This is a genomic window from Pseudonocardia sp. TRM90224 (assembly GCF_021245725.1).
GTDB lineage: Bacteria > Actinomycetota > Actinomycetes > Mycobacteriales > Pseudonocardiaceae > Pseudonocardia.
Genome location: NZ_JAJGSX010000003.1, coordinates 227,258 through 341,479, shown reverse-complemented (window position 1 = coordinate 341,479; position 114,222 = coordinate 227,258). Strand labels below are relative to the sequence as shown.

The 114,222-nt window shown below is 71.5% G+C and carries 106 protein-coding genes and 1 pseudogene (2 of these 107 only partly in view); 46 read left to right on the top strand and 61 right to left on the bottom strand.

Going from position 1 to position 114,222, the window contains the following annotated elements:
- The 4 genes from LL648_RS05795 to LL648_RS05780 form a co-directional block, all read right to left on the bottom strand.
- A protein-coding gene (locus LL648_RS05795; RefSeq protein WP_232661357.1) for a hypothetical protein crosses the window boundary here: on the bottom strand, positions 1-820 show its 5' portion. It extends 2 nt beyond the left edge of the window; 820 of the gene's 822 nt are visible here — the first part of the coding sequence; it begins with the start codon at positions 818-820; only part of the stop codon is in view: it crosses the left edge, with 1 base visible at position 1.
- A gap of 57 nt (positions 821-877) precedes the next feature.
- Positions 878-1,363: a GNAT family N-acetyltransferase gene (locus tag LL648_RS05790; protein ID WP_232661356.1), complete on the bottom strand. Its 486-nt coding sequence runs from the start codon at positions 1,361-1,363 to the stop codon at positions 878-880.
- Positions 1,338-1,640 carry a hypothetical protein gene (locus LL648_RS05785; RefSeq protein ID WP_232661355.1) on the bottom strand — a complete coding sequence of 101 codons (303 nt, stop codon included), beginning with the start codon at positions 1,638-1,640 and terminating at the stop codon, positions 1,338-1,340. The genes LL648_RS05790 and LL648_RS05785 overlap by 26 nt, the downstream gene beginning before the upstream one ends.
- 123 nt (positions 1,641-1,763) lie before the next feature.
- Positions 1,764-3,812, bottom strand: a complete 2,049-nt coding sequence (locus LL648_RS05780) for an Hsp70 family protein (protein ID WP_232661354.1) — start codon at positions 3,810-3,812, stop codon at positions 1,764-1,766.
- A 284-nt stretch (positions 3,813-4,096) separates the two neighbouring features.
- Between LL648_RS05780 and LL648_RS05775 the strand changes: the two genes are divergently transcribed.
- The 5 genes from LL648_RS05775 to LL648_RS05755 all read left to right on the top strand — a co-directional run bounded on the left by LL648_RS05775 (position 4,097) and on the right by LL648_RS05755 (position 10,591).
- Positions 4,097-4,930, top strand: a complete 834-nt coding sequence (locus LL648_RS05775) for a hypothetical protein (protein WP_232661353.1) — start codon at positions 4,097-4,099, stop codon at positions 4,928-4,930.
- 258 nt (positions 4,931-5,188) lie between these two features.
- Positions 5,189-5,890: an IniB N-terminal domain-containing protein gene (locus LL648_RS05770; RefSeq protein ID WP_232661352.1), complete on the top strand. Its 702-nt coding sequence runs from the start codon at positions 5,189-5,191 to the stop codon at positions 5,888-5,890.
- A gap of 360 nt (positions 5,891-6,250) precedes the next feature.
- Complete coding sequence (locus tag LL648_RS05765) at positions 6,251-7,075, top strand: IniB N-terminal domain-containing protein (protein WP_232661351.1); 825 nt, start codon at positions 6,251-6,253, stop codon at positions 7,073-7,075.
- A gap of 196 nt (positions 7,076-7,271) precedes the next feature.
- Positions 7,272-9,104: a dynamin family protein gene (locus tag LL648_RS05760; RefSeq protein WP_232661350.1), complete on the top strand. Its 1,833-nt coding sequence runs from the start codon at positions 7,272-7,274 to the stop codon at positions 9,102-9,104.
- The gene (locus LL648_RS05755; RefSeq protein WP_232661349.1) at positions 9,101-10,591 is read left to right on the top strand and encodes a dynamin family protein; all 1,491 of its coding nucleotides are present in this window, start codon (positions 9,101-9,103) and stop codon (positions 10,589-10,591) included. The genes LL648_RS05760 and LL648_RS05755 overlap by 4 nt, the downstream gene beginning before the upstream one ends.
- 79 nt (positions 10,592-10,670) lie before the next feature.
- Here the strand turns inward: LL648_RS05755 and LL648_RS45030 are convergent, their stop codons facing one another.
- Positions 10,671-13,295 (bottom strand): helix-turn-helix transcriptional regulator, encoded by a 2,625-nt coding sequence (locus LL648_RS45030; RefSeq protein WP_232661348.1) that lies wholly within the window; start codon positions 13,293-13,295, stop codon positions 10,671-10,673.
- 135 nt (positions 13,296-13,430) lie between these two features.
- The gene (locus tag LL648_RS05745) at positions 13,431-14,498 is read right to left on the bottom strand and encodes a peptidoglycan recognition protein family protein (RefSeq protein WP_232661347.1); all 1,068 of its coding nucleotides are present in this window, start codon (positions 14,496-14,498) and stop codon (positions 13,431-13,433) included.
- 223 nt (positions 14,499-14,721) lie between these two features.
- On the opposite strand from LL648_RS05745, the gene LL648_RS05740 reads away from it, so the two are divergent.
- Positions 14,722-16,566 (top strand): acyl-CoA dehydrogenase, encoded by a 1,845-nt coding sequence (locus LL648_RS05740; RefSeq protein WP_232661346.1) that lies wholly within the window; start codon positions 14,722-14,724, stop codon positions 16,564-16,566.
- Between the two features lie 63 nt (positions 16,567-16,629).
- Here the strand turns inward: LL648_RS05740 and LL648_RS05735 are convergent, their stop codons facing one another.
- The 4 genes from LL648_RS05735 to LL648_RS05720 all read right to left on the bottom strand — a co-directional run bounded on the left by LL648_RS05735 (position 16,630) and on the right by LL648_RS05720 (position 21,610).
- Positions 16,630-17,055: a CBS domain-containing protein gene (locus tag LL648_RS05735; RefSeq protein ID WP_232661345.1), complete on the bottom strand. Its 426-nt coding sequence runs from the start codon at positions 17,053-17,055 to the stop codon at positions 16,630-16,632.
- 105 nt (positions 17,056-17,160) lie between these two features.
- Positions 17,161-19,860 (bottom strand): VanW family protein, encoded by a 2,700-nt coding sequence (locus LL648_RS05730; protein WP_232661344.1) that lies wholly within the window; start codon positions 19,858-19,860, stop codon positions 17,161-17,163.
- Between the two features lie 51 nt (positions 19,861-19,911).
- Positions 19,912-20,229, bottom strand: coding sequence for a GroES family chaperonin (locus LL648_RS05725; RefSeq protein ID WP_232661343.1), 318 nt, complete (start codon positions 20,227-20,229; stop codon positions 19,912-19,914).
- A 190-nt stretch (positions 20,230-20,419) separates the two neighbouring features.
- Positions 20,420-21,610, bottom strand: coding sequence for an ATP-binding protein (locus LL648_RS05720; RefSeq protein WP_232661342.1), 1,191 nt, complete (start codon positions 21,608-21,610; stop codon positions 20,420-20,422).
- 364 nt (positions 21,611-21,974) lie between these two features.
- Here LL648_RS05720 and LL648_RS05715 point away from each other — a divergent pair, with 364 nt between their 5' ends.
- A complete protein-coding gene (locus LL648_RS05715; RefSeq protein ID WP_232661341.1) occupies positions 21,975-22,457 on the top strand; it encodes a hypothetical protein in 483 nt (160 codons plus the stop codon).
- A gap of 118 nt (positions 22,458-22,575) precedes the next feature.
- Here the strand turns inward: LL648_RS05715 and LL648_RS05710 are convergent, their stop codons facing one another.
- From LL648_RS05710 to LL648_RS45025, 5 genes are all read right to left on the bottom strand, one after another.
- On the bottom strand, positions 22,576-23,055 hold the full coding sequence (locus LL648_RS05710) for an FxsA family protein (RefSeq protein ID WP_232661340.1): 480 nt from the start codon (positions 23,053-23,055) through the stop codon (positions 22,576-22,578).
- 57 nt (positions 23,056-23,112) lie between these two features.
- Positions 23,113-24,450 (bottom strand): dihydrolipoamide acetyltransferase family protein, encoded by a 1,338-nt coding sequence (locus LL648_RS05705; RefSeq protein WP_232661339.1) that lies wholly within the window; start codon positions 24,448-24,450, stop codon positions 23,113-23,115.
- 24 nt (positions 24,451-24,474) lie between these two features.
- The gene (locus tag LL648_RS05700) at positions 24,475-25,449 is read right to left on the bottom strand and encodes an alpha-ketoacid dehydrogenase subunit beta (protein ID WP_232661338.1); all 975 of its coding nucleotides are present in this window, start codon (positions 25,447-25,449) and stop codon (positions 24,475-24,477) included.
- 1 nt (position 25,450) lies between these two features.
- Positions 25,451-26,671 (bottom strand): thiamine pyrophosphate-dependent dehydrogenase E1 component subunit alpha, encoded by a 1,221-nt coding sequence (locus tag LL648_RS05695; RefSeq protein WP_232661337.1) that lies wholly within the window; start codon positions 26,669-26,671, stop codon positions 25,451-25,453.
- Positions 26,672-26,936: 265 nt separating this feature from the next.
- On the bottom strand, positions 26,937-27,245 hold the full coding sequence (locus LL648_RS45025) for an antitoxin (RefSeq protein WP_308190245.1): 309 nt from the start codon (positions 27,243-27,245) through the stop codon (positions 26,937-26,939).
- 216 nt (positions 27,246-27,461) lie between these two features.
- On the opposite strand from LL648_RS45025, the gene LL648_RS05685 reads away from it, so the two are divergent.
- From LL648_RS05685 to LL648_RS05675, 3 genes are read left to right on the top strand one after another with little or no spacing between them, the layout of a single operon-like run.
- Positions 27,462-28,400 (top strand): ABC transporter substrate-binding protein, encoded by a 939-nt coding sequence (locus LL648_RS05685; protein ID WP_232661336.1) that lies wholly within the window; start codon positions 27,462-27,464, stop codon positions 28,398-28,400.
- A 3-nt stretch (positions 28,401-28,403) separates the two neighbouring features.
- Entirely contained in the window at positions 28,404-29,318 is a 915-nt protein-coding gene (locus LL648_RS05680; RefSeq protein ID WP_232661335.1) for an amino acid ABC transporter permease, read from the top strand.
- Positions 29,315-30,079 carry an amino acid ABC transporter ATP-binding protein gene (locus LL648_RS05675; RefSeq protein ID WP_305080775.1) on the top strand — a complete coding sequence of 255 codons (765 nt, stop codon included), beginning with the start codon at positions 29,315-29,317 and terminating at the stop codon, positions 30,077-30,079. The genes LL648_RS05680 and LL648_RS05675 overlap by 4 nt, the downstream gene beginning before the upstream one ends.
- 66 nt (positions 30,080-30,145) lie before the next feature.
- Here LL648_RS05675 and LL648_RS05670 read toward each other — a convergent pair whose 3' ends face one another.
- Entirely contained in the window at positions 30,146-30,775 is a 630-nt protein-coding gene (locus LL648_RS05670) for a hypothetical protein (protein ID WP_232661334.1), read from the bottom strand.
- A 1-nt stretch (position 30,776) separates the two neighbouring features.
- The gene (locus LL648_RS05665) at positions 30,777-31,358 is read right to left on the bottom strand and encodes a peroxidase-related enzyme (protein WP_232661333.1); all 582 of its coding nucleotides are present in this window, start codon (positions 31,356-31,358) and stop codon (positions 30,777-30,779) included.
- A 40-nt stretch (positions 31,359-31,398) separates the two neighbouring features.
- Here LL648_RS05665 and LL648_RS05660 point away from each other — a divergent pair, with 40 nt between their 5' ends.
- On the top strand, positions 31,399-31,698 hold the full coding sequence (locus tag LL648_RS05660; protein ID WP_232661332.1) for a DUF3024 domain-containing protein: 300 nt from the start codon (positions 31,399-31,401) through the stop codon (positions 31,696-31,698).
- A gap of 6 nt (positions 31,699-31,704) precedes the next feature.
- On the opposite strand, the gene LL648_RS05655 is transcribed toward LL648_RS05660, so the two are convergent.
- The 4 genes from LL648_RS05655 to LL648_RS05640 form a co-directional block, all read right to left on the bottom strand.
- Entirely contained in the window at positions 31,705-33,618 is a 1,914-nt protein-coding gene (locus tag LL648_RS05655) for a hypothetical protein (protein WP_232661331.1), read from the bottom strand.
- A 201-nt stretch (positions 33,619-33,819) separates the two neighbouring features.
- Positions 33,820-34,026: a YbdD/YjiX family protein gene (locus LL648_RS05650; RefSeq protein WP_232661330.1), complete on the bottom strand. Its 207-nt coding sequence runs from the start codon at positions 34,024-34,026 to the stop codon at positions 33,820-33,822.
- On the bottom strand, positions 34,023-36,233 hold the full coding sequence (locus tag LL648_RS05645) for a carbon starvation CstA family protein (RefSeq protein WP_374111986.1): 2,211 nt from the start codon (positions 36,231-36,233) through the stop codon (positions 34,023-34,025). The genes LL648_RS05650 and LL648_RS05645 overlap by 4 nt, the downstream gene beginning before the upstream one ends.
- A gap of 168 nt (positions 36,234-36,401) precedes the next feature.
- Complete coding sequence (locus LL648_RS05640) at positions 36,402-38,231, bottom strand: phosphoenolpyruvate carboxykinase (GTP) (RefSeq protein ID WP_232661329.1); 1,830 nt, start codon at positions 38,229-38,231, stop codon at positions 36,402-36,404.
- Positions 38,232-38,718: 487 nt separating this feature from the next.
- Between LL648_RS05640 and LL648_RS05635 the strand changes: the two genes are divergently transcribed.
- Together LL648_RS05635 and LL648_RS05630 are read left to right on the top strand one after the other, a co-directional pair.
- Complete coding sequence (locus LL648_RS05635; RefSeq protein ID WP_232661328.1) at positions 38,719-39,150, top strand: hypothetical protein; 432 nt, start codon at positions 38,719-38,721, stop codon at positions 39,148-39,150.
- Positions 39,151-39,174: 24 nt separating this feature from the next.
- Positions 39,175-40,647, top strand: a complete 1,473-nt coding sequence (locus LL648_RS05630; RefSeq protein ID WP_232661327.1) for a TIGR03560 family F420-dependent LLM class oxidoreductase — start codon at positions 39,175-39,177, stop codon at positions 40,645-40,647.
- A 108-nt stretch (positions 40,648-40,755) separates the two neighbouring features.
- On the opposite strand, the gene LL648_RS05625 is transcribed toward LL648_RS05630, so the two are convergent.
- On the bottom strand, positions 40,756-41,688 hold the full coding sequence (locus tag LL648_RS05625) for a zinc-binding dehydrogenase (RefSeq protein WP_232661326.1): 933 nt from the start codon (positions 41,686-41,688) through the stop codon (positions 40,756-40,758).
- A 103-nt stretch (positions 41,689-41,791) separates the two neighbouring features.
- Between LL648_RS05625 and LL648_RS05620 the strand changes: the two genes are divergently transcribed.
- Positions 41,792-42,190 (top strand): winged helix-turn-helix transcriptional regulator, encoded by a 399-nt coding sequence (locus LL648_RS05620; protein ID WP_232661325.1) that lies wholly within the window; start codon positions 41,792-41,794, stop codon positions 42,188-42,190.
- On the opposite strand, the gene LL648_RS05615 is transcribed toward LL648_RS05620, so the two are convergent.
- Positions 42,172-43,707 carry an MFS transporter gene (locus LL648_RS05615; protein WP_232661324.1) on the bottom strand — a complete coding sequence of 512 codons (1,536 nt, stop codon included), beginning with the start codon at positions 43,705-43,707 and terminating at the stop codon, positions 42,172-42,174. The two genes, LL648_RS05620 and LL648_RS05615, sit on opposite strands and share 19 nt — an antisense overlap.
- 91 nt (positions 43,708-43,798) lie before the next feature.
- Here LL648_RS05615 and LL648_RS43760 point away from each other — a divergent pair, with 91 nt between their 5' ends.
- Entirely contained in the window at positions 43,799-44,341 is a 543-nt protein-coding gene (locus LL648_RS43760) for a TetR/AcrR family transcriptional regulator (RefSeq protein ID WP_255684530.1), read from the top strand.
- Positions 44,342-44,344: 3 nt separating this feature from the next.
- On the opposite strand, the gene LL648_RS05600 is transcribed toward LL648_RS43760, so the two are convergent.
- From LL648_RS05600 to LL648_RS05570, 7 genes are all read right to left on the bottom strand, one after another.
- Positions 44,345-45,229 (bottom strand): aminoglycoside phosphotransferase family protein, encoded by an 885-nt coding sequence (locus LL648_RS05600; protein WP_232661323.1) that lies wholly within the window; start codon positions 45,227-45,229, stop codon positions 44,345-44,347.
- A gap of 441 nt (positions 45,230-45,670) precedes the next feature.
- Positions 45,671-45,964, bottom strand: a complete 294-nt coding sequence (locus tag LL648_RS05595) for a hypothetical protein (protein WP_232661322.1) — start codon at positions 45,962-45,964, stop codon at positions 45,671-45,673.
- Between the two features lie 146 nt (positions 45,965-46,110).
- Positions 46,111-47,475: a metallopeptidase TldD-related protein gene (locus LL648_RS05590; protein WP_232661321.1), complete on the bottom strand. Its 1,365-nt coding sequence runs from the start codon at positions 47,473-47,475 to the stop codon at positions 46,111-46,113.
- Positions 47,472-48,983: a TldD/PmbA family protein gene (locus LL648_RS05585; RefSeq protein WP_232661320.1), complete on the bottom strand. Its 1,512-nt coding sequence runs from the start codon at positions 48,981-48,983 to the stop codon at positions 47,472-47,474. Before LL648_RS05585 ends, LL648_RS05590 begins: the two co-directional genes overlap by 4 nt.
- A gap of 25 nt (positions 48,984-49,008) precedes the next feature.
- Positions 49,009-49,278, bottom strand: a complete 270-nt coding sequence (locus LL648_RS05580) for a DUF6802 family protein (protein ID WP_232661319.1) — start codon at positions 49,276-49,278, stop codon at positions 49,009-49,011.
- Positions 49,275-50,051 (bottom strand): hypothetical protein, encoded by a 777-nt coding sequence (locus tag LL648_RS05575; RefSeq protein WP_232661318.1) that lies wholly within the window; start codon positions 50,049-50,051, stop codon positions 49,275-49,277. The genes LL648_RS05580 and LL648_RS05575 overlap by 4 nt, the downstream gene beginning before the upstream one ends.
- Positions 50,052-50,127: 76 nt before the next feature.
- The gene (locus LL648_RS05570) at positions 50,128-52,146 is read right to left on the bottom strand and encodes a DUF2339 domain-containing protein (RefSeq protein WP_232661317.1); all 2,019 of its coding nucleotides are present in this window, start codon (positions 52,144-52,146) and stop codon (positions 50,128-50,130) included.
- A 168-nt stretch (positions 52,147-52,314) separates the two neighbouring features.
- Between LL648_RS05570 and LL648_RS05565 the strand changes: the two genes are divergently transcribed.
- The 3 genes from LL648_RS05565 to LL648_RS05555 all read left to right on the top strand — a co-directional run bounded on the left by LL648_RS05565 (position 52,315) and on the right by LL648_RS05555 (position 55,136).
- On the top strand, positions 52,315-53,133 hold the full coding sequence (locus LL648_RS05565) for a glycosyltransferase family 2 protein (protein WP_232661316.1): 819 nt from the start codon (positions 52,315-52,317) through the stop codon (positions 53,131-53,133).
- Positions 53,126-53,851, top strand: coding sequence for a tRNA (guanosine(46)-N7)-methyltransferase TrmB (gene trmB / locus LL648_RS05560; protein ID WP_232661315.1), 726 nt, complete (start codon positions 53,126-53,128; stop codon positions 53,849-53,851). The genes LL648_RS05565 and trmB overlap by 8 nt, the downstream gene beginning before the upstream one ends.
- A 127-nt stretch (positions 53,852-53,978) precedes the next feature.
- Complete coding sequence (locus tag LL648_RS05555; RefSeq protein WP_232661314.1) at positions 53,979-55,136, top strand: nitric oxide synthase oxygenase; 1,158 nt, start codon at positions 53,979-53,981, stop codon at positions 55,134-55,136.
- A gap of 66 nt (positions 55,137-55,202) precedes the next feature.
- Here LL648_RS05555 and paaI read toward each other — a convergent pair whose 3' ends face one another.
- Entirely contained in the window at positions 55,203-55,640 is a 438-nt protein-coding gene (gene paaI / locus LL648_RS05550) for a hydroxyphenylacetyl-CoA thioesterase PaaI (RefSeq protein ID WP_232661313.1), read from the bottom strand.
- 67 nt (positions 55,641-55,707) lie between these two features.
- On the opposite strand from paaI, the gene LL648_RS05545 reads away from it, so the two are divergent.
- On the top strand, positions 55,708-56,328 hold the full coding sequence (locus tag LL648_RS05545; protein ID WP_232661312.1) for an NYN domain-containing protein: 621 nt from the start codon (positions 55,708-55,710) through the stop codon (positions 56,326-56,328).
- Between the two features lie 7 nt (positions 56,329-56,335).
- Positions 56,336-57,655: an amidohydrolase family protein gene (locus LL648_RS05540; RefSeq protein WP_232661311.1), complete on the top strand. Its 1,320-nt coding sequence runs from the start codon at positions 56,336-56,338 to the stop codon at positions 57,653-57,655.
- A gap of 220 nt (positions 57,656-57,875) precedes the next feature.
- On the opposite strand, the gene LL648_RS05535 is transcribed toward LL648_RS05540, so the two are convergent.
- Positions 57,876-58,355 carry a hypothetical protein gene (locus LL648_RS05535; RefSeq protein ID WP_232661310.1) on the bottom strand — a complete coding sequence of 160 codons (480 nt, stop codon included), beginning with the start codon at positions 58,353-58,355 and terminating at the stop codon, positions 57,876-57,878.
- An 817-nt stretch (positions 58,356-59,172) separates the two neighbouring features.
- Here LL648_RS05535 and LL648_RS05530 point away from each other — a divergent pair.
- The 6 genes from LL648_RS05530 (at position 59,173) to LL648_RS05505 (ending at position 64,542) form a co-directional block, all read left to right on the top strand.
- Positions 59,173-60,414 carry an AI-2E family transporter gene (locus LL648_RS05530; protein ID WP_232661309.1) on the top strand — a complete coding sequence of 414 codons (1,242 nt, stop codon included), beginning with the start codon at positions 59,173-59,175 and terminating at the stop codon, positions 60,412-60,414.
- A 37-nt stretch (positions 60,415-60,451) separates the two neighbouring features.
- Positions 60,452-61,261, top strand: a complete 810-nt coding sequence (locus tag LL648_RS05525; protein WP_232661308.1) for a CoA transferase subunit A — start codon at positions 60,452-60,454, stop codon at positions 61,259-61,261.
- On the top strand, positions 61,258-62,022 hold the full coding sequence (locus tag LL648_RS05520; RefSeq protein WP_232661307.1) for a CoA-transferase subunit beta: 765 nt from the start codon (positions 61,258-61,260) through the stop codon (positions 62,020-62,022). Before LL648_RS05525 ends, LL648_RS05520 begins: the two co-directional genes overlap by 4 nt.
- The gene (pcaD, locus tag LL648_RS05515; protein WP_232661306.1) at positions 62,019-62,780 is read left to right on the top strand and encodes a 3-oxoadipate enol-lactonase; all 762 of its coding nucleotides are present in this window, start codon (positions 62,019-62,021) and stop codon (positions 62,778-62,780) included. Before LL648_RS05520 ends, pcaD begins: the two co-directional genes overlap by 4 nt.
- Before the next feature lie 126 nt (positions 62,781-62,906).
- A complete protein-coding gene (gene add / locus LL648_RS05510) occupies positions 62,907-63,932 on the top strand; it encodes an adenosine deaminase (RefSeq protein WP_232661305.1) in 1,026 nt (341 codons plus the stop codon).
- Positions 63,933-63,966: 34 nt separating this feature from the next.
- A complete protein-coding gene (locus LL648_RS05505) occupies positions 63,967-64,542 on the top strand; it encodes a hypothetical protein (protein ID WP_232661304.1) in 576 nt (191 codons plus the stop codon).
- An 83-nt stretch (positions 64,543-64,625) separates the two neighbouring features.
- Here LL648_RS05505 and LL648_RS05500 read toward each other — a convergent pair whose 3' ends face one another.
- The 8 genes from LL648_RS05500 to LL648_RS05465 form a co-directional block, all read right to left on the bottom strand.
- A complete protein-coding gene (locus LL648_RS05500) occupies positions 64,626-65,015 on the bottom strand; it encodes a VOC family protein (RefSeq protein ID WP_232661303.1) in 390 nt (129 codons plus the stop codon).
- Between the two features lie 98 nt (positions 65,016-65,113).
- The gene (locus LL648_RS05495; RefSeq protein WP_232661302.1) at positions 65,114-66,292 is read right to left on the bottom strand and encodes a macrolide family glycosyltransferase; all 1,179 of its coding nucleotides are present in this window, start codon (positions 66,290-66,292) and stop codon (positions 65,114-65,116) included.
- Positions 66,289-71,592, bottom strand: a complete 5,304-nt coding sequence (locus LL648_RS05490) for a type I polyketide synthase (protein WP_232661301.1) — start codon at positions 71,590-71,592, stop codon at positions 66,289-66,291. Before LL648_RS05490 ends, LL648_RS05495 begins: the two co-directional genes overlap by 4 nt.
- Positions 71,589-72,848 carry a class I adenylate-forming enzyme family protein gene (locus tag LL648_RS05485; protein ID WP_232661300.1) on the bottom strand — a complete coding sequence of 420 codons (1,260 nt, stop codon included), beginning with the start codon at positions 72,846-72,848 and terminating at the stop codon, positions 71,589-71,591. The genes LL648_RS05490 and LL648_RS05485 overlap by 4 nt, the downstream gene beginning before the upstream one ends.
- Entirely contained in the window at positions 72,845-76,696 is a 3,852-nt protein-coding gene (locus tag LL648_RS05480) for a non-ribosomal peptide synthetase (RefSeq protein WP_232661299.1), read from the bottom strand. Before LL648_RS05480 ends, LL648_RS05485 begins: the two co-directional genes overlap by 4 nt.
- Before the next feature lie 87 nt (positions 76,697-76,783).
- A complete protein-coding gene (locus LL648_RS05475) occupies positions 76,784-77,974 on the bottom strand; it encodes a DegT/DnrJ/EryC1/StrS family aminotransferase (RefSeq protein ID WP_232661298.1) in 1,191 nt (396 codons plus the stop codon).
- Positions 77,971-78,714: an amidohydrolase family protein gene (locus LL648_RS05470; protein ID WP_232661297.1), complete on the bottom strand. Its 744-nt coding sequence runs from the start codon at positions 78,712-78,714 to the stop codon at positions 77,971-77,973. The genes LL648_RS05475 and LL648_RS05470 overlap by 4 nt, the downstream gene beginning before the upstream one ends.
- Positions 78,711-79,403 (bottom strand): amidohydrolase family protein, encoded by a 693-nt coding sequence (locus LL648_RS05465; RefSeq protein WP_232661296.1) that lies wholly within the window; start codon positions 79,401-79,403, stop codon positions 78,711-78,713. Before LL648_RS05465 ends, LL648_RS05470 begins: the two co-directional genes overlap by 4 nt.
- Before the next feature lie 53 nt (positions 79,404-79,456).
- Here LL648_RS05465 and LL648_RS05460 point away from each other — a divergent pair, with 53 nt between their 5' ends.
- Together LL648_RS05460 and LL648_RS05455 are read left to right on the top strand one after the other, a co-directional pair.
- Positions 79,457-80,197 (top strand): amidohydrolase family protein, encoded by a 741-nt coding sequence (locus LL648_RS05460; protein ID WP_232661295.1) that lies wholly within the window; start codon positions 79,457-79,459, stop codon positions 80,195-80,197.
- Positions 80,194-80,949, top strand: a complete 756-nt coding sequence (locus LL648_RS05455; RefSeq protein WP_232661294.1) for an amidohydrolase family protein — start codon at positions 80,194-80,196, stop codon at positions 80,947-80,949. Before LL648_RS05460 ends, LL648_RS05455 begins: the two co-directional genes overlap by 4 nt.
- Positions 80,950-80,963: 14 nt before the next feature.
- Here LL648_RS05455 and LL648_RS05450 read toward each other — a convergent pair whose 3' ends face one another.
- From LL648_RS05450 to LL648_RS05430, 5 genes are all read right to left on the bottom strand, one after another.
- Positions 80,964-81,803: a dihydrodipicolinate synthase family protein gene (locus LL648_RS05450; RefSeq protein ID WP_232661293.1), complete on the bottom strand. Its 840-nt coding sequence runs from the start codon at positions 81,801-81,803 to the stop codon at positions 80,964-80,966.
- Entirely contained in the window at positions 81,800-82,672 is an 873-nt protein-coding gene (locus tag LL648_RS05445; RefSeq protein WP_232661292.1) for a carbohydrate ABC transporter permease, read from the bottom strand. Before LL648_RS05445 ends, LL648_RS05450 begins: the two co-directional genes overlap by 4 nt.
- Positions 82,669-83,535, bottom strand: coding sequence for a carbohydrate ABC transporter permease (locus LL648_RS05440; protein WP_232661291.1), 867 nt, complete (start codon positions 83,533-83,535; stop codon positions 82,669-82,671). The genes LL648_RS05445 and LL648_RS05440 overlap by 4 nt, the downstream gene beginning before the upstream one ends.
- Positions 83,536-83,548: 13 nt before the next feature.
- Complete coding sequence (locus LL648_RS05435) at positions 83,549-84,796, bottom strand: extracellular solute-binding protein (RefSeq protein ID WP_232661290.1); 1,248 nt, start codon at positions 84,794-84,796, stop codon at positions 83,549-83,551.
- Positions 84,797-84,890: 94 nt separating this feature from the next.
- Positions 84,891-86,045, bottom strand: coding sequence for a DegT/DnrJ/EryC1/StrS family aminotransferase (locus LL648_RS05430; protein WP_232661289.1), 1,155 nt, complete (start codon positions 86,043-86,045; stop codon positions 84,891-84,893).
- 63 nt (positions 86,046-86,108) lie between these two features.
- On the opposite strand from LL648_RS05430, the gene LL648_RS05425 reads away from it, so the two are divergent.
- Complete coding sequence (locus LL648_RS05425) at positions 86,109-87,329, top strand: hypothetical protein (protein ID WP_232661288.1); 1,221 nt, start codon at positions 86,109-86,111, stop codon at positions 87,327-87,329.
- A 4-nt stretch (positions 87,330-87,333) separates the two neighbouring features.
- Here LL648_RS05425 and LL648_RS05420 read toward each other — a convergent pair whose 3' ends face one another.
- Genes LL648_RS05420 through LL648_RS05405 form a run of 4 tightly spaced genes read right to left on the bottom strand, consistent with a single transcriptional unit; the run spans position 87,334 to position 91,055 of the window.
- On the bottom strand, positions 87,334-88,386 hold the full coding sequence (locus tag LL648_RS05420; protein ID WP_232661287.1) for a dihydrodipicolinate synthase family protein: 1,053 nt from the start codon (positions 88,384-88,386) through the stop codon (positions 87,334-87,336).
- Complete coding sequence (locus tag LL648_RS05415) at positions 88,386-89,393, bottom strand: NAD-dependent epimerase/dehydratase family protein (protein ID WP_232661286.1); 1,008 nt, start codon at positions 89,391-89,393, stop codon at positions 88,386-88,388. Before LL648_RS05415 ends, LL648_RS05420 begins: the two co-directional genes overlap by 1 nt.
- A gap of 58 nt (positions 89,394-89,451) precedes the next feature.
- The gene (locus LL648_RS45020; protein ID WP_232661285.1) at positions 89,452-90,339 is read right to left on the bottom strand and encodes a Gfo/Idh/MocA family protein; all 888 of its coding nucleotides are present in this window, start codon (positions 90,337-90,339) and stop codon (positions 89,452-89,454) included.
- A gap of 35 nt (positions 90,340-90,374) precedes the next feature.
- Positions 90,375-91,055: a TetR/AcrR family transcriptional regulator gene (locus tag LL648_RS05405; RefSeq protein WP_232661284.1), complete on the bottom strand. Its 681-nt coding sequence runs from the start codon at positions 91,053-91,055 to the stop codon at positions 90,375-90,377.
- A 66-nt stretch (positions 91,056-91,121) separates the two neighbouring features.
- On the opposite strand from LL648_RS05405, the gene LL648_RS05400 reads away from it, so the two are divergent.
- Positions 91,122-92,231 (top strand): FAD-dependent oxidoreductase, encoded by a 1,110-nt coding sequence (locus LL648_RS05400; RefSeq protein ID WP_232661283.1) that lies wholly within the window; start codon positions 91,122-91,124, stop codon positions 92,229-92,231.
- A 15-nt stretch (positions 92,232-92,246) separates the two neighbouring features.
- Here the strand turns inward: LL648_RS05400 and LL648_RS05395 are convergent, their stop codons facing one another.
- Together LL648_RS05395 and LL648_RS05390 are read right to left on the bottom strand one after the other, a co-directional pair.
- Positions 92,247-92,666 (bottom strand): RidA family protein, encoded by a 420-nt coding sequence (locus LL648_RS05395; protein WP_232661282.1) that lies wholly within the window; start codon positions 92,664-92,666, stop codon positions 92,247-92,249.
- Positions 92,667-92,726: 60 nt separating this feature from the next.
- On the bottom strand, positions 92,727-93,332 hold the full coding sequence (locus LL648_RS05390; RefSeq protein WP_232661281.1) for a GNAT family N-acetyltransferase: 606 nt from the start codon (positions 93,330-93,332) through the stop codon (positions 92,727-92,729).
- A 67-nt stretch (positions 93,333-93,399) separates the two neighbouring features.
- Between LL648_RS05390 and LL648_RS05385 the strand changes: the two genes are divergently transcribed.
- Positions 93,400-93,927, top strand: a complete 528-nt coding sequence (locus tag LL648_RS05385) for a TetR/AcrR family transcriptional regulator (protein ID WP_232661280.1) — start codon at positions 93,400-93,402, stop codon at positions 93,925-93,927.
- A 94-nt stretch (positions 93,928-94,021) separates the two neighbouring features.
- Here LL648_RS05385 and LL648_RS05380 read toward each other — a convergent pair whose 3' ends face one another.
- Positions 94,022-94,612: a TetR/AcrR family transcriptional regulator gene (locus tag LL648_RS05380; protein WP_232661279.1), complete on the bottom strand. Its 591-nt coding sequence runs from the start codon at positions 94,610-94,612 to the stop codon at positions 94,022-94,024.
- A 120-nt stretch (positions 94,613-94,732) separates the two neighbouring features.
- Between LL648_RS05380 and LL648_RS05375 the strand changes: the two genes are divergently transcribed.
- Together LL648_RS05375 and LL648_RS05370 are read left to right on the top strand one after the other, a co-directional pair.
- Positions 94,733-95,278, top strand: a complete 546-nt coding sequence (locus tag LL648_RS05375; RefSeq protein ID WP_232661278.1) for an ester cyclase — start codon at positions 94,733-94,735, stop codon at positions 95,276-95,278.
- A 136-nt stretch (positions 95,279-95,414) separates the two neighbouring features.
- Positions 95,415-95,621 (top strand): helix-turn-helix domain-containing protein, encoded by a 207-nt coding sequence (locus LL648_RS05370; protein WP_232661277.1) that lies wholly within the window; start codon positions 95,415-95,417, stop codon positions 95,619-95,621.
- 557 nt (positions 95,622-96,178) lie between these two features.
- Here LL648_RS05370 and LL648_RS05365 read toward each other — a convergent pair.
- Positions 96,179-96,868, bottom strand: a complete 690-nt coding sequence (locus LL648_RS05365) for an ArsR/SmtB family transcription factor (RefSeq protein WP_232661276.1) — start codon at positions 96,866-96,868, stop codon at positions 96,179-96,181.
- 42 nt (positions 96,869-96,910) lie between these two features.
- Between LL648_RS05365 and LL648_RS05360 the strand changes: the two genes are divergently transcribed.
- Both LL648_RS05360 and LL648_RS05355 read left to right on the top strand, forming a co-directional pair.
- Positions 96,911-97,537 carry a class I SAM-dependent methyltransferase gene (locus LL648_RS05360; protein ID WP_374111985.1) on the top strand — a complete coding sequence of 209 codons (627 nt, stop codon included), beginning with the start codon at positions 96,911-96,913 and terminating at the stop codon, positions 97,535-97,537.
- Positions 97,538-97,596: 59 nt separating this feature from the next.
- Entirely contained in the window at positions 97,597-98,796 is a 1,200-nt protein-coding gene (locus LL648_RS05355) for an MFS transporter (RefSeq protein WP_232661843.1), read from the top strand.
- On the opposite strand, the gene LL648_RS05350 is transcribed toward LL648_RS05355, so the two are convergent.
- Positions 98,786-99,871: a flavin-containing monooxygenase gene (locus LL648_RS05350; RefSeq protein WP_232661274.1), complete on the bottom strand. Its 1,086-nt coding sequence runs from the start codon at positions 99,869-99,871 to the stop codon at positions 98,786-98,788. The genes LL648_RS05355 and LL648_RS05350 overlap by 11 nt on opposite strands.
- Positions 99,872-99,918: 47 nt before the next feature.
- Positions 99,919-100,473, bottom strand: coding sequence for a class I SAM-dependent methyltransferase (locus tag LL648_RS05345; protein WP_232661273.1), 555 nt, complete (start codon positions 100,471-100,473; stop codon positions 99,919-99,921).
- Between the two features lie 136 nt (positions 100,474-100,609).
- Here LL648_RS05345 and LL648_RS05340 point away from each other — a divergent pair, with 136 nt between their 5' ends.
- Entirely contained in the window at positions 100,610-101,200 is a 591-nt protein-coding gene (locus tag LL648_RS05340) for a TetR/AcrR family transcriptional regulator (protein ID WP_232661272.1), read from the top strand.
- A gap of 23 nt (positions 101,201-101,223) precedes the next feature.
- Here LL648_RS05340 and LL648_RS05335 read toward each other — a convergent pair whose 3' ends face one another.
- The 3 genes from LL648_RS05335 to LL648_RS05325 are packed head-to-tail and all read right to left on the bottom strand — an operon-like array spanning position 101,224 to position 102,696.
- Positions 101,224-101,871, bottom strand: coding sequence for a maleylpyruvate isomerase family mycothiol-dependent enzyme (locus LL648_RS05335; protein ID WP_232661271.1), 648 nt, complete (start codon positions 101,869-101,871; stop codon positions 101,224-101,226).
- A 5-nt stretch (positions 101,872-101,876) separates the two neighbouring features.
- Positions 101,877-102,359, bottom strand: a complete 483-nt coding sequence (locus LL648_RS05330; protein ID WP_232661270.1) for an SRPBCC family protein — start codon at positions 102,357-102,359, stop codon at positions 101,877-101,879.
- A gap of 25 nt (positions 102,360-102,384) precedes the next feature.
- The gene (locus LL648_RS05325) at positions 102,385-102,696 is read right to left on the bottom strand and encodes an ArsR/SmtB family transcription factor (RefSeq protein WP_232661269.1); all 312 of its coding nucleotides are present in this window, start codon (positions 102,694-102,696) and stop codon (positions 102,385-102,387) included.
- A gap of 518 nt (positions 102,697-103,214) precedes the next feature.
- On the opposite strand from LL648_RS05325, the gene LL648_RS05320 reads away from it, so the two are divergent.
- Genes LL648_RS05320 through LL648_RS05290 form a run of 7 tightly spaced genes read left to right on the top strand, consistent with a single transcriptional unit; the run spans position 103,215 to position 108,326 of the window.
- A complete protein-coding gene (locus LL648_RS05320) occupies positions 103,215-103,544 on the top strand; it encodes a hypothetical protein (RefSeq protein ID WP_232661268.1) in 330 nt (109 codons plus the stop codon).
- 18 nt (positions 103,545-103,562) lie between these two features.
- Positions 103,563-103,973, top strand: coding sequence for a hypothetical protein (locus LL648_RS05315; protein ID WP_232661267.1), 411 nt, complete (start codon positions 103,563-103,565; stop codon positions 103,971-103,973).
- Positions 103,970-104,449, top strand: a complete 480-nt coding sequence (locus LL648_RS05310) for a Mov34/MPN/PAD-1 family protein (protein WP_232661266.1) — start codon at positions 103,970-103,972, stop codon at positions 104,447-104,449. The genes LL648_RS05315 and LL648_RS05310 overlap by 4 nt, the downstream gene beginning before the upstream one ends.
- Positions 104,446-106,083 carry a hypothetical protein gene (locus LL648_RS05305; RefSeq protein ID WP_232661265.1) on the top strand — a complete coding sequence of 546 codons (1,638 nt, stop codon included), beginning with the start codon at positions 104,446-104,448 and terminating at the stop codon, positions 106,081-106,083. Before LL648_RS05310 ends, LL648_RS05305 begins: the two co-directional genes overlap by 4 nt.
- Positions 106,061-106,591, top strand: a complete 531-nt coding sequence (locus LL648_RS05300) for a sigma-70 family RNA polymerase sigma factor (protein WP_232661264.1) — start codon at positions 106,061-106,063, stop codon at positions 106,589-106,591. Before LL648_RS05305 ends, LL648_RS05300 begins: the two co-directional genes overlap by 23 nt.
- Positions 106,588-107,328: a hypothetical protein gene (locus LL648_RS05295; protein WP_232661263.1), complete on the top strand. Its 741-nt coding sequence runs from the start codon at positions 106,588-106,590 to the stop codon at positions 107,326-107,328. The genes LL648_RS05300 and LL648_RS05295 overlap by 4 nt, the downstream gene beginning before the upstream one ends.
- On the top strand, positions 107,325-108,326 hold the full coding sequence (locus tag LL648_RS05290; RefSeq protein ID WP_232661262.1) for an ImmA/IrrE family metallo-endopeptidase: 1,002 nt from the start codon (positions 107,325-107,327) through the stop codon (positions 108,324-108,326). The genes LL648_RS05295 and LL648_RS05290 overlap by 4 nt, the downstream gene beginning before the upstream one ends.
- A gap of 451 nt (positions 108,327-108,777) precedes the next feature.
- Here LL648_RS05290 and LL648_RS05285 read toward each other — a convergent pair whose 3' ends face one another.
- Entirely contained in the window at positions 108,778-108,966 is a 189-nt protein-coding gene (locus LL648_RS05285) for an antitoxin VbhA family protein (RefSeq protein WP_232661261.1), read from the bottom strand.
- Positions 108,967-109,110: 144 nt separating this feature from the next.
- On the opposite strand from LL648_RS05285, the gene LL648_RS05280 reads away from it, so the two are divergent.
- The 3 genes and pseudogenes from LL648_RS05280 to LL648_RS05270 form a co-directional block, all read left to right on the top strand.
- On the top strand, positions 109,111-109,350 hold the full coding sequence (locus LL648_RS05280; RefSeq protein WP_232661260.1) for a hypothetical protein: 240 nt from the start codon (positions 109,111-109,113) through the stop codon (positions 109,348-109,350).
- Positions 109,351-109,435: 85 nt separating this feature from the next.
- A complete protein-coding gene (locus LL648_RS05275; RefSeq protein ID WP_232661259.1) occupies positions 109,436-110,986 on the top strand; it encodes an ISL3 family transposase in 1,551 nt (516 codons plus the stop codon).
- A 122-nt stretch (positions 110,987-111,108) separates the two neighbouring features.
- Positions 111,109-111,243: pseudogene (locus LL648_RS05270) on the top strand (Lsr2 dimerization domain-containing protein); the annotation flags it as partial.
- A gap of 143 nt (positions 111,244-111,386) precedes the next feature.
- Here the strand turns inward: LL648_RS05270 and LL648_RS05265 are convergent.
- Together LL648_RS05265 and LL648_RS05260 are read right to left on the bottom strand one after the other, a co-directional pair.
- A complete protein-coding gene (locus tag LL648_RS05265) occupies positions 111,387-112,238 on the bottom strand; it encodes a TIGR03619 family F420-dependent LLM class oxidoreductase (protein WP_232661258.1) in 852 nt (283 codons plus the stop codon).
- 838 nt (positions 112,239-113,076) lie between these two features.
- Positions 113,077-114,222, bottom strand: partial view of a glycosyltransferase gene (locus tag LL648_RS05260; protein ID WP_232661257.1) — the 3' portion only. Its footprint extends 57 nt past the window's final position; only the last 1,146 of its 1,203 coding nucleotides appear in the window; its start codon lies beyond the right edge, outside the window — the gene reads right to left on this strand; it ends in the stop codon at positions 113,077-113,079.

The following is a 114,222-nucleotide window of genomic DNA, read 5'->3' as shown; positions in this document are numbered from 1 at the left end:
AGCGCACCCGTGATCTGCGCGGGCGCTGCGGGCGGCTGGTCAGCACGACGACACCGGCGACGGCTGTGAGGAGACCCAGGATGAACGGCCAGGTCCACCCTTCGCGCACCGGGTCGCCGAGCAGCACGATCCCGACGATGCCCGGCAGCACCACCTGGGTCACGACGAGCAGCGCGGTGACCGTGCCGACGTTCCCCCGTGCGAGCGCCGCCGACCACGCCACCATGCCGACCAGCCAGAAGCCGACGACGAGGTACGTGCCCGGCTGGCCGAGCAGCGCCAGCAACGAGAAGCCGGGGCCCACCTCGACGTGCGCGGCACGCACGGCGAGCGAGATGCCACCGAAACCCATGCCTGCGCAGATCGAGAGCGGCCACGCGCGCGAGTACTGCCGCAGCACCAGCACTGCAACGGCGAGCACGAGCACCACCGTGATCAGGATGGCGTCGACGACCCCCGCGGTGACGGGCGGCGCCTCCGTGCCCGCGCTCGCGGCCACGACGGCGAGGCCGGCGACGCAGGTCGCGACGGCGATCCGGGTGGGGCGGTCGAGCCTGGTGTCGTTGAGCCGGGCCCCGACCACAGCGGTCAGCGCGATGGAACCGCCGATGACCGCCTGCACCGCGAAGACGGGCAGCTGGCGCAGCGCGACCACCGTGAAGAGGAACGCGCAGAGGTCGACGAACAAGGCCAGCAGGTAGCGCGGCTGCACCGCGATCGGCCGCTTTCGGGTGGCCCGGCCTGCGGCATCGGCGGCAAGCAGCGCCCCGACACTGTTGAGGACCATCGCCACCACGGCGACGATCAAGCCGATCACCACTTGTTCAGCATGCCTGCTCGGGTGCGGCCTCGCGGCACTGGGCCACTCCGATGCCCCTCAAAGCGGCAGGTGCATCGTCGGGAGGGGACGCCCGAGCGGCGAGTCGGCGTACCCGGTGTGGATCCCGCCCATCCGCTCGTAGAACGGGACGGCGTACGGCTCGGCCTCCCATTCCAGCAGCCGCGCCCCGGCCGCAGCCGCGCCTTCGACGGCGTCCTCGAAGAGCAGCCGCCCGGTACCGGAGCCGATCTCGTCCGGTTCGAGCCACAGGTCGTCGAGCACGGCGACCGCGCCGCGGCGCAGCACCGTCGAGAAGCCGACGACGACGCCCCCGCGCTCCGCGACCCGCACGTCGTTCGACGCGATCACCTCGGGCGTGAGCGACATCAGGCGGGCCCAGCGGCGGAGGAAATCGGCTGGGTAGGGCCAGTAGGACTTGGACCGGATCGCGAGCTCGCGCAGCTCGGCCGCCTCCTCCTGCCGCGCGGCCCGGATCAGGATCCCGGAGGACAGCCGCTCAGCGACGGGCTTCCTGTACGTCATCAACCGGACCGCCTTGCACGGGGATCTCGAAGAAGCCGCTCATCAGACCACGCTGCGGCGCCGCTGCGACGTCCGCGTTCGCTTCTGCCCAGCGGTTCGCCCGATGCTCCTGCAGCTTGCGCCGCGGCACCGTCAACAGCCAGCAGACGAGCAGCACGAGCACCGTCCCGAGCAGCAACGGTCCGCCGATCAGCAGCACCGGCCACCCGAATCCCAGCACGGCGACCACAAGAGCCGCGACTTCCAGACCGATGACAGCGAACCCCAACCGGAGCATCGCTCACTTCCCTCCCACGACCACGCGCAACCCCCTGCGCCACCCGCACCTTCATCGCCGCGGGATCGATGATCGTGACACCGTTCGGGGGGATCCCCCCGAACGGCGGACTACCGGCCCGTACTACGCCGAGACGGTCTCGGCGGACGCCGGGGCGGACACGGTGGAGACAGGCTGGTTCGCAGCTGCCGGTGCGACGCCGTCGGACGCCGGGGTCGGTCCGGTCACGGCCGGCGGAGCGGCGGAGGGCAGATTCCCGGTGCCGCCGGTCGGCGGTCCGGCCGGCGGCGGCCCTGCGGCACCGGCCGACTCGTCGGCCGGTGCTGTCGGCTCGGAATCCTGCGTCGTGGGCTTCGCCGTCGTCGTCGGTGCGGTGGTCGGTGTGGTGGTCGTCGGTTTGGTGTCCGCGGACGGCGGCGGGGGCTCGACGGGGCCGGCGTCGGGCCCGCGGGTGGCGGTCTTCCCACCACCGTTGGTGCCCTGGTGCGGGGTAGGCGCGGGCCCGGGGTCCTGCTGCTTGGAGGTCGACTCGGTGGAGCTGCCGGCCGGCGTGGTGCTGGGGTTCCCGGAGTTCTGCGAGAGGACCACGGCGATCACGATCGCGGCGACGGCGAGCAGGCCACCTACGCCGATGAGCATCCCCACGGGCCGCTTGCGCTGCTCCGGCTCGGCGTCGTACTCCCAGTCGTCGTCCGGCTCCGGTGGTGGCGGCGGTGCGGCGGCGTGCCGGGACCGGCGCTCCGGCGGCCGTTCTGTCGAGCCCGTGTAGAGCGAGTTCGCCGACTCGTGCGAGTGGCCGCCGGGGGACCGGTGCGAGCCTGTGAACTGCTGTTCCTGCTGGTGCGCCCCGGTCGGGTACGGGCCGGCCTGGTGCGCGCCGGGCGGCGGACCGGCCTGGCGTTGGTGCGCACCGGTGCGGTCGACGCCAGGCGGCGGCGTGTTCGGCAGCGACGGGCGCGGCGGACGCGGTGGCGCCATGTTGCCGGCGGCCATCGCGGCGGCTCCCGCTGCGGCGCCGGCGGCTCCGGCCGGTGCGGCGGCGCGCCGGGACGGCGCCGGGGCGGCGACCTCGACCGGCTTCGGCGAGATGGCGAGGGCGGCGCCCTTCGCGATCGCGTTCTTGGGGTCGGCGTCGACCGCAACGGGGCGGCCGAGCTGCTCCGAGACCAGCTGCCCGACGAGCGGGATGCGCGAGGAGCCACCGACCAGCAGCACCGCCGTGAGCTGCGCGGGTGCGAGCCCGGCCGAGCCGACGGCCTTGCGCAGCGCCTCGACGGTGTCCTCGACGTAGGGCCGGATCAGGCTCTCGAACTCGCTGCGGTGCAGGCGGACCGATCCGCGCGAGCCGGGGAGCATGACCGGGATGGACACGTCGGTGTCGCTGCTGAGCGCTTCCTTCGCGTCGGTGCAGTCGCGACGGATCCGCGCGACCGCCGAGAGCACCTCGGGGTCACTCTCGTCGAGGTCGGTGAACGCACCGGGCAGCCCCTCGACGACGTGTTCGAAGACGGCCTGGTCGAAGTCGATGCCACCGAGCCGCTCGAGCCCCTCCGGGCGCCCCAGCAGCCCGAACCCGACGAGGCCGGCCGCGGTCGCGGCGGGGTCGGCCTTGCGGACCACAGCGGCGTCGAACGTCCCGCCACCGAGGTCGTAGACCGCGATCGTCGAGCCTGGGCCCACCCGCTCGGCCTCCGCGTAGTGCAGCGCGGCGGCCTGCGGCTCGGCGAGGAAGGTGACCGCGAGGCCCTGCCCGGCCAGCGCACCGGCGAGCAGCTCCTTCTTGTGCTGCCCCCATGCGGCCGGATGGGTGACGGCGATCTGCTCGGCCGGGCCGCCCTCGCGTTCGGCGACGCGATCGACGACCCACCTGACCAGGCGTGCGGACAGCTCTTCCGGCGCCCACGCCCGTCCGGCGACGACAACGGGTGTCGGGTCGCCGATGCGGCGCTTGAACTCGCGCACGACGCGGTCGGGGTCGGTGATGGCACGCCGCTCGGCGGCCTCCCCGACGACGACCCCGCCGTCCGGCCCGATGAACAGGACGGATGCGACGGTCGCGTTGCGGGTGCCGAGCGTGACGACTTCAGGGTCCACCCAGCCGTGGTCGGAGGAACGGCAGACCGCAGCTGCGGTGTACGTCGTTCCCAGGTCGATCCCGAGCTGGTACCCCATGAAACTTCCCCTTAAGCCCCGACGTTGCCACTCCGTTGCCGGAGCGGCCCCTTCATCGCCATCGAAGTATCCCGGTCGTCCGTTAGCCCCTTCACAGGGCGTACACCCGAACGTGTGGCGGGATCCCCGAAACCCCCTAACGGGTGATGATCCCCCATCCCCGAACGGAGCGATCCACGACCCTGGGTGATCCCCGATTGCCGCAGGGCGCCCTCCCCCTAACTTGTTAGCTGCGCCGGCCGGGGGAGTCGGCCGTTCCCCACGAAGCAATGGAGTAGTCACTCATGTCCGCAAACCTCATCGAGTTCCTGCGCAGCCTCCTTTGGAACGACGACCTTCGCCAGGACTTCAACGACGACCCGCAGGGGACGCTCGCGGAGCACGGCTTCGACCACCTGTCGAACCAGGACATCGTCGACGCGCTGACCCTCATCAACGAGGACAACCACGAGGCGAGCTTCGACCGCGACTACGAGACCGGTGGCAACCACATCGGTGGCGGCCACGTCACTCTGCCGGCGCCGGAGCCGCACCAGAGCCCGGCCGAGTACATCACGCAGGTCGTGAACAACAACTACGTCGACGACCGCGACACCATCGTCGACAACTCGGTGAACCAGAACATCGACAACCGCGGTGGCGAGTTCAACCAGAACATCGACATCGACTCGAACGTCGTCTCCGGCGACGGCGCGGTCGGCGCCGGCGGCGACATCAACGGCGACGTCATCACCGGCGACGGCAACGTGAACGGCGACGGCAACCAGGTCGTGAACGGCGACGGCAACACGACCAGCTTCGGCAGCGGCGACGCCGTGAGCACCGAGATCGACGGCAACGTCAACGTCGACGACGGCAGCTCGTTCGCCATCGGCGGCAACTCGTCGGCCAGCACGACCGACAACTCGACGAACGACTCCTTCAACGACAGCAGCGACCACAGCCTGAGCAACGTCGGCAACGACTACAGCGAGACCTCGTACGACAACGCGTTCAACCACGAGACCGACAACAGCATCAACGACTCGGGCAACGAGCACACGTCGATCGACATCGACGACTCCGGCAACAGCTCGAGCGACTACACCGACAACAGCGACACCTTCGTCGACGCCTGAGCCACCCCCCAGAGAGGCCCCGCCACCCCGGATCCGGACCGGGGGCGGGGCCTCTCGCCGTCCACGGTGGGGTGACCCGATTGGACAGGACGCCGATCCCCCATTACTCCCTAACCGGTGCGGCGCCGGCCCCCGATCCCGACCCGGACGGACCCTGCTCGATCCCCGATGGCCCACCGCCGATGCGGACATAACGTCTGAAGCTGGGCCGCCACTCCGTCCGGACGGCGGGCCCGACGAGGACCGGAGACGATCACCATGGCCGAGACGCTGTCGCTGATGGAGTTCCTGCGCGCGCTGTCGAGCGACGACGCGCTGCGCACCGACTTCGCCGCCGACCCGACGGCCACCCTGAGCAGGCACGGCCTCGACGGGCTCAGCCCCGACGACGTGCACGACGCGCTGGTGCTGATCGAGGACACCCAGACGGCGAGCTTCGACCTCGACTACGGCGCCGCCGGGACGCACGGCGTGCCGCCGCCGCCCGGACCTGTGCACGGCGACCCCCACGAGGCCGCCGTCGAGTACCTCACCCGGTACGTGTCCAGCGCGGGAATCGCGCAGCCCGACCCGTTCGGCGCCGACCCCTATGGGGACGACGGGGGCTTCGTCGATCAGCTGGTCGACGTCGACGGGCCGGGCTTCGACGGCGCGGCGCACCAGCCGCCCGTCACGGACTTCGGCAGCGGCAACAGCCCTGGCGCCGGCTCGGGCAACGGCTCGGGCAACAGCTCGACGTTCGGTCACGGCGACGGGGACGATCCCGCATTCCGCTCCGATCTCGACGATGCCGACCCTTGGGTCGACCGAGCCGACGGAATCGCCCTCGACGGCGGGTTCGAGGAGCGGGGGATCGAGGAGGGTGGCCCGGACGACGGCAGCGCGGTCGACCCGCTGGCCGGGAGCCCGGCCCCGGAGGTCCCGGCACACCACGACGACACGGCGTTCGGCGACGCCTGAGCGATTCCCCGTCTCTATTCCAAGCTTTTGCGCGCCCATCGGTTCTCGGTGGGCGCGTTTTCGTGTGCCCCCAGCACCCGACCCACGACACGACCCGCCCTGACCTGCGATCACCCGGTCGTGTGCAGATCCCCCGATGACATTCCGGGCTCCCCCGCAATCCCCCACGGATCCCCGGATCAGGGGGTGGGCCCCCACCCCCGATCCCCCTAGCATTCGCCTTCTGCGTACCCCACCGGGCCCGGGTCAGGACTCTGGACGATCCCCGATGGCCCGGGCGGCCGATCTCCATAGATTTCTCATCAACGCCGGGCCGCCCGGTGGCCCGAACAGAACACCGACTCTGGGAGATGACCCGCGATGACCGCGTCGACCTCGCTGATCGAAATGCTGCTGAACCTCTTCCGCGACCCGAACGCGCTCGCTGCGTTCAAGGACGACCCGGAGGGTTTCCTCGCATCGTGCGGCAACCCCGGCCCGGAGGACATCCAGGACGCGCTCGTGCTGCTCCAGGACAACGACACCAACACCGGTGGCAACCACATCCACGTCCCGCCGCCGCCGCCCGCGCCGCGCCCGCACCCGGGTGAGTCCGACCACGAGGCCGGTGTCCGCTACCTCACGACGTACATCAACAACAACTACATCGACGACCGCGACACCATCGTCGACAACTCGATCAACCAGAACATCGACAACCGCGGTGGCGAGTTCGACCAGGACATCGACATCGACTCGAACGTCGTCTCCGGCGACGGCGCGGTCGGCGCCGGCGACGACATCAACGGTGACGTCATCACCGGCGACGGCAACGTGAACGGCGACGGCAACCAGGTCGTGAACGGCGACGGCGCCACCACCAGCTTCGGCAGCGGCGACGCGGTGAGCACCGAGATCGACGGCAACGTCAACGTCGACGACGGCAGCTCGTTCGCCGCCGGCGGCAACTCCTCGGCCACCACCACCGACAACAGCCTCAACAACGTCGGCAACGACAACAGCGACCACAGCCTGGACAACGTCGGCAACGACTACAGCCAGGTCGAGGTCCAGGACTCGTTCAACAACGAGACCGACAACAGCATCAACGACTCCGGCAACACCTCGACGGACAGCTCGACGCAGGACTCGTTCAACACGCAGGTCGAGACCACGGACAACAGCTCGGAGCACGTCGACCTCTGAGTGATCACGGTCCCGGAGGGCCGCCCGGTCGGCCGGGAGTAGCCTTCCGGGTGATGCGACCGCCGGCCCCGCCACACATTGGGTGACCCCCGTGTGGCGGGGCCGGCGTCGTCGTATGTGATGGCAGGCGTAGGACATGGACGAGCAACAGACGTGACGCGCCCGCAGAAGCGGGCATGAGGGAGGCGGGCACGCCGTGGCAGTTCCGGCAGCGGTCGACCTCGTCGACCTCGCCCTCAAGGCGACAACGGCGTATGAGCGCCCCGATCTCGGCGCCCGCTTGCTGCAGACGCGCAAGCGGCTCGCCGACCCCGACGTTCGGGTCCTGATCGTCGGTGAGTTCAAGCAAGGCAAGAGCCAGCTGGTGAACGCGCTGGTCAATGCGCCGGTGTGCCCGGTCGACGACGACGTGGCGACGGCGGTCCCGACGGTCGTCAAGCATGCGGAGACGACGTCGGTCACCCTGATCAGGGACAAGGGCGACGACTCGAAGCCCGAGCGCATCGACGTCCCGGTCGGCAAGCTCGCGGAGTACGTCTCCGAGGCCGGCAACCCCGGCAACAAGGCGCTGATCACCTACGCCGAGGTGGGGATCCCGCGCAAGCTGCTCTCCGGCGGCCTGGTGCTCGTCGACACCCCCGGTGTCGGTGGGCTGGGTTCGGCGCACGGCGCCGCCACGATGTCGGCGCTGCCCAGCGCCGACGCCGTGCTGCTCGTCTCCGACGCGGCGCAGGAGTACACCCGCCCCGAGTTGGAGTTCCTCGAAGCGGCCATGAAGCTCTGCCCCAACGTCGCGTGCGTGATCACCAAGACCGATCTGTACCCGCACTGGCGGCGGATCGTCGAGCTGGACAAGGGGCACCTCGAGAAGGCCGGCTTCGACGCCGAGATCTTCCCGGTGTCGTCGGTGCTGCGGCTGCACGCCGCGAAGACCGAGGACTCCGAGCTGATGGACGAGTCGGGCTTCCGCGAGCTGGTGAACTTCCTGCTGCGCCGGGTCGTCGCCAGGTCCGACGACCTCGACCGCCGCTCCACCAGCCACGACGTGCTCTCCATCGCCGACCAGCTGGCCGCGGGGATGCGCGCCGAGCTGGCGGTGCAGGAGAACCCGGAACGCATGCAGGACATGGTCGAGGAGCTCACCCGGGCGAAGGCGCGCGCCGACGACCTCAAGGAGCGCTCGTCACGCTGGCAGATCACGCTCAACGACGGCGTGCAGGACCTGCAGTCCGACATCGACTACGACCTGCGCGACCGGCTGCGCTCGATCCAGCGCGAGGCCGAGCAGCTGATCGACGACGCCGACCCCGCCGAGATCTGGGAACAGTTCTCCGAGTGGTTCCACCAGCAGGTCTCCTCCGCGGCATCGGCGAACTTCGTGTGGGCGGCGGAGCGTGCGCGCTGGCTCGCGACGCAGGTGGCCGAGCTGTTCGCCGAGGGTGCCGAGGTGGCGCTGCCCGACCTGAAGTTCGACGACGAGGGCATGGCGAAGAAGGTCGACCCGCTCGAGCAGCCGGAATCGGAGAAGTTCAGCATCGGGGGCAAGCTCTTCAGCGGTATGCGCGGTGGTTACGGCGGCATGCTGATGATCGGCATGGCGACGACCGTCGCCGGCCTCGGCATGCTCAACCCGCTCTCGATCGGCGCCGGTGTGCTCTTCGGTGGCAAGCAGATCCGCGACGAGAAGAAGCGCCTGCTCCAGAAGCGGCAGAACGACAGCAAGATGGCCGTGCGCCGGCACATCGACGAGGTCACGTTCCAGGTGGGGAAGGATTCCCGCGACATGCTCAGGCGCACCCAACGCCAGCTGCGCGACCATTTCAGCGCGCTCGCCGAGGAGGTGAGCACGTCGCTCGCGAGCTCCGTCCTGCAGGCGCAGAACGCGGTGAAGACCACGACGACCGACCGCGAGAAGCGCATCCGCGACCTCAAGGCCGAGATCGGCCGCATCGAGGGGCTCGCGACGCGGGCGAAGGCGCTCGTCGAGGGGCAGCAGGCCGCGGCCGTCGGATCGGGCAAGTCGCTGTGAGCGTCCAGACCCCGCCCCCCGCGCTCGGCGCCGTCGTCCGGGCCCTGCTGCGGCGCACCATCGACGCCTACCAGGACAGCCCGCAGGCCTCCGGCTGGCTGCGGCACAACCTCGCCCGGTTCGACGAGCCGCTGCGCGTCGCCATCGCGGGCAAGGTGAAGGCGGGCAAGTCGACGCTGCTCAACGCGCTCGTCGGCGAGGAGATCGCGCCGACCGACGCGGGCGAGTGCACCCGGATCGTCACCTGGTACCAGGACGCCCAGGTGCCCAAGGTGATGATGTTTCCGCGCAGCTCGCCGCCGAAGCAGCTGACGATCAGCCGCAGCGGCGGCGCGCTCTCGTTCGACCTGCAGGGCATGCCGGTCGAGGACGTCGACAAGCTCGAGGTGCAGTGGCCGTCGCAGAGCCTGCGCACCACCACGCTGATCGACACCCCCGGTATCGCATCGCTGTCGAAGGACACGTCGTCGCGTGCGGGCGCTTTCCTCGCCCCTGACGACTCGCCGAGCCAGGCCGACGCCGTCATCTACCTGATGCGCCACCTGCACGCCACCGACGTGCACTTCCTCGAGTCGTTCTACGACCAGGGCGTCGCGCGGGCCACGCCGATCAACACGATCGCCGTGCTCTCGCGCGCCGACGAGATCGGGGTCGGCAGGCTCGACGCGCTCAGCTCGGCCCGGCGGATCGCGCGCCGCTACCGGGCCGACGACAAGATCCGCAGCCTGTGCCAGACCGTTGTCGCCGTGGCCGGGCTGCTCGCCCAGACCGGGCGCACGATGCGCCAGCACGAGTTCACGGCGCTCAGCGCGCTCGCCCAGCTGCCGCGGGCCGACATCGACGGGATGCTGCTCTCTGTCGACCGGTTCTCCCGCACCGAGCTGGACGTCCCCGATTCGGAGACCAGGGCGAAGCTCATGGACCGGTTCGGGCTGTTCGGGGTGCGGTTGGGCACCACGCTGATCAGGCAGGGCATGAACGACCCCAGCCAGATCTCGAACGAGCTGGTCAAGCGCAGCGGTCTCGACGAGCTGCGTTCGGTGCTCGCCACGCAGTTCACCGAGCGCCGCGACCTGCTGAAGGCGCGGTCCGCGCTGCTCGCGATCGACCTCGTGCTGACCAGGGAGCCGCGGCCCGACACGGCGCCGCTCGCCGCCGAGGTCGAGCGGATCTTCGCGGGGGCGCACGAGTTCGCCGAGCTGCGCCTGCTCTCGACGCTGCGCTCCGGCACCGTCAAGCTGCCGGTCGAGGCGCTGCGGGAGGCGGAGACGCTGCTCGGTGGCGACGGCGGCTCGGCGGCCGCGCGGCTGGGTCTCGAACCGACGGCCGGCTACGAGGAGCTGCGTGCCGCGGCGCTCGACGCCGTCACCCGCTGGCAGCGCAGGGCGGAGAGCCCGATGTCCAGCCGTGCCGTCTCCGACGTCGCCCGGCTCGTCGTGCGCAGCTGCGAGGGCATGCTCGCCGGGCTGGGCGTCCGCAGCCAGTAACCGAAACTTCCCCACCGTTTTGCCAACCTGCACACCCTTTTGGGTGTGTAAGTAGGCAAAACGGTGGGGGAGTTCGGCGCTAGTCGGGGCTCGTGCGGACGATCTGACGCAGGTGCGCGAACAGCTCGCCGCGGCTGCCGGAGCCGAGGCGTTGGCGCATGCGTGCGACGTGGTGCTCCACCGTCTTCGCTGAGATGAAGAGCTGCTCGCCGATCTGCTTGTAGGTGAGCCCCTCCAGCACGAGTGCGGCCACCTCGCGCTCGCGGTCGCTCAGCGGGCCGTCCGACGCCTCGTCGTTCGCGGGGGTCGTCGTTTCGGTCTCCGGCGCCGGGGCGGCCGGCGTCACGGGGATCCCGGTCGGGTCGGTGTTCTCGCCGGTCGGGTCGGCGGCCGTCGCGCGGACGGGCGGGCCCGCGCTCTGCAGCGCACGCGCGCAGCCGAGCAGGGTGGTCATCGCCTTGCGGTCGCGGGTGCGGATGGCGGCCTGGCCCGCGAGCTTCCCGCCCTCCCAGGAGAGCCCGACGGCGTGCAGGCCACGCGCCGCCGTCTCGACGCCGGCCGCGTCGACGTCCGCGTCGAGCAGCCGGACCCAGTGCGGCGCGGCGGCCGCCATCGCGGCGGCGTAGCGGCTCGCCGACGCCGTGCGTTCCAGCGCGGCGGCGTGCTCCGCGGCCTCCGCCCGCTCCTCGGTCAGGATCGCGGCGTGCAGCGCCGACCAGTGCAGCGGCGCCGCCCACAGCGCCGGGTCGCCCAGCCGGGCGAGCAGCGCGGCCGCCTCGTCGAGGTGCGGACGGACCCAGCTCGACTCGCGCAGCCGGGTCGCGGCCATCGACAGCTCGCCGAGCTGCTGCAGCACGAACAGGTCGACGGGATGGCGCACGATCGCCTCCCGCGCCCGTCCCCACGCCGGCATGAGCGCCGCGAGGTCGCCGGACCGGCGGGCGAGCGCGACTTCGAGCGCCGCGGCGAGGAACTCGTCACGCGGCTCCAGCTCCTGCCCGGCCGGGGCCGCGGACTGCAGGAGCGACCGCGCGGCCGGAGTGGCCCCGCGGAACAGCGCGATCCACCCGAGCAGCAGGCGGTGGCGCACTGCGGCCGACCGGCCGCCCAACCGCACCCTGATCGCGCGCTCCAGAACGGACTGCGCGACGTCCAGCTCCCCGCAGTGCACGGCGACGAGCGCGGCGAGCGCGGCCGGTGAGTCGGGGAGCAGCGCCGCACGCCGGCTCGATTCCAGCAACGCAGCGGCCCGGGTCAGCCCGGAGAGCGCTGCCGTCGGGGAGCCGGCCACCGAGTCGTACACGCCTTGGGCCATCAGCTCCTCGGCACCGGCGAGCAGCGTCGGAGGGCGCATCGAGCCCGGTGAGCCGGGCGGCCCCTTCAGAACGGTGCGGGCCTCGTCCAGGGCGCCGGTCCCGATCAGCGCCGGCACGGCGACAACAGCGCCGCTGCCCATCGTCTCGGCGCCCATCCAGCGGTACAGCTCGGCGCTGCGTTCGAGCATGCCGCGTCGGGCCAGCACCGCGGCGGCGACGGTGCCGGCCTGCAGCACGTCGGCGGCCGGCACCTGGTCGGGTGCCGACATCACGGCGTCGGCCTGTGTGAGCGCGAGGTCGAGCTCACCGTTCACGAGCGCGGCGTGCGCCCGGCGGGCCGCGAGGTCGAGCGACGGTGTGCCGGCCTCGACGGCGCCCGCGAAGAACTCGCCGGCCGACGACGAGCCGATCCGCAGGGCTTCGTCGCCCGCCGCGGCGAGCACGGTGGCGACCCGCGCCCCGGTGGCGTTGCCGGCGAGCAGACCACGCGCCGCGCTCATGACGTTGCCGCCGCGGCGCAGCTCCAGCTCGGCGAGCGCGCGGCGCTTCTCCGCCTGCGCCGCGAGCGACGTCCTGGCCAGCACCGCGGCCGAGACGAGCGGCACGGTGCTGCCGTCGGCCGTCAGCAGGCCGGCCGCCCGTGCGGCGTCGACGAGCTCGTCGAGCGCCGCTGCGCCCTCCGCCTCGGGCAGTTCGAGCAGGGGCACCAGCACTTCCGCTTCCAGCGGCGCCCCCAGCGCGCACGACAGCAGCAGAGAGCGCACGCCGGGCGGCTGGTCCTGCACCGCGTAACCGAGCTGGGTGAGCAGGCCGGCGGGCGGATGCGCGGGGTCGAACACCGGCGGCCGTCCCCGCTCAGCACCAACGCTCTGCTCGGCCAGCGCCGCGAGCAGCCGGTCGACGAGCAGCGGCATGCCGGCCGACTGCACGTGAACGGCCTCGACCAGCTCCTCCGACGCCGACGCGACGAACGCAGCGGCGCGGGCGGCCACCCCCGGGCGGTCCAGCACCGTGAGCACGACGGGCGGGCGAGCGGCACCGAGCGCCACCCCGAGCGCCGCCATCCCCGCCGGGCGCGGCCACGGCCGGTGTGCGACGACGAGGAACCCGCCAGGTGCCTCGGCGAATGCCGTCAGCCCGGCCAGCTCCGCAGGCGTGAGCAGGTGCGCATCGTCGACGAGCAGCGCCTCACCCTCCGCGAGTGCCGCTCCGTCTTCCGGCGGCTCGCGGCGCACCGTGACGCCGGCGCCGCGGAAGGCCTCGGCCAGCGCGTCGAGCAGCACGGACTTGCCGTAGCCGCTGGGTCCGACCACGTCGACCCGGCGCAGGGACTCCGGCGCGACGACGACGTCACGCACCAGCCTGCGGGCGGCAGGCGACCCCGTCACCGCCACCTCATGTCCGGCAGGTGCCCGTGTCGTCACGAATCGCGCCCCCTCCAGGTCTCGATGTGATGTCGATCGAGCCTCCAGCGAGAGTACCTACGGAGTGAAAAGGCCAAGCCAGGGCCTCTTCGAGCGGTCTCAGCGGGGTGGACCAACGGGATCCATCACGACCGCGATGGGCACGCCGTCGGTGCCGAGCAGCCGTTGCCACACGGCCGCGTCGACGGTGTCGGGGATGCTCTCGGCGCCGCGTTCCGCCGCCAGCACGAGCACGGCCTGCTCGGCCGCCCCACCCTCGCCCTTGTGCACGGTGCGGGCGAGCAGCGGCCACGACTCGCCGCCCAGCAGGCCGTTGATCTCCTCGGCCGCGGTGAGCTGCTGGAACCGGCGGACGGCGGCATCGGTGCCGGTGTCGAAGACTCCGCTCGGAGCGCCGTCGAGCAGGCCGACCGCGGCCAGCAGGTACTGCGCCGCGCCGACAACCGGCCCGCGGTCGCCCCTGCGCAGCAGCGGCCAGCTCGCGCGCTGCGTCTCCCATGCTTCGAGCCGCTGGCCGAGCATTCCGGCGACCTCGCCGCGCAGCCGCGGGATCATGCCGTAGAGCCGGTCGCCGGGGCACGCGGTGTTCTTGAAGTCGCGGTGTCCGTAGAGCTCCGTCGGCGGGATGCCGTACTGGGTGCAGAGGTAGGCGCACATCTCGCGCAGCCGGTTCCACAGCTGCGCCGGCGGGTCCTCCCCGACGTACGTCCCCTCGTTCTCGATACCGACCGCGACGACGTTCTGCCCGGTGCAGTGCGCGCCCTCGACCTGCTGACGGCCTCCGCGCAGCACCTCGAGGCTGCGGTGGCGCCCTTCGAGCACGAACCCGCCACGGCTGATCGTGAAGTGCTGTCCGCTGTCGAGCCACCCCCGGCCGTCCATGTGGAAGTTCTGGATCGCCCTCGCGAGCTGGTCGGCGGCGCCGCGGCCGAGGTCGGCGACGTTCGGGGTGGCCGTGTGGTGCACGAGGATCCGGACCGGTCGCTGGTTCCACACCGGCACCACGTCGGAGTTGGGCCGAGCGCCCCAGCCCGCGCAGTCGATGATCGGCGGCGAGCCGGACGCCCATGCCGCACCGGTTCCGAATGCACCGGTGAGCACGGCCGTCCCGGCCATCGCGGCGCCGCCCAGGAGCAGCCGGCGTCGTGACACCTCGTCTCGACCCACGCCTTGCCTCCGCGTTCCTTCACACCACTGAGCACATCCGCATCACTGGATAACTCCCGAACCATGCGGCACTCCACGGACCGTGCACAACCGGAGCGCTCGAAGGTGTGATCACCCGGTCGGGGCCTCTCGGTGACCGACCCGGCTTGTCCTGGTTACCGATGAGTAATACGCTTGGGTTACCGACGGGTAGGCCGTCAGCGTCAGTGAGAGGTGGAGGGGCATGGGCCACTTCAGGAGCAACCTGCGCGACATCGAGTTCAACCTCTTCGAGGTGTTCCGCGTGCAGGACCGGATGGGCAAAGCCCCGTTCGACGAGGTCGACGTCGAGACCGCGCGCGACACGCTCAAGGAGCTCAACAGCGTTGCCGTCGGGCCGCTCGCGGAGTCGTTCGTGGACGCCGACCGCAACCCGCCGGTCTTCGATCCCGCGACGCACTCGGTGACGCTCCCGCAGTCGCTGAAGGACGCGTACAAGGCGCTGTGGGACGGCGAGTGGTGGCGCCTCGGGCTGCCGACGGAGCTGGGCGGCTACGGCATCCCGCCGACCGTGCAGTGGGCAGCGGCCGAGCTGATCCTGGGTTCCAACCCGGCAGCGTTCATGTACATGGCGGGCCCGAACTTCGCCGCCGTGATCAACAACCGCGGCACCGACGAGCAGCAGCGCTGGGCGCAGCTCATGATCGACCGTGGCTGGGGCGCCACGATGGTGCTGACCGAGCCCGATGCGGGCTCCGACGTCGGCGCCGGGCGCACCAAGGCCGTCCTCCAGGAGGACGGGACGTGGCACGTCGACGGCGTGAAGCGGTTCATCACCTCGGCCGAGCACGACCTGACCGAGAACATCATGCACCTGGTGCTGGCCCGGCCAGAGGGCCCGGGAATCACGCCGCGGCCCGGCACGAAGGGCCTCTCGCTGTTCCTCGTGCCGAAGTTCCACTTCGACCCCGAGACCGGCGAGCCGGGCGCGCGCAACGGCGCATTCGTCACCAACGTCGAGCACAAGATGGGCCTCAAGGCCTCCACGACGTGCGAGCTGACGTTCGGCCAGCACGGGACGCCCGCGGTCGGGTGGCTGCTGGGTGAGGTGCACGACGGCATCGCGCAAATGTTCGACGTGATCGAGTACGCCCGCATGATGGTCGGCACGAAGGCCATCGGGACACTCTCGGCCGGTTACCTGGCCGCGCTCGACTACGCGAAGGAGCGGGTGCAGGGCGCCGACCTGCCCAAGATGCTCGACAAGACGGCTCCGCGCGTCACGATCATGCACCACCCCGACGTGCGCAGACTGCTGATGCTGCAGAAGTCGTACGCGGAGGGCCTGCGCGCCGTCTACTCCTACACAGCGACCTTCCAGGACCAGATCCGCGCAGGTCAGGCGGCCGGCGAGGACGTCACGACCGCGGAGCGCGTGAACGACCTGCTGCTGCCGATCGTCAAGGGGGTCGGCTCCGAGCGGGCTTCTGAGCAGCTCCTGCTCTCGCTGCAGACCCTCGGCGGCTCCGGCTACCTGCAGGACTACCCGATCGAGCAGTACATCCGCGACGCGAAGATCGACTCGCTGTACGAGGGCACCACAGCGATCCAGTCGCTCGACCTCCTGTTCCGGAAGATCGTCCGCGACAACGGGCAGGCGCTCGGGCACGTCGCCGGCGAGATCCAGGCGTTCCTCGACGCCGAGAGCGGCAACGGGCGGCTCAAGGAGGAGCGGGCGCTGCTCGCCACCGCGCTCGCCGACGTCCAGGGCATGCTGGGATCGCTCACCGGGTTCCTGATGGCCTCCGTGGAGGACCCGTCGAGCATCTACAAGGTCGGCCAGCACAGCGTCCGGCTGCTGATGGCCGTCGGCGACCTGCTGATCGGCTGGTTGCTGCTGCGCCAGGCGGAGGTCGCGCTGACGGCGCTCGGCGGCGAGGTCTCCGCCAAGGACACGGCGTTCTACGAGGGCAAGGTCGGCTCGGCCCGGTTCTTCGCCCGCACGATCCTCCCGCAGCTCACGGCCCAACGCGCGATCATCGAGCAGGCCGACAACTCGCTGATGGAGCTCCCGGAAGCCGCGTTCTGAGATAGGCGCACACGACACCGCCGTCCACTCCCTGGAGTGGACGGCGGTGTCGTTTTCGATCAGCTACCCCGCGATGTAGGACTGCAGCTGCTCGCGCTCGGACTCCAGCAGGTCGATGCGCGCCTTGACGAGGTCGCCGATGCTGACGATCCCGGCGAGCTCCCCGTCGACGACGACCGGGAGGTGCCGGAACCGGCCGGCGGTCATGACCTTGGCGAGATCCGCGACGTCGTCGCCCGGACCGCACGTCGTGACCTCGGCGGTCATGATGTCGGAGACCACCGCCCCGAGCAGCTCGGCGCCGCCCGCGTGCAGCCTCCTGACGATGTCGCGCTCGGAGACGATGCCGATCAGCTTGCCTTCCGCCACCACCGGCAGCGCTCCGACGTTGTGCGTCGCCAGCACCCCGATCAGTTCCGCCACCGTTGCCGACGGCTCCACCGTCGCCACGTCGCTGCCCTTGTTGCGCAGAACATCCGCGATCCGCATGACCGCCCCCGATCCCTGTCGCCGTTGAAGCATCGAGAGTACGAAGTGTGACCTGGATCGCGGAAGACCTGCGCCCACGTAAGGGCTATAACGGACGTGGGTGTTTCATCCCCCGCAAATCACCTTGGGCGACGGGTTGTACCGGACGGTCCGCTCCTCGGTCCGCACCTGGCCCGTGCTGATCTCGCGCAGCGTGCGGGTGTCGGTCACCGTGAAGCCGGGCGCGCCTTCGCTCGTGCTGCACGGCTCCCCTTCGGGGATCGTGACGGTGTTGGGGTCGGTCGGATCGTGCCGCGGGCCGGTTGTTCCCGTGACCTCGTACCGCTTCGTCCCGTAGATCCGGATGGTGAGCGAGGTCGGCGTCCAGACCGTCTGGATCATGACGCCGGTCGGGTTGTCGTTGCGGAACTTCAGGTCGATGAGGTCGTCGAACACGGTGGCTTCGCGACCGGCCGGGTAGCGGCTGATGTAGAAGCTGTGCTCCTTGTGCTCGACGTTGACCATCCCGGCCAGGTACGACGCGTTGTAGAGGGTGGTCGCCACCTGGGAGACACCGCCGCCGATGCCGCGCGACGGGTGCCCCTCGGAGATGATCCCGGCCTCGACGTAGCCGTTGGCCGCGTTGCGCGGGTTGGTCACCGCGTTGAGGCTGAACGTCTCGCCCGGCTGGACGATCTTCCCGTTGATCTGCTCGGCGGCCCGCTTGATGTTGCGGCCGGAGTCGGCGGCGAACCCTCCCGTGGTGAACTCGCCGATGACGCCGGTGATCCCGAGCGCGTTCAGCTCCTCGGTGGTCAGCTCGGCGGGCTGCTCCGCGTACACCGCCATGATCTGGCGGGGCGTCGGCGCGCTCAGCACGGGGATCAACAGCTTCGCCGTCGCCTCGTAGTCGACGCCGCGTCCGTCCTGCGACGGCACGACAACCGGCGCGCCCGTCGAGAAGTCGAGCGAGGCATCCCTGCCCGCCTGCTCGGACGCGGACAGCGCCGGCGACAGAGCCTCTTCGAGCAGGGTGGGGTTCAGCTCGGCGACGAGGCCACCCGCCGGATCCGGCCGGAAGCTCAACGCCCCGGCGATCACGGTGGGGGTCAGCGAGCCCTTGGTGTCCTTCTCGCCCACGACCGTCACCGAAGCCGCGACGGCGGGCTTCGCGACCCGGTCGATCGCGGCCGTGACGTCGGCGATGCTCGTCGTCGGCTCCAGCACGACGAGCGGCAGCGCGACCGGACCGCCGTCGACCCAGTGGTCGCGCAGCACGACCCCGGCAGCGGGGATGTCCAGCTGCTGGCCCGCTACCGGGTCGATCTCCTGGGGAATCGTGCCGGCGAACTTCACCGAGCCCTCGACCGGTGCCTTCGCGACGATCGGCTCCAGCTCGCCGAGCGCGCCGTTGAGCGCCTCCTCGTCGGCGGTGGTGACGACCCCGACCGGGCGTTCGGTGAAGAACGAGGTGATGCGTGTGATCGGGTTGAGCGGCTGCGCGCTCGCCTCGGCCATCGTGGCCGCCCAGTCGACGGTCAGCCCGGTGCGGGCCGGGTCGAGCTCGGCGGTCGCCTCACCGACCGCGACGGCGATCGGCTGCGTCGTCCGCGGCTCGACCTCGGCACGCAGCTGCCGCTCGGCCTCGTTCGTGTTCAGGCCACCGAGCGCGACCCCCGCGACCGTCACACCGCGCGGCACGGATCCGGATCCGAGCAGCAGGTCGGCCCCGTAGCCGACGACGAGCGCGGCGAGCACCCCGCCGACGACGAGCAGCGAACGCTTGAGCCGGCGCGGGCGCTGGGCGCCGCCACCCTCGTCGCCGCCACCACCACCGCCACCACCGCCGGGCGGACGACCGACCGGCGGGTCCTGCGGCGGCGCCTCGCGAGGGGCGACCATCGTGGGCTGCTCGCGCATCTGGATGCGTTCGGTCGGCGGATCCGCCGGTCCGGGCCGCGATGAAGGCGAATGCGGTGCGGTCGAATGGGCCACGGCCGACGTCGCCGCGGCGGGTTTGGGCCCAGGCGGGTTGGCGGGCGACGGGCTGGGAGCGGCCGGCGGGCCCGCGGGGCTGCGCGGCAGCACCTGCGTCCGCTCGGCGTCGGAGCCGGCGAACCACGTCGAGCCTGTCGCGTTCGGCCCTGGCACCTTCTGCCCTGGCATCTTCTGCCCTGGCACCTTCTGCTCGGTGTTCCCGGGCTGCGGACGGGACTTCGCGGCAGGTTTCGCCTGCTGGGCGGGCGCCGGCCGGGACTGCTGCTGCTCGCCGGCGGCCTTGGCGAGATCGAGGTGCTGGGTGGCCTGCGCGGAGGCAGCGGAGGCGACCGACGGCGCCATCGTCGTCGGGCTCTCATCGGCGACCGGCTGGCCCTGCCGGGGACGCGGCCGCGGTCGGGCCTGCTGGCCCGGCTGCTTCCCCGGCTGCTTCGTGGGCGCGCCGGCCGGCATCACGACGGTGGCCGGGATGGCGGGCGCCTTTCTGTTCGGCCCCTTTTCCGGGCTCTTTGCCGGGCCCTTCTGTGGGCCCTTCTGTGGGGCCTTCTCCGGGGCCATCTCTGGGGCCTCGTCCTGCGCGGTCTGCTCGGCGACGTCCTCGTTCGCCTGCTCGACCACCTCGGCGCCGGCGACGACGGGCGCGTCGGCGGCCGGTTTGTCGGCCGGCGCGACCGGGCCCGGTTCGACGGCTTCGGAATCGTGGGCGACCTGCGCCGCTACCTGTTCCGCGACCGTCTCACCCTCGGGCGGCGACTGCGTGGTCCCGTCAGCAGCTCCCTTGTCGGGCTGCGGTGTTGCCTCGCCGGGCGATGACTGCCGCTCGGGCATGAAGTCTGTTCCCCTCGAACCATCTTGCGCCGGGCCCTCCAGCCCGGCACGTCACAGGTACAGCCCCGTACCGTGTTCCGTTCGCTCGGTGGCGACCGCGTGCAGTTCTCGTTCCCTGAGCACCAGGTACGACTCCCCCTGCACGTCGACCTCGTACTGATCGTCCCTCGCGAACAGGACGCGGTCGCCGACCTTGACCGTGCGGACGTGGTTGCCCACGCCGAACACTTCACCCCATATCAGACGCTTGGCGACTTCAGCGGTTGCCGGGATCACGATCCCTGCGCTGCTACGGCGCTCTGCGCTGCCGTCCGCTTTCACCATCACACGGTCGTGCAGCATCTGAATCTCTAGCCTGGGGTCCTGCACCGGCCTGATGCTACGACCTGTCACGAATCGGCCGATGGCGCCCCGGCGACCGCCGGAAAGAGGAAGGCCCCACGGTGCTGCCAGGTCGGGGGTCCGACAGCACCGCGGGGCTGTAGTGGGAATCGGACTGGACGGGCATCACGTTACGTCTCTTACCGCGCCAAACCAGGTTCACTCGAACGGACCAGTATCAGGGTTGGGCGAGCAGATACCGGCCGAAGTGCGGCACCGTGAAGGCGATCTGACCACGCTGCGCTGAGAACACGAGGCCCTTCTTCATCAGGCTGTCGCGTGCGGGTGACAGCGACGACGCCCGTCGTTCGAGGTGGTCGGCGATGCCGGACGTCCCCACCGGCTCGTCCCTGCCCTCAGTGAGCTCGGCCATCGCACGCAGGTATTCCCGCTCGGCGGGCGTCGCACGCTCGAACCGCGAGCCGAAGAACCCGACGGCCAGCTCGGCCTCGGCCTCCGGGGCCGCCATCTTCACGTCCATCGCACCGATCGGGCTGCGCGGTGCCGCGTCCCACGCCGCCTTGCCGTACGCCTGCACGAAGTACGGGTAGCCGCTGGACGCCTCGAAAAGCGCGTCGAGTGCGTCGGAGTCGAACGAAGACTCCTCCCGCTGGGCCGGCGCGAGCAGCGCGAAGTCGGCGTCGGCGCGGTCGAGCGGGCCGATCCGGGAGTACTTGAAGAGCCGCTCCGAGTACGACTTCGAGGCCGAGAGCACCGCCGGCAGGTGCGGCAGGCCGGCACCGACGACAACCAGCGGCATCCGCGACTGGGAGAGCTCGTGGCACGCGGCGCAGAGCGCGGAGACGTCGTCGGGGCGCAGGTCCTGCATCTCGTCGATGAGGATCGCAACGCCCGTCTCCAGGTCGCCCGCGAGGCTCGCGACCTCGGTGAACAGCTCGACGAGGTCGATCTCGATGTCGCCGGAGTCGGCTCGACCGCTCTTGACCGGCGCGTCGATGCCCGGCTGCCACCGCTCGCGCAGCTTCGCGCCCTCGGGCGCGGACCGCATGGCGAACGCCTTGAGCACGCCGAGCACCTCGTCGACCCGTTCCGGGCTGGGATGGCGCACGGCGAGGTCGCGGATCGCGCGGTGCAACGCGGCCGAGAGCGGCCTGCGCAGGTCCGCCTCCGGGCGCGCCTCGATCTTGCCGGCGCCCCAGCCCGCCTTGACGGCCATCGACCGCAGCTCGCCCAGCAGCACCGTCTTGCCGACGCCTCGCAGGCCGGTGAGCACGAGGCTGCGCTCGGGCCGGCCACGGGCAACCCGCTCGAGCACGATCTCGAACGCGTCGACCTCGCGGTCGCGACCGGCGAGCTCGGGAGGGCGCTGACCTGCTCCAGGGGCGAACGGATTGCGCACAGGGTCCACGCATCGGACGGTATCGGCGTTTATTGCCGGAACCGTAGAACTCGCTAGCAAGCGCGATGGCGTGTCGTCGATCGGCTTGTATGCGCGTGTATGCGCCAGCCGCTAGAGATCGTTAGAGAACCCGATCGACGTCTCGGCGACTATATACGAACGAATGTTCGAGTCAAGCCGGGGGTCGGCGACGGCGTGTCGCGAGGCGGATCATGCCGCACCGCCCGTCACGTGCCGCTCCCGGCCCCATCGCCGAACGGTCGTAACACTGCCGGGCGTACGGCGAAAGACAAGCGTGGAGCCCCACACGCCGCGTGACGCCGCTGGCCCGGCAGGCACCCTGATGCGCAGTACTGATCGCGCTCGGCACGCTTTGCGTCGCGCACAGTCACTACTTGCGGTACTGGCCGTCGGGATCGCCGTGCTGGTCGGGTTCGTCGCGGCCGCCACCGTGCCGACCCCACCGCCCGGCCAGCCGACCGTCGAGGCCGAGCTGCTGGCGCCGTCGCCGGCCCCGGAGCTGGCGACCGTCGGCGCCGTCGTCCCGACGCCCGCGCGGTGGATCGCGGCAGACGGTCGGCTGCGGACTGCCCAGGTGTGGGCCGAGGCCGGGCTCGCCGAGGGCGACACGATCACGCTGGTGGTCGACGGCTCCGGCCGGCCGCTGACCCCGCAGCCGCGTTACGACGACCCCACCATCGTCGGGCTGATCGCGGCCTGCGCCACGGCGCTCACCTGCTGGGCGATGCTGGCCTTCATGGTCGCCGTCTGGCGCCGCAGGCTCGACGCGCTCGACGACGAGCAGTGGGAGTCGGGCTGGGCTGCGATCGAGCCGCAGTGGAGCGGCCGCTCCTGAACAGCGCCGACGCGTCCGCCCCAGACCGTGGTGGCCGGCCGGGATGTGTGCGTTCCGCACGCAAGGGCAGGAAAGTGGCTTTCCTGCCCTCCCCAACCGGCGCTGCCTCGGGGTGCGCTCAGGCCGGGCCCGAGTCGCGCTTCTGCACGACAACACCCTCGATCACGGGGTGCGCGGTGGAACGGTCGTCGGCGACGACGTCGCCCTCGACGATCGTCGCGCCCGAGCGGATCCGGGCGGTGCGCAGCTCAGGAGCACGCTCCTCCGCGGCCCGCACCAGCCGGCGCCGGACGATCGCACGCACCGGCGGGAGCAGGAGCAAGAGCCCGGCGAGGTCGGTGACCAGCCCCGGGACGAACAGCAGCACGCCGCTCGCGGCGACCAGCAGCCCGTCGGTGAGCTCGGCGTGGGCCACCTTCCGGTTCGACATCGCCTCGGCGATGGCCTGCGCCGCGCGGACGCCCTCCCGGCGCGCGAGCCACAGCCCGACAACCGATCCGCCGAGCAGCACCAGGAGCGTCCACCACAGACCGATCGTCGACCCGAGCGCTACGAGCGCGACGATCTCGACGACGAGGTACAGGAGAACGAACGGCATACATGTGTAACGCGCGAGATGCCGTTCGTGCTCCCGTCATCGGGTCACGACTCGGTGTCACCAGGTGAGCGCGAGTCCAGGATCCGTCAGCAGCTTCCCGACGTCGGAGAGGAAGATCGAGCCCTGCTCGCCGTCGACCAGCCGGTGGTCGAAGGAGAGCGAGAGCTGGCAGACCGTCCGGACCGCGAGCTCGCCGTCGACGACCCACGGTGTCTGCTTGATCGCGCCGACGGCCAGGATCGCGGCCTCACCGGGATTGAGGATCGGCGTGCCCGTGTCGACGCCGAACACCCCGATGTTCGTGATCGTGAACGTGCCGTTGGTGAGCTCCGCGGGCGCCGTCTTGCCGGCCCGCGCGGTGTCTGTGAGCTCCGAGAGCGCACCGGCGAGCTCCAGCAGGTTCAACGTGTCGGCATCGCGGATCTTCGGGACGATCAGCCCGCGCGGGGTCGCCGCAGCGATCCCCAGCTGGACGTGGTCGTAGTAGACGATCTCGCCTGCGGCCTCGTCCCACCGCGCGTTGATGTCGGGGGTGCGCGCAGCGGCGAGGCACACGGCCTTCGCCACGAACGCCAGCGGCGTCAGCTTGACGTCGCGGTACTCCCGCGTGGCCCGCAGGCGGTCGCGCAGCGCCATCGTCTCCGTCACGTCGACCGCGAGGAACTCGGTGACGTGCGGAGCGGTGAACGCGCTGCTCACCACGGCCGCCGCGGTGGCCTTGCGGACCCCGCGGATCGGCTCGCGCCGCTCGCCGCCGGACCGACCGACGGACGCCGCCGCGCGCTGTGGAGCGGCGGGGGCGGAGGTGTGCGCCTCGAGGTCGGCGCGGGTGATCACGCCGCCGGCACCGCTCCCGGTGACGGCACGCAGGTCGATCCCGAGGTCCTTGGCCAGCTTGCGCACCGGTGGCTTCGCGAGCGGGACCGCGTCGGACGGCGCGCCCGAGCCGTTGCCGTTCGTCGTGCTCGCTGCCGGGGCCGCGACGGGCTCGGGAGCCGGGGCGGGAGCAGCGGGCGTCGGCGGGGCCGCCTGCGGTGGCGCTGCCGATGCGCCGCGCCGGGCCCTGCGGGTGACCGAACCGGCCCGCGGGCCGTAGCCGACGAGGTTGGCGACGGCCTCGTCGTCGGCCGCAGGAGCAGCCGCATGAGCTGCAGTCGCCGCGGGCGCACCGGCCTCGGCGGTCTCGATGGCGATGATCGGGGTGCCGACGTCGACGGTCCGGCCGGTCTCGACGAGCAGCGCGTCGACCTTGCCCGCCCACGGCGAGGGCAGCTCGACCACGGCCTTCGCCGTCTCGATCTCCGCGAAGATCTGGTTGACCGTGACGGTGTCGCCGGGGCCGACGTGCCACGTGACGACCTCGGCCTCGGTGAGCCCCTCACCGACGTCGGGCATGGCGAACTCTCTACGCATCTGCGGTCACCAGGCCATCGAGCGGTCGACGCCGTCGAGGATGCGGTCGAGGTCGGGCAGGAAGTCGTCCTCGCACTTCGACGGCGGGTAGGGCACGTCGAAGCCGGTCACCCTGATCACCGGCGCCTCCAGCGAGTGGAAGCACTCCTCCTGGATGCGGGCCGCGACCTCGGCGGCGACCGACGTCTCGGGCGGCGCCTCCGCGACGACGACGAGCCGGCCGGTGCGCCGGACCGATTCGGCGACGGGGCCGAGGTCGAGCGGTGAGAGCGTGCGCAGGTCGATCACCTCGAGGTCGTGTCCGTCGGCCTCTGCGGCCGTCGCGGCTTCCAGACAGGTCTTGAGCGGTGCGCCGTAGCTGACCAGCGTGAGCGTCGAGCCCTTGCGGGCGACCCTCGACGAGAACAGCGGCGGCGGCTCCGAATCGAGATCGACCTCGGCCTTCTCCCAGTACCGGCGCTTCGGCTCGAAGAAGATCACGGGGTCGTCGCTCGCGATCGCCTGCTGGATCATCCAGTAGGCGTCGGCGGGGTTCGAGCAGGCCACCACCTTCAGGCCTGCGACGTGCGCGAACAGCGCCTCGGGCGACTCGCTGTGGTGCTCGACCGCGCCGATGCCGCCGCCGAACGGGATCCGGACGACCACCGGCATCCGCACCTTGCCCTGCGTGCGGAAGTGCAGCTTGGCGAGCTGGGAGACGATCTGGTCGTACCCGGGGAAGACGAAGCCGTCGAACTGGATCTCGCATACCGGCCGGAACCCGCGGATCGCGAGCCCGACGGCCGTGCCGATGATCCCCGACTCGGCGAGCGGGGTGTCGAGCACACGCTGCTCGCCGAAGTCCTTCAGCAGCCCGTCGGTGACGCGGTAGACGCCGCCGAGCTTGCCGACGTCCTCCCCCATCACGATGACCTTGGAATCGCGCTCCATCGCGGCGCGCAACCCGTCGTTGATCGCCTTCGAGATCGTCAACCTGGTCATCTCACGCCCCCTCGATGCTCGGACCCGCAAGCGATCCTTCGGTATCGAATGAAGAGTGGTACGCGAGGTACGCCTCGCGCTGAGCGTCGATGTTCGGCGAGCCCTCCGCGTAGACCTGGGAGAACATCCGGTCGGGCGCCGGCTGCGGCAGGTTCACGCAGTGGTCGCGGAACCGGACGGCGAGCTCGTCCGACTCGGCCTGCACGGAGTCGAAGAACTCCTGCTCGACGCCGTGCTGGCGCACGAGGTTCACCCTGACCCGCTCGATCGGGTCCTTCAGCTTCCACAGCTCCAGCTCGTCGGCGAGCCGGTAGCGGGACGGGTCGTCGGACGTGGTGTGCGCGTCCATCCGATAGGTGAACGCCTCGATCAGCACGGGCCCGTTGCCGGTGCGGCATTCCTCGAGCGCCCAGCGGGTGACGGCGAGACAGGCGAGCACGTCGTTGCCGTCGACGCGGATGCCGGGGAAGCCGTAGCCCTGCGCGCGCTTGTAGAGCGGGACGCGGGTCTGGCGCTCGTTCGGCTCGGAGATCGCCCACTGGTTGTTCTGGCAGTAGAAGACGACGGGCGCGTCGTACACCGACGACCAGACGAACCCCTCGTGCACGTCGCCCTGGCTGGTCGCGCCGTCGCCGAAGAAGCAGATCGTGGCCTCGGCGTCGGCGCCCTCACCGACCTTGGACTCGAACTTCTGGCCCATGGCGTAGCCGGTGGCGTTGAGGCACTGGTTGCCGATGACGATCGTGTAGTAGTGGAACCGCTTCTCCTTCGGGTCCCAGCTGCCGTGATCGGTGCCACGGAAGATCCCGATGAGGTCGACGGGGTCGATGTCGCGCGTCCACGCCACGCCGTGCTCGCGGTAGGAGGGGAACGCCATGTCCTGGGGCTGCATCGCGCGGCCGGCGCCGATCTGCGCGGCTTCCTGGCCGAGCAGCGGGACCCAGATGCCCACCTGGCCCTGCCGCTGCAACGCGTTGCCCTCGCGGTCGAACCTGCGCACGAGCACCATGTCGCGGTAGAGCGCCTTGAGCGACTCGACGTCGACATCGGCCGCGTACCCGTCGAAGCGGGGATCGCTGACCCGCTCGCCTTCGGGAGTCAGCAGTTGCACGAGGTCGGGGCCGCCCTCGTCGGTGCCCTTCAGGCCGGCGACGACCTGTTCGGGAGTCGGGGTGGGCGCATCGACCGATGTCGGCGGCGTCCACGCATGCGGGACGGACACAGCTGCCTCCTCTGCTCGCAGGGCCCGCGACCGGCTCGTGACCGCCGCGGGGCGGGCTCGTCGGTCGGGCGGTGCCGGGTAGGCGACCGCCGGCCGGCGCTCATGTGCATCCTGGCATGCGGAGAGGCGTGCGGGGACCGTCAGTATCGTCACGAGCGGTCGTCACGAGCGGTCGTCACGAGCGGTCGTCACGAGCGGTCGTCACGAAGAAGTTGTCACGGAGGGAGCAGCTGCCCCCTCCGTGACGCCGGCTCAGTGGTTCGGTTCAGGGGTTCGGCTGCTGGTGCGGCGAGGGCTTGGGCGGCTGCGGGGTGCTGTACTCGGTCGTCTTGCCGAAGCCCGCGTTGTTCTCGTAGCCCTGCGTGTAGCCGTTGCCCGGCGTGTTGGGGATGCCGGCGACCCCCTTCGCCTTGCGCGCGACCCCGTCGATCTGGGTGCGGTACTTGCCCTTCGTCTGCTTGTCGACGAAGGTCGCCGCTTGGTCGAGCAGCTTGCCCGCCTTGTCGGGGTTCGCCCGTGCGTAGCGGCGGGCGGCCTCCGCGGCGGTGGCGAGCACGGCCAGTTTCCTCAACATGGGCATTGCGGTCCTCCTGGATCGGGCGTTCATCGTGCCAACGCTCGTTCGGCACGTCCTGGTTCCCCTGTACCCCGTCTCGACACATCTGTCACACGTGGAGTCACCGGAACTACCGAGCGTGACGTCACGTAACGGTGACCGTCCAAAGGATGTCCAATCGCCGGCGAGGTGGCAGCATCCCCGCGTACTCCCGTTCCCGTTCGGAGGTTTGTCGTGCACGTCAGTACTCGCTCTCTGCCGGCCGCGCTGGCCGGCGCAGCGCTCGCCGTGTCCGTGCTCGCAGGCTGCAGCGCGGGCGGTGACGGCAGCGGCGGCACCACGGCCCCCGGCGCCGCGCCGACCGCGGCCGGCTCTGCCGTGGCCAAGGACGACGCGCTCGCCAAGCTCGTCCCGGCCAACTTCGCCAGCGATGGCACGCTCACCTGGGGCACCGACGCGTCCTACCCGCCGAACGAGTTCACCGACACCGATGGCACCACCATCATCGGCATGGACGTCGAGATCGCCCGCGCGGTCTCGCAGAAGCTCGGCCTCGAGGCCAAGTTCGAGAACAGCCAGTTCTCCGGGATCATCCCCGGCGTCGAGGGCGACAAGTACGAGGCCGCGATCTCGTCGTTCTCGGTGAACGCCGAGCGGATCAAGACCGTCGACATGATCAGCTACTACTCGGCGGGCACCAGCCTCGGCGTGAAGCCGGGCAACCCGGAGAAGCTCGACCCAGAGAAGCTGTGCGGCAAGGCCATCGGTGTGCAGGCCGGCACGACGCAGGCCGAGGAGATCGTCGAGAAGAACAAGGCGTGCACCGACGGCGGTCAGCCGCCGATCGCCATCACCGAGCTGCAGCAGCAGACCGACGTCACGCTGGCGCTGACCTCGAACCGGATCGTCGGCATGCTCGCCGACTCCCCCGTCGTCGCCTACGCGGTCAAGCAGACCAACAACGCCGTCGAGGTCGTCGGCAAGCCGTACGCCACCTCGCCCTACGGCATCGTGATCGGCAAGAACAAGGGTGAGTACTCGAAGGCGATCCAGGGCGCGGTGCAGGCCCTGATCAAGGACGGCACCTACAAGTCGATCCTCGACAAGTGGAACGGCGCAGCCGGGGCCATCACGGAGGCCGATGTCGCCGTCAACCCCGCAGTGGCGAGCTGATCCGTGACCGGCGCCGCACCGAGCTTCGACGACAAGAAACGCCCACCGCCGATCAAGGCGGTGCCGGTCCGGCACCCCGGTCGCTGGCTCGCGATCGCGGTCCTCGCGGTGCTGGCCGCGATGCTGGTCAACACGATCATCACCAACGACGGGTTCCGGTGGCCCGTCGTCGGTCAGTACCTGTTCTCGGCGCCCGTGCTCAACGGGCTGCAGAACACGCTGATCCTCACGGTGCTGTCGATGGTGATCGGCATCGTCGGCGGCATCGTGCTCGCCGTCATGCGGCTGTCTCCCAACCCGGTGCTGTCGAGCGTCTCCGGGGTCTACATCTGGCTGTTCCGCGGGACGCCGCTCATCGCGCAGCTGCTGTTCTGGAACTTCCTCTCCGCGCTCTACCCGCAGCTCTCGCTCGGTGTGCCGTTCGGACCGTCGTTCGTCGTGTTCGACACGAACACGCTGATCAACCAGTTCGCGGCGTGCCTGCTCGGGCTGGGGCTCAACGAAGCCGCGTACATGGCCGAGATCGTGCGCGGCGGGCTGCAGTCGGTCGACGAGGGGCAGAGCGAGGCCGCCGGCGCGCTCGGCCTCTCGCGCGCGCAGACGCTGCGGCGGATCGTGCTCCCGCAGGCCATGCGGGTGATCATCCCGCCGACCGGCAACGAGACGATCTCGATGTTGAAGACCACGTCGCTCGTCGTCGTGATCGGCTACTTCGAGCTGCTGACCTCGGTGCAGCGGATCTACTCGGTGAACTTCCAGACCATCCCGCTGCTCATCGTCGCCGCCGCCTGGTACCTGGCACTGACGTCCGTGCTGTCGGTCGGGCAAGGATTCATCGAGCGCCGGTTCGGGCGAGGTATGAGCCGGAACCAGCCCGGACCGCGGCTGTTCCCCCGCCGGGAGGCAGGTGTCGCATGACCGTTCCCATGGTCGAGGCGCTCGACGTGCACAAGAGCTTCGGGCGGATCGACGTCCTCAACGGCATCGACCTGCGGGTGATGCCGGGCGAGGTCGCCTGCGTGATCGGTCCGTCCGGCTCCGGCAAGTCGACGTTCCTGCGCTGCATCAACCACCTCGAGCGGATCGACTCGGGCACGATGCGGGTCAACGGCGAGCTGATCGGCTACCGCGAGGCCGGCGGCAAGCTGCACGAGCTGCGCGAGTCGGAGGTCGCCCGGCAGCGGCGCGACATCGGCATGGTGTTCCAGCGCTTCAACCTGTTCCCGCACATGACGGCCGCGGAGAACGTGATGGAGGCACCGCGGACGGTCCGCCGCGAGCAGAAGGCGGCCGCCCGCAAGCGGGCGTGCGAGCTGCTGGACCGCGTCGGGCTGGGGGAGAAGTACGACTCCTACCCCACCCAGCTCTCCGGAGGACAGCAGCAGCGGGTCGCCATCGCCCGCGCGCTGGCCATGCAGCCGCGGCTGATGCTCTTCGACGAGCCCACCTCCGCGCTCGACCCGGAGCTCGTCGGCGAGGTGCTCGACGTCATGCGCGCGCTGGCGAAGGACGGCATGACGATGGTCGTCGTCACGCACGAGATGGGCTTCGCCCGCGAGGTCGGCGACACCCTCGTCTTCATGGACGAGGGCCGGATCGTCGAGGCCGGCGACCCGAAGCAGGTGCTGACGAACCCGGAGCACGAGCGCACCAAGGCCTTCCTCTCGAAGGTCCTCTGAATCCCCCCACCGTTTTGGGCACATGCGCGCGTTTTCGGCGCGCATCCACCCAAAACGGTGGGGAGATCAGGGGTGCGCCGAGGGGTGCAGGGTCGGCGCGAAGCCGTTTCGCAGGGCCGCCACGGACGTCGGTGGGGTCAGTACCGTCAGCGGGTCGGTGGGACGGGCGACGGGGTCCGTCCAGCCGCCGAACGTGAACGCGAGCAGCCGGTCGCCCAGCACCAGGCGGGGGCGGTCGGTGTGGACGACGGTGCCGTCGGGCAGGTCGGTGCCCGTCCAGGTCCGGCGGTCGCGGGCCCGGTCCAGGTCATAGGGCCTGGACCGACCGCGGCGGAGCCGTTCCGCCGCCAGCATGCGGTTCAGGTCGCCCGCGAGCGCCGGCGCCCCGACGGCTCGTGCCACGGCGTCGCGGTAGGCGCGGTAGTCGCCGTAGCGGCACTCCCCGCACGGCCGGTGCCCCGCCGCGAGCGCGACGGCGTCGTCGAGGAAGAACACCGGCGTCCACCGCCCCGGCCGGGCGAGGCCGAACCGGCGGCCGCGGAACCGCGTGACGCACGTGATCCACAGGTCGCCGCGATGGTGGCGGACCAGCTCTCCCGCGTCGTCCACGAGGCAGCCGCGGTTGCCGGTGAACATGCCGCGCTCCGGCACGGCGTGCAGGTCGCCGAAGGGGTCGACCCGGTTGCGACGAGGCACGTCAGCTCCGCGGCAGCCGCCCCATCAGGTAGAACTCCGGATTGGGGCGCAGGGCCATCAGGTGCGCGAGCCGGTTGGACATCGCGAAGAGCGCGGTGATCGCCCCGATGTCCCAGATCTCGTCGTCGGACAGGCCCGCCAGCCTGGCGTCGTCGAGCTCCGCCTCGGTCAGCGCGGCCGAGTCGGTCGCGATCAGCAGGGCGAGGTCGACGATGGCCCGCTCGCGGGCGTTCAGCTCGACCGCCCACGGGTTCGTGGCGACCTTGTCGGCGATCTCCGCGTCCTTCATCCGGATCCGCAGGATCGCGCCGTGCGCCACCACGCAGTACGTGCAGTGGTTCGCCCCGGAGGTCGCGACGACGATCAGCTCGCGCTCGGCCTTGCTCAGCCCGTCGTCCTTCTCCATCAGCGCGTCGTGGTAGTCCATGAACGCCCGCAGCTCGGCCGGCCTGCGCGCGAGCCCGAGGAAGACGTGCGGCACGAACCCCGAGCGCTCGACGATGGCGCCGATCCGCGTTCGCAGATCGTCCGGCATGTCATCGAGCTCGACGTGTCCGAACCGGCTGACCAGGTGCTCCGTCATAGCGGTCGACGGTAGTCCTTCGAGGCGCCACCATTTGTCCATGGCCGTGCCCGAGGAGACCCGCCACCAGCTTTCCCGATGGTGCGCCGACCGCGTCCCGGAGGGTGAGCGGGACGAGCACCAGGTCGGCTACACCATCCAGGGCGACGAGATCACCATCTTCGACCGGCGGCGCCCGCTGTACCCGGAGCTCGGCACGGCGTGGTCGGCCACGCCCATCGCACAGCTGCGCCCCGAGGACGACAGGTGGGCCCTGTACCGCCGGGCGGACGGCCGCTGGGTGCGCGAAGGCACCAGCGCGGCGCAGCCGCTCGACCTCCTCGACGCGATCACCCGCTGAGGCGGGCTAACCCACCTTCGAGACCCCCGTGCCGCGTTGTCCGAGCCGCACGACCTTCCCGTTGCCGCGAGTGGTGCGGCCCCTGATCGCGAGTGCCGAGGCCCGCTGCAGGACGCTCAGCAGCGACGGCGGCGCTTCCCGCGGCTCGTCCGGTGCGACGGCCGCGATCATCCGCGGGGCGACGGCCGTGAGCAGCAGCCGCTCGACGCCGAGGCGGGCCGCCCCGACCACGAGCACGACGTCGGCGCTGTCGGCCGGCGGCAGGTCCGAGAGCAGCGTCTCCATCAGGACGAACGCGGCGAGCCCGAGCGCGCCCGGCTCGGCGCGCCACGATTCCGCCAACTGCGACGACTGCTCGCCGAGCACCGCGAGCAGCTCACGCTTGCGTTGCTCGTCCTGCAGCTGCCTGCGGGCCGCTCCGAGCGCCTCGTAGGCAGCGGCGTAGGCAGCGGCGTCGTTCGCGCGCAGCGCCTCGACCGCGGCGGTGTGCTCGGGCGCGGCCGCGCCGGCGGGGACGGCGAACTCCAGCGCGTCGGCCAGCGTCTCCAGCTGCCGGCCCGCCTCGTCGCCCGAGCCGTTCTCGGCGTAGTCGAGGATCGCCCGTGCGACCTGCTCGGCCGCCGCGACGTCGGGCACGGAGAGCGGCGAGTTCTCGGCGATGAACAGCACGTCGTGGCGCAGCGCGCCGACCGAACGGGCGGCGGCGGAGACCTTCACCAGGCCCTCGGCGAGCTCCATCAGCTCGGCCTCGTCGTGCGGAGCGGAGATGCCGAGGTCGGCGCACCCGGCGTCGACGCTGGCGAGGCGCTGACCGAGGTCGATGTGCTCGATCACCCGCGTGACGTCGGCGACGTTCGTCGGTGCCTTGCCGCCGACCCGCACGAGCTTCAGCACCGGCGCGACCTCACGCTGCAGCGCCGATCGGAAGTACGCGCGCGAGCGGCCGCCGGCGTCGAGGAACTCGCGGTAGCGCCGCAGCACGTCGCCTGCGGTGATCGGGAGCGGCCCGGCCACCTCGACCGGCGGTGCCTCCCGTGCGTGCTCGAGCGCGGAGACGGCCTGCGCGGTGTCCTCCAGCATCCGGTCGAACGCGGCGCGGTGCTGGCCGTAGATGAGGTCCGAGAGCAGCGACCACGCCCATTCGCGGTCGCCGCGCGGGTGCATCGCCTCCAGCGACCGGTTCACGCACCGCGCCACCGACGTGACGGCATCGCGGCGGGCGTCGTCGAGGTCGGCCAGCAGCACCGGGACGATGCCGGTGTCCACCTGCTCTGCGCTGACGACGGCCATCGCGCACAGCTCGGCGACGGTCGCCGGGCGCGGCATGGCGTCGACCGGCGGGATCTGCTGCTTCTTGCGGCCGGAGCGGGCCGGTGTGGCGGTGGCCAGCAGCCTGCGCAGCTCGCGCAGCTGCGCGGGGGAGAGCGACGGGAGGGCGTCCAGCGAGCGGTGGGCGGCGTCGGCGGGCAGCGCCGACCGCACCCGCTCCAGCTCGGCGGGGTCGTCCGAGGTCACGACGATGCGCCTGCCGTCGGCGAGCAGTGCGGCCACCGCGCCTGCGACGCCGACGGCGTCGAAGTCCTCGAGCACCATCAGCGCGTTGCCGCGCATCGCGGACACGACGGAGTCCTCCGTCGGTCGCCGCTGTGCCGGCGCCTCGGCGACGGACGCGGCGAGCGCCTCGGCCAGCCTGCGCACCCCGGGTGGCTGCTGGCCCGCCGCGATGACCTCGCGGATCCGGGCGTTCGCCTTGGTGGTGGCCCGGTCGTTGCCCGCTGCCGCCAGCCGGTCGACGAAGATGATCAGGTCGTCGTCGCCGTCATCGGCGCCGGCCGCCGGCCCGACATCCAACACATCGACCACCTCCGCCAGCCCCGACGCCGGGCGGCGACGGTCACCCTTCGTATCGCGGGCGTCCACGAAGTGTTGCACCTCTTTCGTGGATCGTTGCAAACACAGAACAACCGAGCGGTCACTCTCTGCGCTGTTCGGCCACTCGTTCGAGTTGATAGGTACACGATGAGGCCTATGCCACGCCAGTACTCGGCCACTCGGACGATGAGATCTTCGTCCTGCTCGTCGAGCGGTGCGTCACCATCGACCGGAGGAAACTACTCTCCGTCAACAGCAGCGGGCGGCCTGCCCCGTGTCCCCGCGGTCCACGTGCTTGCGCCAGAACTCGCGCTCGCCCAGGACCGGCTCGCCGGGGTGGTGCGCGGCCTGGTGGGCGAGGTACTCCTCGTACGCCCGCTCACCCGCGATGCCACGCACCACCTGCCACGCGTCGCGCAGGCCCGCCTTCAGCCGGTCCGACCCCGCCCCGGTCATGTCGATCCCCCGCCGCCGCCCGTGCTGGCCAGCTCGCGGTCGCGCTGGATCGCGCGCTCCTCCTTCGTCGCGATCAGCCCGGCGGGGGCGAACAGCTTCGACTCGACGTACGCGTCCTCCGACCCGCTGGACAGCGGCTTCCCGGTCAGCGCCCTGATCCAGACCCTGATCGAGTCGGCGAGCACGATCACGATGAGGATCGCGAACAGCGCCGTGAGCAGCGTGTCGAGCGTGGTGTTGAAGACGACCTTCTGCATGTCGTCGAGCGTCTTCGCCTGGCCGAGGCTGGTCTTCCCCGCGTCGATCGCGGCCTGGTACTGGTCGCGCTGCGCCCAGAAGCCGAGCTTCGGATCGGACGAGAAGATCTTCTGGTAGCTCGCGGTGAGCGTCACGGCCGCGTCGAAGGCCAGTGGCACGAGCGTGATCAGCGCGTACTTCGGCCGTCCCGACTTGATCAGCAAGGTGGTGCAGACCGCCAGCGCGACGGCCGCGAGCAGCTGGTTCGCGATGCCGAACAGCGGGAACAGCTGGTAGATGCCGCCGAGCGGGTCGTTGACGCCCGCCCAGAGCAGGTAGCCCCACCCACCGACGATGACGGCGCTGGCCAGCCATGCGGCCGGCTTCCAGGTGGTGTCGCGGAACTTCGGCCAGAAGTTGCCGACGGTGTCCTGCAGCATGAAGCGCCCGACGCGGGTGCCGGCGTCCACCGTGGTGAGGATGAACAGCGCCTCGAACATGATCGCGAAGTGGTACCAGAAGGCCTTCATCGCGTTGCCGCCGAAGACCTGGGAGAAGATCTCCGACAACCCGACGGCGAGTGTCGGGGCACCGCCCGTCCGGCCGAAGAGCCGCTCTTCCTCGACAGCGGACGCTGCGGCGGCGAGCTGCTCCGGCGTGATCGTGAACCCGATGTTCTGCACGGCGGCGGATGCCGACTCGACGGTCGTGCCGAGCACCGTGCCGGGCATGTTCATGGCGAAGTAGAGCCCGGGGTCGAGCACGCAGGCCGCGGCGAGCGCGCAGATCGCGACGAACGACTCGGTCAGCATGGCGCCGTAGCCGATCATGCGGACCTGCGACTCCTTCTCGATCAGCTTCGGTGTGGTGCCCGAAGAGACGAGGGAGTGGAAGCCGGAGAGCGCGCCGCAGGCGATCGTGATGAAGACGAAGGGGAAGAGCGAGCCCGCGAAGACCGGCCCGGCGCCGCTGATCGCGAACTGGGTGATCGCCTCGGTCTGCATCGCCGGCCACGCGATCAGGATCGAGGCCGCGAGCAGGACGATCACGCCGATCTTCATGAAGCTCGAGAGGTAGTCGCGCGGCGCGAGCAACATCCACACCGGCAGCACCGATGCGACGAACCCGTAGATCACCAGCGCCAGGGTGAGCTGGTTGCCGGTGAGCGTGAACGCCGGCGCGAGGCCGGACTCGGCGACCCACCCGCCCGCGACGATCGCGAGCAGCAGCAGCGCGACACCGATCACCGATGTCTCGATGATCCGCCCTGGTCGTAGGTATCTCAGGTAGAAGCCCATGAACAGGGCGATCGGGATCGTCATTGCCAGCGAGAACGTGCCCCACGGCGACTGCGCGAGCGCCTGGACGACGACGAGCGCGAGCACCGCGAGCAGGATGATCATGATGGCGAGCACGGCGATCAGCGCCGCGATGCCGCCGATCGGGCCGATCTCCTCGCGGGCCATCTGGCCGAGGCTGCGCCCACCGCGGCGGGTCGAGAAGAACAGGGTGACCATGTCCTGCACCGCGCCGGCGAAGATGACGCCGAAGATGATCCAGATCGTGCCGGGCAGGTAGCCCATCTGGGCCGCCAGCACGGGCCCGACCAGCGGGCCGGCGCCGGCGATCGCGGCGAAGTGGTGGCCGAACAGCACCCGCCGGTCCGTCGGCTGGTAGTCCTGGCCGTCGTCGAGGCGCTCGGCCGGTGTCGCTCTCGTGTCATCGACGCGTAGCACCTTCTGCGCGATGAACTTCGCGTAGAAGCGGTACGCGATGGCGTACGACGCCAGTGCGGCGAACACCAGCCACGCGGCGGAGATCTCCTCGCCGCGGCTGAGCGCCACGATGCCCCATGCGACGGCGCCGACGACCGCGACGGCTGCCCAGATGGCGATCTGCTTCGGAGTGAGCCGGGAGCGGATGCCGCCCTCCGGCCCACGTGCCCCGCTCGACGTCTCGGTGGTGGCCACGATGCAACCCCTTTCCCAACACCGGGCGACGCTCTCCGCGTGCCGGTGAATGGACTTTAGGGCCCGAATGACGGAATGTCAGCGCCTCTGAGATGCCGTGCAGGTCACGAATGCGGGAAGGCCACGCCCCGGCTGGGGACGTGGCCTTTCCGATCGTGCGTGCGGGCGCTACATGCCGAGCCGGAGCTTGAGCGCCTCCAGCTCGTCGCGCATGGACGTCGGCAGCTTCTCGCCGACCTTGTCGAACCACTCCTCGATGAGGGGGATCTCGGCCTTCCACTCCTCGGGGTCGACCGCGAGGGCGGCCTCGACGTCGGCGGTCGGGGTGTCGTCGAGCCCGTCGAGGTCCATCTGGTCGGCGGTCGGCACGTACCCGACGGCCGTCTCGACGGCACCCGCCTTGCCCTGGATGCGCTCGATGGCCCACTTCAGCACGCGCGAGTTCTCGCCGAACCCGGGCCACAGGAAACGGCCGTCGTCGCCGCGGCGGAACCAGTTGACGTAGAAGATCCGCGGCAGCTTGTCGGCGTCGGCGCCCTTGCCGACGTTCACCCAGTGCTGGAAGTAGTCGCCGGCGTTGTAGCCGAGGAACGGCAGCATCGCCATCGGGTCGCGGCGGACCTGGCCGAGGCCACCGGCGGCGGCCGCGGTCTTCTCGCTCGACATCGTCGCGCCCATGAACGTGCCGTGCTGCCAGTCGCGCGACTCCGTCACCAGCGGCACCGTCGTCTTGCGCCGCCCGCCGAAGAAGATCGCCGAGATCGGGACACCCTTCGGGTCCTCCCACTCGGGCGCCACGACGGGGCACTGGCTGATCGGCGTGCAGTAGCGCGAGTTGGGGTGCGCCGACGGCTCGTCCGAATCGGGCGTCCAGTCCTGGTTCTTCCACGAGGTGAGGTGCTGCGGCTCGCCCTCGAGCCCTTCCCACCAGATGTCGCCGTCGTCGGTCAGCGCCACGTTGGTGAAGAGCGAGTTGCCCTTCTCGATCGTGCGCATCGCGTTGGGGTTGGTCTTCCAGTTGGTCCCGGGCGCGACGCCGAAGAAGCCGGCCTCCGGGTTCACCGCGTAGAGCCGGCCGTCCTCGCCGAACCGCATCCACGCGATGTCGTCGCCGACGGTCTCGGCGCGCCAGCCGGGGATCGTCGGCTGCAGCATCGCGAGGTTCGTCTTGCCGCACGCCGACGGGAAGGCGGCGGCGATGTAGTAGGCCTCGTCCTCGGGGCTGATCAGCTTGAGGATCAGCATGTGCTCGGCGAGCCAGCCCTCGTCGTGGGCCATCGCCGAGGCGATCCGCAGCGCGTAGCACTTCTTGCCGAGCAGCGCGTTGCCGCCGTACCCGGAGCCGTAGCTCCAGATCTCGCGGGTCTCCGGGAAGTGGGTGATGTACTTCGTGTCGTTGCACGGCCACGGCACGTCCTGCTGGCCGGGCTCCAGCGGCGCCCCGACGGAGTGCAGCGCGGGCACGAACCTGTCGCCGGCCGGCCCGTCGAAGAGCGGGAGCACCGAGGCACCCATCCGGGTCATGATCCGCATCGAGGCGACGACGTACTCGGAGTCGGTGATCTCGACGCCCAGGAACGGCTCGTCGGCGTCGAGCGGGCCCATGCAGAACGGGATGACGTACATCGTCCGGCCACGCATCGAGCCGCGGTACAGCTCGGTCATCGTGGCCTTCATCTCGGCCGGGTCCATCCAGTTGTTGGTCGGACCGGCGTCGACCTCCTCGACGGAGCAGATGTAGGTGCGCTCCTCGACCCGCGCGACGTCGTCGGGGTCCGACGCCGCCCAGAACGAGTTCGGTTTCTTCTCCGCGTTGAGGCGGACGAAGGTGCCGGCCTCGACGAGCTGCGTCGTGACCCGCTCCCACTCCTCCTCGGATCCATCGCACCAGACGACGCGCTCGGGCATCGTCAGGTCCGCGATCTCCCGCACCCACGACAGCAGCCGCTCGTTCGTCGTCGGCGCTCGGTCGATACCTGGCACGGTCGCTACAGTCATGTCCCGTCCTCGCTCCTCGGCGGCGCCCCGTCCCCGGGAATGGCTTCGCACACCCGAACCGTGCCTCCGGAACGGGTGTGCATGTGAAAGATGAACACCGACGGTACCGCCGGTATCCCGTTTCCCCCACTCCTGAGGGCTGTCAACTGACTCACAAGACCGATCATGTAATCGATTCAGAAGATACGAAAGCGCTTTCTTCCACCCATTCCAGTGATCGCATTCCGGCGCGATGACCAGGCGCCTTGCCGACTTACGCGACGGGCCCGCAACGACAGCGGAGACGGCGAACACATTCAGAACCGGAAAGTGGCCTGCGCCGCACCCGGACCTGCAACGACGGCCGGCCCAGGTTGATCAGGTGCGGGGACGGGTAGCGCCCGCGCCGAACGGGTACCCCGGGGTGCTGGCGATCACACGACGCACGCTACCGGCGGTTCCCGAGCGGGCGTAGAGTTTTGAACACGTTCAAAGCCGGGAGGCCCTGATGGACGACACCGCCCAGTACATCCTGTTGCTCGCGGTCGCAGTGACGCTGACCTTCGCCGTGGGCCGCCTCTTGGTGACCGCCGGAGAGCCGTACCTGCAAGAGGTGTTCGAGGACCAGAAGGTCACCCGTTCGGTCAACCTTTTGCTTTCGGTTCTCTTCCACCTCGTGACCCTCGGCGTGCTGGCGATCATCTCGGTCGTGAACGTCGACGCAGAGGACCCATTGCGCGAGTTCATCGTCAAGCTCGGTGTCGTGTTGCTGGTGCTCGGCATCGCATACGGCATTTCGATGCTCGTCCTGATCCGGGTGCGTGCGAGCCGCCGGGCGTCGCAGATCTCAGAGCACGTCCAGGAGCGGCTGGCCGAGCGCGGGATCGACACCAACCCGCCGTCGTCGCCGACCACCAGCCCGTCGCCCAACAACAAGTAGGGGTGCCCGGGGCACACTGCCCCGGTGCCCGTAGCGCTCCCGTCACCGTGCCTCGTCGTGCTCGCCGGCCCGTCCGGTTCCGGCAAGTCGACGTGGGCGGCCGCGCAGTTCGCCTCCGACATGATCGTGTCGAGCGACCGGCTGCGCGGTGTGGTCGGCTCCGGCGAGGACGACATCGCGGCGAGCGCCGACGCGTTCGCGCTGCTGGAGGAGATCGTCTCGCGGCGGGTCGCCAGGTCGCTGACCACGGTGATCGACACGACCGGGCTCGACGCCGTCAGTCGGGCCCGCTGGCGTGAGCTGGCCAGAGCGCACGGGATGGCCGCGGTGGCGGTCGGGTTCGACGAGCCGGCTGCGGTGTGCCGGGCGCGCAACCGGGCCCGGCGGCATCCCGTTCCTGCCGAGGTGCTGAGCGGGCAGCTGCGGGCGTGGCCGGCTGTGCGTGCCGCGCTGCCGACCGAGGGCTTCGACGTCGTGCTCTCCCCCGAGCCGGTGCGGGTCGTGTCGGAAGCGTTCGCCGACGCGACGGCGGCCGCCGCGCGACAGCACGAGCGGCCCGTCGGGCTGCGGTTCGCGCTGCACCTCTCGGCGTTCCCGGGTGGGGCGGCGACGCTGGCCCCGGCGCTGCGCGAGATCGCGGCGGCGGCCGAGACCGCGGGCTTCGACGCGATCTACGTGATGGACCACTTCCGGCAGATCCCGCAGGTCGGACGCGCGTGGGACGACTTCCTCGAAAGCTGGACCACGCTCGCATGGCTCGCCGCCTGCACCGAGCGGGTGCGGCTCGGCACGCTGGTCACCGGCGTGACGTACCGCAACGTCGGGCACCTCGCCAAGATCGTCGCGACGCTCGACGTGCTGAGCGGCGGCCGCGCGGTCTGCGGGCTCGGCCTCGGGTGGTTCGAGGCCGAGCACAAGGCGTACGGCTGGCCGTTCCCGCCGGTCGGCGAGCGGTACGAGCTGCTGGAGGACGCGCTGCAGGCACTCCCCGTGCTCTGGGGACCGGGCGGGAAGCCGTTCCGCGGGAAGGTGCTCGACCTGCCCGACACGTCCGGCTACCCGCGGCCGCTGCAGCCGCACGTCCCGATCGTGCTCGGCGGGGGTGGCGAGCGGCGGACCCTGCGGCTCGCCGCGCGGTACGCCGACTCCGCAAACGTCCTCGGCGACCTCACCACCGTCGCCCGCAAGGCCGCCGTGCTGCGCGATCACAGCGCGGAGACCGGTCGGGACGTCGAGCTGACCCACCTCACCACCGCACTCGTCGGCACCGACGGGCCCGAGGTCGACGCGCTCGTGCAGGCGCTGCGCCCGCGTGGCGCCGACCCGGCCCGGTACGCGGCGGCGATGCACGCCGGCACCGTCGCCGATCAGGTCGGCCGGTTCCGCGAGCTCGCCGACGTCGGCGTGGCGGAGGTGGCGGTCCGCCTCCCCGACCTCGGCCGGGCGGGCAGCGACCCGCTCGGCCGGATGGCGGAGGTCATCGCCCGGTTCCGGTAGCCCGCCCAACGCTGGGGGACGCCAAGGGCTGGGGTTGCCAGGAAAGCCACTTTCCTGGCACCACAGGACAGGAAAGCCACTTTCCTGGCAACCCCGGCGGAGCCCGGGCTACGGGACGAGCACCACCCGCCCCCGAACGCCGCCTTTCGCCTGCCGCCGGTAGGCGTGCGTCGCGTCGACCAGTGGGTACGTCTCCGCGACCCGTGTCGAGATCACGCCGGCGGCGGCTAGGCCGGCCAGCTCGGCCAGCGTGCCGGCGTCGGCCTTCACGAACACCGGGTGGACGGTGATCCCGCGCAGCGGCGGGGGCACCACGGCGCGCGAGAGGCTCACGAAGCCGCCGTCGTTGCGCACGGCCTCCTCGGCGGCGACGCCGAGCACCGCGGCGTCGACCACGCCGTCCACACCACCGGGCACCCGCTCCCGCACCGTGGTCGCGAGATCGGCCGAGCGGGGCACGAAGACGTCGGCACCGAGGTCGCGCACGAGCTCCTCGTCGGCGTCCCCCGCGGTGGCGACGACGGCAAGACCACGGTGGGCCGCCAGCTCGACCGCGTACCCGCCGACACCGCCCGCAGCGCCGGTGACCAGCACGGACGATCCGGGCGGGAGGTCGAGCGCGGCCAGCGCCTGGTGCGCCGTCGAGGCGTTGAGCGCGAACGTCGACGCGGCCACCGGCTCGACATCCTGCGGCGCCGCGACCACCGCGCCCGCATCGAGCACGACGTGCTCGGCGTGGGTCTTCAGCGGCCGCCCGACCAGATCGGCCAGCCCGACCACCGCCGTGCCGACCGCCAGCTCGACGCCGGCACCCACGGCGTCCACCCTCCCTGCGACGTCCCAGCCGAGACCGAACTGCGGGCGGGCTGCCGTCACCCCCAGCGCGACCAGCGCACCGCTCGCGACAGCGAGGTCGACCGGGTTGACCGCCGCCGCCTCGACGGCGATCCGCACCTGACCCGGTCCTGGCTCGGGGACCTGGGCGTCGATCAGCTCGATGCCCTCGATCCCCGACGCCGTGCGTACGACCACTGCCTTCATCGTCGAGCTCCTCCGTGTCCGTTCGGTCTGTAGGACACTCTGGGAGCGAAGCTCTCTTTTGGTAACCAGGCACCTGGGAGTGCCTATGGGACGCGGAGGAACCGTGACCACTCGAACGGCGGCCGACGAACGCAAGGCGGCCGCGCTGGCCTACGACGCGTTCCTGGCCACCTGCCCCGCACGCAAGCTGCTCGACCGCATCTCCGACAAGTGGGTCTCGCTCGTCCTCTCCGCGCTCGGCGAGGGGCCGATGCGGCACTCGGACCTGGGCCGCCGCATCGCCGGGGTGAGCCAGAAGATGCTCACCCAGACGCTGCGCGCGCTCGAGCGCGACGGGCTCGTCAGCCGGACCGTCACCCCGTCCGTGCCGGTCCGGGTCGACTACGCGCTCACCCCGCTCGGGAGCACGTTGATGCCCTTGATCGCGCACGTGAAGGACTGGGCCGAGACGCACATCCCCGAGGTGACGGCCGCGCAGGCCGCCTACGACGCCGCGCGCTGACGGCGCGGGCCGAACCACACCGTCGCCGCGACGGCGACCATCACCACAGCGCCGACGCCGGCCGTGACGTCGACCGCCACCCCGAACGCCTCCCGCGCCGAGCCGAGCAGCCCCGCTCCGCCCAGGTGGTGGGCGACTGCAGCCGCACCGCCGAGCGTCTCCTGCGCAACGACGGCGTCCTCCGGCGAGAGCGCAGAGGGGACGACGACGTTCGCGCGGTAGACGCTGGTCAGGACGCTGCCGAGGATCGCGGTGCCGAGCACGGCACCAATCTCGAAGGCGGTCTCGGAGACGGCCGACGCCGAGCCCGCCCGTTCCGGCGGCACGGCGGCGAGCACGGCGTCGGTGGTGATCGCCTCCGCGAGGCCGATCCCGCCGCCGACCAGAACGGCGGCCACCGCCATCAGCGTCACACCTTGCTCGCCGCCCAGCAGCATGGCGGCGACGTAACCGGCGGCCGCGATCAGCAGCCCGGCCGGGACGAGCGTCCGCAGCGGGACGAACTTCGCCAAGCGGGCCGCGATCAGGCCGGTGGCCATCGTCGCGAGGAAGCCGGGGACCAGCACCATGCTCGCGTCGAGCGGAGAGAGCCCGACGACGAGCATCAGGTACTGCGCGGCGAAGAACAGCAGGCCGGTGTGGGCGAACATCGTCGCGGCGTTCGACAGCACGGACAGCCGCGCCACCGGCTCCACGAGGAGCGTCACGTCGAGCACCGGCTCCTGGCCCGCGGCGATCTGCGCGCGAGCGCGCCGGGCGAACAGCACCGCGGCGCCGGCGGACACCATCACGGCGAGCACCACGCTGCCGGAGAGACCGTCGTGCGCGGCCGTCTTGATCGCCAGCACCGCCGGCACCATCACGAGCATCGAGAGCAGCACACCCGACGGATCGAGCCGACCCGGCTCGGCCATCCTCGACTCCGGCAGCATCGGCCGGCCCAGTACCAGCAGCAACAGCATTACCGGCACATTGACGAGAAACACCGATCCCCACGTGAAGTGCTCCAGGAGCACCCCGCCCACGATCGGGCCGAGCGCGGCACCCGCCGCAAAACCGGTCGTCCAGATGGCGACGGCGATCCGGCGCTGGTTCGGGTCGACGAAGAGCGTGCGGAGCAACGCCAGCGTCGCCGGCATCAGCATCGCACCGAAGAAGCCGAGCAGCGCGCGGGCGGCGATCAGGTGGGCGGCGTCGGTGGCGAACGCCGCCGCCAGCGACACCGCGCCGAACCCGGCGACGCCGAGCAGCAGGATGCGCCGGCGGCCGATGCGGTCGCCGAGGTTGCCCATCGTGACGAGCAGGCCCGCGAGCACGAGCGGGTAGATGTCGACGATCCAGAGCAGCTGCGCCGACGTCGGGGCGAGCGCTGCGCTCATCGCGGGCAGCGCGAAGCCCAGCACGGTGTTGTCGATGGCGACGATCAAGGTCGGCAGGAACAGCACGGCGAGCCCGGCCCACTCGCGGGTGCCGGCGCGAGTGGCGACCTGTGGTGGGGCGAGGGCGAGGGCAGTCATGGCTTCTTCCGATTCGAGGTTCTGACGCTACTGTACCGTCCAGACGGTACAGACCAATGGTTTATTCCCTGCGCACCCCTAAGCTCGTCCGATGGCCGGCGCCAAGGACCGCGTGCTCGACGCGTACGAAACGCTCTTGATCGAGCACGGGGCCGGTGCCGTGACGCTCGATGCCGTCGCAGCCGCGGCGCAGGTGTCGAAAGGCGGGCTGCTCTACCACTTCGCGTCGAAGGACGCGCTGGCCACGGGCCTGCTCGACCGGTTGCGCGAGCGCAGCGCGGCCGACGCGCAGGACCTCCGGGCCGCTCCCGACGGGGCCGTCGACTACTACGTGCGGACATCTGCGCCGGGCGGCGCGTCGAGCGGTGGGCTGACCCGCACCTACCTCGCCGTCCTCCGGCTCGCCGACAGCACCGATGCCGGCATCGCGGCACGGGACGCGTTGACCGTCGTCAACGCCGACGGCTACGCGGCGCTGCTCGAAGAGGTGCGCGACCCCGTGGTGGCCCTGCTCGCGCAGCTCGTCGGCGACGGGCTGTACCTCAGGACACTCACCGGCACGCCGCTCCCACCCGGCATCGACGTCGCCGACCTGCTCGAACGGATGCGCACGGTGCCCCCGGCACGAAGATGATCGTCAGCGGGGCGCGATGCGCGGAACCACGGGCACCAGCCACGGCATGCCCACCGACCCCTGCACGAGCCGCGCGAAGAGCCACTGCTCGACGCGCTCGGCGTCGAGGTCGAGCAGCCCCGCCATGCGTCGAGCGAGCCCACGCGGATCGGCTTCGAGCCGCTCGCGGCAGTTGAGCATGTGCTGCAACGCGTCGTACGCCGGGTCGCCGACGTAGGGCTTGGGGTCGATCAGCCGCCAGCCCTCTCCGTGCGCCAGCAGGTTGCCGGCGTGCAGATCCGTCACCAGCAGCTGGGACGGGCCGGCGTACTCGCGCGGCAGCCTGCGGAACAGATCGATGCCGGCCTTCGCGAGGCCCGGGTCGATCGCGGTCTCCCCGGGCTCGTACTCCTCGTCGAACTCGTCGGCCCAGGCGTCGCACAGCGAGGAGAGCGGACGGAACGGATGGCCCGGCGCCGGCTCGTGCCAAAGCGATCGCAGCATCCGAGCCACGACCTCGTCCTGCGCGGGCTCGTCGTGCAGGACGGCCAACGGGGTGCCGGGAAGCGCGCGCTCCAGCAGCATCGACGCCGTCGGCCCGTCCACCTCGGTCGCGATGGCACCGACAGCGCCGCGCCCCACCCAGGCCCGCAGCCCCTCGACCTCGTGCTCGGCCTCGTAGTGGCGCCAACCGACCTTGAGCACGAGCTCACGACCGGCGGCATCGACGACCGGCGCGACCCACGAAGCCTGACCACCCGGCTGGAACGGCGGCCCCAACGTGAGCGACCACCGCGCGGCAACCCCACGCACGATGTCGGAGAGCTGCGCGAGCCACTCCGTCCGCTCCGGCGACTCCTCCTCCGCAACCGACTCCACCAGGTTCGTCGGCATCGGGAGCGGGTCCATGATCGCCATCGTGGTCGGTGGGCCGCCGGGTCGGCCACCCGATTTCGGCGGGTCGGTGATCAGAACGCACACACCCCAGCCCCAAAGGCAGGAAAGCCACTTTCAGGCCCTGTAGGGGCAGGAAAGTGGCTTTCCTGCCCCTACACACGCACCCGGGGGCAGGTGGCCGACCGTGCGCCACATGGAACCGTGTAGTCGTCACGGAACCCTGTTGATCAACCACAGGGTTCCATGAGGCGACCCCGGCCAGTCCGTGTGACCGGTTCGGGGCCGACGATTCACCTGACAGCACTTTGCTGCCCTGTGAGGGCCGGAAGGTGGCTTTCCTGCCCACCCCGCCCCCACCCCAGCCGGCGTCGACCGCGACCGCCGCAGGTGCGCAGCCAGGGCGGCCGGCGTCGGCTGTCGGGGCGGTGGGTGCATGGCGCGGAGCCCGGCCGCTCAGCGCACCGCCATCGAGGCCCTCGCGATCGCGGGGACGGGGATCGGGAGCCGGTGCACGGTGACGTTCCAGTAGCGCGACTCCGGGTCGACGGCGCGCCAGGCGTTGGCGAGCCGGGTCGCCGCGTCGGGGTCCATCCGGCGGCGTGGGCGGGCGCGCATTCCGCTGCGCTCGCGGACTTCACGATCGAGCGCACGCCAGGCGTCGTCGGCGGTGGTGTGGACACTCACCGTCGGCGGACCCTCGGCGTCGCCCACCAGAAGTGTGTAGGCGCTGACCACCTCGAACGACATGCCAGCCCCCTCTCGGTCACTGTTGGTGCGACGTCCTTGGCGCGTATGACAGTCAACGGCATCAGCGGGGCGCGGATACGAATGGCGCGCCGAAGCGCATTCCTGGCGCGCCCGAACGACAGATCCGGGTGGGCCTTACGGCCGATTCAGCGGCCCAGCGACACCGACGACATGTTGAACTCAGGGACGCGGACGTGCGGCATCGCGGCGCGCGTGAACCAGTCCTTCCACTCCCTCGGCAGGGTGCGCTCGGTGGCGCCCACCTCGCCGGCCCGGCGCAGCACGTCGAGCAGGGAGTAGTTGAAGCGGAAGTTGTGGTCGACCTCCGCGACCACCTCGCCGCCTTCGACCAGGTAGACGCCGTCCCGGGTCAGGCCGGTGACCAGCAGCGTTGCCGGGTCGACCACCCGGATGTACCAGAGGCAGGTCAGCAGCAGGCCGCGCCCGGTCGAGGCGACCATCTCCTGGCCGGTGGCCGTCGACCCGCCGGTCAGCAGCACGTTGTCGCCGCCCGGCGTGAACGACGTGCCGAACTCGGCCGCCTCGGCGCGGGAGTACGTCAGCTCGTTGACCACACCCTCGCGGACCCACTCGACGGCGCGGGTCGGCACGCCGTTGTCGAAGACGCTTACGCCGTCCTCGGAGGCGGAGGTCGTCAGGAACGGCTCGGTTTCGAGCCCCTTCGCCGCCGGGTCGCTGACCAGCGTCAACGGCAGGTCGGTGAGCCGTTCGCCGACCTTCCCCGCGAACGCGCTGCGCCCCTCCTGCGCCGGGCGGCCGGTCATCGACCACATCAGATCGATCATCAGGTCGGCCACGGCCGCCGGGGGCAGCAACGTCTCGTACCGCCCCGCCGGCAGCTCGATCTTGCGCCGGCCCCATTCCAGCCTGCGCCCCGCCTCCGCGGCGAGCGCGACGACATCGATGTCGGCGAAGTCGGTCGTCGACGCGCCCGTCCACGCCGAGCTGCCGAGGTCGGGCGTCTTCGCGTTCAGCTCGACCGAACCCGTCGGCTGCACCCACCTGCGCCGCAGCCCGGACGACGTGCCGAGCCAGGTGGTGGTGATGTCGTGGCTCGCGAACCCGTACTGCCGCTGCGGACCGGCGAGCACCTCCGCGAGCCCGTCCGCGAACGTTCCGAACACCCCGATCGACGTCTCGACGGCCGGCTCGTCCCAACCGGAGTCGCTCGTCGAGGGCTCCACCAGCGCGGTCGCGTCGCGGGCCGGACCCGCATCGCGTGCGGCAGCCTCCGCGGCGCGCACGAGCGCGTCGAGCTGGGCGACGTCCGTGATCGAGGCGCTCGAGCTGACCACACCGGCGGCCGTGCCGCCCTCGCCCGCGACCATCGCGATCACGGTGACGCGGCCGGACGTGGTGTGTCCGTTGGTCGTCATCGTCGAGTTCGCCCAGCGCAGCACGGCTTCGCTGCTCTCGCGGACGAGCACGACACACCCGTGCAGATGCGTCGCGGCGGCGAGCGTGCGCTCGACGACCTCTTGCGCCCTCACTGGGCCTCCTCTTGCGTGTTGAGCACGTTGACACCGCGGAAGCGGGCCGACGGGCAGCCGTGGCTGACGGGCGCGATCTGCCCCGGTTGCGCCTTACCGCAGTTCATCGCGCCGTGCAGCACCCACGTGGACGGGCCGCCGACCGCGTCCATCGATCCCCAGAAGTCGGTGGTCGTCGCCTGGTAGGCCACGTCGCGCAGCTGGCCGGCGAGCTTCCCGTTCTCGATGCTGTAGAACCGCTGGCCGGTGAACTGGAAGTTGTAGCGCTGCATGTCGATCGACCACGACCGGTCGCCGACGACGTAGATCCCACGCTCGACACCCGCGATCAGCTCGTCGGTGCTCGTGTCCTGCACGGGGTCGGGCCGCAACGACACGTTGGCCATCCGCTGGATCGGCACGTGGTGCGGGGAGTCGGCGTAGGCGCACCCGTTGCTGCGCTCCAGCCCGAGCCTCGTTGCGAAGGTGCGGTCGAGCTGGTAGCCGACCAGCACGCCGGCGCGAACGAGATCCCACTCGGACGTGGCGACACCGTCGTCGTCGAACCCGACCGTCGCGAGGCCGTGCGGAACGGTCCGGTCGCCGGTGACGTGCATGACCTCCGAGCCGTACCGCAGGGTCCCCAGCTTGTCCGGCGTGGCAAAACTGGTGCCCGCGTACGCGGCCTCGTAGCCGATGGCCCGGTCGTACTCGGTGGCGTGCCCGACCGACTCGTGGATCGTGAGCCAGAGGTTCGTCGGGTCGATGACCAGGTCGTACGCCCCCGCGACGACGCTCGGCGCCTTGATCTTCTCCGCGAGCAGCTCGGGGACGGTGGCCAACTCGGCGTCCCAGTCCCAGCCCTCGCCCGTGAGGTACTCCCATCCGCGGCCGGTGGGCGGCGCGATCGTCCGCATCGACTCGAACCCACCCGACGCGCGGTCGACCGACGTCGCGTCGAACGTGGGCGCGATCCGCACCCGCTGCTGGATCGTCGAGGTGCCCGTGAGGTCGGCGTAGAACTTGTTCTCGCGGACCTGCGCGACACCGGCGCGGACGTGGTCGATGCCGTCGGCCGCCAGCAGCCGCTGCGACCACTCGGTGAGCAGCTCGACCTTCTCCCTCGTCGGGACGGTGAACGGGTCGATCCGGTACTTCGAGACCCACACCGCACCGGCGTGCACCGGCTCGTCCGCGCGCTCGACGCGCTCCTTCGCCACCGGCGCCAGCGTCCTGGCGACCTGCACGGCCCGCTCCGCCGTTGCCGCGGCCCGCGCCGGGGTGAGCTCGACGTGCGACGCGAACCCCCACACGCCGTCGACGATCACCCGGACCGCCAGCCCCAGAGTCGTCGAGTCGGAGACTCCCGTGACGGTGCCGTCGCGCAGCTCGATCTCCTGGGAGACGATCTGCTCGACCCGCACGTCGGCGTGCTGGGCACCCAGCTCACGGGCCCTGCCGAGCGCGGCGTCGGCCATCGCCTCCAGCGGGAGCGCCCGGAACCCGGGATCGATGCGGTCGGATGCCATGCCCCCAAACCTAACGACGTGCCGATCATTCGGCGAACCCCGCGTCGGCCCCGTCCCACACCGGCTGCGCAGGCGAGACGTGCGGGACGTTCCGAACGACACCGTCGGCGCCGATGCGCAGCACCTGGTCGGCCCAGCCGTCGCCGTCGAGGTCGGTGTGCACCACGAGATCGGTCTGCTCCCCGTGCACGACGGTGTCGGCGCGGCCGTCGCCGTCGGTGTCGAACCCGCTGGTCACGGCGAGACCGAGCAGCTCGGGCTCCTCCGGGACGGCGCTCGGGCAACGTGCGTTCACGGCTCTCCTCCCGGAAGGATCTCGCGCAGCTCCCGGTCGAGCACAGCGAGCCGTGCCGCGGCGGCGGCGTCCAGCTCGACCCCGACCGTGCGTTCCACCTCGAGCAACCGCCTGGCGAGGTCGTTGTCGAGCGCGGTGCGGGCGGCCACGAGCGCGTCGTCGACGGCCCGGCGGAGCGCTGCTCGGCGCAACGACGTGCCGTGCGAGCGCAGCGCGACGACGGCACCGGCAACGGCCGCGCCCGCCCCGAGCGGCAACAGGCCGGCACCGCCGATCGCAGGGAGACCGGCGAGCGGCAACAGCACGAGCGGCAGGACGACCGCCCGCGACGCGGTGACCCCGCCGGCGGCCCCGACGAGCAGCGCGAGCGTCGGCCGGGCCGGCTCCGGCTCGGGCGGGGCGACGCCGATCCGGTGCTCGGGAAGGTGCGGCCAGCCGGGCGGCAGCGCGAGCGAGCGGCGGGCCGCGATCCGGCGCAATGCAGGCCGCAGGGCGGCGGCCCACGCTCCGCCGGTGGCGACCCCCATCGCGGCGAGCGCCTCGGCGACCAGCGTAGGAAGCGCCCGCAGGTGCCGACGACCAGCCGCGTCGAGGTGCTGCCTGACCTCACGCGTCAACCGCCCGAACGCCGCCTCGGCCGTCGCGGACGCTTCGACCTTGCTCAGCGCCAGCTCGTTGCGCAACTCGGCGCGGTGCGAGCCGGCGAGCAGCGCCCGCTCGGCACGCAGCTCGGCGCGGCGCGCACGCACGGCGTCGGCAAACCGATCGGGCATGCCCCGACCGTCCCACCGCACGACGGGCCGCGCGGCGGAACGCTCACAACCGTGTGCACCTGCGAACGCAGGAGCGTTATCGCTGCTCCGGGGGCCCGGGGACAGCCGCAGCATCGTTGTCGGCGGGCTCCCGCTCGGCTTCGGCGACCATCCGGGCGTACTTCGTGCCCGCTGCGAGCAGCACGAGCCCCGCGCCGAGGAACGCGATCACCCGGGCGATCCCGTCGAGCGCGCCGAGGTCGAAGAACACCAGCTTGGCGACCGCGGCGCCGACGAGGACGAGCCCCGCGACGCGCAGCGCCGTGCGGCTGATCCCGCGGGCGAGCAGCACGAGCGCCGCGATCGTCCACGACACCGTGACGACGGCGTGGCCCGCGGTGAACGCGTCGCGGGTCGGGGCGACCAGCAGCGCGGCGGTGATGACCACGCCGGTGGCGCCGTAGAGGCCGCCGAGCCCCATCGGCACCCAGATCACCGCCGAGTCGGCCGTCGGCCTGATCCACCCGAGCCGGCCGCCGGCGACGAGCGCCGCCCAGGCCAGCACGAGCAGCAGCGCGGCCACCGCGAGGCCGGCGCCCAGCTCGTGCTGGTGGCCGTACCAGGGCAGCTCGGGCGCGACGAGCAGCCGCAGCGGCAGGTCAACCACGAGCGCTCGGACCCACCCGATCACGCCGAGCACGATCGCGACGATCATCGCGAACCTGCTGCGCAGCACGTACGCCGTGACCGCCCCGACGACCGCCTGCCCGAGCACGACGATCGTGTACGTGGAGCCGTCCAGCGCCACGGCCGTCGCGATGGTGATCCCGACGACGGCAGCGATGGTCGCGGTCAGCCGCAGCTGCTTGTCGAGGCCGGGGACGGCGGCGAGCCCCGCCAGTGCGAGCGCCGCGCCCGCGGCCAGCGCGGCGCCGAGCCACCCGTCGATCGCGATGCCGCCGAACAGCGCGGGGAGCGGCCCGGCCGCGAGCACCGGCACGACCATCCCGACGGGGAGCCGGCGCGCGGCCGGCACGACGGTGCCGAGCCCGACGGCGAGCACGATGAGGCTGACGACGATCGCGGTGACCTGCTCGGCGGGCGACGCCGACCCGTCGAAGACGGCGAGCGGGATGCCGTAGAGCACCGATCCGGCCGCGGCGATCAGCATCAGCACCCCCCACCGCCTGCGCAGCAGCACCGGCAGCGCGGCCAGCTGCAGCGCCAACGCCAGCGCGACGAGCATCCAGCCCCACGCCAGCGCCGGGGCGAGCGCAACAGCGCCGACGACCACTCCGCACGCGAGCAGCTGCGAACGCCACAGGTCGGCGATCCCGAGCCCGGCACCGGCGACGACCAGCGCGATGATCACGGCCGCCCACGGGTCGAGGTAGCCGAAGACGTTCATCGCCGCGGCGACGACGAGGTACAGCGTCGCGAAGCCGGTGCCGGCGAGCGCGAGCGCGCCCGTCCGGGCGGTCTCCTTGCGGTGCAGCCACATCGCGAGCCCGACGAGCACAACGCCGAGCACCCCGCCCAGCGCGATCCGCGCCTCCGGCGGGAACCAGCCGCGCGCTGCCGCGAACACCATCAGCATCACGACACCGAGCAGCGTCACGGCGCCACCCGTCCAGGCGAGCAGCCGAGCGCCGCTGAGCCGGGTCCAGAACGGCGGCCGCGGCTCGGCGGGCCGTGCCGGAGCACCGGGCTGCGGCGGCCGCGGGGCCTGCGCGTACGGGTTCGGGGCTTGCGGGCTCGGGGCGTACGGATTGGGTGCGTACGGGTTCGGGGCGTACGGGTTCGGCCACGGCCCGGCTTGCGCCGGCTGCGGCCCCGAAATCGGGCCCGGTATCGGCCCAGGAACCGTCCCCGCGATGGGCCCGGGCTGCTGGAAGCCCTGCGGCGGGTGCACCGGCCACCCAGATCCCGGCACGGACGGCGGCACGGGCGCGGGCGGGGCGGGCGGGGCAGCCTGCGCAGGCTGGGCCGGCTGCACGGGCCGCTCTTCCGGCCGCAGCGTCATCAGCTCGGCGCCGATGCCGTCGAGCCGCCGCCCGAGCGCGGTGAGCTCGGAGGCGAGCGCGGCGAAGGGATCGGAGCCGGTCGGTGTACCCATGGGTAGCAGGATTCGCCGATCACGCCCTTCGTGGTGCCGTAGCACTACCCGGCGGCGGTCACGGTCGGATCACGTTCGCCCATAGGAGCACACATCCGACCTACCGCCCCTTCGTTCTCATCAGGAACCACCCGCCACAGTGGCGGGTCACGGCGGATCGGAGGTCTGGTGAGCGTCATCTCGTCGGTCACGGAGGCGCAGGAACAGGCGCACGAACCGGAGCGCGGGCCGTGTCCGGCGGTGAGCGTCGTCGTGCCCTGCCGCAACGAGGCCCGCAGCCTCGAGCTGGTGCTGCCGGCGATCGCGGCCGTCCGACCCGCCGTCCACGAGGTTGTGCTCGTGGACGGTCATTCCACCGACGACTCGCTCGCCGTCGCGCTCCGCGCGCTGCCTGACGTGCGGATCGTGCAGCAGACACGCCGTGGCAAGGGCAATGCGCTGGCGTGCGGTTTCGCCGCGGCCACCGGCGACGCGATCGTCGTGCTCGACGGCGACGGCACCGCCGATCCGGCCGAGATGCCCGCGTTCGTCGACGCCCTCGTCGCCGGTGCCGACTTCGCGAAGGGCAGTCGGTTCACGGCAGGCGGGGGCAGCGACCCGATCGGCGCGGGCGACCGACTGGCCCATTCCACGCTGAACATGCTGGCCAACGCGCTGCTGGGGACCAGCTACAGCGATCTGTGCTACGGGTACAACGCGTTCTGGGCCGACGTGCTGCCGCGGCTGCACCTGCCACCCGTCGACATGCCGGTCGACGAGATGTTCTGGGGTGACGGTCCGGAGATCGTGCCGATGCTCAACTGCCGAGCGGTCGCGGCGGGGCTCGTCGTGGCAGACGTACCGTCGGTCGAGCGGCAACGACTGTTCGGAGAACCGAGCCGTCGTTCGCTGGCAGAGAGGGCACGCATGCTGCGTACGCTCCTGGCCGAGCATCGGCGGGTGGATCGCCGTCGCGAGCCTGTAGGAGTGGTGCGGCGAGATGGGTGAGCAGGGAGCGGTCGGCGAGCACCCGCCGATCACCAGCTTCGTCCATCACCGGGCCCGGCTCACCGCGGGCCAGCAGAGCGCGTGGGAGCGCTGGTGGTCCGTTCGCGGCCACGAGGTGCCCGAGCTGCTCGCCGGGCGCGAACCGTTCGACCCGCCGGCGTGGTTCGGCCGCACCGCACCGCTCGTGCTGGAGATCGGCTCGGGGATGGGCGAGGCGACCGCCCAGCTCGCCGCCGAGGCACCCGGGACCGACCACATCGCCGTCGAGGTGTTCGAGCCGGGCCTCGCGCAGCTGCTCATGCGGATCGCCGAGGCCGGGCTCAGCAACATCACGGTGCTGCGCGGCGACGCCGTCGCCTTGCTCGAAACGTGTGTCGCTCCCGGCTCGCTCGACGGGATCCGGATCTTCTTCCCGGACCCGTGGCCGAAGCGCAAGCACCGCAAGCGGCGGCTCGTCCAGCCCGACGTCGTAGCGCTCGCCGCATCACGATTGCGCATCGGCGGCACGCTGCACATGGCCACCGACTGGGCCGATTATGCCGTGCAGATGCGCACTGTCTGTGACGAAGAGCCTTCGCTCGAAGGCGGCGAGATCCCTCGGCCCGATTGGCGTCCGCTCACGAAGTTCGAGCAACGCGCCAGCTCAGAGGGCCGGAGCGTGCACGATCTGCTCTACAAAAGGCGCGCTGTCGGGCCGTCCGGCAGTCACTCGACGTGAGGCGGTAGGAAGATGATGCCCCGAGCGGGGTCCTTGGTCCTTTGGACACGCGGAGGTAACGGGTGACCGAGTTGTGGAGGTCACCGGCGACGCCCGGTGACGTCGCGATCGGCCGCCGGGGGCCTGCATGACGTCGGTCGTCGAGTCCCTCCCGACGCTCCCCGAACAGCGCTGCCCCGTGCCCCACGGGCAACCGAAGCACGCGAAGTCGAGCGACATCGACGCCGCGGAGGAGTTCCTCGAGCAGTTCCACAGCGAGACCGTGCCGGCGGAGACGCTCGACCGGCGCCTGCAGCAGGTCCGACACGAGATCGACACGACCGGCACCTACACGCACACGCTCGAGGAGCTCGAGTTCGGCGCCCGCATCGCGTGGCGCAACGCCGCCAAGTGCATCGGGCGGCTGTACTGGAACAGCCTGCGCGTCCGCGACTTCCGTCACGTCAGCTCCCCATCGGCGGTCGCGGCGCAGTGCGTCGAGCACCTGCGGACCGCCACCCGCGCGGGCAAGATCCGCTCCACCATCACGATCTTCGCGCCGGACCGCCCCGGTCGCCCCGGGCCGCGCATCCACAACGAGCAGCTCATCCGCTACGCCGGCCACCGCACCGCGGGCGGAGAGGTACGCGGCGACGGCCGCAACGCCGACTTCACCGACCACGCCGTCGAACTCGGCTGGCAGCGGCCGGAACCGGCCGGACGCTTCGACGTGCTGCCCCTCATGATCTCCGGCGGCGACCAGCAGCCGGAGCTGTTCGACGTGCCGCGCGACGCCGTGCACGAGGTGCCGCTCGTCCACCCGGATTACGCGTGGTTCGCGGAGCTGCGGCTGCGGTGGCACGCCGTGCCCGCGATCAGCAACATGCCGCTGGAGATCGGCGGCGTCACGTACCCGGCCGCGCCGTTCAACGGCTGGTACATGGGCACCGAGATCGGCGCCCGCAACCTCGTCGACGCCGACCGCTACAACCTGCTGCCTGTCGTCGGGGAGCGGCTGGGGCTGGACATGAGCTCGGAGCGCACGCTCTGGCGCGACCGCGCGCTCGTGGAGATGGTGCGCGCGGTGCACCACTCGTTCGACATAGCGGGCGTCACGATGGCCGACCACCACTCGGAGTCATCGCGCTTCCTGACCCACGTGGCGAAGGAGGAGCGGGCCGGCCGGCGCTGCCCCGCCGACTGGAGCTGGATCGTCCCGCCCGTCTCCGGCGGGCTGACCCCCGTCTACCACCGGGACTTCGACGAGCCCGACCCGGAAACGCGCCCGGCCTTCCTCTACCCGTAAGCGTCGACAACGACGTTTTGGCTGCTTGGAACGTTTCAAAACAGCCAAAACGTCGTTGTCGACGGTCTACGTGGGGGCCGGGAGGCCGGGGACCTGGCGGGTGCGCCCGCGGAACTCGGCCACCGCCTCGCCGTCGACGCGCACTGTGACGTCGTAGAGGCCCGACCGGCCGGTCGTGGCCCGTTCCACGGCTTCGGCGACGACCTCGACCCCTTCGGGCACCGGCCGCAGGAAGGCGATGTCCGCGCCGGCGGCGACCGCAGAGACGCCGTAGCTGTTGCAGGCGTACGCGAGCGCGGCGTCGGCCAGCAGGAACAGGTAGCCGCCGTGGCAGATGCCATGGCCGTTGACGTGGCGGGGCTCGACGGTCAGCGCGACCCGCGCCGTCCCGACCCCGACCGCCAGCAGCCGTACCCCCGCCTGGCGACCGGCCTCGTCGGCCTTCTCCATCGCCGCAGCGGTTCGGCGCGCGATCTCAGCAGGGTCCCGGCTCTCAGCATCCATTGATCGGAATGCTATCCAGCTACGGATAGGGTCTCGCCATGTTCCGGAACAGCACGGCAATCCCGACGTGACCGCCCCGCTCGGTCCGTCGCCGCGGACGTTGCTGGTCTGGGATGCGCCGAACATGGACATGAGCCTCGGCACGCTCCTCGGCGCGCGCCCGACCTCGGCGTTCCGCCCGCGGTTCGACGCCGTGGGGCGCTGGCTGCTCGACCTCGCGGGCCCCGACGGCACGGCCGAGGCGACGGTGTTCACGAACGTCGTCCCCGGCAGCACCGAGGTGGTCCGCCCCTGGGTCGAGGCGCTGCGCAACGTCGGGTTCGCGGTCTTCGCCAAGCCGAAGGTCAGCGAAGACTCCGACATCGACGACGACATGCTCGCGCACATCCAGATGCGTGCGGGCGAGGGCGGCCTGCGCCAGGTCGTCGTCGCGTCCGGTGACGGGCGGGCCTTCCGGGAGCCGCTGGAGGAGCTCGAACGCAACGGCACGACCGTCACCGTCATCGGGTTCCGCGAGCACGCCAGCTTCGCGCTGGCCTCCGAGGTGATCGACTTCATCGACCTCGAGGACATCGACGGGGTCTTCCGCGAGCCGCTGCCGCGCATCACGCTCGACTCGCTGCCGGAGACCGGCGCGTGGCTCCCGCCGTTCCGCTCGCTGCGCTCGTTGCTGGAGCCCCGCAGATGATGGGCAGATGACAGTGGGACCCGTTCGGTTCACCGCCCCGGTCGTGCTGCCCTGCGACCAGGGCTGCTCGGTGCTGCGCGACGCCGTTGTCGACGTCGACGCATCCGGGCGGATCGAATGGGTCGGGCGCAGGTCCGACGCGCCGGAGAGCGCCGCCCCCGTCCAGGCGCTGCCGGGCATGCTGCTCCCCGGCTTGATCAACACCCATGCGCACACCCCGATGATCGTGCTGCGTGGGCTCGGCGGCGACCTCCCGCTGATGCGCTGGCTGCAGGACGTGATGTGGCCGGCGGAGGGCAAGCTCGCGGGGCCCGAGGTGCACGCCGGCATGACGGCTGGCTGCATCGAGCTGCTCCGCACCGGCTGCACGACCAGCGTCGAGATGTACTTCTTCAGCGACGCCGTGATCGACGCCGTCACGGCGGTCGGCTCACGCGTGGTGCTGACGCCGGGGATCATCGCCGCGCCGGGCTGGGAGCGGCTCGGCACCTGGCAGGAGATGCGCGACGACATCTCGGCGCGGATCGACGCCGGCGGGCTGCACTCGGGCCCCGGCGAGCGGATAGAGCTCGGTTACGGGCCGCACGGCGCGTACACGCTGCCCGAGGAGGCGCTGGCCTCCGTCGCCGAACACGCCCGCGAGCGCGGCGCCCTGATGCACATCCACGTGGCGGAGGCGGCCGACGAGGACATCGCACAGCGGGCGGCGCACGGCTCGGTGCCGGCGTTGCTGAACACGGTGGGCGCGCTCGGCGGGCGCGTGCTGGCCGCGCACTCGGTGCAGCTGACCGACGACGACATCGCCCTGTACTCGGCGAACGACGTCGCCGTCGCGCACTGCCCCGGCTCGAACGCGAAGCTCGCCGCCGGCATCGCGCGGGTGTCGGCACTGCGCCGCGCGGGCGTCCGGGTCGGGCTCGGCACCGACGGTCCGGCCTCGGGCGACGACCTCGACATCTGGGCCGAGGCGCGGCTCGCCGGGCTGCTCGCCAGGGTGACCAGCGGCGACGCCGCGGCGCTCACCGCCGCCGAGCTGCTGCTGATGGCCACCCGCGACGGGGCGGCCGCGATCGGACGCGACGACATCGGGACGGTCGAGCGGGGCCGGTGGGCCGACCTCGTGCACGTCGACCTCACCGACCCCGCCTTCGTCGACCCCGACGACGACGCCCAGCTGCTCTCCAACCTCGTCTGGGCCGGAGGCTCCCGACTGGTGCGCGACGTGTGGGTGGCAGGAGAGCAGGTCCTCGCGGGCGGGGAGCCGACAAGGGTCGACCGGTCGTCGGCCACCGCGGCGCTGCGTGCGGTGGCTGCCGGACTGCGCTGACCGATATGCGCTGACGAACCGCGCTCGCTGCAGGGACCGCGGCTCAGCCGGGGCGGTGCTGCGGCGGCGAACCCTCCACCGCAGCACCGGCCCCTTTCGGTGCAGGACAGCGAATCCCCCGCCGTCCCTGCGGCCCGCTCCCCAGCGGCCGCGTGCATGGCTCAGCGTGCGCGCATCAGCGTGCCCGGCTCAGGTGAAACCGGCTCGTGGCAGCAGGCGCTCAGCGGTACAGGGCGAACGGCGAGCGACGACGGTGGTGCCGGCCGGGCTCCCTGGTCTCCCCACGCTGCTCGCCTGCGGAGTGCGAGCTCGTCCGGCGCCGATCGGGGGTCGCGGGCGCGGGGATGAACGCCTGCGCCGGGATGGGCGCCGTGAGCGGGTCGCGCTCGAACTCGCTCACCGGGTCGGCGAGCTGCTGTCGCGCCGCCGCGTGCGGCGCCTGCGCCTGCCGTGATCCCACCGACTGCAGTGCCGGTGCCTGCCGCGCCGGCGTCTGCCGCGCCGCCGGTGCCTGCTGCGGCTGGGCGGGCTCGGGCTGCCGGCTACGCCACCCGCCGTGCGCCAGCGCGTGGAAGATCGGAGTCAGCAGGGCGTCCTCGTTGATGGCATGCCGGCCCGCGGCCTGGCTGCCCCATTCGTTGTCGGTCGCGGGGTGGCGGGTCGAACCCCACCCGCCGTGACCCCGTACAAGGTCGGACACGCGTTCACCTCCGTGATCATCGCGCGCCGGACGCTGGTCCTTTTCGCCCTGTCGCGGCTCGGCCGTTCGGCGCACTCTGACACCCACAACGGGGACACCCGGGCGGGGAAACGGGTTCGGAGCGACCATTACAGCTTTTCCGGCTGAATCCATTCGTTCGGGTGGATCCCGGCGTGTCGCCGCACTCACACGAGTACGCAAACCGCACCTCGCTGCAGCCGGGACCACCCGGTATGACCGGACGAAGATCGCGCAGCCGCGGCGCAACCGCGCCGGGCGGCCGGAGTTCCCGGTTCGGGGATCCCGAACGAGACGCGCGAGACACCCGTGTTGATCCACGCGTTGCCGCGCGGGTCGTGCTATCGCCAGCACTGCTCGAACGCTCCGAACCCAACCTCCTGACCTGGGGAAACAGGATCGTCTTCGTTGTGCTTCACCGCGCCGGCAAGCTCGGACAGCACGTCAGGGTGATCTTGAAGGCCGGCCGACCCGCCGACGCGCTGGACTGTTCGCAGTAACACCTTTTCACTTCATGCCACGCTCCGTAGTTGTTCATCGCTGATTCGGGCCAGCCATTTCCCGATCAGCCGTCAATCACACGTGTGTGATTCAGCGCAGTGTGCTGAGAAGAGCCTCCGGGGGGAGCACCAACGGCTGCCCATAACCTCAGGGAATCGACACCTGGACGATCAGGCCTCGCGGTGCGGGGTGAGTCATATCGCGCTTCGCGGCGCTGTGGTGGCGCGCCGGGCCGCAGCGACGCGCAACTGCACCGATTCGAGTGGTGCCGGCCCTCGTTCCGCGTAGCCTTCGACGCGTGAGCGACCCGGATCGCCCCGCCCCCACCCCCGTACCGGCAGCACCGGCAGCACCGCCCGCTTCACCCATCCCGACCTGGCTGCGGGTGTCGTCGGAGGTGTGCGCGCGGCTGCTCGTCATCGCCGCCGGGCTAGCGCTGCTGATCTACCTCGTGGTGCTGCTGCGTGTCGTCGTGATCCCGGTGGCGATCGCGATCCTGCTATCGGCACTGCTCGTGCCCGCCGTGCTCTGGTTGACGGCGCGACGGGTGCCGCGCGGGGCGGCGACCGCGCTGGTGCTGGTCGGCGGGCTGGCGGTGCTCGGCGGGTTGCTCTCGTTCGTGGTCAACACCTTCATCAACGGGTTCCCGGATCTGCGCCAGCAGCTGCAGGCGAGCATCTTGTCCATCCAGTCCATGCTCATGCGGCCGCCGTTCAACCTGCCGGCCGACTGGATGCTGAACGTCCCGGCCCAGATCAGCGCCGCGATCACCGCCAACCGGGACGCCCTCACGTCCGGCGCGCTGACGACTGCGGCGACGGTCGGCGAGGTCGCGGCCGGGGTGCTGCTCACGATCTTCTCGCTGATCTTCTTCCTCTACGACGGCCCGCGGATCTGGCGGTTCCTGCTGCGAGCGATGCCGGGACAGCGCCGCAACCGGGTCGACGTCGCGGGGCGCAGGGCGTTCGCCGCGCTGGTCGGGTACGTGCGCGCGACCGTCCTGGTGGCGATCGTCGACGCCGTCGGCATCGGGTTGGGCCTGATGATCGTCGGTGTGCCGCTCGTCATCCCGCTCGCGGCGCTGGTGTTCCTCGGCGCGTTCATCCCGACGATCGGTGCCGTGCTGACCGGCGCGATCGCGGTGCTCATCGCGCTCGTCGCGAACGGACCCATCGCCGCGCTCATCGTCCTCGGCGTCGTGATCGGCGTGCAGCAGCTCGAAGGCCACGTCCTGCAGCCGCTCCTGCTCGGGCGGGCGGTGCGGCTGCACGCGCTCGCTGTCGTACTGGCCGTTGCGGCAGGTGTGGTCGTCGCGGGAATCGTCGGCGCGCTGCTCGCCGTCCCGCTGCTCGCCGTGCTCAACACCGCCGTCCGGTCGCTGACCTCCGACGCCGAGCAGGACCCGGCGACGGTGGATGCGGTGGACCCGCGCCAGTCGCAGCTCGCCGCGGGCAAGGCGTGGCGAACCGAACCCGGCCGGATGAACCGCCTGTTCAGCCGCATCCGGGCGGCCGTGGAACGGCGCCGCGCTGCGCGGTGACGTTGCCCGTGCCGCCACGGCGGATTAGCGTCTCTTCGTGGCCAAGATCGTGTCCTTGCCGGAGGCGGTGGCAGAGCTGGTGCGTGACGGCGACGTCGTCGCGCTGGAAGGCTTCACCCACCTCATCCCGTTCGCCGCAGGTCACGAGATCATCCGGCAGGCCAGACGCGACCTGACGCTCGTCCGCATGACCCCCGACCTGATCTACGACCAGCTGATCGGCGCCGGCTGCGCCGCCAAGCTGGTGTTCTCGTGGGGCGGCAACCCCGGCGTCGGCTCGTTGCACCGCATGCGCGACGCGCTCAAGAACGAATGGCCGATGCCGCTCGAGATCGAGGAGCACAGCCACGCGGGCATGGCCAACCGCTACGTCGCGGGAGCGTCCGGTGTCCCGTTCGCGATCCTGCGGGGATACGCCGGCACCGACCTGCCGCTGCACACGCCGACGATCTCCTCTGTGACCTGCCCGTTCACCGGCGAGCAGCTCGCAGCGGTCGCCGCGCTCAACCCGGACGTCACGGTCGTCCACGCGCAGCGCGCCGACCGCGCCGGCAACGTCCAGCTGTGGGGCATCACCGGCATCCAGAAGGAAGCGGTGCTGGCCGCGAAGCGCTCGCTGGTGACCGTCGAGGAGATCGTCGACGAGCTGACCCCGGTGCCGGGCGCCGTCGTGCTGCCGTCGTGGGTGGTGGACAGGGTCGCGACCGCGCCGAAGGGCGCCGCGCCCTCGTACGCGCACGGCTACTACGACCGCGACAACGCCGCCTACCGCAAATGGGACGCGATCAGCCGCGACCGCGCGTCGTTCACGAGCTGGCTCGAGGAGCTGAAGGGATCCGCAGCATGAGCACGGACTCGTGGACGGCCGACGAGATGATGAGCGTCGCCGCGGCTCGCTCGCTGCGCGAGGGCCAGGTGTGCTTCGTCGGCATCGGGCTGCCGTCGGTGGCGGCCAACCTGGCCCGCAGGTTGCACGCGCCGAACCTCGTCCTGATCTACGAATCGGGCACCATCGACACCAAGCCGGACGAGCTGCCGCTCTCGATCGGCGACGGGATCCTCGCCGATTCCGCGCTCTCCGTCGTCAGCGTTCCCGAGATCTTCAACTACTGGTTGCAGCCGGGCCGGATCGACGTCGGCTTCCTCTCCGGCGCCCAGCTCGACCGGTTCGCCAACATCAACACGACCGTCATCGGCGAGTACGACGAGCCGGACGTGCGGCTGCCCGGCTCCGGTGGCGCGCCCGAGATCGCGGCGTCGTGCCGAGAGGTGATCGTCGTGATGCGCCACCGGCTGCGCGCGTTCGTCGAGCAGGTCGACTTCGTGACGTCGGTCGGGCACGGCAGCGGCCCCGACGATCGCCGCGTGCTCGGGCTGCGCGGGGCCGGCCCGATGAAGGTGATCACCGACCTCGGCATCCTCGAACCCGACCCCGACACCGCCGAGCTCGTGCTGACCGCCGTGCACCACGGCATCACCGTCGAGCAGGTCCGCGCCGAGACGGGCTGGACGTTGCAGGTCTCCGCCGACCTGCGCATCACGGCGCCGCCGGGGGAGAAGGAACTGACCACGCTGCGGTCGCTCCGAACCGTCGGGGCGGCGTCGTGAGCGTGCCGCTGCACTACGTCGAGGACGGCCCGCGCGACGCGCCGGCGATCGTGCTCTCCGGCTCGCTCGGGTCGACGCTGGAGATGTGGCGGCCGCAGGTCCCGGAGCTGGCGAAGCGCTTCCGGGTGATCCGGATCGACCACCGCGGCCACGGCAGCTCACCGGTGCCGCCCGGCCCTTACCGGATGGCCGACCTCGCCGAGGACGCCGTCGCGCTGCTCGACCGGCTCGGGCTGGAGCGGGTGGCCTGGTGCGGCCTCTCGCTCGGCGGGATGGTCGGGATGGCCATCGCGACGACCGCCCCCGAGCGGCTCGCCAGCCTGACGCTCTGCTGCACCTCGGCCAACTTCCCAGACCCGCAGGTCTGGCGCGACCGGATCGCCGCGGTCTCCGACGGCGGCACCGGCTCGATCGCCGAGACCGTCGTGTCGCGCTGGTTCACCCCCGGGTGGGCCGCGGAGCACCCGGACGTCGTCGCGGAGGCGCAGGCGATGGTCGCGGAGACACCGGACGACGGGTACCTCGCCTGCTGCCAGGCGCTGGAGGTCTGGGACCACCGCCCGCAGCTGGCGTCGATCACGGCGCCGACGCTCGTCATCGCGGGCGATGCGGACCAGTCGACCCCCGTCGAGCCGCATGCCCGGACGCTCGCCGACACGATCCCCGGCGCCCGCCTCGAAGTGCTCGCGGGCGCGCACCTGGCGACGATCGAGGCTGCGGAGAAGGCCACCGCGCTGATCGTCGCGAACGCGCGCTGACGGCTGCTACGGTGGGGGCGTGGACGCTCTCCTGCCGCTGTACGGCGAGGACGACGACCGCTCCGACTTCGCGTAACGAGGCCTGATCTCCCAGGTCCTCGTCCCGCCGGTCTTCCAGGAGCCTTTGTGTCCACCAATGATGTCGCCGCGTTCGCGCGCGCCCTTCCCAAGGTCGAGCTGCACGTCCACCTCGTCGGCTCGGCCTCCGTGCCCACCGTCCTCGCGCTAGCGGCCCGCCACGGCGCCGCGACCGTGCCCAGCGATCCGGCCGAGTTGGCCGAGTACTACCGCTTCCGCGACTTCGCGCACTTCGTCGACATCTACCAGACGGTGAACGCGCTGGTCACCGGCCCGGCCGACGTGACCGACCTGGTCGTCGGCCTCGCACGCGACGCCGCGGCCGGCGGTGTGCGCTACGCCGAGGTGACCGTCACGCCGATGAGCCACGTACATGTCGGCATGGATCCGGCCGCCGTCGCCGACGCGCTGCTCGAAGGGCGCGAGCGCGCGGCCGCCGAGTTCGGCATCGAGCTCGGCTGGATCTTCGACACCGCCGGCGAGCTGGGTGTCGAGAACGCGTGGGACACGCTCGACTGGGTGCTCAAGCACCGCCCGGAGGGCACCGTCGGGTACGGGCTCGCCGGGCCGGAGATCGGGATCGGGCGGGCGCTCTTCACCCGGCCCTTCACCGTCGCGCGGGAGGCCGGGCTGCACAGCCTCCCGCACGCCGGCGAGACCACCGGGCCGGCGACGGTGTGGTCGGCGCTCACCGATCTCGGCGCGGAACGGATCGGGCACGGCATCCACTCGGTGACCGACCCGCGGCTGCTCGACCACCTCGCCGAGCACCGCATCCCGCTCGAGGTCTGCCCGACGTCCAACGTCCGCACCGGTGCCGTGCCGTCGATGGCGGCGCACCCGCTGCCACGCCTGTTGCAGTGGGGTGTGCCCGTCACGCTCAACACCGACGACCCCGGCATGTTCGACTGCGACATCGCGGGGGAGTACCTCGTGGCGCACGAGGCGTTCGGCCTGACGCCGGCCGAGCTGGCGCAGATCGCCCGCACCGGCGTCGACGCCGCGTTCTGCAGCGCCGAGCTCAAGCGCACGCTGCACGCGGAGATCGACGCGCTGGCGTTGCCGGAGATCTGACGGATTCGGGCCCGAGCTGCGAAGATCTGGCCCCATGGGGGGCATGGCCGGCGGTCACGACGCACCGCGGATCGACGCAACACGTTTACCCGCGGACGTCGAGGCGTTCATCGACGCGCTCGATCCCGGCTGCGAGCTGGTGGTGACACGCGCCGGCCGGGTCATCGCAACGATCACCCGGCCGGACCTGCCGGCCGCAGAGCCGCCGCACGAGGCGTACGACGATGTCACGGTCGTGGCCACGGCGATGCGGCTCTCCGCGGCCGCCCGGGCGGCGCTCTCGGCGGAGCTGGGACCGGGCTACATCGTGATCGACATGAACGAGGCGCCGGAGACGGCCGACGTGCTGCTGGTGCCGCCGGTCAGCCCGCAGCTGATCGGGAACCTGCGGACGAGGTTCCAGAAGGCCCGCGTGGTCGTCGCGGAGCTCGACGACCCGGAGCTCGGCGTCAGCTTCTACGGGCCGATCCGGCGCCTGCTCGACGCGGGCGTCGAGACCTACCTGTCCTCGACCACCGTCCCCCGGCTCGCGAAGCAGCTCGACCGGGTGGTCACCGAGCGGCAGGCGATCACCGGCGGCCCGACCGTGCGGCGGGAGATCACGGGATAGCGACACGGCACCGGAGTTGCCCACCGTTTTGCCAACCTGCACGGCCTCCAGGGTGTGCAGGTTGGCAAAACGGTGGGGAAGTTTCAGGTCGGTGTGCTGCCCGAAGGGGCCATGCTCAGGTCGACCACGCAGAACACGTTGTCCTCGGTGTCGCAGAGCACCACGAAGTCGGGCTCCGGCGGGTAGTCCCAGACCGGCCTCGTGGCGCCCAGGCCGAGCAGGCGCTGCACCTCGGCGTCCTGCTCCGCGGCCGTGTCGACGTACAGGTCGAGGTGCAGCCGCGGGCGCGGCTCGGCGGGCGACTTGCTGTACATGATCCCCAGCACGTGCCCGGCCCCATCGGGACGCGCCAACGTCCGCCACTTGGGTGTCCGCCACTCCGGGTCCTCGACGAGACCGAGCGCGGCGGCCCAGAACGCGGCACCGCGCTCGACGTCCGTCGCGCCGACGACGGTGATTCCCAGCTTGATCATGCAGCCGATGGTGCCGGAAACGGCACCGGAGTTGCCCACCGTTTTGCCAACCTGCACGGCCTTCAGGGTGTGCAGGTTGGCAAAACGGTGGGGAAGTTTCAGGTCGGCGTGGGGAGGATGGCCGCGGCTGCGGCGGGGGCGCCGCCGGAGGCGCGTACGGCGTGTCCGAGGCGGTCCACCGCTCGCCGGATGCGGGGGTCGGTCGCGACGTGGTCGACCGCCGCGCGCAACCGGGTCGGGGTCAGCTCGTTCGGCTCCAGCCGGACCGCGGCGCCGAGCGCGACGAGCCGGTTCGCGGTGATCTCCTGCTCGGGCACCTGCGGCACCACGACCAGCGGGACGCCGGCGGCCAGCGCCTCCAGGACGCTGCCCATGCCGCCGTGGGTCACCGCGGCGGTCGCTCGCCGCAGCACCGCGAGCTGCGGCAGGCTCGGCCGGACGCGGACCGCTCCGCTGCGGCCCGCGGTGGCGCCGGGCAGGGCGAGCACAACCTGCCACCGGGTGCCCTCGAACGCGGCCACGCACAGCTCGTCCAGGCCGCTGACGTCGCCGAACAGCGTTCCCATCGAGACGTGCACGACGGGGCCATCGGCCGGGAGGTCCAGCTCGTCGAGCTCGGCGGCCTCCCCCGCCGGCGGTGGGCGCAGCGCCGGACCGGTGAAGTGGAACCGCTCGCCGTAGGTCGCGGCAGCGGGGTGCAGCACCCGGGGCACGAACACCACGGTGGGCCGCTCCGCCCCGGCGAGCAGGTCGGCCACCTCCAGCCGCGGCGTCCCGCACCGCTCGGCGAGCTCGGCGACGGCGGCTGCCCACGCCCGTCCTGCTGCGGCGAGGCGCGGTACCGCCGCGAACTCCGGTGTGCGCCACGGCGACCACGCCGGGCCGGCCGCGTACGACGTGCACAGCTGCACGACCCGGCCCGGCACCCGATCGGCGACCAGCCGCCCGGCGACGCTGAGCTGGTCGTAGGCCAGCACGTCGGGCGGGTCCGCGGCGAGCGCCTCCAGCACGTGCGGCACCACGGTGCGGGCCGCGTCCGCGAGCACGGCCGGCACGCCGGCGAACCGTTCCAGCGGGTTGTCGGTGGCCGCCCACGACGGCAGCGGGGGATCGGGGCCCGCGCTCAGGTCGGCGCCGGCCCCTTCCACCGCGGCACGGAAGCGCGGCGGGAGGTGCAGCGTGACCCGGTGCCCGCCGCGCACCAGCTCGGCCGCTGTGCCGAGCGCCGGGTTGACGTGCCCGTGCAGCGGCGCCACGACCATCGCAACATGGCTCACCTGGGCAGGATCGTGATCGGCGACGCGGCGGGCGCGGCGGTTCCCGTCGCCTGGGCCAGCTCGACCGCGGCCGCCATCCCGGCGACCGTCGGCGCGTCGAACAAGGTGCGCATCGTGAGCGTGACGCCGAGCGTCTCACCGACCCGCCACAGCAGGTGCACGCCGGCCATCGAGTTGCCGCCGAGACCGAAGTAGTCGTCGTCGACGCCGATCTCGCCGACCCCGATCGCCTCCGACCACAGCGCGACCAGCTGCCGCTCCAGCTCCGTCCGCGGCGCGATGTACGGTTCGAGACCGTCCCGCTCGGCCGGCGCGGCCACGACATCCTGCGCGCTGTCGTTCGACGGGGGCGGCTCCGGCCGCAACCCGGCCCGCATCTCCTCCAGCGGCACCGCGCTGACCAGCACGTGGGGGCCGATTCCGGCGGCCAGCACCCGACGCAGCGCCTCGGCTCCCTCGGCCGGCCGGATCCCCGGCGCGTCGACCGAGCGGGGAGCAGGCGCGCTGGTCCGCCCCTGAGCGCGCTGCAGCGTGAACCCCTCGACCCGCACAACCTCGTGGCCATCGGTGTCGACGAGCACCGCGTCGATCCGACGTTCGTCGGTCTCGTCGGCCGTAGCACCCGGCGGAACCGGGCTGGGTCGCAGCACGGATCGCAGCCGGGCGGGGAGCGGCCCGTGCACGTCGATCCGGTTGTACCCCGACGGCAGGAACCGGCCTTCCTGGTCACCGGGTGCACCGGCCGCGAGCGCGGCGTCGAGCAACGCGGGGTGCACGGTGAACGCAGCCAGCTCGGCGGCCACCACCTCGGGCGCCTGCAGCTCGGCGACCTGCGCACCCGACATGCTCGCCACGCCGCACACGCTCGACCAGCGCGGCCCGAACTCCAGCCACGGCTCGTCGAACGGCGGTCGGGCCGGGCCGGTACCCGCGCCCGGCACGACGTGGGTGCTGCCGGCCGGCCGCGGCTCCACCGACATCGCGACGGCGTGCCGCACAGCCACTCCGTCCGTGCTGGACAGCGTGATCGCCCACTCGCCCGCGGCGCCGGGCTCGACCCGCACCTCGACCCGGACCGATCCGTCGTCCGCCACCGCCAGCGGCGCCATGAACCGCACGTTCCGCAATGCGGCCGGGCCCGCCCCGGCCACCGCTGCGCGGCCGGCGAGCAGCAGCTCGACCATCGCCGTGCCCGGGAGGACCGCCACGCCGTCGAGGCGGTGCTCGTCGAGCACCCACATGTCGGAGCGCAGCTCCCCGGCGAGCACGACGGCACCGTCGGGCTCGTCGCGCCGGGTGCGCAGCCACGGGTGCCGGTGCGGGCGCGTCCCGTCGCGCCAGGCGGCGTACATCCCGGTGTCCAGCCAGGCGCCCCATCCGATCGAGACGGTTCGCTCGATCGGGCGCGACGGGCTCGCCGCGTACGCGTCGAGGAAGGCGTTGGCCGCGACGTAGTCGACCTGTCCGACCCCGCCGGTGATCGCGGAGACCGACGAGCAGAGCACGAAGGCGTCCAACGGGAGGTCGCCGAACACCTCGCCGAGCGCGAGCGTGCCGGTGATCTTCGGTGCGACCACCCGAGCCACGTCGGCCGCGCTGGTCAGCTCCAGCAGCCCGCTGCCGGGCACCCCCGCGGCGTGCACGATCCCGTCGATCCGACCGAAGCGCTCCTCGACGGTTGCGCGCAGCGTCCGGAGCGCCGTGCGGTCGGTGACATCGGCGGCGGCCACCAGCGCCTCGCCGCCGGCCGCGCTGATCCGCTGCTGCGCGTCTGCCGCGGCGTCCGGATCGACGGTGCGGCCGACGAGCACGACGCGGGCGGCCGACCGGTTGGCCAGGTGCTCGGCGATGGCCGACCCGACGCCGCCCAACCCGCCCGTGACCAGCCACACCCCGCCCGGGCGCAGCCCGGCGGCAGGGTCGCCGGCCGGGTCGCCGCCGCCGAGCCGCACCTGCTGCGTCGTCGGCACCCAGCGCCTGCGCCCGCGCAGCGCGACCACCGGTTCCGCGTCGGGCGCCGCCAGCTCCGCGGCGATCACCTCCGGGCCGGCGCCCAGCGCGTCGACGTGCCGGCACGTGATCACCGCCGACTCGAGCGGCAGCGTCCGGCACGGCCCGGCGACGACGGCCAGCTCCGGGCGGGTCAGGTCGTCGCCGTGCACGTCCTGCGCTCCGGCGGTCAGCACGACCAGCTCCGCCTGCTCCGCGCGGGCCACGAGCGCCTGCCCGAGTGCGACCAGCCGCAGCAGGCTCGTGCTCGCGCCGTCTGTCCCCAGCTTGCCCCCGCCGAGCCCGCTCGCGTCGACGATCCGTCGCGGCGCCGCCCCGGACTCGGCGAGCGCGTCGAACAACCAGATCCAGTCGTCGCGCTCGGCGGGGTTGACCACGACCTCGGCGGCCGACGGCCATTCGAACCCGGCGCCCGAGCGCACCCGGACCACACTTGCGCCGTCGCCGGCCAGCCGGGTGGCCAGCTCGTCGCCGGCGCTGCCCGGTTCGGCGATCACCAGCAGCGGACCCGTCGGCCGCGGCGCACCGATGACGGGCGCCGCCTGCGTCCAGCCCGGAACGGTGAACCGCTCGTCCGGGGCCAGTGGGCCCGTCCGCGGCGCAGCCGGGGCAGTACCGGCAGTACCGGCAGTACCGGCGGACCTGGCCGGCGGCTCGAACCAGTGCCGTTTCCGCTGGTAGGGATAGGTGGGCAGGGGGATGCGGCGCCGGGTCGGCGCAGCGACGGTCGACCAGTCGATCGACACACCGCGCATCCACAGCTCGCCCAGCGCACTCAACGCCGACTCGACGTCCCGCGCCGGGTCGGCTGCCGTCCCGGGGGCGAGCGTCGACAGCGGAGCCGGGGCGCCGCGCCCGAGCGCGCGCCGGGCGAGATCGGTGAGCGTCCGCCCCGGGCCGGCCTCGACCAGTGCCCAACCGTCGGGACCCGATCCGAGCAGGGTCGCGACGCAGGCGCCGAAGCGGACCGGTTCGCGCACGTGCCGGCCCCAGTAGTGGGGGTCGGTGGCCTGCTCGTCGGTGATCCAGTCGCCGGTCACGTTGGAGAGGAACGGCATCCGCGGGGCCGCTCGCGGCACGTCGCCGACGGCTGCGACGAAGCTCTGCGCGGCCGGCTCCATCATCACCGAGTGGAACGCGTGCGAGGTGCGCAGCCGGGTGCTCGGGACGGCGAGCCCTGCCGCGTACTCGTCGACGGCCTCGGCAGGACCGGCGACCACGCAGGAGCCGGGGGCGTTGACCGTCGCCACGGCCAGCTCCGCCGGCAGGTCCGGCGCGACCACGGTCTCGTCGAGCGCAACGGCCAGCATCGCGCCCGGCGGCATCTCCTGCATCAGCCGCCCGCGGGTTGCGACCAGCGTGAGCGCGTCGGGCAGCGTGAACACGCCGGCGAGTGTCGCCGCGACGAGCTCGCCGACGCTGTGCCCGATCGCGGCCGCCGGCTCGACGCCCCACGACCGCCACAGCTGCGCCATCGCGTACTCGACGGCGAACAGCGCGGGCTGGGTCAGCCAGGTGCGGCGGAGGTCGTCGTCGGACGCGGTGCGCAGCACGTCGCGGAGGTCGCGACCGAGCGGCTCTGCGAGCAGTTCGGCGCACTCGTCGAACGCCGCGCGGTAGGCGTTCCAGTGGTCGTACAGGCCGGCCGCCATACCGGGGTGTTGGGCGCCCTGCCCGGTGAGCAGCAGCGCGACCCGCGGCGGGGTGTCCGGGACGCGGGCGACGCGGACCCGGCCGCGCTCGTTCGCCACCAGCGCGTGCGCGGCGTCCGCGGTGTCGCCGGCGACGAGCACCGCCCGGTGAGCGTGCTGGGCCCGTCCGAGCTGCAGCGTGCTGGCGACCTCGGCGAGGTCGAGCTCCGGCCGGGCGAGCAGGTGCGCACCCAGCCGGGCGAGCGACTGGTCGCGGGCCGCGCCGGTCGCCGCCGAGACCGGCAGGAGCTGCCGCGGCGCTGACGGCATGACAGGGAGCGCCGTCCGCGGCGCCTCTTCCACCAGCACGTGCGCGTTCGTCCCGCCGATGCCGAACGCGCTGACGCCGGCCCGGCGCGGTGCGCCGGCTTCCCGCGGCCACGGTGTGGCGGCGGTGGCGAGCCGGAACGGGCTCGCCGCGAAGTCGATCAGCTCGTGCGGCCGCTGGACGTGCAGCGTCGCCGGGATCAGTTCGTGCCGCAGCGCCATGATCGTCTTCACCAGCCCGGCCATGCCGGCTGCGGCCACGAGGTGCCCGACGTTGCTCTTGACCGAACCCAGCAGGCACCACTGCCGATCGTCGCCGGCGCTGTAGGCCCGGGTGAGCGCGGCGACCTCGACCGGGTCGCCGATCCGGGTGCCGGTGCCGTGCGCCTCCACGTAGGAGACGCTGCGCGGGTCGACCCCCGCCGCGGCGAGCGCGGCCCCGATCGCCGCGACCTGGCCGTCCTCGCCGGGCGCGGTGAACCCGGCCTTGCCCGCGCCGTCGTTGCTCAGCGCGGAGCCGATCAGCACGGCGTGCACGGTGTCGCCGTCGGCGAGTGCCGCGGCGAGCGGCTTCAGCACGACCGCCGCCGCGCCCCCGCCCCACACGGTGCCGGCGGCGTCGGCGGAGAACGGCCGGCAGTGCCCGTCGGGGGAGAGCACCCCGCCCTCGCGGTGCAGGTAGCCGCGGCCTTGCGGGATCTCCAGCGACGCCGCCCCGGCCAGCGCGATCTCGCAGTCGCCCGCGGCCAGCGCGCGGGCGGCGAGATGCACCGCAACCAGCGACGTCGAGCAGGCGCTGTTCACCGTGAAGCTCGGTCCGCGCAGGTCCAGGGTGTAGGAGGTGATCGTGGAGACGAAGTCGTGGTCGTTGGCGACCCCGAGCGTCATGCCGTCGACCCGCTCCTCCAGGCCGGGATCGGAGCGCAGGACCTTCGCCAGGTAGTCGTTGTCCTTGACCCCCGCGAACACCCCGATCCGCCCGCCGGGCCGCGCCGGGTCGATCCCGGCGTGCTCCAGCGCGGTGTGGGCGATCTCCAGGAACAGCCGGTGCTGCGGGTCGCGCAGCTCGGCCTCGCGCGGGGTGAACCCGAACAGCGCGGCGTCGAACTCCTCGATGCCGGCCAGCACCGGTGCGGCCGCGACGAACCGGGGGTCGGCGAGCACGTCCTCCGGCACGCCGAGCGCCCGCTGGGCGGCGATGTCGAAGTCGGTGATCAGGTCGCGGCCGGCCCGCAGCGCGTCCCAGAACTCGGCGACGTCGGCGGCGCCGGGGAACCGGCCGGCCAGCCCGACGACCGCGATCGGCGCCATTTCCGCGTTCGAACTGCTCATCGGGTTCCCCCCGGGTCCGCCGCCGTGCCCGCTGCAACGCCGGCGACGAGCGCGCCGCGACGAACCTTCCCGGTGCGCGAGCGCGGCACCTCCGCGACCCGCACCAGCCGTCGCGGCAGCTTGTAGGCCGAGAGCACGGCCGCGAGGTGGCGGCGCAGCTCGGCATCGGCCACGTCGGCGACGGTGACGACGAACGCCACCACCTCGTCACCCGCCGGGCCCGGCAGCGCCGCGACGGCGCAGTCGGACACCGCGGGGTGCGCCTTCAGCACGTCCTCGACCTCAACCGGGTCGACCTTGCGGCCCGCGATGTTGAGCCGGTCGCCGAGCCGCCCCACCAGGTGCAGGTTGCCGCGCTCGTCGAGGTGGCCGGTGTCGCCGGTCGCCCGCCACCCACCCGTACCGGCCCGGCGCACCAGCACCTCACCCGTCGGGTCGATCCGGATCTCGCGATCCGCGAGCACCCGGCCCACACCCTCGCCGGGCTCGCCGGTGCCGATGGTGATCTGCCCGTCCTCGGTGGCGCCGTAGTGCGACAGCAGCGGCAGCCCGGTGCGGCGCAGCCAGCGGTCGGCGACCTCGGCCGGCAGCGGCGAGCCCGCCGCGATGCAGCGCCGCAACGACCAGCGCTGCATGAGCCCGGGGTCGCGATCCAACTCACGCAGGTACCAGGTGTAGAGGAACGGGACCGACAGCAGGCCGGTCGCGCGCTGCTCCACGAGCTGCGCGGCGAACGCGGACGGACCGGCATCCGCACCGAGCACCACCGTCGCGCCGACGCACAGCCCGCCGAGCAACCCGCCGGCGAAGCAGTAGCGGTGGTGCATCGGCGTGGCGCACCAGAGCACGTCGTCGGCACCGAACCCGGCAGCACGCGCGAACCGCTCTGCGTTGGCGAGCAGGTCGGGCCAGTCGGTGACGACAACCTTCGGCAAGCCGGTCGTCCCCGACGTGCACAGCCCCACCGCGGGCCCGGTCGGGGCGAACAGCGCGCTCGCCCGGTCGCGCTCCCACGCGGTGGCGTGCCCGTCGAGCACCAGCACCGGCCGTCCGGCGGCCGCGGCACGCAGCAGCGCGACGACGTCGAACACCCTGCCGGTCACCGGCAGCAGCTCGGGTTCCGCGTCGTCTTGTCGTGGCTCGGCAAGCAGCGCACGCACCACGCCGTAGGTCAGCTCGATCGAGTTGCTGCGCACGGCCACCCGGGCCGGGTCGGCCGCCGCCACCGCGTCGCGCAGCAAGGCCAGCTCGCTCACCGTGCACCCCCTCGAACGCCGCGATGCACCGAACCCGCGGTGGCGAGCACGGCGGCCAGCTCCTGGGGGCGCGAGCGCAGGAACAGGTGGCCGGCCTCGTCCAGCACCTCCAGCTGCACGGTGTCGGCGAGCGCCGCCCACTCGCGGTGCCGCTCCCGGTAGCCGTCGGTGATGGGGTCGGCCGAGCCGACGATCGAGAGCACCGGCACGTCGATCCGCACGCCATCGGTCAGCAGCTGCGCGAAGTAGTCCTCGGCGAGCTGCGCGTCGGCGCGCATGGTGGCGAGCATCCGGGCGACCTCGTCCTCGCCGAACCCGCCGACCTCGATGCCCAGCTCCCGCAGCACCCGGTCGCGCGCACCGGCGCGCAGCGTCGCGTCGATCCGGCTGCGCCACTTAGCCATCGGGAAGTACGCGCCACAGCACACCGCCTCCACCACGCGGCCGCGTTCCCGCAGGTGGCGGGCCACTCCCCAGGCGACCGCGCTGCCGGAGCAGTGCCCGTACAGCGCCAGCGGACCGTCCACCTGGCGCTGCACCTGCTCGCCCAGCTGCTCGACGAGCTCCGCGAAGGGCAGCGGCTCCGCCCCCGCGCCGACGTCGTGGCCGGGGACCTCGACCGCGAGCAGGCGGGTGCCGGGCGGCAACGCCGCGGCGAGCGGGCGGAACACTGCGGCGCTCGCCCCGCCGTGGGGCACGCAGACGCAGGTCAGCGCCGGCGTCGCAACCGGTGGGGTCAGCTCGTGCAGCAGCGGCCGGGCCGCTGCCGGGTCGGCCGACTCCAGGAACGCCGCGAGCGCGCGCACCGTCGGACGGGCGAACACATCGAGCACACCCAACCGGCGCAGCCCCGGTGCGGCGCGCGCGATCCGCGCCGCGAGCTGCGCGACCAACAACGAGTGCGCTCCCCGGTCCACGACGTCGTCGTCGATCCCGACCGGCCCGAGCAGCGCCGTCCAGAGCTCGACGAGCAGGCGCTCGATCTCCGTGCGCGGCGCGACGGGCGGACGCTCCGCGGCCCGTTCCGGGGCGACGGCCGGCAGCGCCGAACGATCCAGCTTGCCGTTCGGGCCCAACGGCAGCGCGGCGAGCCCGACGACCGCGGTGGGGATCAGGTGGGCCGGCAGCACGTCGCGCAGGCCCTGCAGGTCACGTGCCGCGGCGGGCGGAACGACGTAGCCGACCAACTGCAGCTGCCCGGTGCTGTCGGGGCGCGCGACCACCGCGGCGTCCCGCACCCCCGGCCGCGTGCGCAGCGCCGCGGCGACCTCGCCGGGCTCGATGCGCACGCCGCGGATCTTCACCTGGTCGTCGAGCCGGCCGAGGAAGTCGAGCTGCCCGTCGTGCCGCCACCGCGCGCGGTCGCCGGTGCGGTACGTCCGGGCGGTGGGATCGTCCGGATCGGTCCCGAACCGGTCGACGGTCAGCTCCGGCCGGCGGTGGTAGCCCGGCGCCACCCCGACGCCCGCGATCACAAGCTCGCCGGGCACGCCGATCGGCGCCGGCCGGCCGTTGCCCTCCACCACGCGGATGCGCAGGTTCTGGATCGGGCGACCGAGCGGCACCCGCGCCGCCCCGTCGAGCGCGGCCCGGGTGCAGTGCCACGCGGTGACGTCGACCGCTGCCTCGGTGGGTCCGTAGAGGTTGTGCAGCTCGGCGTCGGGCAGCGCGTCGAGACAGTCCAGGGCGGTGCGCACCGGCAGCTCCTCGCCGGAGCAGAAGATCTGCCGCAGGTGCGGCAGCCGGAGTGCCGGGCCCTCGAGGAAGGCGGTGAGCATCGACGGCACGAAGTGCACGGTCGTGATCCGCTCCTCCGCGATCACCTCGCGCAGGTACGTGGGGTCCTGGTGGCCGCCAGGCCGGGCCAGCACGAGCCGGGCCCCGCAGATCAGCGGCCAGAAGAACTCCCACACCGAGACGTCGAAGCTCATCGGGGTCTTCTGCAGGACGGCGTCGGTGCCGGTCAGCGGGTACGTGCGCTGCATCCAGTCGAGCCGGTTGACGACGCCGCGATGCAGGTTGGGCACGCCTTTCGGCTGCCCGGTCGAGCCGGATGTGTAGATCAGGTAGGCCGGGTCGTCCGGGTCTGCGACGCTGCGCGGTGGGCCCGTCGGCGCACCCGTCACGTCCCGCGGGTCCAGGCGCACCGCCGTGCCGGGCAGCCCGGCGTCGGTCGTGATCACCGCCGCCGCGCCGGAGTCGGCCAGCATGAAGTCGAGCCGCTGCGCCGGGTACCCCGGGTCGAGCGGGACGTAGGCCGCGCCCGCTTTCAGTACCCCGAGCAACGCCACCACGAGGTCGGGCGAGCGTTGCAGGTGCACCGCGACCGGGGCGCCGGGGCGCACGCCGAGCCTCGTCAACCGGTGCGCGATCGCGTTCGCCCGCTCGTCGAGCTCGCGGTAGGTCAGCGTGCCCCCACCAGCGGCCACGACCGCGATGGCATCCGGGCTGCTCGCGGCCTGGCGCTCGACGAGCCCGTGCACGGTTGCGGTGTCCGGGAAGGCGGTGGCGGTGGCGTTCCAGGCGGCGAGCCGCTCGCGGTCCCGCGGGCCGAGCAGATCGACCTCGGCGATCCGCCGCTCGGGATGCGCCACGACCTGCTGCAGGAAGCGCACGTACCGGCGCATGATCGCCTCGGCGGACGTGCGGTCGAACAGCGCGGTGCGGTAGCGCAGCCGCACCTCCGTCCGGCTGACGTCCATCTCCAGGTCGTCGCGCGATGCCGTGACCGGGGTCGGCTCGATGCCGGACTCGGGGATGTGGTTGAAACCGAGCTGGTGCAGCGGCTGCACGCCGGGGTCGCGGCCGGCCATGACCGCATCGACTGCCGACTGGAAGGGCACCTGCCCGTGCTCCATGACCTCCAACACGGTGGCGCGCACCCGCGCGACCAGCTCGCCGAACCTGGGATCCCCGCCGATGTCGATGCGCGCGACGGCCTGGTTGACGAACATCCCGACCACGCCGGCCAGCTCGGGTCGATCGCGGCCGGAGACCGTCAGCCCGACCGCCAGCTCCGTCACGTCCCGATCGCCGCCGTGGCGGGCGAGCACGGCGGCGTAGGCGGCGAGCAGCACGGTGAACGGCGTGGCCGAACGTGCGCTCGCCAGCTCGTCGACCGCACGGGCGAGACCGCTGGGCAGCGCCATCCGCACCTCGGCGCCGGCGTCGTCGAGCTGCGCCGGCCTCGCCCGGTCGGTCGGGACAGGGTGCAGGAGGGGCAGCCCCGCCAGCCGCGAACGCCAGAAAGCCAACCCCGCGTCCACCGGGAGCGACCGGTGCCACACCGCGTAGTCGGCGTACTGCACGGGCAGCGGCGGGAGGTTCGGCGCTCGACCAGCCGCGTGTGCCGCACACACCTCGGCCAGCTCGCATTGCACGATGACGCACGACGCAGCGTCGAACACCGCGTGGTGGACCACCAGCAGCACGGCCCATTCCGCCTCGCCGATCCGGACGATCCGGGCCCGCCACAGCGGTGCGCTCCCGGTCGGGATCGCCCGCGCGCCCAGGTCGGCCGCCAGCTCTTGCAGCCGCACCTCCGGGTCCGGATCGGTGCGCAGGTCATGCACCGGGGCGTCGATCGGCACCGCGGGATGCACGATCTGGACGACACCGCCGTCGGTCAGCTCGAGCGTGGTGCGCAACGCCTCGTGGCGGGCGACGACCGCGCGCAGCGCGTCGAGGACGTCCCGTGCGTCGGCTCCCGGTACCCGCACGCCGCAGTGCACGTTATGGATGGGCGAGCCGGGATCCGCCTGGTCGGCCAGCCAGATCCGCTCCTGCGCGAACGAGGCGGGAAAGGTCGTTTCCGCAGGTGCACCACCGTGGTACGGCTCACGAGACATCAATGAACCAGCCTAAGCAGCCCACAACATCGACCTGCCCCGTTCAGACAACCATGACCTGCCTTTCAGGTTGCTTTAAGGGTCCCTTCAGGCTGGTACCTGCGGCTCGATGCGGTGGGCTCTGGGCGAGGCGAGCACCTTCGCCAGCGCCGCGGCGACGTCGCCGGCCCGCTCCGGCTCGTCCATGAGCATCGGCTGGCGCACCCAGACGACCGCTTGCGCCGCGTCGGCCGCCGTCGGCGCTGGTTCAGCGCGGGCGCCGGCCGCGACCAGCGCCGGGAACGTCGAGAGCGGCCGGTAGCCGCCGTCGAGCGGAACGCCTTCGGCCGCCATCGCAGCGAGCAGGAACTCGCGGTCGACCGGATCGTGCAGGCGGAGCATGAGCAGGTGGCGCGAGTCGCGGGTCGTCCCGGCCGGGGCCGGCACGACGCTCACCGCGAGGCCGGCCAGCGACTGCTCGACTGCTGCGCAGAAGGCGGCGCGCCGGTCCAGCTCGGCGTCGAGCCGGTCGAGCCACGGCAGCAGCAGCGCCGCCTGGATCTCGGTGAGCCGCAGGTTCCAGCCCAGGTTCGGATGCCCGTACCAGGCGTCGCCGGGCACGCGGCCGAGGTTGCAGACCGACCAGATCGCCTCGTGGACGTCCGGGTTCCGGCAGATGATCATGCCGCCCTCGCCCGCGGTCATCGCCTTGCTCGACTGGAAGCTGAACACCCCGGCGTCGCCGATGCCACCGACCGGACGCCCCTGGTACGCGGCTCCGTGCGCCTGCGCGGCGTCCTCGACGACCGCCAACCCGTTGCGCGCGGCAACCGCGCAGATCGCGTCCATGTCGGCCGGGCTGCCGGCCAGGTGCACGGGCATGATCGCCGCCGTGCGGGCGGTGAGCGCCGCCTCGACCGCGGCCGGCGAGATGTGCAGGTCGGTGGCGTCCACGTCGACCGCGACGGGGACGGCGCCGGCGAGCAGCACCGCGGTTGCCGACGCGACGAACGTGTAGGCAGGAACGACAACCTCGTCGCCGGGCCCGACCCCGAGCCCGCGCAACGCCGCGAACAGCCCCAGCGTGGCGTTGCCCGTCGCGACGGCGTGCGGGGCGCCCGATTGCGCCGCCATGGCGGCGGCGAGGTCGGCCACTACGGTCCCGCCTTGGGTCGCTCCCCACTGCCCGCTCTCGAGCACGGCGGTCACCAGCGCACGCTGGGCGGGGTCGAGCGGTGGCGGCCACGACGGCCAGGGATCCGTGCGGACCGGCCGGCCGCCGTCCAGCGCGAGTGTCATGCGAGCCCCAGCACTTGTGCGAGGTTGTGGTGCCCGACCGCCGCGCGTTCGGCGTCCGAGAGCGGTGCGAGCAGCAGCCGGCCCACGCCGATGCGCAGGTCGAGGAAGCAGGCGTCGGACCCGAAGACGACCCGATCGGCCCCGGCGAGCCCGACCAGCCGGGCCAGCCACCGGCCGGTCATCTTCGAGCCGCACACCTCCAGCAGGACGTTCGGCAGGTCCGCGACCAGCCGCACCGCCCGGTCGAAGCCGTCCGGGAACAGCCCGACGTGGCCCATCAGCAGCGGCACGTCCGGGTGGCGCGCGGCGACCGTCGCGAACTGCTCGGCATCGCTCCACGGCGAGCCGGTCTGGCCGTGCGCGAGCACGGGTTGGCCCAGCTGCCAGACGGGCTCGTAGCGCGGGTCGTCGAGACGGCAGCGGTGCACGTCCGGGTGGATCTTCACGCCCCATAGATCGGAGCTGCCGTCCGTGCTGCTCAGGGGCGTGCGGTGGTGCGGGTTGTAGACCTGCCACACGCCGAACCGGCCGGGGTGCTGCCGGGCGATCTCCATGGCCAGCCGGTTGCCGGCCACCGCGTCGGGCCCGACGGCGAGCAGGTGGCTGATGCCCATCGTGGTGACGCCGACCCGGTCCATCATCGCGAGCAGCCCCTCGGCGCTCGGGTCGGGGATCAGGAAGTCCGGCCACGACCCGACGTGGCCGTGCGCGTCGAGCAGCCGCGTCATCCCGAGCGTCACCCCGGCAGTCCTTCCAACAGTCCTTCCAGCGATCCGGCCGCGATCAGGTCGACGTCGGCCGGGGGCAGGTCGAGGTGGTCGAGCAGGAACCGCGGGCCGCAGTCGTCGAGCACCGGGGCGCCGGTGCCGAACACCAGCCGCTGCGCGCCGAACCGCTCGGCCAGCCACTCGACGCCGCCCTCGGTGTTGACGGTGCCGATCTCCGTCCAGACGTTCGGCGCGACGGCCAGCAGCTCGGCGAGCGCCCGCAGGTGCCGGTAGCCGGGATTCAGGACGAGCATCCGCAGCTCGGTCAGGTGCCCGGCGAGGGTGCGCAGCTCGGCGGGCGAGGTCTCCTCGAAGTCGACGGCGACCGGCACCCCGAGATCGCCGAGCGTGCGCAGCGCGATCGGGCCGGTCAGGTCGAACCGGTGCCGCTGCGGGCACAGCCGGACGAGCCGCGCACCTGCGGCGTGGACGTCCGCCCCGGCCACCCCTGGCACAACAACCGGGACGGGGATCAGCCGCGGGTCGGTGAGCTGCGCGAGCGCGTCGTTGCCGGCCTGCGGATCGCTGTAGAGGCCGATCGTGTGCGTGACCAGCGCCGAATCGATGCCGAGGCGCTCCATCTCGGGACGCGGATCGGTGGGCAGGTCGTCGAACGGCACCGGCCCGGCGAGCCGGTGGGCGTCGATCACCTTCCGCGGCACGCCGTGGACGCTAACACGATTTGGGTCCGGACCGTAATGGCATGATGCGAGGCATGACGGACCCGTTCGACGCCTGGCGGCTGGTGGGCGACCTGCAGGTGACGCTCGACGTCGACGTGCTCATCGGCGCCTTCCCCGACCGCGACGGACCGGCGGGCGACCCGGCCGCGGTGGCGGCGACGCTCGGCGCGCACCGGATCGCGACCGGTGCGGCGGCAAACCTGCGTGCGGCGCTGTTCGACATGCGTTCGGGCAACGACGAGATGCTCGCGACGGGCGCACCGTTCGTCCCGGTGGCGGTCGCGGACCTGCGCGACCCGATCGGCGCGGCCCGAGAGCTGGAGCGGGTGGCCGAGCGGGGCGCGCGGGCCGTCCGGCTCTTCCCCGACGAGCAGGGCGTCGAGGCCGGCTTCCCGTCGGTGCGCCACGTCGCGAAGAAGGCCGTCGCGTTGGGGCTGACCGTGCTGACCGGCGGGGACGTGCGCCGGTTCTGGCGACCGTTCGCCGGGCTCGGCGCCACCGTCGTCTTCCTGGACACGCACTTCTACCACCTGGGCGACTTCATCGTCGCCGCGCTCGACGAGCCCGGGTTCCACACCTCGACCCGCCTGCTCAACTCGCCCGACGCGCTGGAGACGGTCGCCGCGCACGTCGGCGCCGACCGGTTGCTCTACGGCTCGCGCGCACCGCACTACGAACCGCTCGTCCCGCTGCTGCGGCTGGCCACCGGCGGGCTCGACGCCGAGCAGGTCGCGGCCGTCGCGGGCGGTACGGCCCGGAGGTTGCTCGGATGATCATCGATGTGCACGCGCACTGGGGCCCGTGGTTCTTCACGATGGACGTGGCCCGCGCGAGCGTCGCCACCATGGACCGGTACGGCATCGACGTCTCGATCGTCTCGGCGACGGAGGCGGTGATCTACGACGCGCCGGCCGGCAACCGGGCGCTGGCGGGCGTGCTCGACGGCCAGCGCCTGTTCGGCCACGTGACCGTCAACCCGCGCCGGCTCGCCGACGGTGAACGCGACCTGCGCGAGTACCTGCCGACGGGCCGGTTCGTCGGCGTCAAGATCCACACCGACTACACCGGTTCCCCGCTCACGTCACCGCAGATGCGTGAGGCGCTGACGATGGTCGCGCCGTTCGGCTGCCCCGCGCTCGTGCACACGTGGGGACCGTCGGTGCTCGACCTGGCGCAGGCCTGCCTCGACATCCCCGGCCTGCGGGCGATCGCCGGGCACATGGGCGCCGACGGCCACCGGTTCGCGATCGAGGCCGCCCGCTCGTGCGACCGGCTCTACCTCGAACCCTGCTGGTCGCACGCGCCCGCGGGCCGCATCGCGCAGGTCGTGGCCGGCGTCGACACCCGACAGCTGCTCTTCGGCACCGACTCGACGCTGATCGACCCGGCATCAGCCTTCGGCGCGGTAGCGGCAGCAGGACTGACCCGCGAAGCAAAAGCCCGCATAGCGTGGGAGAACGCGGCCGCCCTGTTCACCGTCGACAACGACGTTCTGGCTGCTTGGAACGTTTCAAAACAGCCATAACGTCGTTGTCGACGCTACGGGCGGTGCGGGTCTTGGGCGTGCGCTTCGGGGATGCGGCCTTCTTCGGCGGCTATGCGGAGCATCCGGCTCACGTAGCCCTCCATCGGGTCCTTGAAGGTGCGTTTGGCCAGCGCGTCCAGACGGGTGGAGGCCTTTTCGAACGCCCGCAGGTCGTTGTCGCGGTAGGCCGCCAGCACCGCCGCGGTCGTCCCGACAGACGCTGCGGCGATCCCGACCAGCGCCGCCTCGGCGCCCCAGAGCAGCGACGCCGCGAACATGCGGTCCTCGCCGGTGATCGCGAGCCGCCCGGCCGCCCTGGTCAGGTCGATCGCTCGCTGGCAGCCCATCGCGTCCGACAGCAATGCCGTCTTGAGCCCTGCCACGCCGGGGTGTTCGAGCACCGCGGCGAGCTCGTCGGCGCGGCACGGCATCGTGTAGAGGTCGAACGCGATCATCGGGAGGCCGGCGGCCCGCCACACCGCGTCGTGCGCCGCGACCCGGTCGCCGGGTGGTGGGAAGACCAGCACCCCCGACGCGCCCAGCTCGGCGGCCACCTGCGCCTGCGCGGGTGCGTCGGCATCCGCGCCGCCCCCGACCCCTACCAGCACCGGAACGCCCACCGCGACCGCCCGTTCGATCACCGCCGCCCGCTCGGCCGCAGAGAGGAACGGGCCGCGGCCGGTGTGCGCGAGCACCGCGAGCGCGTCCGCACCGGAGGCGACGAGCCCACGCAGGTAGGTCTCCACGACGTCGAGGTCGATCACGGCCTCGCTGGTCATCGGGGTGGCCGCGGCCGCGATCAGCGTGCCGCGCAGCCGGTCGCGCAGCTGCTCGGCGGCCGGGTCGGGCCTCACTTGAACCCCGTCGAGGCGATGCTGTTCACCAGGTAGCGCTGCAGCAGGAAGAACACCACGAGGCATGGCACCACGGAGACGGCCGCCGACGCCATCACCATCGCCAGCGGGTACTCCTCGCCCCGCAGCGAGGTCAGCCCGACGGTCAACGTCCGCAGCTCCTCGCTCTGCGCGACCACGAGCGGCCACAGGAAGTCGTTCCAGTGCCACAGGAACACGAACACCCCCAGCGTCGCGAGGATCGGTCGGGTGAGCGGCAGGACGATCTGGCAGAAGATCCGCCACTCGGACGCGCCGTCGATCCTGGCGGCCTCGAACAGCTCGTCGGGCAGGTCCCTGATGAACTGGCGCATCAGGAACACCGCCTGCGAGTTCGCGAGCGTCGGGACGATCATCCCCCAGAACGTGTCGACCCCGTCGAGGCTCGAGACCAGTACGAACAGCGGGATGAGCGTCGCCTGGAACGGCACCATCATGGTCGCGAGGAACGCCCACATCAGCGCGTCCCGCCCGGGGAAGCGCTTCTTCGCGAACGCGTAGCCGGCCATCGACGCGGTCAGCAGGATGACGACCACGGAGACGCCCGCGTAGATCAGCGAGTTCACCGTCCAGCTGACGAACCCGGCGGCCGTGAGCGTGCTGACGATGTTGTCCAGCGTCAGCGCGTCGGGCCACTGGTGGGGCACGGTCGGCGCGCGCGGCGGGGAGAGCGCCAGCACGAGCATCACCGCGAACGGGCTGACCGTCAGGATCGACACGACCGCCAGCAGCGCGACGAGCGGCCAGCGGCCCGACATCCGGCCCCACGTCCGACGCCGCGTCGGCGCCGGCGCTGTGGGGGCAGCGGGATGTGCCGCGGTGAGCGTCATGCCGCGCTCCGGTCGATGAACCGGCGTTGGATCATCGAGACCACGAAGACCAGCAAGAACAGCACGACCCCGATCGTCGCGGCGTAGCCGAGGTCGAAGAACTTGAACCCCTGGTCGTACAGCGCGTAGATCAGGTTGAAGCTCGCCCGCGAGGGCCCGCCGCCGGTCATCACGTAGATCATGTCGAACGTCTGGAACGCCCCGATCGTCTCGATGACCAGCACGAAGAACAGCGCCGGGCGCAGCAGCGGCAACACGATCAGCCGGAAGCGCTGCCACGCGCTCGCACCGTCGACGCGGGCCGCCTCCAGGTACGACTCGGGGATCGCCTTCAACCCGGCGAGCAGGATCAGCATCGAGTACCCGAAGCCCTTCCACACCTGCACGACGGCCAGCGAGGGCAGCACCAGCGCGGTGTCGTCGAGGAACCCGACCGGCCCGAGGTCGAGGTACCCCAGCAGGCCGTTGAGCAGGCCGTCGAAGTCGTAGATCCAGCGCCAGATGATGCCGGCGAACACGAAGCTGGTGACGTAGGGCAGGAAGAGCATGCCCCGGAACAGGCCCTTCAGGAAGATCACCGAGTTGAGCAACAGCGCCGTGCCCAGCGCGACGACCACCGTCAACGGGACGTAGATCGCCACGTAGACGACGGTCACGCGCAGGCTGCCCAGGAAGATCGGGTCGCGCAGCAGCCTGGCGTAGTTGTCGACGCCGGTGAACGTCCACTCGCCGCTGATCTTGTAGTCGGTGAGGCTCATCCCGGCCGCCCCGAACGCCGGGACGAACCTGAAGATCAGGAACAGCACCAGCATCGGCAGGACGAACAGCAGCCCCGCGACGGGATCCCGCAACCGGTGTCGCACGTGCTCCCTGCTCTCAGCGCGCGGCGGCGAGCTGCTCGTCGGCCTGCTTCGCGGCGTCGTCGAGCGCCTGCTGCGCGCTCTTGCGGCCCTGCAGCGCGGCCTGGATCTCCGGAGAGAGCAGCGTCATCACCTGGCGGGCCAACGGGTGCGTGTCGCCGGGGAACGCGAACTCCAACGACTTCTCGAACTCGGTCGCGGTGGCGGAGCGCCCCTCGACCTTCGCGTCGGTGCGCGCGGTGAAGTAGCCCGACTCCTTCGACAGCGCCGCGCTGACCTCGGGTGATGCGACGTAGGCCGCGAACTTCTTGGCCGCCTCCAGGCTCTTGGACGCCTTTGCGAGCACGAGCCCACCCGGGATCCCGAACGCCACGCGCTTGGTGCCCTGGATCGGCAGCCCGACGGCGACGTTCTCCGGGCCGAGCGCCGCGCCCAGCTGGACGGCGCCGATGTTCGCCGCCGCGTGGTAGAAGCCGCTCTTGCCCTGGCTGAGCGGGCCACCCTCGATGACGTTGGTCAAGGTCGCGGCGTTCGCCGGGAGCCCGCCGGCGGCCTGCAGGTCGAGCAACATCTGCAGCGCCCGGACGCCTTCCGGCCCGTTGAACGCGACCGACTTGCCGTCGGGAGCGAAGACGGAGCCGCCGTAGGACCACAGGATCGGGTAGAAGCTCAGGTTGAGCGACGTCTCCGGGGCGCCGGGGTACATCAGCACGGGGACGCCGTTGGCGGCGAGCTTCGGCGCGGCCGCCTTGACCTCGTCCCAGGTGGTGGGCAGCGTCGTGACGCCCGCGTCCGTGAAGACCTTCCGGTCGAAGATCGGCGACGTGATCGTCTGGTAGATCGGGACGCCGTACAGGGCCCCGTCGGTGGTGAGCGCGGCCAGCGCGCTCGGCCGGAAGGCGTCCTTGGCGTCGGCGACGACGTCGTCGACCGGGGCGATCGTGCCCTGCGCCGCGTACTGCGGGATCTGGTCGGGCCCGAGCACGACCAGGTCGAAGCCCTTCTTCGACACCAGCGCCGTGGTGACCTTCTCCTGGCGCCCTTCCCACGGCTGCAGGTCGACCTTCACGTCGATGCCGGCATTCGCGGCCTCGAAGTCCTTCTCGACCTTGTCCCAGAAGGCCCGGCTCTTCGCCTGGTCCTCGATGACGGGGTACATCCACATCGTCACCGTCGACGTGCCACTGTCGCCGGCGCCGCCACCGCACCCGGCGAGCACCGCGCCCAAGACGGCCGCGAGACCGGCTGCCACTACCTTCCGCATCGGGCTCCCCCAGGGGTCGATCATCGGTGAATACCGGTCCGGACCGAAACCTATCGAGCTACCCGTTCGTGGGTCAACGGCCGAGTCCGGACCGTTAGGCGAAGCTCCTGAGCTCCTTCGCGATCAGCGCCACGTGCTCGTCGGTGTAGTTCTCGTTCCAGTCGATGACGAGCAACGTGCGTTCGACCAGCTCCTCGGCGCGCGGGCACGGCAACGTCGGGCCGGCCGCCCCGTCGAGCGGGAACGCCGAGCTGCCGTAGATGGGCCCGGACCACACGGGCGCCCGGTTGAGCGGTTCACGCAGGTAGCCGGCTCGGGCCGGGATCCCGGCGGCACTCAGGTGCGCGGCCAGCTGCGGCGCGTCGCCGCGCGGGCGGACCAGCGGGAACAGCCACCACGCGTGCCCGTCGGGGCGCGGCAGCACGGTGTCGGGGAGCCCGTCGATCGCCGCCAGCAGCGCCTCGGCGCTCGCCCGGCGCCGGGCGACGACCGCGGGCAGCTTCGCCAGCTGGGCCCGCGCCACCGCGGCCTGCAGCTCGGTCATCCGGTAGTTGAGGCCGAACGTCTCGTGCGAACGACCGGCCGCGCGGTCCCACCCCTTGTCGGCGAACAGGCGCATCGCCTTGGCCAGCCGGTCGTCGTCGGTGATCACGAGCCCACCGTCGCCGCACGTGATGTGCTTCCACTGCTGCAGGCTCAAGGTGCCGACCGAGCCCGCGGTGCCGGCGAGCCGCCCGTCCGGCACCCGGGTCAGCCACGCCTGCGCGCAGTCCTCGATCAGCACCAGGCCGCGCTCGTCGGCGAGCGCGCGCAGCTCCGCAACCGGCGCCGGGGCGCCGAACAGGTGCACCGCGATGATCGCGCGGGTCCGCGGCCCGATCAGCGCTGCGACGGCGTCCGGGTCGAGCGCGCCAGTCGCGGCGTCGACGTCGGCGAACACCGGCACCGCGTTCTGCGCCAGAATGGGCGCCACGGTCCCGAAGTCGGTGATCGGGGTCGTGATGATCTCATCGCCCGGCTCGGGCGCGGCCGCGACGACCGAGAGGTGGAGTGCGGCGGTGCCGGAGCTGCAGGAGATCGCGTGTCGTGCGCCGTACAGCTGCGCGACCTCGCGCTCCAGCGCACGCGCCGCGGTTCCCCAGACCGAGCTGAGCATGCCCGAGCGGATCACCTCGCCGAGGGCGGCAAGCTCCTCGTCGCCGAGCGTCCGGCCGTCGGCATCGGCCATCGACGGGAACCGCAGGACCATCCGCACTCCTCAGTGGCTACGATTGCGGCCCCGACCGAAATACCGGACGAGAGGAGGCCGCGGGTGGGCATCGTGATCGGTGTCGTCGGGCCGCACGATCTTGTCGACGACGTCGCGGCCACGTGCGAGGAGCAGCTCGGGGTCACCGCGCTGCGGCTCGACTACGACCACGAGTCGCACGCCCCGGCGATCGTCGAGGCGCAGGCGGGCGCTGTCGAGGGCTGGCTGTTCACCGGCATCGTCCCGTACATGCTCGCCCGCGACGCCGACGTGCTGACCCGCCCCGCCGCGTTCGTCGACTACTCGGGCTCGACGCTGCTGGGCGCACTCGTGCGGCTGCAGCACGAGGGGCACGACGTCTCGCGCCTGTCGATCGACACGCTCGCCACCGGCGAGGTGATCAGCACGTTCACCGAGGCGGGCCTGCCCACCGGCGAGCTGCGCACGCTGCCGTACCGCCGGGAGATGACGTCCGAGGGGGCGATCGCGTTCCACCGCCGCGGCGGCGCCCGCCCGGTCGTCACCTGCCTCAGCTCGGTGCGCGACGCGCTGCGCGACGAGATGCACGTCCTGCGGCTCGTGCCCTCGGTCCGTTCGGTGCGCGTGGCGCTGCGCCAGCTGCTGCTGACCGCGGAAGGGCAGGCGCAGGAGGACGCCCAGATCGCGCTCGGGCTGGTGGAGGTGGCCGGCGAGGACGGGTTGCTGCGCGAGGCCGCGGCGCTGGGCGGCACGCTCGCGGCGTTCCGCGGGGGCACGCACCTGCTGGTCACGACCCGTGGCCCGCTGCACGACGCGACGGCGGGCTTCACCGCGCTGCCGATGCTCACGCGGCTGGCCGAGCAGAGCGACGTCGTGCGTGTCGGCTTCGGGCTGGGCCGCAGCGCCGCGGAGGCGGAGAGCCTGGCCAGGCGCGCGCTCGCCAGGGCCCGGCGCATCGGCGACGTCGCCGCCGTGCTCTCGCTGCGGGCCGACACCGACATCGTGCTGGAGTCGGCGCCGGCCGCGCCGATCACGGGGGCCGCGGGCGGCGCACACAGCCTCGCGCTGCTCGCCCGCCGCGTCGGCCTCTCGGTGCCTACGCTGGAGAAGTTGCAGGAGGCCCGCGCCGCGGCCGGCGACGAGCCGCTGACCACCCGGGAGATCGCCGATCGGCTGGTCGTCCAGCAACGCACGGCGCGCCGCATGCTGCAGCGCCTCGAGCTCGCCGGGCTCGCCGAGCGCACCGGCAACCTGACCAGCGGGTCCAGTGGTCGTCCGCTCACCCTGTACCGGCTGACGCTCTGACACGTCAGGCCAGCCAGGTCGCGAGCCGCTCCGCGACGAACTCGTCGTCGCGCAGCCGCGGGTACGCCGCCCAGATCCGGTCGATCTCGGCCAGCTGACCGGGGGACAGCTCCTCAGCGGGGTCGAGGCACCACCGGCCGGCCAGCAACCCCTGCCGGCGCAGCACCTCGTGGATGCCCGGGATGCAGCCGCGGAAGCCGTTGGCCGAGTCGAAGATCGCCGCGTTGGCGTCAGTGAGGTGCCCGTCGAGCGAGAGCAGCCGCCGCATCGCGACGTCGTCGCCACCGCGCGCCAGCCGCGCCTGCGCCAGCAGCTCGACCGCCCGGTGCACCCACACCGCCCACTGGCCGAGCAGCCCGCCGACGAACTCGACGTCCACCTCACGGCCGTCGACGACCACGCGGTGCGCGGTGACTAGGTCGGCGAGGATGTGGTCGTCGTTGCCGGTGTAGAGCGCGACCTCGGCCGTCCGGCCCGCCCTGACCACGCCGTGCAGGACGTCCAGGGTGCGGTAGCGGTCGAACGGCGCGACCTTGATCCCCACCACGGCCTCGACCGAGGCGAACCGCTCCCAGAAGCCGCGGGTCAGCGGCCGCCCGCCGACCGCCGGCTGCAGGTAGAAGCCGATCACCGGCAGCACTTCGCCCACCGCGCGGGCCCGCTCGACCAGCCCGTCCTCGGCAAGCTCGCGCAACGGGCTGAGCAGCACCATGTCGTAGCCGAGCGAGCGCGCCAGCTCCGCTTCGGCTACCGCCTGTGCCGTCGTGCCCATCACTCCGGCGATCAGGGCGACCGGACGGTCGTACCCGCGCGCGGTCTCCGCGGCCAGCTCCAGCACCGGGGCGAGCAGCCCGGTCCCGTGCACGGCGAACTGCGTGGTGTGCACCCCGACGGCCAGCCCACCCGCGCCCGCCTCGACGTAGTAGCGGGTCAGTGCCCGCTGGCGGCGCTCGTCGAGCGTGCGGTCGGCGGTGAGCGCCAGCGGGTGGGCGGGGATGACCATGCCGTTGCGGAACAGGTCGGGCACGGTGCTGCTGGGGCTCGTCTCGCTGATCATCAGAAGCGGCCGTCACGCCGCTCGAACTTGGTGGGCTTGCCGAGCAGCGGCCCGCCATCGGCCACCCAGCGCGCGGTGTGCTCGATCAGCTCACCCGGCGTGAGCTGCGGATATCCGAACAGCCGATGGCACCGGGCGGCGTTGGAGAGCAGCGCGGTCGGGGCTGGTTCGCCGACGAACTCGGGCTCCTTGCCCAGCACCCGCCCGAGCTCCTCGGCCGCCCACCGGACGGAGAGCAGCTCGGGGCCGGTGACGTTCAGGACGAACGGCGGGACGTCGGCCAGCAGCAGGCTGCGCAGGGTCACCGCGTTCGCGTAGCCCTGCCACACGACGTTCACGTGGCCGGTCGCGAGGTCGATCGGAGTGCCGGCGAGCACCTTTTGCGCCAGGTCGACGAGAACCCCGTAGCGCATCTCGACGGCGTAGTTGAGGCGGATCAGCGCCAACGGGCTGCCGTGGGTCTCGGCGAGGTGCGTCAGCACCCGCTCCCGGCCGAGGCAGCTCATCGCGTAGTCGCCGACCGGGCCCGTCGGATCGTCCTCGACGCTTCCGCCGCTGGTCACGGGCACGAGCGGGTACACATTGCCGGTGGAGAGCGCGGCGATGCGCGAGCCGCGGAACCGGTCGGCGATCCGGCCGGGCAGGTACGCGTTCGTGAACCAGGTCGCCTGCTCGCGGCCCTGCGTACCGAACTTCGCCCCGACCAGCATCACGACGTTGGCCGCATCCGGCAGCGCCCGCAGGGCCTGATCGTCGGCGACGTCGGCGCTGACGACGTTCGCGCCGTCCGCCCGCAGCGCGTCGGCGAGGCCCGGCTCCGAGAAGCGCGAGACCGCGGTGACCGTGCGCGAGCCGCGGGTGGCGTTGAGCGCGAGCCGGGTGAGGCTCGGGCCGAGCTTCCCGCCTGCGCCGAGGATCAGGATGTCGCCGTCGAGCTTCTCCAGGTCCTCGACGAGCGCCGGGTCGGGGCGCGCGAGCCGCTCGTCGAGTTCCGCCGTCGTCCGCACGCGTTCCCCCCGCAGTTCCAGTTACGGCCCAGACCGTAACTGCGGGCCGGAACGGCTGTCAACGCGTGTGCTCACGGGCCGAGACCAGCACCTCCAGCACAGCACGGGTCTGCACCCACGGGACCGGGCTCGGCGCGCCGCCCACCATGGCGAGGAACGCCGCGATCGTGCCCTCGTAGCCGAGACCGCGCAGCGGCTCGTCGCCACCTTCGACGACGATCGTGTCGGTGCCGCCGGCCCGGTGCACGGCAACCGTGTAGGCCTCCTCGGCCGAGACGCCGATGATCTCGACGGTGCCCACGACACCCGACGCCCACCGCAGCGCCATGACCCCGGTGTCCTCCGAGTGCAGGCCGTGGTGGTGCCGGATCGCGCCCGCGGCCCCGACGAGCCGCACGTCCGGCCCCAGCAGCGCCACCAGCAGCTCGACGCCGTGCACGCCCATCGTCACGAGCGTGCCACCGCCCTCGGCCGGGGTGTCCTGCCAACGGTTGTAGCCGGTGGCCCACATGCCGACGTCGTGGCGGACGGTCGCCCGCACCGCCAGCACCTGCGCCGGGTCGAGCGCCGCCGCCGCGATCGCCGGCGCGAAGCGCAGCACCGAGCTGCTCAACACGCGGTCGCCGATCGGCAGCGCGTCCAACGCGTCGAGCTGGGCACGGGTCGCGGCCGCCGGCTTGTTGACGAAGCAGGGCAGCCCGGTCCCGAGCACCTGCGCGAGCGCGGCCGGGACCTGCGGGTTCGGCACCGTCAGCACCACCCCGTCCGGTGCGGTCGCGAGCAGCGCGGCCAGGTCGGCGCAGACGATCGCGCCCGGGTGCTCGCCGGTGAAGCGGGCCAGCCGCTCCCGGTCGGGCTCCCAAACGGCGAGCTCGGCGTGCGCGGCGAGCGTCTTGGCGTCGGTGTAAGGGTGACTGGTGGCCAGCCCGGCGATCGCGATCCGCACAGATCCCCCTCCCTCGATCTAGGCGGACCGCGACCCTAACGCGGCAGCCGCGCCTCGATGCCGTCGAGGACGAACTGCAGGCCGGTGCGGAAGGTCTCGTCGGGGTCGAGGTGCGGGCCGTCGTGGACCATCCTGGCGAGCGCGGGGAACCGGCCGGTCGCGAACGTGCGCAGCAGGTAGGGCCCGAAGGCGACCTGCCACTCGTGCTTGTCCATCCCGGACACCCGCTCGGCACGTCGTTCGGCGACCTCCCGACGTACGGCGCCGACCACGTACGCGTTGACGGCGGCCACCGCCGGCACGACGATTTCGAGCTCGATGTCGCCCATCGCGGCCAGCACGGCATCTCCGCCGGCCAGCGTGTTCGGTCCGAGCTGGGGCCGCCCGCCGATCAGGTCGGCCAGCCATTCGTGCTGGCGGGCGGCCTGCCGGGTGGTTTCGGCCAGGGAGCTCAGTGCTTCGCGCCAGCCGGCTCCGGTCGGTCGGATCTCGGAGTGAACGGCGTCGACCATCAGATCGAGCAGCTCCTCCTTGGTGGCGATGTAGCCGTACAGCCGCATCGGCCCGACGTCCAGCTCCGCGGCGACCTTGCGCAACGACACCGCGTCGAGGCCGTCGACGTCGGCGAGGCGGACGGCCGCCCGGACGATGCGCTCCCGGCTCAGCGGGGCCGGCGTCGGCCGTTCCGGCGGCTCCGGCCGCTCCCACACCAACATGCGGCGACGATACAGCGTTGGTGTTGATACACTGTATTGACCGATACGGTGAATCGAGGGGTGACCATGGAGATCGCGATCGTCGGAGCCGGCCTGGGCGGCCTGGCGCTGGCCAGGGTGCTGCACGTGAACGGCATCAACGCCGTCGTCTACGAACGGGAGTCGTCCCGCGAGGCACGTGGTCAGGGCGGCATGCTCGACATCCACTCCGGCCAGCGGGCACTGCGCGAGGCCGGGCTCATCGACGAGTTCTTCGCGATCGCCCGCGGTGAGGGCCAGGACCTGCGGCTTCTCGAGCCGGACGGCACCCTCCTGCTCCAGGAGGACACTCCCGACGACGCCCCGCTCCTCCGGCCCGAGGTCGATCGGGCCGATCTGCGCGACCTGCTGCTGGAATCCATCCCCGAGAGTGCGGTGCGCTGGGGGCACACATTCGAATCGTCCGCCGACGGCGTGCTGCACTTCGCCGACGGCAGCAGCACGACGTACGACCTGCTGGTCGGGGCCGACGGCGCGAACTCGCGGGTCCGCCCGATGCTCACCGACGCCCGTCCCACGCACATCGGCCAGAACGCCGTCGAGATCGGCATCCCGGATATCGACCGCACGCACCCCGACCTCGCGGCGATGGTCGGACGCGGCAGCTACTGGGTGCTCGGCGACGGGAAGTCGCTGGCGGCGCAGCGCAACGGCGACGGCCGCGTGCGCATCGGCATCAGCTTCTACAACACCGCCGAGGACTGGTTCGCCACCAGCGGGATCCCGTTCGACGACCCGGCCACCGCCAGGGCGCGGCTGATCGACATGCTCCCCGGCTGGCACCCGCGGTTCACCGCCTTGATCGCAGCCTCCGACGACATGATCCGGCTCTGGCCGATCAGCACCCTCCCGATCGGCCTGACCTGGCCGTCGAGGCCCGACGTCACCCTCGTCGGCGATGCCGCGCACCTGATGCCACCGGTCGGGGAGGGCGCCAACATGGCGCTGCTCGACGGCGCGCTGCTCGGGCTCGCCCTGGCCGCGCACCCGGACGACGTCCCCGCCGCCGTCGCGGAGTACGAGAAGGAGATGTACGAACGCACGACCGCCGCCGCCCGGGACTCCGCGGACATCCAGGAGATCTTGATGGCACCGGACGCCAGCCGGAGGATGCTCGCGTTCTTCAAACCGGGCTGAGCGACGGGCACGGTCTCAGCGCGCAGCGGTCACCATGATCTCGACGAGCAGCACCGGGAGGATCAGCGTCGCCTGCACGCACGCCCGCACCGGGGGGTTGGCGAGGTCCACCCAGGCGTTCCACTCCCGGTTGTGCTCGCTGAAGTCGCCCATGTCGGCGAGCCACACCTGCGCCGTGAGCAGCTTCGACTTGTCGGTGCCCGCTCCGGCGAGCAGCTCGTCGATCCGCCCGAGCACCTCCCGGGTCTGGGCCCGGATGCCCCGCGAGGGACCCAGCGGATGGGCGGTGATCCCGCTGAGGTGCACGGTGTCGCCGTGCGTCACCGCGTAGCTGATGACCGGGATCCGCGGGAACGGGTTGCCGTCCGGGTCGTTGGTGATCGGGACCGGCTGGCCGTCCTCGCCGACGGTGAGGTGCTGGCGCGTGATCGTCATGCAGGCGAAGTTACGGTCGTTCCGAGGATCTGCCCAATGCATATGATCGACGCCTGGTCATCAGGTTCCTGCATGTCGGGCGCGCTCCAGCCGCAGTTCCAGGTGCCTGCGGACGTCGGGCCACTCCGCCGCAAGGATGCTGTAGACGACGGTGTCGCGAACAGTCCCGTCGCGCCGGGGGCTGTGGTGGCGGAGCACGCCGTCCTTCCTCGCCCCGAGCCGTTCGATCGCTCGTTGTGAGTCGAAGTTGAAGCCGTCCGCGCGCAAGCCGACCACCGCGCAGCCCACGTTGTCGAACGCGTGGCCGAGCAGCAGGAGCTTGCACGTCGTGTTCACGTGCGACCGCTGGCGACTCACCCGGTAGAAGGTGTAGCCGATCTCCACCCGGTCGACCGCCGCGTCGATGTCGTGGTAGCGCGTCGTACCGATCACCTCGCCGGTGGCGTCGTCGATCACGACCCACGGCAGCATGGTGCCGCGACGCTGCCCGTCGAGTGCGGTGTCGATGTAGGCCTCCGCTTCACCGGGTCCAGGCACGGCCGTGTACCAGAGCTCCCAGAGCTTCCCGTCGGTCGCGGCGGCCACGAGCCCGTCGCGGTGCTCGCGCCGCAACGGCTCGAGCACGATGCCGGTACGCGTCAGGACCACGGGCTCCGGGACGATCATCTGCCGAACGTACCTCCGGCCATGAGCGCCGACCGCCGCAGAGCGATGACGGGACTAACTTCGTGGCGTGGACGAACGACGGGTGTTGATCGCGGCTCGCCGACTCTTCATCGAGCGGGGGCCGGACACCACGGTCGAGACCATCGCCATCGCGGCCGGGGCAGACCCGGCGGAGGTGACCGAGCAACTCGGCACCCCGCGCGACATCTTCATGGCCGCAATGCGGCTCGCCCCCGACCCCGACGAGCTGGTCCCGTTCCTCCTGGACACGTTCCGGCTGAAACTGATCGACACCAGCGACGAGCCGTTGCCCACGCTCCGCGCGATGCTGACCGACCCGGACGAGATCCCGCGGGTACAGCAGGCGGCCAACGAGCAGGCCGACAAGCTCGCAGCAGCGATGTCCGGAGCCGATCGCGAGGTGCGGGCCGCGGTCATGAGGTCGATCATGCTCGGCGTCGGGTTGGGCCGGGACCTCCTCGCGCTGCGAGGCCTGACCTCGGTGAGCACGGACGAGATCATCGAGGTTCTCCGGCCCGCGTTCGCGGCATTGGGCGACGGTCCACCCACGCTCGATGATCGTCTACCTGATTGATCTTGGTCCTGCAACGTCTCAAGGCGCGCGACATGTCGATCTTGGTTGACCTGCGGATCCGCGCTGCCCCACCACGATGACACCAGGATCAGCCTCACGTTTCCTCGATGAGCGGAAACGGGCAGAGCGCAGTGGTGATGGCGCGCGTCAACCACGTGGTGTACTGCTCGATCGGCCAGCGCTGGCCCAACACGAGCCGTTCATAGTGGTCCACTGCCACGTAGTTGAACAGCAGGTCGCGCACCTCGGTCGCCGAGATGGACCTCCGCAGCTGCCCGGTCTCAAGCAGATGCCCTGCCAGTACCGTCATCCCTGTCAGTGCCTCCGCGCAGAGCGCCTCCCATACCGGTCTCAGCCCGTCGTCGACGTGGCGACCATCGCGGATCAGGATCTGCACGCCGGCTGAGCGCTGCACCCGCTCGACGAGCGCCGCCACGAACAGCGCGATCTTGCGATGCACATCGGGCTCGGCCCGCATCGCCACCAGCTCAGGCCGCTCCCAAACGGCGACCGGTTCATCATCACCAGCAATGACCTGGTCGAACACGGCCTTCGCCAGCACCGCCTTGGTGCCGAACCCCTTGTAGACGCTCTCGGCAGACACCCCGGCCCGCGCCGCGACCGCCGCGATCGTCGTAGCGCGGAACCCCTCGCCCTCGAACAGCTCCCGCGCAGCGGCGATCACCGTGCGTCGCCTTTCCCGCGCTCGCTCCTGGCGCCGCGACGCGTCATATGACCTCTTGACCTGCGTCATCCTCAGCCTCACAATTTACTTACAGTCCGACTGTATCTGATTGGAGTTCGGATGGCCCCCACGACCTCGACCGACTTGAAGGACCTGGCCATACGCAGCATCCACCACATGGCGATCGGCTCCCGCTCCGAGTTCGACGATCTCGTCCACCCCGACGGGTTCACCCGAGAACGCCGTGCAGCGCCACCCGACGCCCGCGGCACCGGCCCCGAGGCCCTCTACCGACTCTGCTCCTGGCTTCGCGGCGGGTTCGACGACATGTCCTACGAGATCCACGACGTCATCGCCGAAGCCGACACCGTCACCGTCTACTGCACGATGCACGGCAGACACACCCGGCCCTTCGCCTTCTTCACCGACGGCACCAACGGCGATATCGATGTCGACGCCGCCTTCGCCCCGACCGGGAAGACCTTCGCCATCACGGAGTCGCACTGGTTCCACATGTGCGACGGCAAGATCATCGAGCATTGGGCGAATCGCGACGACCTCGGCTGGGCCCGCCAGCTCGGTTGGGTACCACCGAACCCGATCTACCTCCTTCGCTGCGCCCGCATGAAGCGACAGATCCGCAAGAGCCTGTCCCGGATCCAATAGGCGCATCCGCGAGAGGGAGTGCACTGCTCGAGCCCGGGCTCTGAGTACGAGGACGCCGAGCAGGCCGCCGGGGCAGCTCGAGGCGCTGCAGAAACGCTGGAACGCATGCCGCAGGTCCAGGCAAATGGGAGATGCAATGCTCACGGCGCGCGAATCCGACGTCCACCGGCTGATCGCGGCAGGCCTGTCCAACCAGGCCATCGCGGTGCACCTGCATATCGCGGAGAAAACCGTCGAGTGCTACATCAATCGCCTCTTCTGCAAGCTGCAGTTGTTCCCTGACAACAATGCGCACCGCCGGGTACTGGCGACGATCATGTATCGCGACGGCGTCCGAGAATGAACCTGCCGCATGTGTGCCATCCGCATGCCAAGATCACTGAGAATACGCCACCGAATCTGAGACTCCAACGCCTCAAACGTGTAGGTTCTCAGCACCCATGGCATGTCGATCATGTCTGACCTGCGGGCGCGGCTGTCTCACCGCGGTGGCAGCAAGACCAGTCTCACGCTGATGGCATTTCCCTGCGGACATCAGCGAGCGGGTGTCATCCGGCCGTCGAGATCGCCGTCGCCAGGCAATACCCGCCATCCGCGCACGGACGCACGACCTCGGCGCTCGGGCTGCCGCCGGCGTGCAGGAGCGGCGAGGTCTGGATCAGGCACGGTGACCTTACGCGCGTCCTTCACACCCGGGACGAGCCGCAATGCGGCGTACCTCTTCGACGACACCGTCCAGCGCCAAACAACCCGAGGACGGCGTCGACGTGACCTGGCCGCTCCAGCGGACACCTCGGCACCGCTGGCCGTTTCGAGCGATCCGTGGCGCTTGCGGTGATCAACCGGTTCCCGAGTTCTGTCTGCTCAGGCAGGGCCTGAGTGAGCGGGGTAGGACAGCGGTCAGGCAGCGGGGTCGTGGGCGACGGGGAGTCCGGACAGGCGCCATTCGGGCATGCCGTCGACCAGGCGGATGGCGTTTCGTCCGTGTTGGGTGAGTAGTCGGACCGCGTCGTAGGACAGGACGCAGTGTGGTCCGCGGCAGTAGGCGACGACGGTTGTTGCTGTGGGGAGTTCGGCGAAGCGGTCGGCGAGTTCGTCGGCGGGGATGGAGATGGCGCCGGGGATGTGGCCGGCGGCGTATTCGCGTGCCGGTCGGACGTCGAGCACGGTGGCGTGGCCGTCGCGTACGCGGCGCAGGAGTTCCTCGCGGCTGATCTCCTGGACGGCGGGGTCGGTTTGCGGGTCGTTCGTGGTAAGGCCGAGGAAAGCTCGGCGCGCGGGTTCGAGATCGTCGAGGTGGGCGGCTGCGACGGCTCGTTGGGCCGCGTAGAGGGTCGCGACGTCGTCGCCGGCGAGTGAGTATCGGATGCTGGTTCCGGCGCGGCGGGTCGTGACGAGCCCGGCCCGGCGCAGCACTTGCAGGTGTGCCGATGCGGTCGACAGGCGCAGTCCGGCTGCGGCGGCGAGCGGCTCGACCGGGCATTCGCCCTGCCCGAGCAGGTCGAGCAGCTCCAGTCGAGCGGGGTGCCCCATGGCCTTGCCCACGCGGGCGACGCGTTCGAACAGTTCGGTCTTGGCCGGGCTACTCATCTCATCCTCCAATGTTCTATGGAATAGTGTAGAACAGTCGTTGTGGCGAAGGTCGTGACCGGAGGCGTGGCGCACTGGGAGTCTGTGCACGGTAGGTGGGATCCGGCCGTAGCGAGCTGGTACGAGCCCGATCCGGTCATGTCGCTGCAGGTGTTGGACGAACTCGGTGTCGGCACCGGCGAGGCCGTGATCGACGTAGGTGCTGGGGCTTCCGGGATCGCAGCCGCCTTGCTCGATCGCGGGTTCTACGACGTCACTGCCCTGGACATCTCCATGGCCGCGTTGCAGAAGGCACGCGAGCGCCTCGGTCCACGCGCCGACGAGGTGCGCTGGATCGAGGCGGATCTGCTCGCCTGGACGCCCCCGCGGCAGTTCCAGGTGTGGCATGACCGGGCAGTGTTCCACTTTCTGACCGAGCAGCGGCAGCGCCGCCGCTACCGGGAGCTGCTGGCCGATGCCCTGCCGTCGGGCGCAGCGCTGGTGATGGCCACGTTCGCCGCGGATGGGCCGGCGCAATGCTCCGGCCTGCCGGTGCAGCGCTGGGATGCCGCCGCGCTGATCGCGGAGCTGGGTCCGCGCTGGGATGTCCGGGTCTGCCGACGCGCCGAGCATCACACACCTGCAGGAGCGATCCAGCCGTTCGTCTATGTCGGGGCTCGGCGGCCATGATTCGACGGGACATGGCTATGGCCCCGCCTCGTCATCCTGACCAGCGCCGGATCTTGGTTGTGCTGGTTGCGGCGCAGGTGTTGAGCGGGGCAGGGCTGGCGGCCGGAATCACCGTGGGTGCGCTGCTGGCGCAGGAGATGCTCGGCGGGACTGCGCTGGCGGGGTTGCCGAGCGCGTTGTACACGGTCGGGTCGGCGGCCGCGGCGGCGGGTGTGGGGCGCATCTCCGACACTGCCGGTCGGCGGTTCGGTCTCACGGTCGGCTACGGCGTCGGTGCGGCCGGCGCGCTGGGCGTGGTGGGGGCGGCGGTGTTGGGCAGCGTCGTGCTGCTGTTCGGGTCGCTCATCCTTTACGGGGCGGGGACGGCCACCAACTTGCAGGCCCGCTATGCCGGTGCCGACCTGGCCGCGCCGGAACGGCGTGGCCGTGCGGTCAGCACGGTGCTGCTGGCCACCACCCTCGGAGGGGTGCTGGGTCCGAACCTCACTGCGCTCAGCGGGACGACCGTCGCACCGTGGGGGATCCCGCCGCTGGCCGGCCCGTTCCTGCTGGCCGCCATCGCCTACGCCGCGGCCGCGGTCGTGCTGGGCGTGCTGCTGCGGCCTGACCCGCTGCTGCTCGCCCGGGAACTCGCCGTCGCGGAGCTGGGCAGGATCACCACGAACCCCGCTGGAACCCCCGACCTGCCGGACGCTGCACCGCGGGCGTCGGTGCCGGTCGGGGCCGCTGTGATGGTCCTGAGCCAGTTGGTGATGGTCGCGATCATGACGATGACCCCGGTCCACCTCGCCGGACATGGCCATGGGGTTGGCGTCACCGGGCTAGTGATCGCGGTGCACGTCGCTGCGATGTTCCTGCCGTCCCCGGTTAGCGGGTGGCTGGTGGATCGCTTCGGATCGATCCCGGTCGCCGTCACGTCCGGGCTCACGCTGCTCGCGGCTGGCGCGCTCGCGGCGACCGCCCCGGTGCACTCGGTTCCCCTGCTGGCCCTGGCCCTGGCTTTGCTGGGCCTGGGTTGGAACTTCGGGCTGGTCAGCGGGACGGCGATCCTCGCCGCGGTTCCGCTGGCGGTGCGAGCACGTACCCAGGGCAAGGTCGACGTCACCATCGCCCTCGCAGGAGCCGGAGGCGGCCTCGCATCCGGCATCGTCGTCGCGTCCGCCAGCTACCCGACGCTGTCGCTGGCCGGCGGCGTGGTCGCCCTGCTCATCCTCCCGATCGTCGCGTTCACCCCGATGCGACGGCGGCTCACGACGTAGCCGGCGACCGCGAGAGACGTCGCGCGAGTCGGCGCGCTGGCTGTCGAGGTGTCTGTCGATGTGCCAGGTGCCGAACGACGTGGCGGGCGTCGGTGCCGACGCCGCCGACGAGGTGCGAGGTGATCGAGGATTGGTGGGGCAGGCCGACGACGTAAAGCCCGGGCCAGTCGGTGATGCCGCGACGGTGGATCAGCCGGCCGGCATCGTCGAGGACCGGCAACCGCAGGAAGCGGTAGTCAGGACGCAGGCCCGTGCACCACACGACCGCCGCGACCTGGGCAATCGACCCGTCGGCGAGCAGCGGGAGCCCTCCACGAGCGCCGACCGTCCGTGGCGCCCGAGCGATCCCGGCTGCCTCGAGCTCCCCTGCACGAATGCGTCCCAGTGGTTCGGCCCCACCACGCAGGCCTCGGCGAGCCAGCGCCGCGCCGGGGCGCCCGAGCAGCCGCATCAGCGGGTAGGTCCAGGGGCCGAGCTGAGGGATGTGCCCGACGTCGCGCCCGGACAGCACCACCTCGCGTCCAGCCGCGGCGAGGTCAGCGGCGATCTCGGCACCGGAGTTGCCCGCGCCGATGACCAGCACCGCACCAACGGGGACCTGGGCGGCCCGCCGGTAGCCGCTGGAGTGCAGCTGCACGATCGCGGGATCGAGGTCGCCGGCGAACCCGGGAATGTGCGGGCGGGTGTGCGCGCCGGTGGCCACGATGACGTCGCGAGCCAGCCATCCGCGGCCGTCGGTGGCGGTGACGAGGAGCTGCTCGCCGCTCTGCTCCACGGAATCGACGGCCGTGCCCAGCTCCACAGGAAGCGCGAAGTGCCGGGCGTAGGCGGCCAGGTAGTCGGCCATCTCGTCCTTGGTGGGCGCCGCCGACGGCGGCCCGGGGAACTGCAAGCCAGGCAGGTGGCTGAACCCGGCCGGGGTGAACAGCCGAAGCGAGTCCCAGCGGTTTCGCCACGCCGCACCGACCTCGGCAGCCCGGTCGAGAATGACGAACGATCGATGGTGGCGCTGCAGCCAATAGCCGACCGCCAGGCCGGCCTGGCCACCGCCCACGACCACGACGTCGACCAGCATCGGATTCGGTGTCGGTGTCGGATCCGGTGCCGGCACGGAGGTGCCGGTCACACCGGTTTGCGGGCGACAAGCCGCTCCACCACGCCGCCGGTGAACCGCTCGATCTCGACAATGTCGAGCCCGAGCCCGGGAAGAAGGTCCGCGGGGCGGCGGCGGAAGTGCTCGCCCATGAACCGCACTGATGCCACCTCAGTCAGCCACTGCACCGCTCGCACCGGCGCGATGGTGGACGCGACGTGATCAGCCAGTAGCAGTGATCCGCCGGGGCGCAGCACCCGCACCATCTCCGTGAGCGCGCGGCGGTGATCGGGGATCCCGCACAGCGAGAATGTGCACACCACACAATCGACCGAACAATCAGGCAGGTCCAGGTGCTCGGCGTCTCCGACCCGAACCTCGACATCACGCCCGAGCTCGACCGCCCGAGCCCGCGCGAGCTCGACCATCGCCGGGCTCAGGTCGATACCGCGAACCCGCGTCCCGGCCGGGTAGTGCGGCAGGTTCAGCCCGGTGCCGACGGCGACCTCGAACACCTCCCCCGCCGCGCGGCTACACACCCAGGCACGGCTGTCGCGGAACAACACCCGGTCCATGAACTGCATCGCAGAGTCCGTGCGAGGTGCCGACCGGTTCCAGTAGCGAGCCCACCGCGCCCGTTGCTCATCGCTCGCCATACCCACTCCTGCGCCCGACTGATGTCTACTTCAGCATATATACCGGATGGTCTACATTTGTGAAGTGGGTGGAACACAGCGGATGCCGCGTGCGCAGCGGCGTGAGCAAATCCTGGGTGCCGCCACCGCGGCGTTCGCCCGCACCGGGTTCGTCGACACCGGGCTGGACGACATCGCCGCGGAGGCCGGAGTCACGCGGATGATCTTGTACCGGCACTTCGACTCGAAGATCGACCTCTACCGTGCGGTACTCGCCCGGGCGCGGGCCAACCTCGGCGCAGCTGTCGGGGGGCCCGACTACAACGCGCAGATCATCGACGCGCTGTTGGCCGGCGCGTCCCGGGACCCGGCGGGGTTTCGGCTGTTGTTCACCCACGCCGCGCGCGAGCCGCAGTTCCGCGCCGATTCCGACCGGTTCGCCGCCGAGATGACCGCCATCGCCGAGCAGCAACTCGCCGCCCATATCCCCGACCCGGGATGGCGCAGGTGGGCGGCTCACCTCACCCCGACCGCGACGATCGCCGCGATCACGGCGTGGCTCGACGCCGGCCAACCCGACCCGGCCACTGCCGCTGTCCGTATCCGCAACGCCGTCACCGGCATCGTGGTAGCCGCCGCAGCCTCGACGACGGCTCATCCCCACCCGCCCTGCTGAGGCCGATGAGGAGTGGCCGTGGGTCAGCCGGCGATCCGCGCTTCCAGGATCTCCGTGCCCGGCCCGCTGAGTTCCGCGGTGATGCCGCGTCGGCCGACCATCGCCATGAGCAGCGGCTCGGCCGGTCCGCGGACCTCGGGGCCCGCGCCGCAGCTCCACTCGACGTCGGTCGCGGCCAGCGCCAGTCCGGCGATGCGCGGTGCGGCTGCGAGCGGGCGCGCGGTGCTGGCGAACTCCAGCACCGTGGCGATCCGATCGGCCGGGATCTCGCGAGGCAGCCCGAGCGGTCGGCGGATGTCCTGCTGATGGATCATCGCGTCGGCGAGCGCGATACGGCCCCCGAACTTCGCGGTCAGCCCGCTGGGCCGCAGATGCGCGCGGGCCAGCGCGAGCAGCTGCTCGTGGCTGTGATCGGCGTAGCGAGCCAGCCCGGCGGTGTTGGCGCGATCCAGCGACATGCCGTTGCGCAACAGCCGCCCGAGCGCGCCGAGAGTGGACAACTCGTCGTAGCTGAACATGTGCGCGATCACCTCGCGCACCCGCCACTGCTCGCACAACGTCGGCGCCTCCCACTGCTCGGCGTTCAGCGACTCCAGCAGCTCGACCAACGCGGCGCGCTCGTCGTGGGCCATCGCCATGGCGTCGACATCTGTGTTGCCGTGTGCAGCCACGGTGGTCAGCTCTGCTCGGCGACGGTCTTGGCGAACCCGTCGAGCAGCTGTGCCCAGCCACCGCCACCGTTGATGGCGCCGTGGATGGCCTGACCACCCACGAGACGTTCGAAGTGGCGGTGCTCGACCTCGACGACGCTCTCCTGCGGGCCGCTGGCGGTGAACCGGGCCTCGATCTCGCTGGCGCGCTGCGGGTCGGGGTCGAACTGCCACGACCCGTTGATCTGCCAGGTGAACACCAGCCGCGACGGCGGCTCCCACAGCAGCACCCGTCCCCAGTCGCACTCGCTGCCATCCACGCCACGCTCATACCAGCGGCCACCGACCTGCGGCTCCAGCACGATCTCAGCGACCTCGGCCTGCCCGATGTGGTACTGGTGCGGCCACCACGAGTTGACCGAGCCGGTGAACACCTCGAACGCGCGCTCAACCGGCACGGCAACAGTGACGCTGCCGGTGATGGGTGGGATCGGAGCCGTGCTGGGCATGAGTTCTCCTACCGATGGTCGCAGTTCAGGTCCGTGGATCCTCGGCGATCTTGTGAAACGTGGTCAGGGCATCGCTCCAGACACCATCCAGCCACGCCCGCATCGCCGTGACGCCCTCGGGGTTGAGGTGGTAGATCCGCCGCGTGCCCTCGGCCCGGCTGACGACCAGCCCACCCTCACGCAACACCCTCAAGTGCTGCGACACCGCAGGCCGGCTGATCGGCAGCTCGTCGGCGAGCTCCTGCACCGAGCACGGCCGGCGGGCGAGCAACTCGAAGATGGCGCGGCGACTGGGGTCGCCCAGCAACCCCAGGCCACCATCTCCGTAAGCCTCCACGAACGGTAAGGCTAGACGCACGGAGATGGGCTCTGTCAAGAGTCGGTTCGCGGGAATGACCCGAACCCGCCCCGCCTCACTGGCGGTAGAGCCCCGGCATCAGCTTCCGGGCCGCGGCGTGCAGTTCCCACTCTTCGAGCGGCCGTTTGTAGGGTCTCAAATCCCATGACATGTGGATCATGCCTGAGCTGCGGGTTTGCGGTTGTCTCACCGCGATGGCACCAAGATCAGTCTCATGCTGATGGCATTCCCTACAGCAGGCTTCTCGGGATGCAGTTTGATCTTGGACGGCCTGTGGGGTTTCAGGCTGTCTCACGACGCCGCAGTGATCAGTCTCGAGGTCGAGCCTGTCTCCCTTGGGGCTGGCGCGCAGCAGGTTTGCGGCACTGTGGCGGATCGGAGGGAGCGGAGGTGTGAATGTGCCAGGCGTCACACCTCGTCTGCCTTTCGGGTTGGGTCGGTCGTGGCCTCTACGTGGTGAGCGGCTCCGGCAGGGGGCCGGTACTGGTGGAGGTTCGATGAACGAGGTGGGTTTCGACAACAGCGGTCAGGACCGGGGTCGGGGTGGCGACGGTCGGGGGGATAGGCCGCTGCCGGTGACGGTGCGGACGCTGTCCGGCCACACCCACCACGACACGGTGCGTGCCTCGGATCGCATCCGGGACGTGACGGTCGAGTCGGTGCGGATTTTCGTGGCCCGTGGGGAGTTGGCCGAGGGGGACTACTCGCTGACGCTGCCCCGGCTCGGTGACGCCGAGCTCGACCCGACGGGCACCATCGGCGAGGTTGGGGTGGTCCGCGGCGACGTGCTGGTGCTGGTGTCGCGGGCGCCGCAGGTCGACGGCTGAGGGTTGCTTGGGACAACCATGCTTCACCCGCAGATCCTCGTTGACCTCCTTGATGGTGAACTCGCGCTGGCGCGGCAGGTGTTGGGGGCCCGCGCTGGCGATCTGCACCGTGATGGTCTTGCTCTGGTCATGCAGTTGGTGCGGCCGGACGGGACGTGGACGTTGAAGCTGGACGGCACGGCTTACGACGCCGAGCCCTTCGACGTCGCCCTCGTGGGTGAGGACGGTGACGTCCTCCCGCTCGATAGGTGGATCCCCGGTTTCGCGCTCGGCGAGCACCCGGTGCTCGGTCGCCCCTGGGTGTGTTTGAGCGGCACTCGGGCGTTCTACCTGTACGAGGGGCATCACACCGAACGCTGGGATGCGGTGCGCTTCCGTCATCGAGCCGACAACCTGCTCGATCGTCTGCTGGCAAAGGCGGGGCTGTGAGCACGTTCCAAGAGTTCGATTGCCTTCGCCTGTCCGTCGTCGTCCTCGAGCAGGCGCGCGAGTGGTTCGAGGACCGGGGGGCCTGTGGGTGCGAGGGGACCGCGATGATCGCCTGCGGCGAGAGCGGTGCGCGGTTGGTCATCCCCGAGCAGCGCGCTACGCGGTCGGCGCTCGGGGTGTCGGTGGAGGTGACCCGGCGCGGTCAGCTGCAGCTTGCCGCCGCCCTGGGGTCCGACGAGCTATACGTCGCCCGCATCCATTCACATCCTGGCGAGGCGTTCCACAGCCGAGCCGACGACGCGAACCCTGTTTTGAGCCACGTCGGGGCGCTGTCGATTGTGGTGCCCTACTTCGGTCTGGGCCTGCGGCGAGGCTTGGAGGCATGCGCGGTACTGCGTTTCGACGGTGCCCGGTGGCAGCCACTGCCCAGCGGCCCGATGCGTGACCGCTGGATCGTCGAGGAGCAGCGCCGGTGACCATCACCAGTACCGACACGTCGGTGACCGACCGGAACGACCCGCGGCTGCGGCTGCTGGGAACGCTGTCGCACACCGAGCAGAGCGTCGCGGCCCTGGCCGCGCTCGACGACGTGCGGGTGGTCATCGAGGTTGGCAAGGAGGCCGGTGCCGCTCACACTTGCTCGCTCATCGCGCTCTCCGGGTTGCTCGCCCGGCTCGTGGGAGACGTCTCGATCTCGCGTGTCATCCCCGCACCTGGCAACTGGTGGGGCGTGGGGACGGTCGGGGAGATCGTCGAGGTGGTCCAGCGGTTGTGGCCTCGCCCCGCGACGGCGCCGAAGCGGCAGTTGCGGGTCACCGTCGGCGCGCGAGGCGTGTCGGCGGGTGATGTCGGGGTGGGCGGCGGGGACTGGACCGCGGGCTTGGGTGTCGCACCGGTGGCGCTGGATCCAGCGTCCCACGCGCTGGGCGTGCACGCGGCAGCGTGCCTGGCGGTGGGTCAGGTCCTCAACCGGGTTCTCGGCAACCTGGGTTACCCCGGGCTCATCCTCGATGGCCCCTACGCCCTCGACCTGCTCACTCATCGTCCCGGGCGCAGCGCACCGGCAGCGGTGGGTGGCCAGCTCGTCTCGCCGGGCGCCCTTGAGGTCGCCGTCGCTGGTGTCGGCTCGGTGGGCACGAGCACCCTCGCGCTTCTCGCGATGGCGATCGCGACACCCCACCGCGCGGTGGGGGATCGGCGGTCAGTGCGGGTGACCGCCATCGACGCCGACGATCTCGATCCTAACCACAACCCTTTTCGCTATCCCGCGCTGCGCGGCGGGGAGCTCGGAAACAAGGCGGTCTGGGCGACGGGCCGGCTGCGCGAGTTCGGCATCGTCGCTGACGCCGCCCCACACGGGGTGGCGCAGTGGGCGGTCGCCCGCGACCGTCCCGGCTTCGACGGCCTGCTCATCTCCTCGGTCGACACGGTGAGCGGCAGGCTCGATGTCGCCGACGTCCTCGCCCGCGAGACGTTGTCCCTCGGGGTGTCGGGGTTGGCCCTGCACGCTCAACGCGAGCGGTTCGCCGACGGGTTGCGCTGCCCGTTCTGCGACTACGTCTGCGCGGATCCCCCGGCGACCCAGGCACAGGTCTATGCCGAGGTCACCGGCCTTCCGGTGGCACGGATCCTGCAGCTACTCCACCACGACACCCGGCTGACCGACACCGACGTCGGGTTCGCCGTCACCGCCGGCCGTGTCCCGCCGCACCGTCGCACCGACGTGGTCGGCTACCGCCTCGCGGATCTGGTCCGCGAGGCCTACGCCGAGGCAGCGCTGCGACCGGCCGGCCCGGCTGGGGAGGGCGCGGTGGCTGTCGCCGCCCCGCATGTGTCGTGGTTCGCTGGTGTGCTCGCCGCGGTGGAGGTAGTCAAACAACTCGACGGGCTGCCCCTGCTCGACCGGCGTGTCGATGTCGATCTCGGGGGTCTTCCCCCCGGAGTTGTGCGACGCGTCCTCGCCGACGCCACTGGCCGATGCGTGTGCCGCTCCGCCGTCCGGCGCAGGTGGACCAAACAGCTCTATGGCGCCCCCGCCGATCGGGCGCAAGACGGATCGCTCGGCGGCGCAGACGATACTTGCTCGGGTGAGCAGCCAGCTGGCGGGTGAGTCCACCACCGAGCAGCCCGACGTCGCAGCGCTCTACCAGCGCCACGGCGACACCATGCACCGGGTCGCCGGTGCTGACCTGGCCGGGACCGGAGTCGACCCCCGCGATGCGGTGGCCTGTGTGATCAACGACCTGGTCAGCAAGCACAAGCGCGGCACACTGCATGGCGTCGACAACTGGGAGGCCTACCTGGTCCGCTCGGTGCGGAACGCGGCGGCACGACTGGCTGGTCGGGCAGCACGCGAGCACCTTGTCGAGGATGCTGACCTGGTCTACCTCGCGGACCGGACCCCGGTCGCGGGCCACGACAACACCGTGATCACCAGAATGGAGGCGCAGCGACGCCTCGACCGACTCGACCCCCGCAAGAGGGCCATCATTGAAGGCCTCTACATCACTGAACTCACCCGGGCCGAACTCGCCGAGCAGTTCGGCATCACAACGCAGCGCGTCGGCCAACTACGCGATGAAGCCCTCGGCGAGATGCGGGAGGAGCGACCGAGATGAGACCCGACCAACACCACGAAGAGCCCGCAGACCCCGCCGACGACACCCCCCTCGGACGTGCCCTCGCCGCCTACCTGGCCGGGGATCTGAAGCTGGCCCAACACCTGCCCGCCGATCAACACGCGATCGTCCTCGAGGTCGGCCCCGTGCTTGCTGCGCTCCGACCGCCCGCCCCGATCACCAACCCGCCGGCGACAGCGGCGTCGGTGAGTGCGGGGTCGGCGGGTGCGGCCACGCCGTCGCCCGTCGACGACCCCATCGCGATCGCTCTCGGGCTGGTGCCCGATCCCGACCGGCCGCTCGCCGCACACGCCCTGGGCGCCGCGCGCCGCCGCCGACACTTGAAGCCCAGCGAGCTCAGAGCGCGTCTCGTCGCCCGCGGGTGGGAGGTGACGACTGCGGAGGTCGCGGCATGGGAGCGTGTGGACAGCCCGCAACCGCCCGCGTTGGTCGCCGCGGTCGCCGACATCCTCGACACCACACCGGCGAAGCTCATGCCGAGCAGGTCCTCGCCCCGGGCGAAGCCTTGGCAACGCCTTCTCGACGACGAGACGATCGCCGCGCGGCTCAATGCGTGGGCCGACGACGAGGGCGTCCCGGTCGCCGACGTCCGACGCCGGGTGGACTATGCGCTCGCTAGCGCTTTTCACCGTAACGAGCGCGAGCCCACCGCGCCGGCGCTTCTGCGAATCATCGAGATCCTCCGTCAGATCGAAGGGTTCTTGGACGGCCCATGACCGTGACCGCGCACGCAAAGAGGATCACTGCCGCGATCCCCCACGACGCGGCCGCAGGCCTCGCCGCGGACCCACTCCGAGCCCTGCAGCGTCAGGGTTACCATGTGACACCGGTTCCCGAACTTCAGCAGGAACGGGGAACCGGTGGATGGTGTGACGGGATGTCCTTCCATCGGCACGGCACCATCCTTTACGTCCCGACCGACTCGAACCGACAGAACTTCACTATTCTTCACGAGTTCGCCCACGGGCTTGTCGACCACGACGACGCCGCCCTCGACTGGGTCCACGAGCAGGACAAGCCTGCGGACGCGCTTGAACAGCTGTGCAACGAGATCGCCTCGCGGCTGCTGCTTCCCGACGCCCTACTGGACGCGGTGATCGGCTCCGGGACGCCCGAAGCCGTCCATCTGCGCCGACTGGCCGACACCACCGCGGCGAGCCAGGAGGTCTGCGCGATCGCGCTCGCTCGACGTCTTCCCTGTTCGGGGATGGTGCTGATCACCGATCTCAACCGTCACGAAGTGGTCCGAGCCGCCGTCCGCGGAGAGCTCCACGTGCGGCCCCGCCCGGGCGACCCGGTACCAGCGGTACACCCCCTCCGGCGGCTACAACCCGGCGCAAGCATGCGCACCCGTTCGTTCTGGTCACCACCCTGGGCAGACGATCGACAGACGCTCTACCTCGACGCCTGCGCAGGGACCTCGCGCACCTACGCGCTGATGGTGGTCAGCGACCTGTGGCAGCTCGACAACCTCCACTTGCACCCCGGGGAGCACACACCGGCACGCAGACCTGAAGGCCACCGGCGGTGCCCATGCGGATTCCTCGGCACGGTCAACGGCTACCCCTGTCCCGACTGCAACCACCAGTTTTGCCCACGCTGCCATGAATGCGATTGCCGCCGACGAGATGCCACCCTTCTTGCCTGCAGTGAATGCTTTCGATCCGTCGCAGCCCGCGCCGTCATCGACGGCCGGTGCAGCGACTGCCGATAGCCGTAACCGAGAAAACCTCGCACACCCACACTGATTTCGTCATCGGCAGCCAGACACCAGCCACGCATCCCAGCCGATACGCCGCAGCCTCACCACCGACATCACGATCAACCTCCCGCCGTAAGCAGTTCACTACGTCGGCTATCAACAGCAGCGACGTCGGGGCAGCCGCTGTCGATAACAACCGCAGTATCGGGCTCGAGTTGCGCGCCGGGGCAGCAGCGTCAAGCCGGGCCATTGTCGTCGACAACCCCACATCTACTAACCGGCCGGTACCCCGGTCAGGTTCCCCAGTCAGCTCGCCGGCCGAGACCCGCTCGTGTCGATTGACAGCTCGATCAGCCGTAGCCCTCAGGGTCAGGCTTAGACCCTCGGTGTCGACACTCGGCGCGCACGGCCGCCGGACGCTGTCGACAAACACATCGCACACCGGGGGCCTGTCGCTCATGTCTCACTGGCGGTAAAGCCCCAGCATCAGCTCCCGGGCCTGGTCTGTAGTCAGCTCGCCTGCTGCGACGCGCTCGATCAGCCGTAGCCCGTCAGCATCGGGCTCCACTGCCTCCGCCCGCACCGACGCCAACGCATCGCGCACCGCGGCGTGCCGTTCCCACGCTTCGAGCCGCCGTTCATGCTCGGACATGAGTACATTCTCGGGCTTGCGAGGTACTCGCGGTGAGACCGGGTCCGGCGACTACCACGACCACCGTTCGACCAGGCATCCCTCGAGGTTCGCGAACCGGAATCTCCCCGGGCCTGTCGACAAGGACATCAGATGTGCCGTTGCGTGCAGGACGCGTTGCCGCAGCTACCCAACACGCTGCGGCAGCACGATGAAGCGAAGCAGCACGATCGCGATCAGCGAGTCGCCCAGGATTCCGCACAGCTGGCCGAGCACGGCACTGGCAGCGCACCGCCGCTCCTGTCAACGGCGCGTTGGGACTGGATCTGGATCTGGCCCACTTTGCGTGATCGACTTGGCCTCGTCTGGGTGTGTCGCGCGGGACTGTTGATCTCGAAAGGTTGATCATCTCCGCCGGTGTGGTGATCAAGGCGGGGTTCGTGTTCTGCTCCCGCATCTGGCAGATGTCGTCATCGAGCGGATCGCCGATGTGGGCCGGGCCTTGCGGATCTGGGCGCACGCACGAGCAGAGCGGGCGTCGTGCCCGCGTTGCGGAGCCAGGTCAGCGCGGGTGCACAGCAGGTATGAGCGGCGGCTGGCCGACGCGGCGGTCGCCGGTCGACGGGTGGAGATCCAGCTGCGGGTTCGCCGCTTCTTCTGCGAGAACGCCTGGTGCTCGGCACGGACGTTCGCCGAGCAGATCACGGGACTGACCGCGCGCCATGCCCGGCGCAGCTTGCTGCTGCGGCGGATGCTGGAGTCGATCGGGCTGGCGTTGGCCGGGCGGGCGGGTGCCCGCCTGGCCGGCGTGCTGGGCTTGCCGACCAGCCGCAGCACCCTGTTGCGGCTGGTCCGAGCGCTGCCGGACCCGCAGGTCGGCACGGTCATGGTGTTGGGCGTGGACGATTTCGCTCTGCGCCGCGGGCACGTCTACGGCACTGTGCTGATCGACATCGCTACCAGGCGCCCGATCGACCTGCTCCCGGACCGGGAGGCCGACTCCTTCGCCGCGTGGCTACTCGCCCATCCCGGCGCCGAGGTGATCTGTCGAGACCGCGCCGGCGCGTACGCCGAGGGCGCCCGCACCGGAGCTCCCGGGGCGATCCAGGTCGCTGACCGCTGGCACCTGTGGCACAACCTGGCCGAGTATGTCGAGAAGACCGTGGCCACCCACCACGGCTGCCTGCGCGCCGCCGCTGAGGACATCCCACCCGAAATTCCCGCAGAACCCGGTGGCTCTGCCGACCTGGCCGAGACCGCCGCGGTCGCGCAGGCCGGGCGGGCCGAGAACTCCGCCCTGGTCACGCGCACCAAGGACCGCTACGAGCGGGTGCAGGCTCTCAAGGGCCAAGGCAGGGGCATCAAGGCCATCATGCGGGAACTCGGGCTGGCGAAGGAGACCGTGCGCCGTTTCTACCGCGCCACTGATGTCGAGGAGCTACTGGCCAAGCCGCGCGCGGGCCGCCGCAGCGTGCTCGATGATTTCAAGCCCTACCTGCATGAACGCTTCAACGCCGGGATCCGCAACGCCACAACCCTGTTCGAGGAGATCCGCGGACAGGGCTACCGCGGATGTCGCGGCACCGTCGCTGCCTACCTCGCACCGTTCCGCGCACTGGACGCCGCACCGCCGCCGAAACCGGCGCTGCCCAAGATCCGACGCATCGCCTCGTGGATCCTGCACCACCCCAACAAACGCGACGCCGAAGAGCAACTCCACCTCAAGCAGGTGTTGGCGGCCTGCCCCCACCTGCAGAACACCGCCACGCACGTCGCCGCGTTCGGCGACATGCTCACCGGCCGCCACGGCGACCGGTTGGACGCCTGGATGGCCGCCGTCGAATCCAACGACCTGCCCCACCTGCACAGATTCGTCACCGGCCTACGCCGCGACTACGACGCCGTCCGCAACGGACTGACCCTGCCGCACAGCTCCGGCTCGGTCGAGGGCAACGTCAACCGCATAAAGATGATCAAGAGGCAGATGTATGGCCGCGCCAACTTCGACCTACTCCGCAAGCGAGTCCTGCTCGCCAGGTGACCCCGCCGGGCCAGTCCGATCACGCAAAGTGGGCCAGATCCAGATCCAGTTCCAACGCGCCGTTGACACCGACCTAACGAAGTACTACTAGGTCATTGGGTCGGGGGTGCCCAACAGCCAACATGAGAACGACGGAGGACAGGGACAGTGGCGCAAATTCGCGAGGTGCGCGGCTCGTCGACGACCTGGACGGACAGGCCGCTGACGAGACAGTCGAGTTCGGCATAGACGGCCGCAACTACGAGATTGATCTCTCCACGGCGAATGTCAGCAAACTGCGGGACGCTCTCGCCGCCTTCGTCGGCCCGGCCCGGCGCCGCCCCAGCGGCGGCCGCCGCCCACGAAGCGGGAATGCCGCACGAGCCTGGCTGCGTGAAGGGGAACGGGCTCGACCGAGCGGTCACACAGCGCCGATGAGCGTGTCTCCCGTCGTCGTGATCAACTCATCCATCGCCGTGCCGTCCATCGTGTCCGGCTGGAGGAGCAGGCGGCGGACACCGATCTCGGCATACCGTCGAGCGATCTCCACGGTGATCGGGCCCGGTGGGGTGATCGTGACCTCGAGGTCGCCGAGTGCCGCCGGGCGCTCGTGCCGCTGCGCTGCCCGCCCGAGCGCGGCGAGCGCGCTCGCCGTCTCATCGACGCTCAACTCCCAGCCGTACCAACCGTTGCCCTGCTCGACGGCGCGACGGAACGCGGCCGCCGAGTGACCGGCGATCACGATCGGCGGATGGGGTCGCTGCGCCGGCAGCGGGCGCTCCAGCACACCGGAGAAGGAAACGAACCGCCCCTCGAAGCACGGCGTCTCGACGCTCCACAGGGAGCGCATCGCGGAGAGGTACTCGTCGGTGCGTGCACCTCGCTCCGCGAGCGGCACGCCGAGCGCGCGCAGCTCCGGCTCCAGATAACCGGCGCCGACCCCGACGATCACCCGCCCCAACGACAACGCGTCGATCGACGAGACCTGCTTGGCCAGCAGCACGGGCTGCCGCTGCGGCAGCACGATGACCCCGAAACCGAGGCGCACCCGGCTGGTGGCCGCGGCGAGGAACGAGAGTGCCACGACCGCTTCGATGCGCGGCTGGTCAGCGGGATCGGACGCATCCACCGGCAGCGCGATGTGGTCGCCGACCCACAGCGACTCGAAGCCGGCCTCCTCGGCCAGACGCGCGCGCCTCACCATCGTGGTCGGGTCCGCACTACTGCCCCGGTGCAGGCCGTACAGGGCGAAGTCGAGGCCACTCGACACCATATGAACCTCCGCATCTTCGATGCCGAACCCTAGTACTCGCTCGACTACGTGATCTTGCTGGTCGAGTTGGGTGGGAACGCAGACGACCACCGCATGATGATCATCAGTTATGTGGACATCAGACGATCACGCGGTGGCCGCGGGCCACAGCGCAAAGGCCGGCTTGTGGCCGGTGTTGGAAGGTCAACTTCTCGATCGGGTCGCCGGCCGGTTCCCGCGGGTCGAGACCCATCGGCACTTCGCCGGGTTCGTGCGCGGGATGCTGGCCTACTACCGCTGCTACGCGCCCCGCCCGGTCGCCGCTGACCGAACTGGTCCGCGGCGCCGGCACCCGCTGGCGCATCAGGAATCCTTCCAGGCCACCAAACCCTCACCGGGCTGGACAAACACCAAGTTTGCCGGTGGACCTCCTGGCGGCGCTGAACCTTGATCGCCATGCTCGCCCACGCCCTGCTCGCGGTGTCGCCGCCACTGCCAGGTCCCATCAACCGGACGGGCTGATCCCGTTGACCTGCAACGAGATCGCCCGGCTGATCAACCGGCTGATCGTCGAACCGATCCAGTCCCTGACCCGCGTCCTGCACTGCGCTGCGCGCCGGCGCCCGTGGCTACCTCACCAAGGACGCCGACGGCGCGACGATCCGTGATGCACTGTTGCACGTCCTCGACAACCAGGCCGCAATCGACCCGGCCGTACAGCACCACCTCATCGACGCGATCGCGAATCCCCCGCTGCCCGCACAATCGCCCGAGACAGCAGAGCCAACCGCAGCACGCAACTACCCGCCGGCGCCCGGTTCCCGACCGCGGCCAGGGCGTGGCTGGCCGCGCTACGAGGTCATTCCGGCACCTGGCCGATCAGGTTGATGAGCTTCCTCGCCGCCACAGCCGCACCGTCTGTGCGGATTGTGGTGCTCACCTGTTCGGCCCGCGCCGCGGTGTCATCGCGAAGCGCGAGCTCGAGCGCGGCGGACAGGGACTCGACGGTCGGCGTCGGACCCTCGTGGCGCGCGCCGATGCCCAGATCGGCCACTCGCTGCGCCCAGTACGGCTGATCCACGATCTGCGGCACGATCACCTGCGGCGCACCCGCCATCGCGGCCGTGGTCGTCGTGCCGGCCCCGCCGTGGTGCACGACCGCTGCCACGCGCCGGAACAGCTCGCGGTGGTTCGCCTCGCCGATGGCGAAGCAGTCGTCCCCCTCGTCGATCAATGCGAGGTCCGCCCAGCCTCGGCTGACCAGCACTCGGCGGCCCTGCGCGCGGATCGCCTCGACAGCCACCGCCCCGGCGTCGGGTGCGACGACCATCTGCGTGCTGCCGAAGCCCACGTACACCGGGGGTCCACCCGCGTCCAGGAACTCCACGAGGTCCGCGGGCAGCGGGCGATCGTCCGGCATGATCCACGCGCCGGTCTGCACGACGTCGAACCCCAGCGCGTCCTGGAACGGCCAGAGCACCGGGTCCGCCGCGAGCCACGGCCGCGGGGTGAAGACGTGGTCGCGGACGTTGTCCACCGGCGGCAGACCGAGCGCGGCCCGGCGGGCGTTGAGCGGCTCGCGGTACATCGCGTCGACCCGCTCGACATCGATCTTCCACAGCACCCGGAGGTCGGTCTCCCCCGGCGGGAACGGCTTCCCCGGCCGTGGCCCCGGCGGGCACTGCAGCGACGGCAGCCCGACCGAGTGCAAGGCGGCGAGCACGTAGTGGATGCCGAGGTGCTCGGCCACGGACCGCACGCCTGCGGGCATCAGGCCGGTCGCCACCACCGCGTCGCAGTCCTCGGCCGCCTTGCCAACCACGTCGAAGTGCTGGGCGACCAGCGCGGCGGCCACCTCCGCGGGTGACGGCTTGGAGGCCACGAGCTCACGCACCGCGAAGCCCATCGGCACCAGGGGCACGCCGACCTCGGCCAGCCGGTCCGCGAAGTCCGGCGGCGCGCACATCCGCACGTCGACGCCCTGTGTGCGCAGCTCGAGCGCCAG

Excerpts from the sequence above, each read along its gene's own strand:
- LL648_RS05370 (WP_232661277.1), top strand. The coding sequence starts at position 95,415 with ATGCTCACGGCGCGCGAATCCGACGTCCACCGGCTGATCGCGGCAGGC.
- LL648_RS05615 (WP_232661324.1), bottom strand. The coding sequence starts at position 43,707 with ATGACTGCCCTCGCCCTCGCCCCACCACAGGTCGCCACTCGCGCCGGC.
- LL648_RS05575 (WP_232661318.1), bottom strand. The coding sequence starts at position 50,051 with ATGCCCGATCGGTTTGCCGACGCCGTGCGTGCGCGCCGCGCCGAGCTG.
- LL648_RS45025 (WP_308190245.1), bottom strand. The coding sequence starts at position 27,245 with ATGTTGAGGAAACTGGCCGTGCTCGCCACCGCCGCGGAGGCCGCCCGC.
- LL648_RS05390 (WP_232661281.1), bottom strand. The coding sequence starts at position 93,332 with ATGATCGTCCCGGAGCCCGTGGTCCTGACGCGTACCGGCATCGTGCTC.
- LL648_RS05330 (WP_232661270.1), bottom strand. The coding sequence starts at position 102,359 with ATGCCCAGCACGGCTCCGATCCCACCCATCACCGGCAGCGTCACTGTT.
- LL648_RS05505 (WP_232661304.1), top strand. The coding sequence starts at position 63,967 with ATGGGGGGCATGGCCGGCGGTCACGACGCACCGCGGATCGACGCAACA.
- LL648_RS43760 (WP_255684530.1), top strand. The coding sequence starts at position 43,799 with ATGGCCGGCGCCAAGGACCGCGTGCTCGACGCGTACGAAACGCTCTTG.
- LL648_RS05365 (WP_232661276.1), bottom strand. The coding sequence starts at position 96,868 with ATGAGTAGCCCGGCCAAGACCGAACTGTTCGAACGCGTCGCCCGCGTG.
- LL648_RS05350 (WP_232661274.1), bottom strand. The coding sequence starts at position 99,871 with ATGCTGGTCGACGTCGTGGTCGTGGGCGGTGGCCAGGCCGGCCTGGCG.
- LL648_RS05500 (WP_232661303.1), bottom strand. The coding sequence starts at position 65,015 with ATGATCAAGCTGGGAATCACCGTCGTCGGCGCGACGGACGTCGAGCGC.
- LL648_RS05625 (WP_232661326.1), bottom strand. The coding sequence starts at position 41,688 with ATGAAGGCAGTGGTCGTACGCACGGCGTCGGGGATCGAGGGCATCGAG.
- LL648_RS05490 (WP_232661301.1), bottom strand. The coding sequence starts at position 71,592 with ATGAGCAGTTCGAACGCGGAAATGGCGCCGATCGCGGTCGTCGGGCTG.
- LL648_RS05400 (WP_232661283.1), top strand. The coding sequence starts at position 91,122 with ATGGAGATCGCGATCGTCGGAGCCGGCCTGGGCGGCCTGGCGCTGGCC.
- LL648_RS05735 (WP_232661345.1), bottom strand. The coding sequence starts at position 17,055 with ATGCGGATCGCGGATGTTCTGCGCAACAAGGGCAGCGACGTGGCGACG.
- LL648_RS05475 (WP_232661298.1), bottom strand. The coding sequence starts at position 77,974 with ATGACACTCGCGCTGGACGGCGGCCGGCCGGTCCGCACGGATCCCTGG.
- LL648_RS05265 (WP_232661258.1), bottom strand. The coding sequence starts at position 112,238 with ATGGTGTCGAGTGGCCTCGACTTCGCCCTGTACGGCCTGCACCGGGGC.
- LL648_RS05740 (WP_232661346.1), top strand. The coding sequence starts at position 14,722 with ATGGGCCACTTCAGGAGCAACCTGCGCGACATCGAGTTCAACCTCTTC.
- LL648_RS05345 (WP_232661273.1), bottom strand. The coding sequence starts at position 100,473 with ATGCAGTTCATGGACCGGGTGTTGTTCCGCGACAGCCGTGCCTGGGTG.
- LL648_RS05710 (WP_232661340.1), bottom strand. The coding sequence starts at position 23,055 with ATGCCGTTCGTTCTCCTGTACCTCGTCGTCGAGATCGTCGCGCTCGTA.
- LL648_RS05295 (WP_232661263.1), top strand. The coding sequence starts at position 106,588 with ATGAGACCCGACCAACACCACGAAGAGCCCGCAGACCCCGCCGACGAC.
- LL648_RS05395 (WP_232661282.1), bottom strand. The coding sequence starts at position 92,666 with ATGACGATCACGCGCCAGCACCTCACCGTCGGCGAGGACGGCCAGCCG.
- LL648_RS05320 (WP_232661268.1), top strand. The coding sequence starts at position 103,215 with ATGAACGAGGTGGGTTTCGACAACAGCGGTCAGGACCGGGGTCGGGGT.
- LL648_RS05660 (WP_232661332.1), top strand. The coding sequence starts at position 31,399 with ATGGCCGTGCCCGAGGAGACCCGCCACCAGCTTTCCCGATGGTGCGCC.
- LL648_RS05290 (WP_232661262.1), top strand. The coding sequence starts at position 107,325 with ATGACCGTGACCGCGCACGCAAAGAGGATCACTGCCGCGATCCCCCAC.
- LL648_RS05375 (WP_232661278.1), top strand. The coding sequence starts at position 94,733 with ATGGCCCCCACGACCTCGACCGACTTGAAGGACCTGGCCATACGCAGC.
- LL648_RS05790 (WP_232661356.1), bottom strand. The coding sequence starts at position 1,363 with ATGACGTACAGGAAGCCCGTCGCTGAGCGGCTGTCCTCCGGGATCCTG.
- LL648_RS05540 (WP_232661311.1), top strand. The coding sequence starts at position 56,336 with ATGACAGTGGGACCCGTTCGGTTCACCGCCCCGGTCGTGCTGCCCTGC.
- LL648_RS05650 (WP_232661330.1), bottom strand. The coding sequence starts at position 34,026 with ATGACCGGGGCGGGGTCGGACCGGCTGAAGGCGGGCCTGCGCGACGCG.
- LL648_RS05780 (WP_232661354.1), bottom strand. The coding sequence starts at position 3,812 with ATGGGGTACCAGCTCGGGATCGACCTGGGAACGACGTACACCGCAGCT.
- LL648_RS05705 (WP_232661339.1), bottom strand. The coding sequence starts at position 24,450 with ATGCCCGACGTCGGTGAGGGGCTCACCGAGGCCGAGGTCGTCACGTGG.
- LL648_RS05775 (WP_232661353.1), top strand. The coding sequence starts at position 4,097 with ATGTCCGCAAACCTCATCGAGTTCCTGCGCAGCCTCCTTTGGAACGAC.
- LL648_RS05420 (WP_232661287.1), bottom strand. The coding sequence starts at position 88,386 with ATGATCAGCGAGACGAGCCCCAGCAGCACCGTGCCCGACCTGTTCCGC.
- paaI (WP_232661313.1), bottom strand. The coding sequence starts at position 55,640 with ATGGATGCTGAGAGCCGGGACCCTGCTGAGATCGCGCGCCGAACCGCT.
- LL648_RS05585 (WP_232661320.1), bottom strand. The coding sequence starts at position 48,983 with ATGGCATCCGACCGCATCGATCCCGGGTTCCGGGCGCTCCCGCTGGAG.
- LL648_RS05675 (WP_305080775.1), top strand. The coding sequence starts at position 29,315 with ATGACCGTTCCCATGGTCGAGGCGCTCGACGTGCACAAGAGCTTCGGG.
- LL648_RS05785 (WP_232661355.1), bottom strand. The coding sequence starts at position 1,640 with ATGCTCCGGTTGGGGTTCGCTGTCATCGGTCTGGAAGTCGCGGCTCTT.
- LL648_RS05460 (WP_232661295.1), top strand. The coding sequence starts at position 79,457 with ATGACGGACCCGTTCGACGCCTGGCGGCTGGTGGGCGACCTGCAGGTG.
- LL648_RS05315 (WP_232661267.1), top strand. The coding sequence starts at position 103,563 with ATGCTTCACCCGCAGATCCTCGTTGACCTCCTTGATGGTGAACTCGCG.
- LL648_RS05770 (WP_232661352.1), top strand. The coding sequence starts at position 5,189 with ATGGCCGAGACGCTGTCGCTGATGGAGTTCCTGCGCGCGCTGTCGAGC.
- LL648_RS05700 (WP_232661338.1), bottom strand. The coding sequence starts at position 25,449 with ATGACCAGGTTGACGATCTCGAAGGCGATCAACGACGGGTTGCGCGCC.
- LL648_RS05445 (WP_232661292.1), bottom strand. The coding sequence starts at position 82,672 with ATGACGCTCACCGCGGCACATCCCGCTGCCCCCACAGCGCCGGCGCCG.
- LL648_RS05435 (WP_232661290.1), bottom strand. The coding sequence starts at position 84,796 with ATGCGGAAGGTAGTGGCAGCCGGTCTCGCGGCCGTCTTGGGCGCGGTG.
- LL648_RS05765 (WP_232661351.1), top strand. The coding sequence starts at position 6,251 with ATGACCGCGTCGACCTCGCTGATCGAAATGCTGCTGAACCTCTTCCGC.
- LL648_RS05430 (WP_232661289.1), bottom strand. The coding sequence starts at position 86,045 with ATGGTCCTGCGGTTCCCGTCGATGGCCGATGCCGACGGCCGGACGCTC.
- LL648_RS05640 (WP_232661329.1), bottom strand. The coding sequence starts at position 38,231 with ATGACTGTAGCGACCGTGCCAGGTATCGACCGAGCGCCGACGACGAAC.
- LL648_RS05635 (WP_232661328.1), top strand. The coding sequence starts at position 38,719 with ATGGACGACACCGCCCAGTACATCCTGTTGCTCGCGGTCGCAGTGACG.
- LL648_RS05480 (WP_232661299.1), bottom strand. The coding sequence starts at position 76,696 with ATGTCTCGTGAGCCGTACCACGGTGGTGCACCTGCGGAAACGACCTTT.
- LL648_RS05595 (WP_232661322.1), bottom strand. The coding sequence starts at position 45,964 with ATGTCGTTCGAGGTGGTCAGCGCCTACACACTTCTGGTGGGCGACGCC.
- LL648_RS05455 (WP_232661294.1), top strand. The coding sequence starts at position 80,194 with ATGATCATCGATGTGCACGCGCACTGGGGCCCGTGGTTCTTCACGATG.
- LL648_RS05405 (WP_232661284.1), bottom strand. The coding sequence starts at position 91,055 with ATGTTGGTGTGGGAGCGGCCGGAGCCGCCGGAACGGCCGACGCCGGCC.
- LL648_RS05600 (WP_232661323.1), bottom strand. The coding sequence starts at position 45,229 with ATGGACCCGCTCCCGATGCCGACGAACCTGGTGGAGTCGGTTGCGGAG.
- LL648_RS05520 (WP_232661307.1), top strand. The coding sequence starts at position 61,258 with ATGAGCACGGACTCGTGGACGGCCGACGAGATGATGAGCGTCGCCGCG.
- trmB (WP_232661315.1), top strand. The coding sequence starts at position 53,126 with ATGGGTGAGCAGGGAGCGGTCGGCGAGCACCCGCCGATCACCAGCTTC.
- LL648_RS05665 (WP_232661333.1), bottom strand. The coding sequence starts at position 31,358 with ATGACGGAGCACCTGGTCAGCCGGTTCGGACACGTCGAGCTCGATGAC.
- LL648_RS05285 (WP_232661261.1), bottom strand. The coding sequence starts at position 108,966 with ATGTCCGAGCATGAACGGCGGCTCGAAGCGTGGGAACGGCACGCCGCG.
- LL648_RS05555 (WP_232661314.1), top strand. The coding sequence starts at position 53,979 with ATGACGTCGGTCGTCGAGTCCCTCCCGACGCTCCCCGAACAGCGCTGC.
- LL648_RS05570 (WP_232661317.1), bottom strand. The coding sequence starts at position 52,146 with ATGGGTACACCGACCGGCTCCGATCCCTTCGCCGCGCTCGCCTCCGAG.
- LL648_RS05730 (WP_232661344.1), bottom strand. The coding sequence starts at position 19,860 with ATGCCCGAGCGGCAGTCATCGCCCGGCGAGGCAACACCGCAGCCCGAC.